Here is a 115343-nt window from a genome sequence, read left to right as displayed (position 1 = left end):
TTAAAGATTATATCACAGTTGTCCAATTTTAGCAAAAGCGAAATCACTGTCATTTAGAAGTGTTCCCCTCTTATGCTGACTTTACTACTCCCTATGACTGTTTTCATTTACATTGTTATAGAGCTTAATCATCGATGAATCCGTATTTAGGCAATGATTTTGTCTAAATAAATACGAAAAATCCCCAAAACTCTTATTTTTTTGAGGCGAGATCCATTTTTTTAAAAAACATCATTCACCGCGAAAGTCTCTTTTCCTATACATTGTAGCTATTACATCTAATTTTTGATTGAACCTACCATTCTCACTGTTGATTTCCCTCAAAAATTGACGAAAAGATGATCCGAAACAAAGTTCTGTCAACGTATATACACAGGCTCGAAAAGCAACAAACTTTGCGAAAACAGTCTTTGTCATTAAAGAGCGACAACCTCATCTCTATCTGCAAACTTTTCTTAGAAAATGTTGATATTCACTCCACTCTCAATGTAAGTCACTATTTCTATACCGCTTTTTTATAAGAACTTGTTGCTTTCAACTCACATTTCGCACGTGAATCTATTCAATTTTTTTACAAATTCTAGATCAAAATCGACAAAATCTTTTAATTCCTGCAGGTGGACATATGTTTTCATAGGTTGTTATATTTTTCTATTACAGTTAAATTTCTAAATATATGATAAAAAATGTATATTTATTTTCAATTGAGTACGGTGTGCGGAAACTCAGTTTCATTATAATATTTTTATTTTTTTCGAAAATGACTATACATGTCGATTGATTCTATAGTAGTATTGGTAAAATTATCAGGCTATTCTCAGAGATATTTTTGCTTTTGGCACCTATTTTTAAATAATATGCTAGGCATTTACTGTAGCTGAAAACAGCCACTTATTATGACGAAGAATGGAGCGTACTCTAAATGAATAATGCTGAATGGACATCAAGAATTGGCTTTATTTTAGCCGCTTCTGGTTCTGCTATTGGACTAGGAGCTATTTGGAAATTCCCTTATATGGCTGGAATGAATGGTGGAGGGGTCTTCTTTATATTGTTTATCCTTTTTACAGTGATCATTGGGACACCTATTCTTCTTGCTGAGTTTGTTATCGGAAGAAAAGGAAAGGCAGATGCTATCACTGCCTATAAAAATATTGCACCAAACTCATCTTGGCATTGGGTCGGATACTTAGGAACAATTGTCTCTTTTATCTTATTATCGTTTTATAGTGTTGTAGGGGGGTGGATTCTTTCCTATTTGACAAGAAGTGTTACCGGAGCTTTATCTGGGAAGACACAATCCCAATATGAAGAGTTGTTCGTATCACTTATTAGCAATCCATGGGAAGTGCTAATCGCTCAATTTATATTTATTCTCATGACGGCATACGTCGTTCAGGGTGGAATTCAAAAAGGAATTGAAAAAGCCAGCCGCTATATGATGCCTTTGTTATTTGTCTTTTTTCTTGTTTTAGTAATTCGATCTTTAACCTTAGATGGAGCGATGGAAGGGGTATTATTCTTATTAAAACCTGACTGGAATTATTTATCGGGGCATACCATTCTCCTTGCTTTAGGCCAAGCCTTTTTTGCTTTAAGTGTAGGTGTATCGGTTATGGTGACATATGCTTCGTATTTGTCTAAAAAAGAAAATTTAGTTCGATCCGCTTTTTCCGTTGCTGGTCTAAATATTTTCATCTCCTTATTAGCAGGACTTGTCATTTTCCCCGCTGTATTTGCCTTAGGATTCACGCCAGGAGAAGGACCGGGATTAGTATTTGTCGTCTTGCCGGCAGTCTTTAATGAACTCTCCTTTGGTGGTTTTTTCTTAGTCATTTTCTTAGTTTTGCTTTTATTCGCGACTTTAACATCAGCATTTTCGATCCTCGAAATTCTGGTTGCGGTATTAACTAAAAACAAGGAGAACAAGCGAAAGAACACAACGTTTGTAGCTGCCTTTATCGTATTTCTTGCAGGCATTCCGAGTGCGTTATCTTTTGGAATTTGGAGCGAAATCAGATTTTTTAATAAAACATTTTTTGATCTAGCTGATTTTATCGTTACCAATATTGGCTTACCTACCGGCGCTCTTCTCATCAGTATCTTTCTCTCTTTCAGAATGAAAAAAGCAGAAAGCTATCAAGAACTTGCACAAGGAAGTAACATCACATCTGTCAGCTTTAATCTTTGGTTTATCTGTTTACGCTATATTGTTCCAGTTGCAATCATCCTTGTCTTTCTTCAATCGTTAAATATTTTATAAAATGTTCAAAATCTGAAGGGAAATTTTTCAATATTTATTGTACAATAGAAATAAGAAAAACGCTTTCATAGGAGGGGATGAAATGGCTCACAATTTTGGTGAACATTTAAAAATGTATCGTGAACAGTGTAATCTATCACAACAAGAACTAGCTTTTAAAGTACGGGTTGGAACCAAAACAATTGAGAAGTACGAAAATGGAACACAACTGCCGGATACCCAAACCATTCTAAAACTTTCTACAGTTTTAGATGTGCCTGCTTCCGAGCTTCTTGAAAAAGAAGGCGTCCTTGCTTCTGGTATTGACCCCGAGATTGAGCAACTAGTGAATGAGATAGGAACGAAAAAAGCGAAGCTCATTCTTCGCAAAGCAAAAGAATTCTCAGAAGAAGACTTCCTTCGTGTGATGCAAATGCTATTTGAATTAAAATATAACGAATAACCAGTGAAAACTCACTGGTTTTTTTGTCGAGAAAAGCGAAAGTGGCTCGCCCAGGGACGGCAGGCATCTGGCAGTACACGCAGTGAAGCCTGCTTCACGTAGTGGGCTGACAAATGCCCGAGTCCCTAGCCACTGCAGCTGGATCACGAAAAGCGAAAGTGGCTCGCCCAGGGACGGCAGGCATCTGGCAGTACACGCAGTGAAGCCTGCTTCACGTAGTGGGCTGACAAATGCCCGAGTCCCTAGCCACTTGCAGCTGGATCACGAAAAGCGAAAGTGGCTCACCCTGCGGCGGCAGGCATCTAGTCGTTCCCCAGTCTATAGTTATACTATAGACTTCAAGAAAAAACGCCATTCCCGATGAAATGACGTTTCTTACCTATTCTTCTTTAGTTAAACTGTTTTCATAGAGAATTTTGCTTCCACAGCAGTTAATGTTCTAGAAAAAAATCATTTACGGGGTTAATTCATCTGATTTTAGATTGAATCCTCCGTTTCACTGTTGATTTCCATCAAAAACATGCGAAAAGATGCCCAGAAATAAAGCGACATCATAAGTATTAGATTGATAGGAAAGCAACAAACTTTGCGAATACAGCCTAATTATATAAAATTGCCTCAATGGATAAGAAAAAATCTTTCCATTAAAAAAACTTGATTTGGTTGTATAAGCCGTTCGCAATCGGGGTAACATAGTACTAAGCTTTCTTAGTATTCCCCCTTTATTGAATGGACGATGATATTCATCGTCCTCTTTTTTTGGGACTTTTTTCTTAACCGTTGTCGCTCCAAGCACAAAGAAAAAACAGGCCGTAAAGTTTTTTCGAATTAATTCTTACTTTTTATTTAGAAATCAAAAACTTCTCGTTAGGAAAAGAGCATGAAGTCATACAAGTCAAGGGTTCTATTCCTATTCGAAAATCCCTAACCTTTGCGAAAACAGCCTTTTTTGGTCACGATCGAGTTCTCTCCATAAATCGCTTCATTCTCTTCACAGCCTCTTGCAGCTGACTGAGCGAAGAGGCATATGAACAGCGAATATGTCCTTCTCCACTTTCTCCAAATACATGTCCAGGTACCACAGCCACCTTTTCTTCGACCAACAAGCGTTGAGCGAATTCTTCTGATGACAATCCCGTGCTTTTAATGGATGGAAAACTATAAAAAGCTCCTCCCGGTAAATGACAGGAAAGACCCATTTCATTACATGCCGACACAAAATAATTACGCCGTTGACGATAACTTTTTTTCATTTCTGCGACTTCTCGCATCCCTTCACTCAGCGCTGCAATAGCACCAAACTGTGCGGATGTAGGTGCACACATCATACTATACTGGTGAATTTTCAGCATGGCTTGCGTCAAAAATGGTGGAGCACAAACAAACCCCAGCCGCCATCCCGTCATGGCAAAACCCTTTGAAAATCCATTGATTAAGATCGTTCGCTCTCTCATGTCAGGAAGGGCAGAAAAACAAATATGTTCTTCATCATAAACAAGCTCTGCATATATTTCATCTGAAATAACCAAAAGGTCTTCCTCTTGAATGATAGGCAGTAATCCTTCGTAATGCTCTTTTTTCATGACTGTACCGGTCGGATTATTTGGGGAACAAAGTAAAATCGCTTTCGTCTTTTCTGTAATGGCTTCCCGTAGCTGATCAGGCTGCATCACAAATTCATTTTCTGCTTTTGCATCAATCCGGACGGGCGTCCCCCCAGCAAGCGTCACTAGCGGTGCGTAAGACACAAAGCTCGGCTCCACAATGATGACTTCATCTCCCGGATTGAGGATCGATCGAAACGCGAGATCAAGCGCCTGACTCGCACCCACAGTCACAATTATTTCTTCATTGACGTCATAAGCAACTTTAAACCGATCTTCAATATAGTGAGAAATTTCTGTACGAAGCTCTACCAGTCCTGCGTTGGCTGTGTAGGATGTATACCCTTTTTCTAGTGATGCGATGGCAGCTTCTCTCACTCCCCACGATGTTACAAAGTCAGGCTCACCAACTCCTAGTGAGATAACTCCTTCTAAACTATTGGCTAAATCAAAAAACTTTCGAATTCCTGAAGGTGCAAGAGAATCGACAGAGCGAGACAAATAGTGATGGGACTGTTTCATCAAGGTGACACCACCATACGCTGATCTTCTTCACCATCTTCTAAAATAATGCCATCATGCTTGTATTTTTTTAAGTAAAAATGCGTCATAGTTGAAACCACTGAATCGAGCGTAGACAGCTTTTGAGAGACAAAATTACCTACCTCGTTCATTGATTTTCCTTCGACTGTCACCGATAAATCATACGCACCTGACATTAAATATAGCGATTTCACTTCAGGAAAGCGGTATATACGTTGAGCAATTTCATTAAACCCTACTCCACGCTTCGGGGTGACTTTTACATCAATCATCGCGGTGATCCCTTCATAACTATCTACTTTTGACCAGTTTACTAATGCATTACAACGTACCAAGACATTCTGCTCTTTTAAGCTTTCAATCATCTGAGTTACTTCAGTTTCCGTAACATTCAGCATTTTTGCTAATACTTCGTCTGCAATACGTGCATCTTGTTCTAAGATTGTGAGTAATTCTAATTCTTTTTCTGTGCATTTCATACCGTTTCCTCTTTTCTCTATTTGTGACTATTTTTCGTAAGTTGTTTTGGTATTAGATTCTAAAATATTGAAATAGAAAGACTTCATATCATAATTAAACCAAAAGAATGACAAAAATAAGGTGCTCATAGCTTTTTTATATGTCTCAGCTACAATTTATTCGAATAGAGCCTCATTTTTTCACTATTATACTGAATTTTACTATTCTATCTCAATGTTCACATTATTTCACAAAATAACTCTTCCGTCATGAGAGATTTTCCTCCTGCTGAATAAAGTAGTGTAATTTATGACAAGCCGGGGAGAATACAAAGACTAATATGTTCAGGAGAGAGGATACTATGCTAGAAAATGACATTACGTTTAATAGAATGGTTAATGGCATCGAAGTTTATTATGAATATCATTCTCATCCTCATTCAAAGGAAACTTTTGTATTGCTGCATGGATTTCTTTCATCAACGTTTAGCTTTCGGCGGTTAACTCCGCTATTAAAACAGCATTACAATGTCCTTTCAGTAGACCTTCCCCCGTTTGGCAGAAGTGGAAAGTCAAATAAATTTAGATACTCTTATGAAAATTTAGGAAAAACGGTGATCCAACTTTTACAGCAACTCAACATGACCAACGTTTTTCTAGCCGGTCATTCTATGGGGGGACAAGTAGCCCTATATATGATGAAGCAACAGCCTGAGCTAATTGAAAAGGGTATATTACTTGGTAGTTCCGGGTATTTGAAGCGAGTCAATAAACCTCTTGTTTGGCTCAGCTACGCTCCTTTTTTCCATTTATATGTAAAACTCTGGCTAACACGTTCTGGAATACGAAACAATTTAGAAAATGTGGTCCACGACATTCAATTAATTGACGATGAAATGATGTACGGCTATTTAAAACCATTTCTAGATGATGAAATATTCCGGGCACTTACGCGGATGATTCGTGACAGGGAAGGTGATTTATCCGAGAACATCCTCCGTCAAATCGATACCCCGTGCTTGCTTATTTGGGGGGATCAGGACCGGGTTGTCCCCTTAAACATAGGTAAGCGATTAAATAAAGATTTACCCAATGCCAATATGATTATTTTGAAGGAAACTGGCCATCTTTTACCTGAAGAAAAACCTGATGAAGTACTTCAACATATTCAGCAATTCGTGGTAAGTTAAGTTTTTTATCTATATAAGTTAAACTAAAGAATTCACTTAAAACAGTTGACTTCAGGTGTGTCCATGTTCATCTCAATGTTTCCATCCGGTTAGACTCCCTTTACTTTTTTTATGGAGCGCATGGAATTCTCTAGCTTGAGTATTGATTAATAGTGGTAGCCATTTGGTTGAACGTACTTCCCAACTGATGCCACTGAATGGCCTGATTACGTTCAACGTGAGATAGATGAACATCTTTTTAATTCAATTAGAACGGAAGGTACTCGGCTCCAGTGGGAATAGTAGGACAGGTGAAAATCATGGCCCGTACACGAGGTTCGTCCCCACGGGAATAGTCCCTATCCTTGAGGAGGCTCACCGCCTACCCTGCGGAAAGCGAGTGCCTGGAGCGGAGATTAACATCCCTGTTTAACAAAGCTATATCAAAAAGAAGAACATTAGTTCAAACTAGATAACTTGAAAAGGACAACCTTCGTTCAGAGGGCTGTCCTTTCGTATAATTATGACTGTACGTCTCTGACAAAATACTTAAAGAACTAAAATGAGCAAGATGCGCTGTTTTTTATTTGAAGCATTTTTTCAGCAATCACTTCACATTCCCACATAGGAATCCATTCTTCAAATGAAAATTCATAAATACTTTGAATCTCACCGGCTAAGGGCTGTGGTTTTTCGTTGTCATGAACCGCTTGTACAACATCGGCAATTTCGGTATCATAGCCTTCAGGACCTACTTGAAAAGGATCCCACTTTTTCAACAAAGACACTAGTTGTCTATTCATCTCCGTCAAATTCATAACATCACCTTATTCATTTATTTTGTACACATAGTTTATCACAGAATAAGAAAAAGCAAAGGATGGTTGATCAATGGAAAATTTTGATATAATAACAAATCGCAAAGGAACTGCCTCTGTCAAATGGGATTTAACTCCTCGTCTATTCGGAGAGGACGATATCTTACCCTTGTGGGTTGCCGATATGGATTTTCCTGCTCCAAACGAAGTCATCCAATCCCTTCATAAACGAATAGAACATGGTATTTTCGGCTACAGTTTTGCAACAGACAAAACGAACTCAGCTGTTGCCTCATGGTTTAAAAACAGACATAATTGGTCCTTTCCAGAAGATGCCATTCTCTATAGCCCTGGTGTTGTCCCTTCTCTTGCGACAGCGATCACAACCTTTACCGATAAAGGCGACCGTATTTTAGTCCAAACGCCTGTCTACTTTCCTTTTTTTCAATTAATTCAACAAAATGACCGTGAAGTTATTGATTGCCCACTCTTTCAAATGAATAGCCACTATGAAATCGACTTTGATGCGTTTGAAAAAAGTCTTCAGCAAGGTGTAAAACTATTCTTATTATGTAATCCACATAATCCTGTTGGAAAAGTTTGGACTAAAGCTGAACTTACAAAAATGGCTCAATTATGTCAAGCTTATAACGTCCTAATAGTTTCTGACGAAATACATTGCGATCTAGTCTTCCCACCTCACCAGCACTATGCCATTGCAAAAGATTTCAAAGATACGGTGATTACACTCACAGCCCCGAGTAAAACGTTTAATATTGCGGGCTTGCAAGCATCTCTTTTGATTATTGAAAACCAAGAGCTTCGGGTTCAATATCAAAATGCACAAAAAAAACAAGGAGTTTTCTCTTTGAATGCACTGGGACTTATCGGACTCGAAGCTGCCTACACAAAAGGAGGTCCCTGGCTGAATGAGCTTATTTCTTACATAGAAAATAATAAAAAGCTCGTGTCTAGCTTTTTAATGGAAAACCTGCCGAACGTCAAACTTGTGGAAACAGAAGGAACCTATCTTCTATGGCTCGATTTTCGGGCTCTACAACTTTCAGAAGAAAAAATCACCGAACTTCTTCATAAAAAAGGAAAGCTTGCTCTTGAACCTGGTAGTAAATACGGAGAAGAAGGAACTGGATTTTTCCGCATGAATATTGGCTGTCCTAAAGATACACTAGAAGAAGCGATGTTCAGGTTACAAAGAGCTTTAAGTTAACTTTAATAGCGCAAGGTTTGGATTTTTCCAGCTATATCAGGAATTTCCTTTCTCATCTCGTGTTAGTACTTGGAACAAACGATTGAAGGAGAATGCACATGAACATAATCCGATTAACACCCGCTCACGCAGAAGAATATTGGTCATTACGGTTGGAGGCTTTAACCACGAACCCTCACGCATTTTTAATGACTTATGACGAGGCCATCCAGAGAACAAATCCGATAAATCAAACGAAGGAGCGCTTGCAGAATAAAAACAATTATACGTACGGGGCTTTTGCTGAAAATGAATTAATTGGTGTCGTCACATTACTCCGTGAAACACACCCTAAAATGATGCATCGTGCAACTATTTTTGCAATGTATGTGACACAGAAGAAGCGAGGTCTTGGTGTAGGTGCTGCTTTATTAGCAAGCGTCATTCAAGAAGCCAATTGTATACCTGGACTTAAAAAAATAAATTTATCCGTGACTTCAGGAAATAGCGAAGCCAAAAGGTTATATCAAAAGCTTGGCTTCTCGGTTTATGGCTTGGACCCTAAAGCTCAATTAGTCGACAATCACTATTTTGACGAAGAATTAATGACCTTACTACTCTAGTTACCCATGACTTTTTTACCGCTGCTTCTATTAGACTTTATTCAACTCAACCTCTGACTTGAATAAAGGTTATCTAAACTATAATGATTCAATTTCCTCAAGAAACAGTAAGGGTGTCTATATACACGAGGCGCACTTACTGTTTTTATATAGGTCTTTTCGTATACATTCTAATTATTTCATCTAATTTTTAATTAACCTTCCATTTCACTGTTGATACCCACCAAAAACAAATGAAAAGATGACCCGAAACAAAGCAATATCACCGTTAATAAACTGGTTGGAAAAGCAACAAAATTTGTGAAAACAGCCTATTATATAGCAAAAACTCAGATTTAAATCACGTTTTCCTCTTTTCAAGTGCTCCTATTGGCAGGAGGAAGTTTACAACCTACTCCTTTTTCTCGGCTTTTTCATCCTTTTGGATTTCTCCACAGGCCACTCGTATGCCGGCATCTCCTGCTGGCTGACTCGTACCATCATCTTGTACTTCATGTATGACGATCGCCGTACCTTCTTTCGTAAACAGTGAGCTTTTACCATCATCTAGTGTCACTTGTGTGGCAAGAATCTCTGCTTTGGCACTTCCGTCATCCTTTACCGTCAAGTTCGGTAAATCACCCGCATGTGCACCGTCTTGATTCATTAAGCCATGTGCATGATTGTCCGGATTAAAATGTCCACCCGCTGATGTAAAATCAGGTGCCTCGCATGACCCTTTTTCATGAAAATGAATTCCATGATCACCAGGAGTCAATCCTTCTACGTCCACATTAACCATGACTCCTTCTGCCTGTTCTTGTAATGTAATCGTACCAATTGAATCACCATCTGCATTTTTCATATCCACATCAATTTTACGCACATCCGGATAGACGCACGCTGAAAGTAAAAGACATGTCATAAGAAGACAATAAGTTCGTTTATTCTTCATCGCTTTCTCCTCCAAAAACCAAATAATATGTTCCCAGTATGTACAAGCCAGAAGCAATTTATTCAAAATATTCCTATCACAGCTCACTATTTGCTATCAAGAAAAAGAGAAGCGCAGCTGTCTAGACCTAGACACAAAACCATTTCTCATTATATTTTTCTTCGTTTTCAAAAAGCTGTGTTAGTGAGTGTTTAATTTTTGTTGGACCTCTGTTTGGTATGGTTGGTGAACGCCCTGAAGCAATAATCAGTAAACATGTTTAACAAAGGCCCTTTTCGCATACTTTGTTGCTGTAGCATACAAAAAAGATGGAAACACTCTTTTTTCCTCCTCATTTCGGGTAAAAATGAGGAGAAAAGATGCCCGAAGCCATTCTTCATCACGATAGGAGGGCTAATTCGAAAAGCCACAATCTTTGCGAAAACAGCCTTAACAAAAAAACATCACTACAAAGCGATGTTTTCTGCATTTTTTTAACAAAACTGTTTTCGCATATTTTTGATGTGAAACACCAGTTACGATGGATACGAATTGAGCCTTTTGTAAAGAACTATTCTTTTGTTTCACGTTCTTTTTGAATGGCCTCTTCCATGTCTTTTGTTTTCATTTCTTGTCGCTTAGACACGCGAATAATCATTTTAAAAGTCAAAAATGCAATGATGGCGAAAATCACCATGGTGATGCCAGCTGGAATGTATTCTGATTTATCTTCCGGAAAATATAGAAATAAGCCTAAAACTACATTAGAATGCATATGTTTCTCCTCTCAGTTAAAAATCAACTATAGCTGCTAACCTGTTTTATTTTTTTCTGAACTTTTTTATGATTCATTATAGCAATACTTGAAAACAACAACCACTTATATCCCCCGTAGTGGATTGAATAACCGTTTTATCGATTAGCTATTTTCTTAAAGTTTGTTTGTTTCCCTAACAAGAAGAGGCCTGTAGATTCTTCAGATTCGAGTCCACAATATCGTGTAAAAAAGATCCTCACTATGGCATGAGAAGAAAATAACTACATAACTTCTGAGACGAAAGCATGTTTATTCCACTACCTCGATTGTTTCAATCAAAACATCTTCAACCGGCTTATCTCCTGCTCCCACCTCAACAGAAGCAATTTTGTTCACAACATCCATTCCTTCGACAACTTGTCCAAATACAGTATGACGAGAATCGAGCCAAGGGGTTCCACCATTTTCTAAATAGGCATTCACGATAGCAGCTGGATAGCCTGCTTTTTCTAGATCTGCTTTTAATCCTGAATCAACAGTGCTATTTTGGACAATAAAAAATTGACTTCCATTGGTGTTCGGGCCTGCATTAGCCATGGAAAGGGCTCCATTCAGATTGAAAAGTTGTGACGTAAACTCATCTTCAAACGGTTCTCCATATATGCTTTCTCCACCAGTGCCATTACCAGTTGGATCTCCCCCTTGAAGCATAAAATCATTAATAACTCGGTGAAACGTCAATCCATCATAGTAACCATCTTTACTGTGTGTAACAAAATTTTCAACCGTTTTAGGAGCTAGCTCTGGAAATAACTTGATTTTGATATTTCCTAGATTGGTTTGCATATTTACTAGAATTTCATCTTCTTGAACCTCTTTTGATAGTTGTGGATAATTCTGTTCTTCCATTCCCTCATTGCTTTCTGTTGCTTTACTTTCAGTTGAATTTTCTTTTTCAGGCGCTGCTTCTGTTCCACAAGCTGAGAGCAGCAACACCCCTAAACTAAGACTGAGCACATTGCGTATTAAACGATTCATCGTGTTCCCTCCAATAATTCTTTCTTCTCAATAGGCTAAAACATCAACCTTAGCCATTTTTTGCTTCTTCGCTATTTAGTATTTAGTTCAAACAACTATGTAGGTTTCAGAACTCAATCAATTATTCTTGTAACAGGTGGTGAATGCTGAGCGAGCAATTGACCTCATTCCCTTGTCCGGTTTTTCGCTTGTTTTAATCAATATGTATAATCCTGACATTAAGCTAAAATGGTAGCATCAATTGAACCCTAGAAAATTGTCTTGTCAACACTAAATAGCGAAGAGCCCATTTTTTTGTATAATAGCATTATAAGCGATTGGAGGAGGAAAACCTATGACTCATCTAAAAATCAATGAATTTGTTACCGGTATCTACAAGACTGGAAAATATATTGGTGAATTAACCAATGAAAATGACATTTCTTATGTGGTCCGGATTTTAGCTGTCCTAAAGCACCCCGTTCAGGGAGATCTTCATCACCCCAAACAAGTAAATCAAGGGTTTTTTCATGAACGTAAGGCATTGGCTTTTCGTGAACAAGCAAACATCCCTAAAACCATGGTAAAACCTTTTCAAGGAGAAATCCCTAATTATCAAGACTCTTTACACCACACCTTTCACGAACTGTTAAGCACACTTCAACAAGGGGATAGCATTTATGCTCAAAAAAGTATCGAAACACTGCGAAGCATCCAACGCGAATATGAATTAATGTACAATATGACTTTTTAAAACAAAGCCTACTCATATCAAAAACCAATATGACGTTATGTGAATGTTTAATCTCATCTTGTTGGAAATATCTTGAATATATTCCAGTCCGACCATTTGTGGCTAAAAATGTAATTACCCTGACCCTATGACAAACATCCGATTAACTGTGGATTTCGTTTCTTAATACTTAATTTGACCACTTACTATTTGAAGATATCCACAACCCCAATGAGGTGGGGGAAATGACTTTTTCTGTTCATTCACTTAGTGGACAGAAAATTCGGTTTTACTTCTTTCCCATAGAAAAGAGCCTTATCTCTTTGAGAATAAGGCTCTTAAGCTAGGAGATTATTTAGTTTAGAAAAATCCACCCGATCGCCAATTGTCGGCGGGGAGGCTTTTTTAAGATATTGTTTATCTTTTTCGACGAGTTTATAAATATGATAAGTAGTAAGTGCATCATCTAGTGCTTTATGGTGTTTTCCTACACCATCTCTTCCGTATTCTTGAACCGCTTTCCATAATCCCGTTTGATTTCGATCCCCGAAAAACTTTTTATACTCCATAGATAAATCGATAAATTGACCACTTAAAGGAAAATCAATAGTCGCTTTTTGGCAGTTTTGCCTTAGCACTTTCATGTCCATATTTCCCCATGTAATGATTTTATTAAGACCCGTTCCATTAATCCCTTGAAAATAGTTAGCTAAATCATAAAATGATATGCCATTATCTACATCTTTTTGGCCAATATGAAGAAAATTTTTACATCGTGGTGTGAGTTTCGGAAATGCAATGGGTTTTACATAAGTAGAAAATTGCTTTACGATTTTTCCTTCTTTTATTAAAACGATGCCCGCTTCAATGATTTCTGGATAAAATCCTCTTGGTGAATGTTTTCGATCTGGCATCGAAAATTCAAAGTCGATGAAAATTAACTGATTTTCGTCCACCATTCTCCCTCCTTAGTCTTCTCCCGATTGTGGTTTGCATTTTTCAATTATTACTTATTATATCATGTGAACCGCTTAAATTATGACAATTCAAACAATTCATTTGCATCTTTTCGGGTACATTGCCCGTACATTCGAGTATAGATTGCTTTTTCTTCACTAATTTAGAATAAAAATGCACAAATCTCCCATAAAGATCCGTTGAACAATCATTCTATGAAGAAAGTTTTCTACTATTATCTGAAATCACATTTTTGCGTTTTCATGTTAGCGACTTCTTTATTCTTATTAGAAATTACATTATGATAAAGTAGAGAATACTCTAAAGTGATAAAACCCGAAAGAACTGGCTCAATATTGTTAGTTACTTCCCTGGGTTCAACAATATGAAGAAACGATGTGGCTGTGTTGTGAGGACTTTTACAGGTTACCTTACCATCGTAATAATTTTTCCGCTTTTTGTTTTCATCGTGTACCTAACAGGTCAAGAAGTCGTTCAAGTGGAAGATTTTCAGCAGAAGATGGATAGGGTTATTAATAAAAATGAAATAAAAGTACCGGTTACAAGCCTTTTATTGGATCAAAATGGCGAGGTTTTCTCTGAAGTGAATACTCCGTACCGTCTTTATGCTAAGGGTGAGGAAATCCCTCCTTATTTAAAAGACGTGATGATTTTTTCCGAAGACCAAAATTTTTATGATCATTTCGGATTTGATGCCGGGGCTATTTTACGAGCTGTTGTGAAAAATCTAGTTTTCACTCATATCCAACAAGGTGGTAGTACCATTACCCAACAACTTGTGCGAAATTTATACTTGGATCAAGAAAAATCATATAACCGAAAGCTAACGGAACTTTTTTATGCTTATGAACTAGAGCAAGCTTTAACAAAAGAAGAAATTCTGGATTTATATTTAAATGTGATTTATTTTAGCAATGGAATTTATGGAGCTGAGTCGGCTTCACAGCATTTTTTTCAAAAGCCTCTAACTCAACTCTCCAAAGCAGAATTAACATTCTTAGCTTCTATTCCTAATAACCCTGCTAAATATGACCCGGTTGCACATTTTGATGCAACGAAAGAACGGCAAGAGCGCTTGCTAGATACAATGATGAATGTTGGAAAGCTAACACATGAAGAAGTCACTGCTCTAAAAGCTGAGAAAATCAGCCTTCATATCAAGAAACATGAAAATGCGTATCCCGATTATGCGGTGTATGTGGAAGAAGAATTGCGTCAGTTAATTAGTTTAAAGGAAGGATTTTATGAAAAAAATTCAGCCGCCCAGTCTGAGGAAGAGAAGAAGATGATATCTGCTTCATTGGATGATCGTGTTGAAGAAATAATTACATCTGGAGTGACAATAGAGACTAATTTGGATCCCGACATGCAAGCGAAAGCCGTGACCTCTGTGAAAGAAAACCTGCCTTATGCAGGGGTGGAAGGCGCAGCTATTGTTATTAATAATTCAACAAGGGGAATCGTTGCGATGTCTGGTGGTAAAGACTATCAGAAATATTTTTTCCACCGCGCTTACCAAGCATATCGCCAACCTGGTTCGTCTGTTAAACCCTTGCTTGTTTATGCCCCCTATATCGAACGCTTTCAATCCTCTTTAAATGAAAGTGTTAACGCGAATAGGTATTGCATCAAGGATTACTGTCCTCAAAACTACGGAAACAGTGAGTGGGGTATGGTGACACTCCAGACGGCTTTTATTCAATCGCTAAATACGCCTGCTGTTCGCTTAATGGAAAAAATCGGGGTACAAGAAGCTTTTTCCCATTTCGACTCCTTTCAATTTTCGAAAGTAATAAAACAAGATCAAACATTCGCTGCTGCCATAGGTGGATTTACTTATGGCTTGAGCCCGTTAGAAATGACCCGAGCCTATACAAGCTTTATTGATGGTGTTTATACTGAGCCGCGTGCTATCACCAGAGTAGTCAATCGAGACGGATTAACCCTCTATGAATGGAATGAAGAGTCCGTAACGCTTTGGTCTACACAAACGGTTGAAAAAGTCAGAAGTCTCCTCCACTCAGCCGCTGTAAGTGGGACAGGTAAATCAGCCTATCTCCCCAAACCATATATGGGAATTAAAACGGGGACGACCAATCAATTTTATGATTACTGGGCCGTAGGGTTAACAGACGAATATACAACCGGGGTATGGGTTGGACATGATTTTCCTCAAAACATGCAGAGCATTGAAAAAAATCGTCCTAGTCACATGATTTGGCGGGACATTATGAGATAAGAAATGTTCGAGGCGCAAAACCATTTCAAAATTTAAACTTTTTTCACCTATAAACGATAAAACCTAGGTTTTATCGTTTAACTTGGGTGAGAATAGGTAAACTCGCTAATATTCCATTATAAATTTTTAGTGCAGCAAAAAAGACTATCACAATCACCAGACTCCAAAATAATACTTGAAATAAGACAATACCTACCATGCCTCCTCGCGACAACGAGGGGGTTATTTTGTAGACAAAGAGTACAAAGTAAATGAAACAAGAGGCCAAAAAAATAAGCATTAAGCCTACAATAGAATTGACACTAACGATTGACACAAGTGCGCCTATAAAGAAAACAAGTGCTAAAGGACGAACACTTTGAATCGCTTCTCCGCTGGAGTCCTTTGAAAAAAAGAGCAGACTAAGCTCGTTAATAGTTTCCGCGATCAATTTTAGAGCAGCAAAAACCATAAAAAAAACTGTCATCAGCAAAATTAAAACAAATAAATTCAATTGAATATCCGATAAAAACTCTCTCATCCCTGCGTAAATTCCAATCCCTTTAAAAAGTGAAACAAACACATCTACTCCATACACCGCAAACGTTAAACTAAACAATAAAATAGAAAACAAAGGAAAGTATCCTGTTATGTAAGTATTTTTCATCAAAAGCCTCTCCCAAAAATCGACATTACCACTCCCATCATATCCGTTTCAACAACGATTGAAAAGCGAAAGTGGCTGTCCTGAGGCGACAGGCAAATGAAGAGCTCGCAGGTGATGCCTGCATCACTGGAGAGTTATTCATTTAACCCGAGCCTCAAGCCACTGTAGCAAGACAATGAAATCCCAAACTCCCCTAAATTGAAACCTAGATTTTTCTCCACAAAAAAGATGGGTTTCCCCACCTTATTGGACATACCGAATATATTCTCGAGAGCCGAAGGGAACCGGTTCACTAACTGGTTCTGCCTCTTGATAAGTAGACAGTGGAATAATTCCCTCCTTCTCAATGTTGTTATAACGTCTTTTATCCTGCAAAGACTCGTGACCAAACCAAGATACGCCGAACAGAAAACTAAACAGGGAAAGAGAAAGACATACTTTTCTTTTCACTGACAATCACCACCTAGTTATAGCATGGAGTGTCCAAATGGTTTTTATACCCGGAGAAAAGGGAATTTTAGAAAAGAGAAGGCTTCTCTTAAAGGCGACAAGCAAAAGACGAAGAGTAGACAACATACCCTTTTAATTTCTAAGCAATCACTAGCACTTTTTCTGGACCGGACAGGACTAGATGAATATTCGAAAAAAACACTAAATATCCAAGAAAAAGGCATCGACGCCACCTTAAAAATGCAAAATCTAGAAGCTATGTTTTTATTTTCTAAAGGCTCTTTTAATATATTTCGTGCTTATTTCATCTGCTTTTTTGATTAAACCCTTCATTTCTTAGTTAATTTCCATTAATAATTAAGGAAAAGATGCCGGAAAACAAAGCTATATCAAAAGTTATAGACTGGTATGAAAAGCAACAATTTTTGCAAATGCAGCCACAAGAAAAACTGATTCCACTTGGGGCTAGACACTTAAACCAGTTTAACAACCATATACTTCCTAAAATTCCCGAAGAAAACACCCCCACATTCTCTTGGGATCTCTCTACTTCAGAAATATTTTTAGGTATTTCGGTCACTTTCTACTTATTTATTAGTTTGCAGGGATCCCTTATCGGCGAGAGTTTCCTGAATGCATCCCCATATTTTTTACGTTATAATGCTTGTATGGTCTTTGTTGCTTCATAGGAATTGAATGTGTAAATAAGGAAAAGCTGATAGTAACTCTAGACATATTATGTGATTCATCAAATTTTCTACGCCTAAAGGAGGGTCTTTATTGTCTATACTTCATTTTGCCATCATCTCACCCTTTTTGATGGCATTATTGGTTCCAGCTTTTTATTTTCTTTTTAAGAAGATACATACAGGTTGGTTTGTTCTTATTTTACCCATTGTACTATTTAGTTATTTCTTACGATTTATCCCCGTTACAGAAGCGGGTGATGTCGTTAAGAGTACAGCAGAGTGGATGCCTTCATTAGGAATAAACTTTGTGGCATACGTTGATGGGTTAGGACTATTATTTGCGTTATTAATTACAGGAATCGGCTCGCTTGTTGTTCTGTATTCCATTTTTTACTTAGAAAAAGCAAAGGAAGCGCTACATAACTTTTATGTTTATCTGCTTCTCTTTATGGGAGCAATGCTCGGTATTGTTTTATCTGATAACTTAATGGTTCTCTATATGTTCTGGGAATTCACATCAATTTCCTCCTTTTTGTTAATTGGTTATTGGTATCACCGTGAACGATCACGTTACGGAGCACAAAAATCAATGCTGATAACGGTATTTGGTGGGTTAGCGATGCTAGGTGGCTTTGTTTTGCTCTCCATCATGGGTGATACATTTAGCATTAGAGAGCTAGTGGCGATGTCAGATGATCTTTATCGTCAACCACTCTTTATCCCAGCTATGCTTCTCGTCCTTTTAGGAGCCTTTACTAAATCGGCACAGTTCCCATTTCACATTTGGCTTCCGGATGCAATGGAAGCACCAACTCCAGTCAGTGCCTATCTACACTCAGCGACGATGGTCAAGGCGGGTATCTATCTTGTTGCACGTTTAAGCCCTGTCTTTGCGCAATCAAGTACGTGGTTTTGGCTTGTCGGAGGTATTGGACTATTAACCCTTTTCTGGGGAGCTTTTAATGCTGTTAAACAAACGGATTTAAAAGGGATTCTTGCCTTTTCAACGATCAGTCAGCTTGGGTTAATTATGTCTCTCTTAGGGGTCGGATCTGCTGCGTTGCATTATGACTATAAAGAATATTATCTAGTCGCAACAGTTGCCGCTGTCTTCCACTTAATCAATCATGCAACCTTTAAAGGTAGCTTGTTTATGGTGGTTGGCATCGTGGACCATGAAACCGGAACCCGAGATATAAGAAAACTTGGTGGTCTTATGAGTTTGATGCCAATCACGTTTACAATAGCCTTGATCGGAACGTTTTCCATGGCTGGGCTTCCACCCTTTAATGGCTTTCTAAGCAAAGAGATGTTCTTTACTGGAATGGTTAAAGTTGCTGAAATGAATATATTTAACTTAGAAACATGGGGATTATTGTTCCCGGTGATTGCTTGGATTGCCAGTGTCTTCACATTCTTGTATAGTATGATGCTTTTATTTAAGACTTTTACTGGAAAATATCAGCCAGAAAAACTTAAGAAAGCACCACATGAAGCTCCTTTTGGGATGTTGCTTTCCCCTCTAGTTTTGGCTTCGCTTGTGATTATCTTCGGGATTTTTCCAAATCTTTTATCACACACTATTATCAAGCCAGCAGTTGTGTCGATTTTACCAGGGGTACTGACCTCACCAAAGCCGTTAGAGGTTCATATTAAAGCATGGCATGGCCCTAATATTGAGCTATATATGACACTCGGGGTAATTGCCGGCGGAACTTTATTATTCTGGTTGCTCTCTAAATGGATAAACATATACGATAAATTCCCAGCTAGGCTTTCATTAAATTACATGTATGACAGTGGTCTAACAGGGTTAGAAAAAGGTTCATATAAACTAACCAAAAAGGTCATGAACGGTTTTATTCGAACATACCTAGTCTATATTTTCACCTTTTTCATCGGACTGCTTTTATTTACTTTATGGTCTAAAGATGCCTTTTCGTTCAATACGGATGATTTAGCTCCTGTTGGGATCTACGAACTAGTATTGGCCATACTCTTATTACTTGGGACGTTTACGATTTTATTAGCAAAATCACGTTTAACTGCTATCATCTCGCTCGGAGCAGTCGGGTATACCGTTTCCCTATTTTACGTGTTATTTCGAGCACCTGATTTGGCTTTAACACAGCTCGTCATCGAAACGGTTTCTGTCGCTCTTTTCTTACTATGCTTTTATCATCTCCCACGACTTTCACGTCATGAAGAGCATGTAGGCTTTAAACTAGGAAATGCATTGATTTCGATTGGGGTTGGACTCGTAATCACCTTGATTTCCATTTCAGCTCATAGTCAAAAAATGTTCAGTTCTATATCTGAATTCTATATCGAGAATGCCTACAAAGAAGCAGGAGGAAAAAATTTAGTCAATGTCATCCTAGTCGATTTCCGTGGCTTTGACACCCTATTTGAAATTTGTGTTTTAGCTATTGCTGCATTGGGTATTTTCTCCATGATTAAACTTCGATTAGCAAGGAGGAATGAAGGATGAAAACCAATGATGTGATTCTTCAAACCGTCACGACGATCGCAGCCTTTATGATCATTTTATTTTCCATACAACTTTTCTTTGCGGGTCATTATTATCCTGGTGGAGGGTTTATTGGTGGATTGATGACATCTGGAGCGCTCGTCTTGTTGCTACTTGCTTATGATATCAAAACGGTTGCGTATATTTTACCGATTGACTATAAGATCATGACGGCGATAGGATTACTGCTCTCCGTTGGAACCGGAACAGGAGCCCTATTGTTCGATGTACCGTTCTTAACTCATGCATTTAATGATTTTCATCTTCCATTACTAGGTAAGCAATCCCTTCATACCGCTGTCATCTTTGATACGGGCGTGTACCTAGTCGTCATTGGGGTTACGATGACGATTATTCAAACGATTGGAGAGAGTGAATAATGGAAATATTAATGTCTATTGTCATTGGAATTTTATTTATGAGCGCCACCTACTTAATTTTATCCAAAAGCCTACTTCGGATTATTATTGGGACAGGACTTTTAAGTCATGGCGCTCACCTACTGATCTTAACAATGGGGGGATTAAAAGAGGGAGCTGCTCCACTTCTTGGAGAACATGCACCTTCCTATGTTGACCCTTTACCACAGGCACTTATCTTAACTGCAATCGTTATCAGTTTTGGTGTTACATCCTTTTTCTTGGTACTTGCTTACCGTGCCTACCAAGAGATCGGCACAGACAATATGGATCAAATGAGAGGAAATGAAGGAAATGACTAACTTATTAATACTCCCAATCCTCATCCCTCTTTTAACAGCAATCTTGCTTATGTTTCTTGGAAAGTGGATTGGCGCGCAGAAATGGATTTCTCTTTTTTCAACTGGCGGATCTGTTTTTACCGCCGTTATTTTATTAAATACTGTATATAATGAAGGGATTCAAACCGTGAACGTTGGAAGTTGGGAGGCACCTTTTGGAATTACCCTTGTGTCTGACCCTTTATCAGCCTTACTCGTGTTAACGACGAGTATCATCACATTCTTAGTTCTGGTTTATTCCTTCAAATCGATTGGTGAATCTCGTGAAAAATTCTACTATTATCCAATTATCCAATTCCTACTAGTAGGAATTAATGGTGCGTTTACAACCGGTGATATCTTCAATTTATTCGTCTTTTTTGAAGTGATGCTAATGTCTTCCTATGTGTTGCTCGTTTTGGGAGGTACACAAATTCAGCTTCGAGAATCCATTAAATACATTTTAGTGAATGTCATATCTTCTGCTTTGTTTGTTGTAGCAGTCGCGTACCTCTATTCCGTTGTCGGTACACTCAATATGGCCCATATATCTCAACGAATTACCGAATTGAATCAACCTGGAATCATTACCGTTATTGCGATGTTGTTTCTAATCGTATTTGGCTTAAAGGGAGCTATTTTTCCTCTTTACTTTTGGCTTCCGGGTTCTTATTTTGCCCCTCCCATACCGGTTCTCGCGCTGTTTGGGGCATTGTTAACGAAGGTGGGCGTTTATTCTATCCTACGAACGTTTACGCTCTTCTTTCATATCGATACGAACTTCACGCACACTTTGTTACTATGGCTCGCTATCGCAACCATTATTGCGGGTATTATTGGTGCCATTGCTTATTGGGATGTCAAGAAAATCATTATCTATAATGTCATTATTGCTGTAGGGGTCATTGTATTAGGAATTGCCGTGAATACCGAAACATCGCTTCAAGGCTCTGTCTATTACCTACTTCATGACATGTTAGTAAAAGCAGCTTTATTTTTACTCATTGGTGTGATGGTAACCATTAGCGGGACGAGTAATTTACGCCAAATGGGCGGTATGATTAAACAATATCCTCTACTAGCCTGGTCGTTTTTTGTAGCTACCTTATGTTTAGCAGGCATTCCACCTTTTAGTGGATTTGTTGGGAAACTTTTAATCATCCGCGGAGCTATGGAGGCAGAACATTATGTAGCAGCGGGAGTGGTTCTGCTTTCTAGCTTATTTGTTCTCTATTCTGTGATGAAGATTTTCATCAACGGTTTTTGGGGTGAGCCGAAAGAATATGAAGTGAAAAAAGAGACCAATATTCCTTACTTATGGGCTCCAGGAGCCGTTCTCGTGCTACTCGCCGTTTTGTACGGATTAAGTGCAGACTTCCTTCGTCCACTAATGATTCAAGCCACGGATGTATTAATAGACCCTAAAATCTATATACAAGCCGTCTTAAAGGAGTAGTGTTGTATGGCCTTTCAAATTTTATTAAACTTTGTACTCGCATTTTTATGGATGTTCCTAACCGTGTCATTTACGGCACAAAAATTTATCATAGGGTATTTAATAGGGCTCATCGTTATTGCTGCATTCCGTCGCTTTTTCAATTCTCGGTTTTACTTGATTCGTTTTATTGCTGTTTTACAGCTTTTCTTCATCTTTTTAAGAGAATTAATACTATCCAACATTTCGGTTTTAAAAACGATTTTAAGACCGAAGTTAAATATTAAGCCTGGCATTTTCGCATTCCCAACAAAGTTAACGAGTGATTGGGAAATTACGATTCTTGCTAACTTAATTACGCTGACACCAGGGACCCTTGTCATGGATATTTCAGCCGATAATAAAATCTTATACGTGCACGCAATCGATGTCGACGATGTCGATGAAGCAATTAATAGCATACGAAATACGTTTGAAAAAGCGATCATGGAGGTGACTCGGTAATGCTTGAAGTAATAATTCAAATCTCTTTACTCGCGGTATCTCTTTCGATGCTAGGACTAATCTATCGAGTGATTAAGGGCCCCTCCATTCCAGATAGAGTCGTCGCACTTGATGCAATTGGAATCAATTTGGTGGCGCTCGTTGCCTTGATTTCGATGCTCCTTCATACGCATGCGTTCTTAGAAGTGATTCTTTTGCTTGGAATTCTTGCCTTTATTGGGACAGTTGCCTTTTCTAAATTTTTAGAGAAAGGGGCGATTATTGAACGTGATCGAGACCATCATTAGCATTTTCATTGGATTCTTTTTGATTGTTGGTGCCTTTTTAACACTTGTCACGGCTTTTGGACTAATTCGTTTACCGGATGTCTATACGCGGAACCATGCTGCCTCTAAAAGCGCTACGCTTGGTGTCATGTGTATTCTACTGGGGACCTTTTTGTTCTTTTATGTAACCGAAGGACATTTCAATTCGAGAGTAATCCTCGGTATTGGATTTATTTTCATAACCGCGCCTGTGTCGGGACACTTAATATCCCGAGCAGCTTATAATTCAGGAGTGCCGTTATGGGAGAAAAGTGTTCGGGATGATTTACAATTAAAAAAACAACAAGAAAAAGATAGCTTATAAAGTGGGACTATCAGCTGAGAATAATTCATTTTTCAGCGAATGATTCGCTGAACTATATAGAGCTTTATTGACTCATTATTCTCGAACATAGTCTAGACCAATTCAAAACAGTAAGACTTGAAGAGGATTTATTGGAGTCAGTTAATACTAGTTTTAAAAACAGAAAACGGCTCACACCTAGTGAGCCGTTTTCTGTTAATTATAATGACAACATAGATCAATTCTAGGCGATATTTTTTCTAGTTATCAATATGATTCATCTAGAAGCATGCATGCTCTTTCAAGTATAGTTTATTTTTCGAAAATTCTTTTAGCCTATAAAAACAGATGGAAACACACTTTTTTTTCCTCATTTCGAGTTAAAAATAAGCGAAATGATGCCCAAAGTCATTCTTCATCACAAATTGAGGACTACTTCGAAAAGCCACAATTTTTGCAAAAACAGCCCTTTTGAAACAAGTTCATGAAAGGTCGACTGGTTATTCCTCCTGTGAGATTACAATAGGAATGACTCGCCTTTTCTGGCACTGTATTAAATAGCCCCTTGCTAAGTGCAATTATTTCCCCTTAGTTCTGCTCAGTATATTCATCATAGATGTTGGAAAATCCTATTTACTCATGGTCATGAAATTACCATCAGATTCCGAAAGAAAACCTTACCGTTTTGGAACAACCGCCATCGTGCATCTTGATGTACAGATAAGTTGTTCTTGTTCATCACGAATTTGAATGTCCCATACCATAGTTGTTTTTCCTTGATGAACAATAGTTCCAGTTGCCGTCACGATTCCCTCTCGTTTTGCTTTAATATGATTTGCGTTTATTTCCAGTCCAAAGCAAATTTCTTTTTCTTGATCAATTAATTGAATAGCCCCTAAGCTTGCGACCGTTTCAGCAAGAGCAACAGATGCCCCTCCATGTAAGTAACCTAATGGCTGACGAGTTCGCTCATCTACTGGCATCGTCGCAATAATCTTCCCTTTCTCAACACTCAGTAATTCTATTCCAAGTCCCGAGATTAATGTGTTTTCTAAATTCATTTTTTCCCCTCCATTTGACTTTTTTATGTACATATTAGTTTTACCCTTTTATTGGTAGATTCGTCAATGAATATCCATTCATTTTAGAAAAGAAAGAACACTTTTATTTTGGAAAATCTGAATTGACATACCGCCCTAGCATCATACATATTTTGTATTATAGGGTCGACCTAAATAACAATCCGAGGTGACTGTTTTATGTATCGTTATCATCCCTTTTATCCTTCCACTCAACGTAGCCTCCCCCCCAGATTCCAGTCTGTTTATCCCTTTTACCCTCGTGATTTCACCCCCGTTTCTACGAAGCTATTTAAAAAATCGGCTGAGATGTCATTACCATTAATAGAAGATGCACGTCTATTAATGAAAAATATTATTGTTTCAAAAAGCTTTTCAAATAAATTAATGGATGCCGCTCAAAAATCAGATTCAAATGCCGTCAATTCCCTCGTTCTTTCAATCGGCATGCAATCTCAACCAAAGATTAGTTATAACCCTGATGGTTTATCCATTGTATTTTTGAAGGATTACGAAAATGTAGACTGTTGCAAAGTTAATCTTGCTCTTCGTTGGCGATAACGACGAGCTTTTTTTGGGATGCTGTGACGAATTGCGGACAGACTAAAATCAAAAAGGAGGACCTTCTCGTGGCAGAACTATATCCCTACCTTTTTTCAAATGATGCCAGGAAACAGGCTAATTATTATGCGGAAGCACTTAAAGGAAAGGTTATTAGTGTTCAAACCTTTGCCGATGCTCCACAAGCAAAAGAGGATATCAAAGAGAAAATCATGCACTTAGTCCTTCAAGCCGCTGGTCAAAAATTTTTCATAGCTGATTCCATAACAGAAGAGGTGAAAATAGGAAATTCAATGGAATTGACGTTAGTGTTTCCGACCGTAGAGGAAGCACACCTCGCATTTCAAGCACTATCCTCCAGAGGGAAAGTCCTTATCCCCTTTGAAAAAATGTTCTGGGGAAGTATGTTTGGCCGACTTCAAGATCCCTTTGGCGTAACTTGGCAAATATCTACATAAGATATGCGCAAAGCGCCCGCTCACCGGCGACCTGCATAAGAAAAGAACTGGCCTGAGGCGCGCTCTTTGCCTCATGACAGGGCTTGGCTTATGACCTCGAGCCGGTGGCGCCTGGAGTTAAACACACAGATATGCGCAAGGCGCCCGCTCACCGGCGACCTGCATAAGAAAAGAACTGGCCTGAGGCGCGCTCTTTGCCTCATGACAGGGCTTGGCTTATGACCTCGAGCCGGTGGCGCCTGGAGCTAAACACACAGATATGCGCAAGGCGCCCGCTCACCGGCGACCTGCATAAGACAAGAACTGGCCTGAGGCGTGCTCTTTGCCTCATGACAGGGCTTGGCTTATGACCTCGAGCCGGTGGCGCCTGGAGCTAAACACCAAAACCACTTTAAAAACCCAAGCTTCTTTTCTCAATAAAACAGCCCTTCTCCACTATGGAAAAGGGCACAATATTTTTTTAAGGCTGTTTCCGCAAAGTTTGTTGCTTTTCGCACCAGTCTATAAACGGTGATATAGCTATGTTTCGGGCATCATTTCGTCTATTTTTGATGGAAATAACAATGAAATGGGCGATTTAATCAAAAATCAGGTGATTTAGCCAAAATGTATACGAATAGAGCCATTTATAAAGATTCTTTTACAGCAGTGTAGTACAGCTTTAAAGATTAATTTTAGAGCTTTTTGTATTCTCTAAGTCAAAATATTTTTCGAACTTAAGGAATCCGCAATCTATTACATTTTATTGCAACAAGGGTACCGAAATCTTTAATAATAAGGATACGGGTAGTAACCCCCACCGTAATAAGGTGGATATCCATATCCTCCATACCCTCCATAGTACGGGTATGGTCTTGGCCTAAAAAGAGCGGATCCTACTAGGCCACCTGCTAATCCTCCAATAAATGGTCCTCCAAAGAAATATCGGCCTCCACCAAATCCATAAGGTCTTCTTCCAAATCCACCATATGGTCGACGTTCATTCATACTGTTACCTCCTTCTATTTTCGGGCTCATTACTTATGTATGCAAAAGAAAAAGAAAAGCATGGGCAGATGCGGATACCCACGATTTTTTCCTATAATTATAGAATATTAATATATCAATTTTTCCGAAAACCGGGCTCGATTTGACTGTCTTTTCAGTTTGTCAACTTACAGCAAAATTGCGCCCACCCACCCAAATAAAATGAGCGGAAGGTTAAAGTGGAGAAAAGTTGGTACACAGGTGTCCCAAATGTGATTATGTTGGTTATCGGCATTCAAGCCCGCTGTCGGCCCAAGGGTACTATCTGATGCCGGGGAACCTGCATCCCCCAGTGCTCCTGCTGTCCCGATAATGACAATTGTAGCGAGCGGGCTAAAGCCTAGCTGAATCGCTAATGGTACAAAGATCGTCGCAATAATAGGAATAGTTGCAAACGAAGATCCGATCCCCATGGTAATAACCAGTCCAACTATTAGCATTAACAAGGCCGCAACAGTCTTGTTATCACCGATGAGGAAGGCTGTGTTTTCTACTAAAGATTCTACATCACCTGTTGCTTTAATCACGGCTGCAAATCCATTTGCTGCAATCATCACGAAGCCGATGAACGCCATCATTTTCATGCCTTCAGTCAACAAATCGTCTGCTTTTCTCCAAGGAACAGCACCACTCACATACAATAATAGCAATCCAGAAAGCGCCCCGATGATCATTGATTCGAATAGAAGTTGAAATACAAGTGCCACGACAATAGAAATTGCGGCAAATAGAATTCTTTTTTTCGAATGTACTTCTTTGGTTATTTCATTGGAAAGTGTAGCTTCTCGATAGGTTCTTGGTTTTCGATAAGATATAAACAGAGCAATCAGCAAGCCAACGATTAGTCCGACCGTAGGAATCATCATTGCTTTTGGAATGTCATTTAAGGCGATTTCCATTCCACTTTGCGCCATGTTACTGGCAATGATTTCATGAAACATGAATCCAAATCCGACAGGTAATAAAATATATGGAGCCGTTAAGCCGAATGTTAATACGGTTGCCATTAAACGACGATCAAGGCTCAATTCGTTCATCGTTTTTAACAGCGTAGGAATTAACAACGGAATGAAGGCGATATGAATTGGAATGACATTTTGAGAAAGAATTGCTATTAATAATACCAATAAAATCAATAGCACTTTGGTTAACTTTTTTTTGCGTGATGAATTTTCTTTTCCAACGATTTTCATCATGCCCTCCACAAGGGCATTTGGTACACCTGTAGCAGAAATAGCTACTGCAAAGCCACCTAGAAGCGCATAACTAAGGGCAATAGTTGCCCCTCCTCCTAAACCTTCTGAAAAAACAGCGACCGTCTCTTCTAGCGATAAACCTCCTGTCACTCCTCCTACTAACGCTCCAATAATAAGCGCCAACACAACGTTAACGCGAAATAAACTTAATAATAACATGACCAATACAGCGATAATAACGGCATTCATTCTTTTGACTCCTCTCACACACTCTCTTTCCTTTAGTTTGGTAAATTGGTAGAGTGTTAAACGATGTACTTTAATCTATCAGATAATCTGGTAAATTGTCAATTCTTTAGTAAAGGCTGTTTTCGCAGAGTTTGTTGCTTTTCGCACCAGTCTATAAACTTTGCGAAAACAGCCTTTAATTGCTCGTGATACATACGAGTAATTAAACAAACCAGATACGTGTTTGAATGGATTCGCCAAAAGCTAAGTGCAAAAACGCATAAAAATCCAAACTATTTAACCCTCTTAAATAGGGTAGTTTTCACAAAGAATATTATTTTTCGAATTAGTACATATAGCGTTTTAAAAATCGATTTCGGGGCATCTTTTCGAAATTTCTAGAACGTAATCATGATAAAGAGGAAGAAATCCATTCATCATTAAATTGAATAGCAATAACGAATACGAAAAGAACCTAAAAAAAAAGCCATTCTAAAAAGAATGGCTTTTTTATGGGAACTATTTTTCCAGATTTTCAAACTTCTCAACAAAAAGAGCTAGAGTACGAACCATCGCTCCCGTACCACCACTTGGCCCTAAGTCATGAGCAGATTTCGACGTTGCCGTTCCGGCGATATCTAAATGGACCCAAGGCGTGCCTTCAGTAAATTCTCCAACAAATGCCCCACCGAAAATAGCATGACCATCTCTTCCCGGAGAGTTATTTAAATCAGCTACCGGGCTTTTGCGCACACGCTTCTTATCGCTCTCGGTATAAGGTAAACGCCACATAAATTCTCCTGCTTCAAAAGAAGCTTCTAACATTTGCTCAAACATTGCCTCATGATTGGTCAATGCTCCTGTTTTATCATAGCCTAGCGCCACGATGACACCACCTGTTAGAGTAGCTACATCCACTAAATAATCTGCACCATGATGCTTCGCATATGTCATAGCATCCGCTAAAGCGAGGCGGCCCTCTGCATCGGTATTCAGTATTTCAATCGTTTTACCACTCATCGAGGTAATCACATCATCTGGCTTGAAAGCATTCCCACTTACCATATTGTCCGTAGAAGGTATGACTGCCACAACATTTTGTTCCGGCTTCAGTTCCCCAATGACTTCCATAGCACCTAGAACAGCTGCAGCTCCGCCCATATCTGATTTCATGCCGACAATTCCGTCTTTGGGCTTAATGGAATATCCACCCGTATCAAAGGTTATTCCCTTTCCTACGAGCCCAATTACATCTTTCCACTCATCTTTACCTTGGTACTTAAGTACAATCATCTTGGGTGGCTCAGTCGATCCTTGATTCACCGCTAAAAGAGCTCCCATGCCTAACTCTTCCATTTGCTCTTTTTCTAAAATTTCTGCTTCAAACCCATACTTCTCAGCTAATTCTAGCGAATAGTGGGCTAGCTTGGTTGCGGTGAGAATATTCCCTGGCATATTCACTAATGAACGAGCAGAGTTTGTCCCGCGTCCATGAGCATAGCCAACCTCTAAGGCTGCGCTTACTTCTTGCTGATCACTAGAAGAGTAGACCACCACTTCCTCTATATTTTGTTCAGGCACATTTGATTTTTGCTTGTATCCTTCGAATTGATATGTACTCATGGTTGTCGCTTCGCTAAAAGCGTGAGCCGCATCGTTAGCGCTAATAACATCGCTGATAAACGTATCAACAGCTAATGCTACTTTTTTTGTACGAAGGTTTGCTAACGTCTTTCCTACTTTCCCAAAAGCTACTCGTAGCTCATCAAACGATAAATCCTTCTCTTTGCCTAGACCGACAAAAATCAGTCTTTTCGCACCAATAGCTCCTAACGTATGAACAGTGGCAACTTGTTTCATTTTATACTGAATGTCTTTTGCTTTTACAAGCTCGGTTAATTGTCCCTTAAATGTATCGTCGAGTTCTTTTACCAGACCCGTAAATTCCGGCTTTTGATACACACCTACGACTAACGCATCTATTTCTTCATGTAACCTTATTTCTTGTTCTACTGAATATTTCATCGAGAACACCTCCACCGTTATTATAGCGAAATATGCTTTCACATTCTAGCATTCCACCTTCCAAGTACTTTTAGGTAGCTCTCGCCTCCTAACGTTTTTTGAGCTAAAATTGTGGTATACTAATAAGAAATAATTTCCGATTTTTTTGATTTTAATTCATTTTAATTTGAAAGGGTGCTGGCACGTTTTATGGATTTATTTTTGAACTTTCCGCTAATGGCTTCTCTATTTGCTATCTTCTTCGCCCAATTTGTCAAAGTACCGATTCAATACATTGCTACCCGTGAATGGAACTGGTCGCTCGTTACTTCGACCGGTGGGATGCCCAGTTCTCACTCCGCTGCTGTTACCGCATTAGCAACAGGCATCGCCTTAGAAACGTCTTTAAACTCACCGATTTTTGCTGTAGCAGCTGTTTTTGCCATTATTGTAATGTTCGACGCAACGGGTGTGCGCCGCCAAGCTGGTGAGCAAGCAATTGTATTAAATCAGCTTGTGACCGATTTTCAACGATTCGTCGTGGAAGCGAAAGAATGGCAGAAAAAACCAGAGCAAGAAAAACGGAAAGAATTAAAAGAGCTTCTTGGTCACAAACCGAATGAAGTATTTTTTGGTGCGGTTACAGGCGTGGGATTAACAATTTTACTTCACTTCTATATTTGGACATAAGGAGGAAACAGATGCGTGTCATATCTATTTGCCCTAGTAATACGGAATTAATGGAATACTTAGACTTAACCTCATTTCTCATTGCCCTAGACGATGATTCTGATTGGCCAAAGCATATTCAACACTTACCACGATTAGGTCGGGATTTGTCGATTGATATGGACAAATTGGTAGCGATGGAACCGGATCTTGTTCTCGCTTCATTAAGCGTTCCTGGTATGGAAAAAAACGTGGAACAGCTACAAAAACGACAAATTCCCCACTTAGTTCTGAATCCTCAAAGCCTACACGATATCTATCTCGATTTACTTAAAGTAGGAGAAGCCTGCGGTATTCAAGACGAAGCAGAGGAAAGGGCAAAAAAATACATAAACTTAGTAGAAGAACTTCGAACCATCGGTCGCAGCCAAACTCAACAACCAACAATCTATTGGGAATGGTGGCCAAAGCCCGTTTTCACACCCGGAAGAATTAATTGGTTAACTGAAGTTAGTCAACTTGCTGGCGGAATTAACGCCTATGAAGATGTCGAACTCGCTAGTGTCCAAACTGATTGGAACGATGTAAAACGCCGAAATCCCGATGTCATCGCCATGGCCTGGGTTGGCGTCCAACAGCAAAAAATGAAAGCGAGTGCTCTCAAAAAAAGACCTGGTTGGCAAGAAATGAAGGCCATTCAAAACCATACCATTCACTTGCTCGAAGAAGAACTATACTGTCGTCCATCACCTCGATTGTTAGAAGGGGTGGTAAAACTCGGCAAGCTTCTTCATCCTGAGAGTTATGAAAAATATTAAAGGCTGTTTTCGCAACCGTATTTAATCCGTGGAAGGATTAGTATCGAGGCATCATTTCGTCGATTTTCGAATGAAATCTTTTCGAGAATCGTGGATTATTAAAGTTAAAAGCAACGATGTATATGAGTAGAGCCCTATTAAAAGAAGTTTCTGGAAATTCTTATTTTCCCGCCAAGGTATATAACTCCCCGTCTAAAACAGTTCATAGTAAAAGGAGGGAGACCAAGTCTCCCTCCTTTTACTTATTCTTCAAGTGTTTTATTGTATTGTGGTCGAAAAACTTGTAAATCCTTTGTTTCATTCAGATTCAAAAGTGTTTCTTCAGTTAATACACCTTTACCCATTGAGACGACATAAACATCGACCTCTTTCTTTCCCCATTCATTGTACACCTGATCCACGGTATCGTAATACAAATCCAGCCTGTCCCCTTTAATGGCACTTCCTTTATCCGCAACGACACCAAATCCGTACTCCGGAATAAAAAGAATTGTACCAAGAGGAAACACCGATAAATCAGCCGCAATGGTGGAGTACAAATCTCTTTTCACTTTCACCCCAGAGTATGTAATGCCATAGAGCGGATGATTTTCATCTTTTCCAGTTGATTCTACTCCTGCAGTATACCCCGTGGCTACTACCGTTTTCAAAGGATATTGAGACCAGTTAAACGAACTTTCTAATCTAGGCTTTGTGCTCATCACTACTTCACTTGCCGAAATTTTCTTTGAATCGTCCCTGACTGTTTTTAACATTTTATACCCAATCGATATTGTTTTTGTTTGATGTTCCACTTTTTGCTCCGCTTGCTGTATAAGTGCACCGATAAAACTTGAAGCTTTCACACCAGATACCGTTTCTAGCGTTGTCATAAGCGCCAGAACAACTAAAAGAGTCATGATGGTTCGTTTCGTCCATAGTTTTGTCATTTTCATTACTCATTCACTCCTCCCAGATATATTACTTTCCCATCTGACAGAGAAATATGCGTAATAAAGGTAACTTGTCATATTTTTTGAAAATTCAACATTTTCTGCAAAGCATGAAGAAATATGCCTTTTCAGACTCAATTTATTGCCAATCATCTAGTTTTCACGTATATGTGTGGAGGATAGATTGACGAAAGTTCCGATTTTCCCAACAAGGTTTCACCCTTAAAATTTAGGATTTTTATTTTTCTTCTTGATAACTCACCTGTTTTAAAATGGATTATAGAATTTGAAAAAACAAAAAAACTACCAAACCATTGGTAGTTTTAAAACATTTGATAGCCTTTTTTACGTAAGATCCTGCTAGTTAACCCAGAAACAATGGCACCTGCTAGACCACTAACCAAGATCACGACATCGACTGTCGCCAAATTGCCAATTTTTTCACCTAAGGAACTGAACGAAGTCCCAGGATCTTTAAAATAGGCTATGAACCTCACCTCATCTATGATAAAGATTGTGATTACTGGATAAATAATTGCCATGACCCACGTCATGCGAAGAAGCATATTAAGAATGAATCCAATACTATAAAACAAAACAAAAAAGATTAAAATGGAAAGAACAAACTGAGCAATGTTCATTGAGTACACCTCCTACTTGCGCTATGATTTAGTGTACTCAAATGTAATGGTTACGTCAATTAGTAGAACCAAAAAAAAGCATGATTTACTTTGACCGTAAATCATCCTTTTTTTCCAATTCATCTTACTTCTTTCCACTCCCTCCACAACGAGGACATGTTTCTGAGCCACCGAGAATGAGCTGAAAATACCCTTTACCTGAACAGTACATACATTTTTTCGTTTGAGTAGAAATCAGCTTTGCCATATTCTTTTTCCTCTCCTTTTGAAATATCTTAATTTTCTGATAATATAACATCCTTTTCCGGATTAGAAAAGAGGCAAATTCAATCGCATTCTCCCATGAAAGCGAATACATTATGATATTTCTGCTTTATCCTCGCTCTCCCGCCTTTTTTAGTTTTTCAGGTGGAATATTCAAACATCCTTTTCAATGAGGCTCATTTCTTACACATGGTTGCTATTACATCTAATTCTCGCTAGAATACTGCATTCTGGGGATGGATTTCGTCAAAATAGACAAATAAATGTCCCGAATTTTTTATCGGTTTATTTCCTGCTGTGAGAACTGCCTTCAACAATGAGTAGACATCATAATACTTCAAAAAAACAGCCGATAGGTCGTATAGCCAAATACTTCTCCAGGGTCAACATCCTCAATCTTTTCTTTCCTATGCTGCCAATTTTTCTGTAAAATTTCGAACAGCATAGTCGATGTTTCGTTCGCAGGCAAATCATTAGGATCGATCCAACGTACTTCCATAATCTCCTTCTCTTGAGGAACAAGACGCTGATGATTGCTAGCTTTCAAGGAGAAGACCAACATATTATCACTAATCTCTTCACGAATAACCCCTGTTCGGAGACCGATTAGTCCTTGAACCTCCGCCTCTATTCCAGTCTCTTCTTTCGTTTCGCGAATTGCCGCCTCATCGGCTGTCTCTCCCTCTTGAACAAACCCGGCAGGTAGACTCCATTTCCCTTTAAGACCACCATATTTTTTCTTGACGACTAACCACCTCCCCTTTTCATCAAGGACTAATCCAGCGACACACATCCACACTTTTCCTCTAGACAATCCCATTCCTCCTCAACTTCTTTTTATATGCATTGTTGCTTTTGTCACAAAGAAAATACAGGTAGTAAGGTTTCGTGTTCTTTCTTACTATCTATCTTGAAATGAAAAATTTCTTAGTTAGGAAAGGCTCTTACCGCATTCTGTGTTTCTTTTAAATTAGTTATCGGTACTATACCCTTGTATTTTTTATTTCGCTTTAATGACAGATCAAAGGGATGCCCCGAACTCCTTCTTATATGAGGAAATACAATTAGTTGCAAAAACGACCTTTTCCTATTAGCAACCTTAAACCAACTTTCAATTCCAATCAACTATTTACTATAGTGTATTACAAAGTAGTTGACCGCTATTATGTAATACACTATAGTATAGAAAAGGAGATGGTTTCCATACAGTAAATCGATTATTAGAAGGGTTGTTTTTACTTTTTACTTACTAAACATCACACTTAGTCTGATTTTTTTAGAACGCTAACAGTACTCGAGCCAGTTAATACGATGTAAGGAGGAGAACCTTGTCAACCACCACCCAAATGCTCAAAGGCCTATTAGATGGCTGTTTATTAGCACTTATCGCCCAAGGAGAAACATACGGTTATGAAATCACCAAAAAATTAGAAGAACATCATTTCTCTGTGGTTAGTGAAGGAAGCATCTACCCTGTTTTAATGAGATTACAGAAAAACGAATTTGTCACGACGGCGATGAGAAAATCACCGAATGGACCGAAACGAAAATATTACAATATTACAGAGAAAGGTGTAGAAGAATTAAAGACATTCAAAGAGCGTTGGGGAGAGCTTTCCCAAGGAGTTACATCTTTATTGAAAGAAGGGGAGTAGAAAGATGCTTTCAAAAAAATCAGAACAATTCATTATTCAAATGAGAATGCACCTTATTGCAAAAGGAAAAAACGAGCAAGAAATTAGTGAAATAATGGAGGAATTAGAGGATCATTTACTTCAAGCGGAAGCAGATGGGAAAAGCGTCGAGAATATAATCGGGGAAAGTCCAAAGAAATACTTGAGAGATATAAGCTCTTCTATGAAAACAGATATAAAGGAAAACATTAAACTAATTCCGCTATTTGCTTTACTTTTAAGCGCCTACTTTAGCTTAGGCCCAGCGATCGAGGGAAGATTTACTCTTTCACAAAACACACTAATCATTGGAGGTATCTGGACTATACTTGGATTAGTCATCAGTGCTTTTTTATTTATTAAAATTGTTCCTATTTTCTATTACTCCAAATGGCTCTACGTCATTGCTATTGGATCTCAGTTAGGCTTGCTAGGAGCGATGGTTGGATTATATTTTTTATTCTTTGATCCATCTATTCAAAATAGCTTTGTCGCCACACCCTTTCAAAATAATCTTATCCTTCTAGGTTGTATCTTAGCATTTATTGCATGTGCTCTTTATACCAAAACCTGGTTTACCATTTTGGTCCCCATCTTTTTAAGCTTTGGACCGATTGCTAACCGCTTTATACCTAATGAGATTAATCAGAATCCGAGCTATATTCTTACTACAATTATGATTGCACTTCTGTCGCTTCTACTCTTCTTATACTATTTGCTTAGGAAGAAAAAAAGAAAAACTACCTGATTAGGTAGTTTTTTTGAATCTATAAAGTATTAATAAGGAATAGCCGTGCATTCATGCATGTCTCAACTCAATAATTCCTTTTAAAAAAATTTAAATTTCCCTTTTTTGAAGACAAGCCCTGCTCCACCAATCATAAATAAGGCACGGTTATCGATGACTTTCTTCATGAAGGATGCAGATGTACCCATTAGTTTCTTACCAAAGACGACCCCAATAGCATCATCTTCACCTAATGAACATACCGTTCCTTTTAAATCTGGAACAAAGGTTTCTAAATCTAGCTTTCCTCTTACAAGCGAAGCAATATTACGTGCACACACTTCACCTTGTTGCATCGCAATTTGAGCTGTTGGTGGGTATGGACGATTGATTTCTTCGTTAATCATTAAGGAAGAATCACCGATAATGAACACATTCTCATGTCCTGGAGCACGAAGGTCTTTTTCTATTTTCACACGCCCACGCATGTTTTCGAATCCTGCTTTTTCAATCAAAGCATTTCCACGAACACCCGCTGCCCAAACAACTGTAGCCGCTTTGATTTCTTCTACCCCTTCTTCGCCTTTTGCAATGAAGATTCCTTGTTCGGTTGCTTCTTTCAAAGGTGTACCAATACGGAATTCGACACCCTTCTTCTCTAATTTTGCACGAGCATACTTGACAAGCTCTGGGTCAAAACCTGGAAGAATCATAGGTGCAGCTTCTACACAAACAATGCGAACTTTACTTTGATCTATATCATACTCAGTGCATAACTCAGGGACGCGATTGCCAAGCTCTCCTAGAAACTCAATTCCAGTGAAGCCGGCACCACCAACGACAATGGTTAGACGTTCATCTTTTTTCTCTTCTTCTAAGCTATAAGTCGCGAATTGATAATCAATATGTTCACGGATATGGCGTGCAGAATTGATGTTCGTAATCGAGAACGCAAATTCTTTTAACCCTTTGATACCGAATGTTTCAGGTTCTGCTCCTAAGGCAACAACTAGGTAATCAAATTCCACTTCACCATCAGACGTTACGATGACTCTCTCTTCAGTTTTGATATCTTCAACCGTTGCTTGCATGAATTTCACACGACTACGATTAATTACAGAGCTGATATCATAACGTACTTTATCATGATGCATCGTACCAGCTGATGCCTCATGTAACCAAGTTGTTTCATAGTGATAATCATTTTTGTTAATTAATACAATTTCGGCTTCATTTGAAATTTGTTTTTGAAGACGAGTTACGGTCATTAAACCCCCGTACCCTGCTCCTAAAACAACGATTCTTGGCTTTCTCACAGGTATCACATCCACCTTTATTAATATTTTTCGATGTTTAAGTATTTGTAGCTTCCACCGCAAAAGCTTTTTTTATCCTGCTCTAACTGCCGCTACCCTTCCCAATACATAAAAGTAAAAAAATTAGAAGAATTCATGGGTCATATCACGTCAATTTAAGCTGAGTTGATTCACTTAACATCTAAGGTTAAGACAAAAATCCTCCCGTTGATGAAAGTCGTATTTATCTATTTTTACAGAACGAAAAAACATTGTGACGTACTTCACGAACAATTACAGAAGATTGGTTCGAAAATTGTCATAAAATCTTAACATTATATCTATAATACATACTATTCTTTTTACCCTCTATTTTCAAGATTAATATAAGATTTGATTAAACTTAAGAAAATTTAGAAAATACACATAATATTATACGAATATACACTTTTCCTATGATAAAATAGAAAGGAGTACTGTTAACTTTTATAGGAGGGATTGGATTGAAGGAAGACCAAAAAATTTATGATATTACAATAATTGGCGGTGGACCAACCGGGTTATTTACGGCCTTCTATGGTGGAATGAGGCAAGCAAGCGTAAAGATTATCGAGAGCTTACCACAGCTTGGTGGGCAACTCGCTACCTTATATCCTGAAAAATACATATACGATGTGGCAGGATTTCCAAAAATAAAAGCCCAGGAACTTGTCGATAATTTAAAAGAGCAAATGAAGAAGTTTGAACCTACTGTTTGTTTAGAACAAGCAGTTGAAGGATTAGAAAAACAAGCAGATGGCGTTTTTAAATTAACGACCAACGAAGAAGTTCACTACAGTAAAGCTATTATCATTACAGCTGGAAACGGAGCCTTCCAACCGAGACGTCTACAGCTGGATAATGCCCGTCAATATGAGGGGAAAAACATCCATTATTTCATTGATAATCTTGAAAATTTTCGAAATAAAAAAGTCGCGATTTGTGGTGGTGGAGATTCAGCCGTTGATTGGGCATTAATGTTGGAACCCATCGCTGAAAAAGTGATGCTTGTCCATCGCCGAGATAAATTCCGTGCTCATGAACATAGTGTTGATAACCTGTTTAACTCCTCAGTCGAAATCAAAACACCTTTCGTTCCAATGGAGCTGATCGGCGATGAAGAAAAAGTCGATAAACTCGTTTTAGAACAGGTCAAAGGCGATGCTAAAGAAGTACTAGATGTTGATGCTGTCATCGTAAACTTCGGATTTGTTTCCTCATTAGGTCCGATTAAGGATTGGGGATTAACTATAGAAAAAAATTCGATCTTGGTTAACTCCCGTATGGAAACGAATATTGAAGGAATTTATGCGGCAGGAGATATTAGTACGTATGACGGAAAGGTTAAGCTTATTGCTTCTGGTTTTGGCGAGGCACCAACGGCAGTTAATAATGCCAAAGCTTTAATAGATCCTAATGCAAGGGTACAGCCTTTGCATAGTACTTCACTTTTTTCTGAATAATCCTTCGCCCATTGAAGTTTTTCCTTCGATGGGCTTTTTTTGTTTTCTTCTCAAAGAAAAGGGCACGTGTTAAATGATGAGTAATTCAAAAACTATAAGTAAGGTTGATGTATTCGTGAATGTACTAGTAATCGGAGCAAACGGAACCACGGGGAGAAAAATTGTTCAAATCCTAGCTGATTCAGCAGAACACACTGTAACCGCTATGGTCCGAAAAGAAGAGCAAATGGAAAAGATGGAACAACTTGGATCCAAGCCCATTTTAGCTGATTTGGAAGAAAATTTCGAGTTTACGATGAAGCAAGTGAATGCAGTCGTCTTTGCTGCTGGCTCAGGTCCAGATACAGAAAAGGATAAAACGACTGCCATCGATGAAAACGGCGCTAAAAAATCCATGGACTATGCAAAAAAACACCAAATTGAACGGTTTATCCTTTTTTTAAGTCAAGGCTCCTTCGGTATTAGAAGAGCCTTCTTCTTTTGAAAAGAACTCCCTCTCCAAATAAAGTGGGAGCTTTTTTACAACTCATTGAAAATCCTCTCAATCGTTACCTCAATGTGTTAAAACAACTTCCCTCAACAAGTCCATTTTTTCATTTCCAAGATTCCTTTCTTTATTCCGAGTAAACTACTATGTATAATAAGATTAAGGAGATCTCCTCTTAATTATCTATGAAAGAAGGTATACACCTATGGGAATTCCAAAACCACTTGTTCAGACTAATCAAATTTTCATGAGTTTAACCGTACTATCCGGTCTATTTATACATGAGATTTTACTTGTTCTTCCTTTCGCCCTTGGATTGATCACCATCGCAACGAAGAAAAATCCTTTGATTCTTGTTGGAAAGAAATTTTTATCCAAGCCAACGTCTTCTTATATTTTGGAAGATGCAGATCAACAAATTTTTAATCAATGGATTGCCACGGTTTGTCTTGGATTCTCCTTACTGTTTTTTGCCATCGGCTGGACAATTGTCGCCGTTACATTTAGCGTCATGGTTATCCTAGCCTCGACAATAGCAATAATGGGATACTGCATCGGTTGTACAATTCGCTATCAATATAAAATGTGGCAATATCGACGAAAGAAAACTCAACTCCATTCATAAACAAAAAGCGTAAAGTGATTTTTCACCTTACGCTTTTTGTTTATGAAGTTTTTTCCTTAGCCAAGTGACTTTTGCTGCTTGAACAATTGGCAGCAGGGTTTGTTCAGTTAATTTCCCAAATCACTCAGGCAACACTTCTACTAAGAAATGAGCACGAATCCTACACTATTTGGAAATCACTTTGCTTTTTAAGACACAATCCCTGCAAAAAGCGCCTCTATTAACAATCCTCAGGTTTTCCCTTATTCGTCGCTGTTACAAACGAGGATCCACATCCGCATGATGCAATCGCATTCGGATTATCGATCGTAAATCCGCCGCCCATCAAAGACTCCTTATAGTCAATAGTTGTTCCATTTAGGATATCGGCACTTTCTTTGTCTACTAGGATAGCGATTCCATGTTGCTCAAGCTTTGCATCATTCTCTCCAGCTTCATGTTCAAATCCCATCCCATAGGATAGACCACTACAGCCTCCACCTTTTACCGCAACGCGAAGAAACGCACCTTCTTCATCGTTTTGCTTCATCATATCTTTTATCTGATAGGACGCTGCTTCTGTAATTATGACAACTTCACTCATCTATTGCACCTCCATCAGGATCTAATACATATATTAGTCCTAGTATATACTCTCTGCTCTAATTCCTCAATCAACCCGCCTCCGTCGAACTCTCACACCCCAAACAAGTAAAAAGACCTTTATTTTTCTTAGATTAGTAGTAAAATAAAACTATAAAATAACCACAAATCCTTCAAAGAGGTAATACATATGACCTATACATCACCTTATTATAAAAAAAACACCACATGTCAGCTCTGTCACCATGACTTTCAAACAACGAATATACTTAGTCGTTTCGTAAAGTTCTCTGGTAGAGATACAGATTTTTTCCCTTTTTATCAGGATATTAACCTAAACCCTCTTTATTATCATATTCATATCTGTCCAAAATGTGGCTTTGCTTACACCGAAGAATTCAGTTCATATTTCCCTCCTCTTACAAAGGAAAAAATTCAGGACAAGCTGCTTGCTACACAAATTAAAGACTTTGGTGGCATTCGTACACTAGAGAATGTTAAAGAAGCCTATAATCGAGCACTAGCATGCGCACATCTAAAAAACGAAAAAAATATTGTCATCGGTGGGCTCTATATGAGAATGGCGTGGATACAGCGAATGCTCCATAGCAAAGAGCAAGAACAGTATTTCCTTTCCAAAACATGTGACTATTACGTGCAATCCTACCAGTTAGATGACTTCGCTAAAACGAAAATGAGCGAAACTCGTTTACTATACCTAATCGGTGAATGCTATCGACGATTAGGTAACTATAAGGAAGCCATATCATACTACGGTAAAGTTGTGGAGAAAAAACGCCATACGTCTGAGCAACGTATTATTGAAATGGCCCGTGATGCTTGGTACCGAGCGCGGCAAGAGTCTAAAGCGATTTGATTTGTATTTTTCCAGATTGAAAGTAAAAACGAAAATCAAAAACTTGATTCAAGGTCCTTTTATTCCCTGCAAATGATGTATTTAATCCGTTCAACTCTTGCTGAAAATTATTATATACAAGAGGATCAGAGTGAAAAACGTTCAGAGTTTAGAATCTGAACGTTTTTCACTCTTATCCTCTTATCCTTCTGTTAAAATTCCTGAAGCTGAAAGGATATATAGGGGATCTCCAAAATTGGATTTTCTCCTTTTGAGTTAAACATATTAATCAATTATTTTCGGAAGGAACTTCATTTCAGATATGCACGACTTTTTCTTGTTTGTGCACGACTTTTTCTTTTTATGCACAACTTCCCGCTTATGCACCACTTTTCATCGTTTGTGCACGACTTTTCACCGTTTGTGCACGACTTCCTCTTGTTTGTGCACGACTTTTTCTTTTTATGCACAACTTCCCTCTTATGCGCCACTTTTCATCGCTTCTCCATGTTTGCACCTTTTGTTCATAAAAAAAAACGAGTCCCATTGGCTCGTTTTAAAACATTGGATTTTCTTCGAGAAATTGATAAATATTATCGACTAGGTCACTTGGATTCTCTCCTGTTACGACCTCTCCGTTCACAAGAACAAACAAAGATTTTGCACACTTTCCACAATAGCCGAGACAGCCATATTCCACCGTATCTAAATTAGGATCTCTTTCTAATATTTCAAGCGCTTTTTGCGCACCACTTGCCAAGTTACTAATACAAAATTCGATAATTGGCTTCATCTTGATCACCTCTTTATTCACTAAATATGCTACATCGTTTTATGTCAATCGTCAATAAAGGGGCCTTAGGTTTCCTTTTAACACTACCTATCTAAATAAGTAAGAGATCATCTCCCTAAATCAGTCCTACTTTTTTAAAAAGGCTCTTTTGGTATACATTGAGGCAATTTCATCTGATTTTTGATTAAATCCTCCCTTTCAATGTTGATTTCTATCAAAAACAGACGGATCTAGCTGCAGTGGCTAGGGCATTTGTCAGCCAATTCCGCATTTCGTAAATGATACCCGAAACTAAGCTATATTAACATTTACAAACTGGTTCGAAAAGCAACAAACTTTGCGAGAACAGTCTTTTTAAAAGTAAAGACTTTTTAATTCGTATAACAGATTGAGAAGTTTTTACCTAGATTTTATTGTGAAATATGGGTTATTTCGATATACTTTTAATGAATATTCGTTTTTATTTACAATTTTTCAACATATTACTCATCATATTGAAAATGCTTACTTTTTAACTAGGCTCTTTTCGTATCCATTGTTACTATTTAGTCTAATTTTAGATGGACCCTCCGTTTTGCGGATGATTCACATCAAAAATAAACGAATAGATGCCCCGAAACAAACTATATCATCGTTTATAGACTAGTTCGAAAACAACAAACTTTGCGAAAACAGTCTCTAACTATTTTTATTCTTCAAAGTATAGAGCTGAAAAAGGGGAAATTTTTCATGAAACATTTAGTGCTACTTGGTGGCGGGTATGGAAATATGCGTATTCTGTTACGTTTGTTGCCCAATCAACTACCTGAAGATGTAACAATTACATTAGTGGACCGTGTCCCGTACCATTGTTTGAAAACAGAGTATTATGCTCTCGCTGCTGGAACGATTTCTGATCAACAAGTTCGTGTGACCTTTCCAGAGCATCCTCGCTTAAACATTAAATATGCTGCAGTTGAATCGATTGATCATACCGGTAAAAAAGTGTATTTAAAAAATGATGCGCCTTTATTGTACGATGATTTAATCATTGGTTTGGGATGTGAAGACAAATATCACAACGTACCAGGTGCAGATGAACATACGTACAGCATTCAGTCGATTGAAAAATCGCGCGTGACGTATGAAACCATCTCTAATCTTCCGGCGGGCTCTGTTGTTGGAATTGTAGGGGCCGGTCTTAGTGGCATTGAACTCGCAAGTGAGTTGCGTGAAAGTCGTACCGATTTAAACGTTAAGCTCTTTGATCGTGGTACACGTATTCTTTCTGCATTTCCAGAGCGACTTAGCCGCTATGTGCAAGGATGGTTTGAAGGCAACAACGTCGAGATCATCAATGAAGCAAGCATAACGAAAGTTGGACCCAACACTCTCTACAACCATGATAAACAAATTCATTGCGATGTTATTGTTTGGACAGCCGGCATACAGCCGAATGAAATTGTACGCGATATGGACGTTGAAAAAGATGGTTCAGGACGTGTGGAGCTTTCTAAATATCATAATCTTCCTACAGACGAGCATGTTTATGTCGTTGGGGATTGTGCAGCCCTACCACACGCACCAAGTGCACAATTAGCTGAAGGACAAGCTGAACAAATCGTGGATGTTTTATTGAAGCGATGGAGTAATGAAAAACTTCCTGACAAGATGCCGAAAATAAAATTAAAAGGTATCCTTGGATCGTTAGGAAAAAAACATGGCTTTGGTCTTGTCAATGATCGAGCGATTACAGGACGTGTCGCAAGATTATTAAAATCAGGTGTGTTATGGATGTACAAATATCATAATGGCTAAACACTAAGCCTATTTTTCGTACCTATGGTTGTTATTTAAGTTGATTATTGATGGAATTTTCCATCTTAGCATTGATTTCGTTTAAAAAATAACGAAAAGAAAAACACACTGACGTAGTGTGTTTTTCTTTTCTAAAGGCTCTTTTCGCAGACATTGTTACTCTTGTATATAAAAGATCCCCAAAGGCTTATTCATCAAGAATGAATCTATATTGCAAAAAGCCACAATTTTCAAGAAAAAATTTAATTAAAAGGAGCAAATATGGACACTGTTTTTAAAACCAAACAAGGAATTTTTAATTACCGAGTAGCAGGCGTATGGATAGAGCAAGACCATCTTCTAATTCATCGAGGAGCAAAAGATTCTTTTTGGTCACTTCCTGGAGGACGGGTGAAATTGGGAGAAGAATCAGCTACAAGCCTAGTTCGCGAGTTTCAAGAAGAATTGAATGTAGAGGTGAAAGCAGAACGATTGTTATGGTCCGTGGAAAATTTTTTCACTCTAAATGAAATGCCTTTTCATGAAATTGGGTTCTTCTATCAAGTTTCATCCCCCCATATCTCGAGATTGTTCCAAAAAAATCCGTTTCATGGATGTGAAGGTGAACACCTCATTTATCAATGGCTCTCATTTGAAAAGCTCAATAGTATTACTCTTCACCCTCAATTTTTAGTGGATGAATTACCTTCATTACCTCGTTCATCAAAGCATATGATCATAAAACAAACGTCAAGCAGCTGAAAATAGTTGCTCCTTGACGTTTGTTTCTTCTATTTTAGTAGGCTGGTATCGCAAAGTTTGTTACTTTTCGTACCCGTCTATAAACGATGATATAGCTTCGTTTCAGGGCATCTTCTCCTCCATTTTGATGTGAATCACCCACAAAATGGAGGAGTCCATCTAAAATAAGACTAAATAGCAATAACCAAGACGAACGTAATCTCCATTAAGTCGCTACATATCCCAATTTTTCAAGCTCTGCAAAAATTGTTTTTAGACGTGGGTTGCCTTCAGCAACAATGTTCCCGTCAAGAACCACCACTGGATAGAAAAGATCTTCCTCAATGACTCGTAGTGAAAAAGCTTTCTTCTCCCCATCTTCAGATGGATCATAAATATCAATGTAGGAGATCGCAAAGGGTTGATCTGGAAATTTCCTAGAAATCGCTGCTTGTAACCACTCATAAGTTTCTTTGGTAGAGGGCATTCCAACACAGCTTGGGCAAATTTGTTCTGCTCCGTAGACGAGAATAGCCGCTTTTTTTTTCATAAAGACTCTCCCCTGATAGTGTTTTCTTTTATTGTAACGAATAGACTGTAAGAAGGAAATGAATTTAGTGAATTGTCGAACACAATTTGCCCAAAAGAGACGTTTTCTTCTTGAAAGGCTATGTTCATAAAGTTTGTTGCTTTTCGTACCAATCTATAATTGGTGATATAGCTTCGTTTCGGAATATCTTTTCGTCTATTTTTGATAGAATGCAACTACAAAAATAGAGAATTCCCGCTACAAAAAGATAAAATAGCAACAATGAATGCAAAGAGAACCTAAAAAACATCCATATTAAAATGGGCTGTTGTCGCAAGTTTGTTGCTTTTCGAACTAGCTCATAATCTTGATATAGTTTTGTTTCAGGGCATCTTTTCGTCTATTTTTATGGAAATCAACAGCAAAATGGGTAATTCCACCTAAACTTAGATGAAATAACAACAATGGATCCGAAAAGATCCTTTAATTAAGAAGGAATGATAGATTTTTTTCGCAATAATTATTATAATAAAGAGAGCAAGGAAAGGAGTCGATAAATATGACTGAAACAGAAATGAAAGAACAAGTATCAGTAGTATTAGATAAATTGCGCCCATTCCTACTTCGTGATGGTGGGGATTGTGAGCTTGTTGATATTGAAGATGGAATCGTAAAATTACGCCTTCTCGGTGCATGCGGTAGCTGCCCAAGTTCAACAATTACACTCAAAGCAGGAATTGAGCGTGCTTTATTAGAAGAAGTTCCTGGTGTTGTTGAAGTAGAACAGGTTTTTTAATTGAAATTTGCCGTTTCCTTACACGAATGTTTAAAGACATTTGTGTTTTTAACACCTTTTCGATTAAAGTAAGTCAAGGCGTGCTTAGGCACGTCTTTTTTGTTGCACTTTTGAAACACTTTGAAAAAAGCACTCGTGACACTCAATCAGCAAGCGTTCGCTCTCTTCCTCAACCCCTCGTCCTGACCGAACGGTTTCATTTTTTTTGCAAGGCAGCTTTCACAAAGATTGTTACTTTTCCAAAACGTTGAATTAGCTAGACTTCAAGGCGTCTTTTCGGAAGGCTATTAGAGCGAAACAGAGGAATATCCTAAGTGTTTTAACCGATGTAATTCAAGGGTGAACTACATTCAACGGCTTTTCACCATCAAGGACGCGGTGAATATTCTGCACACAAAGTCGCATCATTCCTCGACGTGTTTCTTCTGTCGCACTTCCGATATGTGGTAAGAGGACAACATTTGAAAGCGCTACGAGTGGATGCTCACTGCCGATAGGTTCTCGCTCAAATACATCTAACCCCGCCCCAGCAATGTCATTGTTTTTCAGCGCCGTAATCAGTTCGGATTCCTTCACAATGGCTCCTCTCGCGGCATTAATAAAAATTGCACTTTTTTTCATTGCTTTAAATTCCTTTTCTCCAAAAACCCCCCTTGTTTCGGCTGTAAGGGGCGCTAAACAAACGACAAAATCCGCTTGTTCTAATAGCTCTGAAAAGGAAACAAATGAAGCGCATAGACGTTCTTCTTCCTCGGGAATTGACTTACGATTATGATAAATGATTTTCATATGAAAGCCTCTTGCGCGATGAGCAACTGCTTGGCCAATTTCCCCCATCCCAAAAATTCCGATTGTTTTATGGTGAACGTCAGCCCCTGCTAGCATGAAGGGTGACCAATTCGTCCACTCCCCTCTTCTGAGTAAGTCCGAGGCTTCAATCGTTCTTCTCGAGGTCATTAAGATTAATGAAAACACTAAGTCCGCTGTTGTTTCCGTTAATACATCCGGTGTATTCGTCACGAGCACTCCCTGATTGGCCGCCATTTGGACATTCACATTGTCATAGCCGACAGCCATATTTGCCACAATCTTTAGCTTTTTCCCTCTCTGAAGTACTTCCTCGTCCACTTGATCAGATAGCATCGTTAATAAAGCCTGTGCCTTCTCGACCTTTTCAAATAGGACCGCTCGAGGAACAGCGGTATCCTCTTCACTCCACATTTCCACCTCATATTGCTGGGTTAGCAAGCTAAGTTCATCCTCTGGCAGTTTCCTAGTAATATAGACAAAAGGCTTTAAGCACATCATCCCATCCTCCTCTTTCCTGCATTGTAACAACCTAATAGAACACGAGCAAATATTCGTTCATGAAGCGGGCCAAATTTCGATTGCGAACCGCCCTCCTCAAAATCGATATTCATTACGTACTAGGCTGTTTTCGCAAAGGTTGTGCCTTTGCGAAAACAGCCTAAACAATTCAAAAAAGGGAGAATCACTCCTCCCTTTACTTGGTTAACCACTGGATTCTTGGAAGCGATTGGCTCTTTGCTGACACCCCTACTATTTCATAAAAACTTCCTAAAAACCGTTCGTAATCACCCGAATACTTTAAATATCTCGCTAGTTTTTCTTCTAACGTATTCCTACGCTGTTCCGACCCAGAGATAAAATACTCTTCCACACATTCAAAAAAATGAAGAGGAAACACAAGACGTGCATAGGTTAATCGATAGCCAAACGAAGATATTTTCGAAACGGACTCATATTCTTGGGAAAATTTTTGCACATCTGGTCCAAAAGTGCGGTTTCTACTCAAATATTGCCCACGAATATAGTCTGCAATATCCCGACTACAATGATCAAACACCCATTCAAACGGAAAACGTACCCAGTATTGAGTTCCCCAAGTATTGTTTAAAAACCGGTTATGACAAACCGTTCCTGCGTCTTCTGATGTCGGCTCATCATCTAACTCTGTATCCACCAAATATTGAATGCCATTTTCAGCTAAGCCTAAATAATATGGAAACGCATCGATAAGCATTCGTTCGAAGTCATCATTCGGTTCTCGCTGAACCATATCATAGCAGGCTTTCTCCATTTGATCTAGCCGCTTCTCCCACAACCCTTTCCATTCACCAATCCGACTATTGTACGTTATTTTGTCCGGAATAGTCCGACCTCGTTCGTGAAACTTCGCTAGTTTTCTCCCTAGCCTTTTTTCACGTGGAGGCTGCAATTGTTGGTTTTGCAACAATACATAATCTTGTTCATCATGAGTGATCAAGAACTTTTCTTCTTTTGCTTGCACAAAGGAAGATACGTATTTGTCGCCACGCTCACTCAAATGCTGTGCCATCTGATACAATTCCACCAAGTATTCTTGTTCCACATTGGTCACATTGACAATAGTATATAGTACGCCATTTCGAATATACCGCTCATATCCCCCATCTTTTATACTTTGTTGAGCCTGAATACCGAAATATTGGTTTAGTATTTCTTGCAACACATCACCCCTTTTTTGTAGCCCTTACTACATATATATGTAGTAAACCTACCGAGCTTAACCAACTTCATGAATAAATCGTTTCAAATTAGGGAAAAAAGGGAATAGTACTAAATCTAGTTATGATAAAGCTTCATAAATTCGAGGTTTTTGAATCAATTAGTCAGGCTCTTTTCGTATCCATTGTTGCGATTTAACTTAATTATCGATGGAATTCTCCATTATGGTATTGATTTCGTTCAAAAAAAGACGAAAAGATGCCCCAATTCCTATCTTTTTAACAGAATAAATACTACTGCGAAAACAGTTATTAGTGAGGGATAAAATGTAGACCTTTCATTTTCGTACGTAATAGAAGGATCTTTCCGTATACCTCAATGCTATTTAACCTACTACTCGGTGGAATATTCCATACTAGTATGGATTTTGTACAAACATATGCGAAGAGAGGCTACGAAAAGCAACATTTTTTACGAAAACAGCCTAATAGAAAGACTACTATAGAAAGAAAAGGTGAATATGATGAGTGAGAGCAAAATGCATCTATCCGAAGAAACAGCAAGAAAATGGCTACACGAACGAGGAGTAGAAATTCAAGATATTGCTGATCTTGTGATGTTTCTCCAAAAAAAGTACCATCCTAACCTAGATATGGCCGATTGTGTACACAACGTCGAACGTGTCCTTAGGAAACGGGAAGTACAAAACGCCATTTTAACAGGGATTCAACTTGATCGGTTATGTGAAAAAGGGTTATTAGAAGAACCACTTCAATCAATCATTGCCGTTGACGAGGGTTTATATGGCGTAGATGAAGTACTAGCCTTTTCCATCGTTAATGTATATGGTTCCATTGGATTTACCAATTTTGGCTACATCGATAAGTTAAAGCCAGGAATATTAGAGAAACTCAATGATAAATCGTCAAAACAATGTCATACTTTTTTAGATGATATTGTCGGTGCCATCGCTGCAGCTGCTTCGTCGAGGTTAGCACATCGACTTGCTCATGTGGAATAGAGCATTTATCTCCAAAAAGAACCGTCTTTGAGACGGTCCTTTTTGAAGTATAGGGATAGAGAGACGATAAAACCTCTCCCTAAACCGTTCTACACCTTTAAGAACCAAATCAAAAAGCAATCCCCAAAGGATTGCTTTTTGATTTAGGAAATATGCATACTGACTAGACTTTCCATTCACTTAAAGAATGAATAGTGTAGGTTGGTTGAATATCTTTTTGGGTGAGAATTTCTTTTGTTGTCACTCCTGTATGAACGAGTAACGTATCCATCCCAGTTCGGATTCCAGCTAAAATATCGGTGTCGTAGTTATCTCCCACCATGATAGCATTCTCTTTTGGTACATCCAGTACTTTTAACGCCTGCTCCATAATAATCGCTTCCGGTTTCCCAATGAAAATTGGCTGTGTTTGTGTTGAAACCGTAACAACCGATGTTAGTGATCCATTCCCAGGAAGGAGACCACGTTCAGTCGGGATAGCGATATCACCATTCGTTGAAATAAACGTTGCGCCATTTCGAACTCCTAAACAAGCGAGAGCCAACTTTTCATACGTAATCCCACGATCAATGCCGACAACCACATAATCAGGATGTTCATCAACAATCGTTAGTCCTTTTGATTCCACAGCAGAACGGATGCCCTCTTCTCCTATAATATATGCTGTTCCACCTGGTTTTTTGGTTGCCATGTAATTGGCAGTTGCCATTGAAGTGGTGAACACTTGATTTGGTTCTGTAGGAATATCAAATTTACATAGTTTCTCTGCTACTTGCTCCGGCCTTCTAGATGAGTTATTTGTGACAAACAAATAGGGAATTCCTTTGTCTTTTAATCGATGAACAAAATCCCCCGCTTCTTCAATTTTTTCTTTACCGCGATACATCGTTCCGTCTAAATCAATTAAATACCCTTGATAATGTTTCATGTTCTTCTTCCTCTCAAATAATCCCAGAAATAGGGATATACTCTTTTAATAGAATTTTACTCATAGTTATTGTTGCTTCTGTCACCCAGAAAAAAACCAAAAAATTTCATTCTTTTTTATTGGCTCTTTTCGTATGCTATTTTGCTCTTGACACAAAGAAAAAACAGGCAGTAGAGTTTTTTCGATTGATTTCTTCCTATTTATCTAGAAATGAAGAATTTTTCATTAGGAAAAGAGAACGAAATCATACAAGTCACGGGATTCCTTCTTATTCGAAAAGACACAAACTTTGCGAAAATAGCCTTAATTTATAATAAAAACGCTTTCATAACGAAAGCGTTCATTACCTTAATTTCGGAAAGCTGAAACAGGTCCAAGCTCATGAGTTAAATACTCTCTGACATTTGTTGAAAATGAAGTTAACGTTTGCATATGCTGGTGAAAATGCTTAAGAATTAATTCATGATCCACCTTAGTATATTGTTGTACAAGCATTTTCCGGTAAGAAACAATCCGCTTTAACTCAGCAGACATCGCTTCTGTAATAACTTTTTCATCCGTTAAGATCTCGACAATATCCTCATAGCTACCGGGATCGCGCATAATAAATCCATCAATCATACTATTTCCAACATCTAAAATTGCTTCAATTACGATGTGAGTCCATCGTTCAATCGCCGCCTGTTGAAGTGGAGTCGAGATTTCTGGATATGCTTGTATTTGAGCTAATTGTTGATCCATAAATGTCAGCATTTCCTCTATTTTTTCTCTATCAACAAAATACACGTAAATACCCTTCTTTCCTTAAGGTTGTTTTCGCAACGTTTATTATTTTTCATACCTGTCTATACACTTTGATATAGCTCTGTTTCGGAGCATCTTTACCTCTATTTTTGCTGGAATTCAACAACTATATGGAGAATTCCATCTAAGTTAAAATGAAATAAAAACGATGTAGACGCAAAGAGCCTTCCTTAAAATTCTCATTTCTTATTTTAGCACAAAAAAGCTTCAATAACCTTTTTCTGATATGATAGGATGTAGAAGAAATGTGACAAAGAAAGGCTGGATTTAATAATGAATGATCGATTTTTCTTGTATGATGATATGGAAGAGACCAAAACCCGCTTCGTTAGCTTCATGGGTGAAAGCTCGCGATATGACTTAGCCATTATGACCTCTGACCGCTATTATGGTAAAAAACTCGTGCTCGATATTCAAGGTGGACGTTTTGCTATTATTGGTTCAGATGACTTAGAGGAGCCCGATTACTTAGAGCAGGTTTTTAAGCTTTCAAGCGATGAAGGCGATGAGCTCCGTTCTTTTTTAACTGAAATCATTTAACAATATCCCTCCTTCCTCATTTCTGTCAACTTAAACAAGTTTGCTGTATGAATCCCTCTCCTCTTTCCATACTAGAAGAAAGGAGGGCTATAAATGAATTCATTTTCAGACGAAGAAGAGTATCATGATTTCTCCAATGTAGAGGCGCAAAGAAATTTTTTACTTCCCGAACAATTACCTGAGGGTGCGTACGGTAGTCCTCGTGGTAAGCATATGCTAGTGGAAAACAAAACAACTCCTTGGAAAACAGGACTAAGATATTATAGTGCATTTAATTATGAGTTTAAAGGGCTTCACCAAGACCTACCAAGGCAAATGGACGGTGCTCATCCCACTCATGATGATCCTGACCATTAAAAAACAAGTAAGGTCAATGACCTTACTTGCTTTTTATTTTCTTTAATACGAAATAGGCACATCCAAAATTACAGTATTCAAATAAATAATCTTCTAGGGTGGAGATTTTACTATCAAAGGATGATTTTTGATTTTGATCTTCAAAAAAACCTTTCAATCTCAATTGCCCGTATCCCCAATCGCCTACAATATAATCATATTTTGTTAAAATATCACTGTAACGAGCCTTAAATGCTTCATCATCATATCCTTCGCGATATTCTTTCAAAATCTCATAATTTATTTTATTCACTTCAATCATCTTGTTCACCTCTCTCTTGCCATCTTTTCTTTAGGCTCTTTTCGTATACATTGTGGCTAATTTATCTGATTATTGATTCAATGCTTCATTTCACTGTTGATTTCTATCAAAAACAGACGAATCCGAAAAGCCACAAACTTTGCGAAAACTGCTCTTTTATTATTGGCTGCTAATGTTTCTTTTTGAATAGGAGTAAAATTCTACGTTTATGACTTCGTGCTCTTTTCCTATCAACGTTTCATTTCTAAGTATAAAGTAAGGAATAGAACGAAAAAACTTATAGACCTGACCTCGCTTGCCACCATAAAAAAATTCATTTTAATCCCAATAGTGATTTACTTGGGATATGTAAAATAATTTTGCCATGCCTAATTATTCTTTTTTCTAAGTTTCCTTAGTCTCTCCTTAAATTATAACGTATTCTCCATTAATTACTAAGTAGAAAAATAAAAACAATGTTCATCCTAATGAGTGAGGAGGTGCTTACATTGAAGACATCAATGACTATAGCAGGTATTTTATCCTTCACTATCCTAGGAGCAGGTTGCGCTAATAATTTGGCCAACGATAAGGAGCTCTATCATGAAAACGGGAATACAATTAATGTCAGTGATCGTGAAGATATATATAACAGAAATGGCGATATAGTCCCCGGCGAATCCGCAAATTACGGATATGTTCGGCATCAAAAAAGTCCTATTGAAGGCGATACGATGTCCAGTGGAAATTTGTATTCCTTAAACAGAGAAGAAATGGCAGATATTATCAGTCAGCTGGCAGTTACACTACCAAAGGTCAATGACGCTGCCACACTTGTAACAGATGAGGAAGTATTAATTGCCTATCATACGGACGCTAAAGATGACAAAAGTCGCTTTAATGTCGCCGATCAAGTGAAGAAAACTGCTCTATCAGTTATCCCTAGATGGTATCATGTGTACGTAACGGATGATACTATGCTGATGCAAAATGTAGAAAATCTAGCTCCCCTTGATTCTACTTCAGAAGGATCAATGAATCAAATCGACGACGTTGTGAACTTAATGCTCGAAAGTTCACCACAAGGGAGAGATGTTGAAACATCAGAAAACCCGAATGGAGAAATGAACACAGAAAAGAAAGATGATGATGTACACAGCTTGAACCTAACAAAATACAATGGTGCTAAACGGTACAACTTTACCACCCCTGATGCAATGAACTAAAGATTAAAAAAGACGTTGGGTACCCGTTTATCAGAACAATCAAAAGCGCCTTTTAGACTAGACCTTTTCCTACTGTCTATTCTAAAAGGTGCTTTTGATTCATCTTGAGATAAATATAATAGGTTAGCTAAGTTTAAATTAGAAATATCATATGTAGAATTCACTTCGTTCAGAATCATTTGATAATCTTTTGGTTCTAGGTCTAATGGCAGATTTTCAAATAGTCCTCCATTTACACGAAAATCTAATATTAGTGTACAAAAATCTTTACTATCAACTAAATCCATTGCAAATTCTCTAAAAATATTTTCATTTTCGTTAGAGAGCTTTTCATCTGACAATACATAAATTTTAATAACGTTGTTAAATTCTTGAATTTCTTCTTCATTCATGTATTTATATGGTTCTAAATTCAGTTCATCTCGATTTAAAGGTCTTCTTACATCTTCAATAATTTCCTTTGCTTTTCCTTACTCATGAAGATATTTCTAACAGCTATTATCACATACATTGTAGTTATATCATCTAATTTTTGATTAAATCCTCCATCTCACTGTTGAAGTTCATCAAAAATAGACGAAAAAATATTCCACTATATATTTACTAAATGCGCAAAGCAAAGATCATCGCAATAACCGCCTTAAAAAAAGAGATCAGTGGATTTCCACTGACCTCATTTCCCAAGCTATGCTTCTATTTTTGTATCCCCTTGTTCTTGCTTCGCTTTTGCAGCTGCGTTTACTTGCTCATCTGCATGATAAGAAGAACGGACTAATGGGCCTGCTTCACAATGACTGAAGCCTTTTTTCATGGCGATTTCACGTAATTCACCGAATTCATCTGGTGAGTAGTATTTCTGAACCTTTAAGTGTTTTTTTGATGGCTGTAAATATTGACCGATGGCCATAATATCAACATTATGAGCACGTAAGTCTTCCATCGTCTGGATAATTTCTTCCTTTGTCTCACCAAGTCCAATCATTATGCTGGATTTCGTTGGAACTTCTGGTTGTAGCTCCTTCGCCATTCGCAATACTTCAAGCGAGCGATGGTACTTTGCACGAGCACGTACTCTTGGCGTCAAGCGTTCAACCGTTTCAATATTGTGGTTAAAAATATCTGGTTTAGCATCCATTAGCGTTTTTACATTTTCATAATGTCCACCCATATCAGATGGCAAAACTTCAATTGTCGTAAAGGGATTTTTCCTACGAATGGCACGTACCGTTTCAGCAAATACTCCAGATCCTCCGTCTTTTAAATCATCTCGAGCTACAGCGGTAACGACTACATGCTTTAAATTCATCAATTCAACTGATTCTGCTACTCTTTCTGGCTCTTGCAAATCCAACTCAGTAGGAAGTCCCGTTTTCACGGCACAAAAACGGCAAGCACGAGTACAAATTGCTCCAAGAATCATAAAAGTTGCCGTACGGCGAGTCCCCCAACATTCGTGGATATTCGGACACTTCGCTTCTTCGCATACCGTGTTAAGGTTCTTCTCACGCATCATTTTCTTTAAACCTGTATAATTCTCGTTCGTATTTAACTTTATTTTCAACCAATCCGGTTTACGTATGTATTCATCCTTCTTGCTCATCAATCTCATCCCCAATCTAGATTTTCATTGGTACGTTTACAACAAAACATCTATATTTTTAAGAAATACGCAATGCGCCTGAAGCTAGACATCAAAATCATTTATAAAGGCATTTTTGCAAAATTTTTGCTTTTCCAACCAGTCTATAAACGATGATTTAGTTTTGTTTCAGGGCATCTTTTTGTTTATCTTTGAAGTGAATCACCAGTAAAATGAAGAAACAACCCTAAAGTTAGACTAAATAGCAACTATGTATAGAAAAGAGTCTTTAAAAATGACAAAAGTCTTCTTGTGACACTTTATCATACAGAAAAGATGAAAACAAGTGAAGTGGGTTGGCTTCCATTTATTGATATAAATGAATTTCCTTTCTCGTCACACAATAAGGGAAGGAGATAAGAAGCTAGACGAAGGAGGAGGTAAATTTTGAAAAAAGCTCTATATCTTATCGTTCTGCTCTTTTTACTTTCATCCTTGCAACCCTATTCTGTTAATGGAGAAGAATTAAGTGCGGCTGATCATTACCGTTTACGGATGGAACTCTATTCAAAATTCGAAACTACTACACAAATTCCATGGTATTACCTTGCGGCGATTGATCAGTATGAGCGAAGTTGGCGATTTTCAAGGCGTGATATTCCTAATCCTGAGGGAATCATTTCAATTTATATCCCTAAAGAGAAATGGGCAGGTGAATTAAATCCTAATCTGGATGACCAAAACCCAGCATCCATCTCCTTTTTTAACGGCATTGGGCTCGATGGTGATTTAGATGGAAAAGCAGATTCTTTCAATAATGAAGATATTCTAATGACAATAAGTCAGCACATTCTTGCCTTTGGTGTTGACGAAGACAATTTTAAAATCGGCTTATGGAATTACTATAAACGAGATAAAACCGTCGGAATAATCATGGGCAAGGCCAAAATATATCAAACCTATGGAACCATTAAGCTTGAGGATAAAGCCTTTCCCCTGCCCCAAAATTTTAATTATAGCTACCGAAACACATGGGGAGACGCACGTGGTTGGGGTGGAAGAAGAATCCATGAAGGAACCGATATTTTTGCTGACTACGGTGTTCCGGTCCGATCGACCTGTTACGGAATCATTGAAATGAAAGGATGGAACCAATACGGGGGATGGCGTCTAGGTATACGGGATATCAATAACACCTATCATTATTTTGCTCATTTGAATGGATTTGCGAAGGATTTATCGGTTGGTCAAGCCGTTAAGCCTGGTCAACTAATAGGAGGTGTCGGAAGCACTGGCTACGGTCCACCTGGTACATCCGGAAAGTTCCCGCCCCATTTACACTACGGAATGTATAAAGACAACGGCCATACGGAGTGGTCATTTGATTCCTACCCTCACTTACGATTATGGGAGCGTCATGACCGTCAAAAAAGATAAAAGGCGCTTGGAACTAGGTACAAGACGCCTTAAACTTTACCATTGATTTAAGATGGCTTTTTTCGTATACATTGTTGCTCCTAGCACTAAGTCAAATAAATCAAGGATTTTATTCCTATCCGATTAGGTGCTTCAAAAAAAAGAGAGCTTCGATTAAATCGATGCTCTCTTCCATCATTATTTTGCTTTTGATTTTCTGACTGCGTTAGCAATGCTTGCGGCTAAACCGCCCCAAATAACGATAATACCCACTAACATCATTACAATTGCACTCGTATCCATTTAAGATACCTCCTTCTTAGAAACCGGAAGTTCAACTGTATTACGACTCCATGGTTTAGCTGTTAATAAAACCGCTGCGAGCATTGCACCAATTGCAACAGCCCATCCAAAATTGAAGACAAATTCTAATGGATAATCGCCTCCACCATAGCTGTTAATGATACGTTCTTTAATTTTCCCGTACATCATATAACCTAATACAAGTGGTGTGATTAAGCCTAAACAAATTTTCCACCATAGACCTAGTCTAATATCAGACACAGAGTTCGCATGCTGTTGAAGTGGTGTTAGCTGCTTCGCAATCCAAGCGATAAAGACAACTTCAAATAATCCAGCAAGTGCAACACCAAATTGGTTAATAAATTCATCCGTTACATCGAGGAAATTCAATCCTCCTTGAGTCGCGAACAATAAAGAGAGAACAGCAGACAAACCACCACCCACTGCAACTGCTGTTGAACGAGAAACATTAAATTTCTCCGATACAGCTGCAACGAAAGTCTCTACAATCGAGATTAATGAGGAAAGACCCGCAAGTACTAAGCACGTGAAGAAAAGGAATCCAAACAATCCATTAAATGCAGGGAACTGATTGATAATCTCTGGGAATACAGCAAAAGCTAATAATACTCCAGTCATTCTAGCATCTAAATCTGCAAAGGCTACCCCTTGAGATTGCGCCATAAAACCTAAAGCAGCAAAGATACCAAAACCAGCAAGTAACTCAACACTTGAGTTAGCAAATCCTGTAATAAAGGCATTATTCGTTAAATCCGATTTTTTTGGCAAGTAACTAGAATAGGTAATCATAATCGCAAAGGCAATAGATAGGCTAAAGAAGATTTGGCCATAAGCGGCTACCCAAACTGAAGGCTCCATAATTCGTTCCCAATCTGGTTTAAAGAAAGCATTTAATCCCTCTGCAGCACCATCAAGAGTAAGTGCACGAATTACGACAACTAAGAACAAGACTACTAGAGCAGGAATCATGATTTTATTAGCAAGTTCAATTCCTTTTTTAACTCCAGCAAACAATACCCCTAGCGTAATCGCCCAAACAAGAATTAAGGGAATCAAAACACCTGGCACTAAATCTCCCATAACACCTGGATCGGATAACTTTAAGTAGTCTCCAACTAGGAAGCTAACTGGGTTTTCACTATTTTGCCACTGTAAATTAATAGAAAAATAGGCAAAGGCCATAGCCCAAGCAATAATGACAGCATAATATGTCGATATGACAAATGAGATCATCACTTGCCACCATCCCATCCACTCACTACCTTTACTAGCTCTAGCATACGATAATGGAGCGGAACCACGGTGCTTATGACCGATCGTAAACTCGAGAATGAGTAGCGGAATTCCGGCAGTTAATAATGCAAATAAGTACGGTAAAAAGAATGCTCCTCCTCCATTTTCATACGCGACCCCTGGGAACCTCCAAATATTCCCTAAACCAACTGCTGAACCAACAGCCGCTAGAATAAAACCAGCTCTTGTTCCCCACTGTGGGCGATTTTCCATTGACAATTCCCCCCATGTATATCCTAGCACCTATAAATACTAGAATATTACTATTTTTCTGATTATTTAGTATAATCTATCAACAAGTATAATCACGAATCGGTAAAAAGTCAAAGTATTATTTTGTCGAAACCCACTGAATTTCCTATGTTTTTACCGATTAATACAGAACATTTATTATTGCTTGAAAATAATTGCCAAGCTTCGCTGATGAAGATCAATATTTTTTCAATTTTAGATCTCCTCTAAACAAAAAACACCTCAGCCAACAATGGCTGAGATGTTTTACTTAACCGTGCTTTTCTACTCTTCTGCCCATAACGAGCGTATAGGCCACTAATAAGGTAGCTATGGTGATAAGGGCTAGTAATGTACTGCCCGAGAAACCTAATACCAAAAAGCCTAGCGCCGATATGACTGCACCCGTTAATGCATATGGTAGCTGAGTGATCACATGGTCAATATGATTACTACCCGCACCTGTTGATGACAAAATCGTTGTATCTGAAATAGGAGAACAATGATCTCCAAAAACAGCTCCAGCTAGAACGGCCGCAAGGGATGGTAATAGCATCTCAATGTCAGTCGCTGCAACAATTTGTCCAGCAATCGGAAGTAAAATCCCAAAAGAGCCCCATGACGTTCCCGTTGAAAAGGCTATGATACCAGCAACGATAAAGAGTAAAACAGGTAAATATCCTAGTGGAAGATTAGCTTCTTTAACAAGATCCGATAGATATATGCCCGTTCCTAATGAATCAATTAATCCGACAATCATCCAAGCAAAGATCAAAATGTAGATGGCAGGAAGCATTGATTTAATCCCTTCCCACATACCAAGAGAAACTGTGGCAGGGTCCGTCCCTTTAAGAAGGTGTAAAACAAGCGCCACCGCTAGCCCGATTAATCCACCATATAATAACGATGCGGCCACGTCTGTATTTTCTAAAATAACAAAAATATTTGCATCTCCATCATAGCCTGTCCACAGCATAGATCCGATAGTACCTATAACCAAGGCAACGATTGGTAACACTAAGTCTATTACTTTCCCTTTATTACTAACAGGAAGATCATTTTTTAATTCGCCAGGAATTTCTTTTTCATTATCATACACTTCGCCTGTTTTCATAGCTCTATCTTCATGAACTTTCATTTGCCCTAAATCAATGCCACGAACAGTAGTGATAAACACGAGCGCAATAGCCGTGAACACATATAAATTCATTGGAATCATTTGAACAAATGCCGAGAAAGCTGAGTACTCAGATATTTGATATTCCGTAATAATCCCTGCAATGATAGTAATAATATAGGCCCCCCAGCTTGAGATAGGAGATACGACACATATCGGTGCAGACGTTGAATCAATGATATAGGCCAGTTTTGCACGAGAGACATTGTGACGGTCGGTTAATGGACGTGCCACTTGTCCAACCGCAAGTGCATTGAAATAATCATCGATGAAAACAATAATTCCCAGGGTTGCTGCAACAAGTTGTGCGCCAACTCGTGTTTTCACACGCTTCATCGCCCATTCTCCAAACGCGCGTGTTCCACCTGAAAGATTAATAAATGCAGTAATCATTCCGAGTAAAAGCAAAAACAGAATAATATAGACGTACCAAGTATTCAGTTCGCCACCATTGACGAAAATCGCTTTAAAAGAGTTCCAAATAATCGTCAACGTTTCTAAAAGATTGAATTGAGATAAAATGAGGGCTGCCGAAATAATTCCTGTCCCCAACGAAAGAAGTACCCTTTTCGTTAAGACGACCATTAAAATGGCAATGAGTGGTGGTAATAATGAGTAAATTGTGTTTTCCATGTTGTTTTCCTCCTCCTATTTGGTAAGACAGGGAGGGGAACCATTTTGTATGTGTGAAGAAATACAAAAAAGGTAATGATAGAGAAGCTATCATTACCTTAGTAATATAGACATTTCTCCATCACGATCTGTAGCTCCCCATTATAAAGATCAAACATTCCTTTATAATGACAGTGTTACCCTTTTTCAAGATAACCCCAGCAAAGAAGAATTTGACCCTTCTACTTTACTTCGGCAAACGTTCCCTTCAACTGTGATCAACGTTGTCATCCTCACACAGTTTACTCATAACACTTGCATCCTCTACCCCATCGGATTTTGATTAGGATATTATTTAATTTTTTAACATGTCTATTAATATAGCAGTAAATCATTGTATTGGCAATCAATTTGTTCAAATATTTATAGATGAGCCTCTTCCACACGGAAATAGGACAAAGAAAAGGCCAATTACGCCATAAACTAGATACCAAACCATTTTCCAGTGCTTTCTTGTCTAATAGCTCTTTTCATATGCTTTGTTGCACTTGGCACATAGAAAACAGGAAGTAAATTTTTTCGATTGGTCCCTACTATTTATCTAGTAATGAAGAGTTTTTCATTAGGAAATGGGGATGAAGTCATACAAGTCAAAGGTTTTATTCCTATTCGAAAACAGCTTACCTAATAAAGCTGTTCTCACCAAGAATGTTTCTATTTGCAAGAAAAGATTTTTCAATAAGGTTCGATCGTCTATCTTTGAGTGAACTCTTTATCAAGAAGGCGATTCCAAGTTTGAGTGATACTCAATCGAACTAGCAACAATGTATCCGAAATCCAGATGATTTAGCACTCACACCTCGATCAGAAAGTATTGTTTCTACTTTTTCACAAGTATAGTTCCTATTTATTTTTGCTTCTTCGCTATTTAGTATTTAGTCTAAAATCTTGTATAACTGTCAATACTGGGTAGAAACTATGAAAATACCTAGGAGCTGATGGCGTTATGGAAGATTTCCAAGAAGATTTTAATGTATTCGAGGCTGCTTTAGAAATACCTGAACCTTGGTACGTTTTTCATTATGAGTTGGCAAAAGAAGATAAAGAACTTCACATTTATCTTGAATACAGAAAAGGGGCAGATTTCACATGTCCTAACTGTGGATTTTCCAGATGTAAGGTTCACGATATTCAAGATCAGGATCGTACATGGAGGCACCTTGATTTTTGGCAGTACCAAACATTTCTACATGCAAGAATGCCTAGGGTTAAGTGTGAATCATGCGGAAAAATTCGTACGGTTAAAATTGATTGGGCACGACCAGGTACCGGATTTTCTTTGTTATTTGACTATCATGTGCTGTCATTGATGGTTGAAATGCCTGTTGCCGCAGTTGCTCGTAAAGTTGGTGAACACGATACCCGCCTTTGGCGAGTCTTTAAACACTACGTGGATAAAGCGGTTGAAAATATTGATGTATCAAATGTAAAGAGTGTCGCCATGGACGAAACGTCTCGTAAAAGAGGGCACAAATACGTGACATTATTTGTTGACACAGATACGAAGCGAGTCATTTTTGTTACGACTGGAAAAGGAGCAGGTGTGTTACAGGAATTCTGTCAGTTCCTTGATAGTAAAGGGGTTCCTTGTTCTCAAATCAAAGATTTCTGTTGTGATATGTCTCCGTAGTTCATTTCAGGTATAGAGGAGAATTTCCCTGAAGCATCGATTACATTTGATAAATTTCATGTGATGAAATTTATCAACGAAGCAGTAGACAACGTCCGAAGACAAGAACAAGCCACCCAACCCGAACTAAAGAATTCACGATATACATGGCTCAAAAACCAAGAAAATCTTACCGAAAAACAAAAGAATAAATATGTCAAATTGAAGGATATGGATTTAGCAACAGGTCGTGCATACCGTATGAAATTAGGGCTACAAAAAATGTTTTCCAGATCAGCTGGTATCTCAGAATTATACTTTGATGAGTGGTATAGCTGGGCAACTCGATCCCGACTGGAACCAATAATTAAGTTGGCTCGATCTCTAAAGAGGCATAAAATCGGCATATTAAGATGGTTTAAAACAAGAATGACCAACGGACTTCTTGAAGGAATAAACAGTTTAGTACAGGCTGCAAAAAGAAAAGCTCGCGGATATCGTTCTCCTGAAAACTTTATAGCGATGATTTACGCCACAGTAAACAAGATGGACTTGATTATGAGACAATAAATGATTGTCATTCCTTTATTTTGCTCGAACAAAAAAGATTGAGTAACAGTTTGGAGTCATACATCGCTCACAACTGAACCCATTCCCTTGTCCATGAATAAGTATGTCCGTTCAATGGAGTCGATATTCATGTAACAGGTGGTGAATGCAGAGCGAGCAATTGAACTCATTCCCTTGTCCGTTTTTTGATTTTGACCTTGGTGGTAGCTAAGACACAATACTATTAAATTTTGGTCGTGTATGGAGTCTCGTAATTTGTTTTTTCAACACTAAATAGCGAAGAGCCTTATTTTAACTGTATTACAAGTATGGTTGACTTTTCGGAGAGTTGATTGGAGCGGATTACCCTAGAAAATGCCTAAGCAGTTTATTCTAAGGAGTTCTTTCAATGTCCTGAGGATAAACAAGGAGGCACCTAGACCACCAACTGAAATCAACAGCGGGGGTTTAAAGAGATTTATCTTCACAAAAAAGAGCCTCTATTAAAACACCCACTCTTCAAATCTGCGAAAAGTGGGCATTAATTCTTATCATAGTGCATAGCGATATTACAATCCGTTATAACCAAATGAAGTTCTATTTTTAAATCTATTTCATACGTCGAGCTGATGGTTTGACCTTCTTCTTCGATAATTCTCACGACAGGACGATCAGATAAACCTTTATTTTGCTTTGCTATAATTCCTTTTCGTCCGTCACTCAAAACGACCGTTAATCCATTGGGATAGATCGACACCGAGTTGCGGAAGGCCTCTACCACTCTTGTGTCAAACAAGGTACCTGCGCCAGAATAAAGAATTTCCAACCCTTGGTGAGGTAGCATCGCATTTCGGTAAACACGATTTGACGTTACGGCATCAAATACATCAGCTACAGCAATGATTTTGGCAAATGGATGAATGTCTTCTTCTTTTATTCCACGCGGATATCCTGATCCATCTAACCGTTCATGATGTTGAAACGCACAATGAGCAATCGTTAAGGATATGGTATGAAGCTTTCGTAGAATTTCAAAACCATATTCTGAATGACGCTTTACTTCGATAAATTCCTCTTCTGTTAAACGTCCTGGCTTTAAGAGAATCTCTTCAGGGACTAACATCTTCCCGACGTCATGAAGAATGGCACCCATCCCAATCGCTTCTAATTGCTTATCAGAGAGCTTTAACTCCATTCCAATCGCTAACGAATACAACGTCACATTAAAAGAATGTTGGAAAATATAAGAATCATAGGTAAACACGTCCGATAAGACGATTTGAAGATCAGGGTTATCCTTTATACCTCTTAAGACAGTATGAATAATTCCTTTAAAAACTTTTGAATTCTTTTCAAATACTAAAGCATTTGCAGATGCAGATGACTTATTAAGACCTGTAAAGGACGCTTCAATCGTTGAGATAGCTTCTTGCCTAAGCTCACTTGAAACCGGATCCTGAATATAAATTCCGGCTGATTGAACATCTTCAATATAAACATACTGGATGTTTAAATCAACCAAGCGTTGAATCATTCGGGTTGTTACGGAAACACCTGCACGAATAAGTGCTTGCCCTTTAGGACTGTAGACGGATGTTGCAAGTACCATGCCTTTATTTAGATTTCTGGTTGATAGTAGCCTCATAGCATTCTCCTATGAATATCCTTCATTATTCGACAAGTTTTACTAATATCTTCTATTATAAAGGAATCTACCCTCATTGCAATAGTTCCATGAAAGAAACCTGGTATGACTTTTCCAGTCAAAAAAACAGCCTCTTTAGGCTGTTTTAGATCATTTTTAGCAGAGCCTCTCTCCCTATGGTTCCTTGGACAATACCCAATGATTCTGCTTCGATTGTGACCGATTCTAGTGGGGCATCGAGTAGCTGATCAATTGTTTTGACCCCCACTGCTCTTCCAGCTAATACTTTGCGTGCTGCTAATTTTTCATTTAATAACGTAACATCTAATGCACCACACATAATATATCCCTTGTCACTTGATACAACAAGCAAATTGGTTTTAGGGAGTTGAACGGATACCGCTAAAAACGTATGTCCCTCTATCTCAACAGGATATAAATTCACCATCTTTTAACGCTCCTTTCACCATATATGTATGATGAAGAAGCGTTATCAGTGCTGTTTTTTTAGCTTCCACGCCAAAACATCTCGCAAAAATTCTGGCATATAATATTGTTTTTTTGCTCGTTTCAGCTCAGGGAAAAAGTGACCAAAAGTAAACATGTCCGTCGTTCCTAACCGATATTCTTCATGTAACTGGATCTTTTTCCCGTTTACAGACATTTCGTTAAGATTTTCATTAATCGTTAGTCCTTTAAAAACAAAATTCCCCATTACTTTCCCTCTAAACCCTAGTCCTTTCAACTCAAGAGTAGGCCAATCTTTATTAAAGCTTTGCTTGATGACTTCTTTTAGTTCGGCACCTGATAAAGTTATCGCACACGGATTAATTGGATGAGGCAGGAGTGCATGAAGGTCATATTCTGAGACAGAACCCTTTTTTAAGTCTCCCAACACAAGCCCAGAATTAATTAAGGTACAGTCTGCTTTCGTCCATTCATGCACGGCCTCACATAGAAGCATAGGTAAAGAGGATGGATTAAACCAATCTGTGGTAAAATCGCGCTCTATCGTTACAACCTCTTGTTGAAGAAGCTGTTTTCCTCGCTCAACCCACTCGTCAATTTGGTAGTCATCTTGTTGCTCCGCTGGAAGCTCCTCTGTTTTATACACTTGGGCTGTTTTTCTTAAAATGGCCTTTTTTACAGAGTCAATTTTGAGCTCGATGTGACCAATATAATAGCCATACTTCCCCGCAGCCGCAAGAAGAGTTTGATTGACCATTTTTCCTTCTTCGAGTAAGTGATGAGTATGACCTCCTAAAATAACATCAACCATAGGGTGCTCTCTTGCAATCCATTCATCATCCCCTAAGCCTAAGTGAGACATTAATAGGAAACCGTCGACCTCTTTTAAATCATAAATTTCTTTTTCCAATTCATCTAGTGGCGGTGTCATTCTCCATCCTAGTAAATCATAAAAATGCTCGTAATAAGCAGAAATCCCTGCAATACCCAGTTTAAACCCCTGTTTACTTTCCACAATGATATTTGGCTTTGCCCACGCAGGTCTTTCACCGTTTTTTTCGTATAAATTTGCTACAAGAACGTCAAATTTTGCTTTACTGTACAATGTGCTCAAATCTTCATACGAAAATGTAATCCCCTCATTGTTGCCAATCGTGACCGCATTATAACCAACCTCATTCAATAAGGAAATATTTTCTTTTCCTTTTGATCCCTCCGTTAACGGATGCCATTTATCAACGAAATCCCCTAAATCTAACAGGACTACTTCTTCCCCAGCCAGTTCATGCTCTCTTTTTTTGGCTTTTAAAAAGCGCGAGATTTTTGGCCAATTTTCTAAATGACTATGAAGATCATTGGTATGATAAATGTGTATGGTTTCAATCATCAAATCCTCCCCTTACTAACTATCCCATGAACCCTTGATAAATCAGTCTTACTCCAATCACGATTAAAATGATTCTTAACACGCTAACTAGAGAATCTGATTTTAATTTTTTATTTAAAAACGCACCCAGCTTGGCACCAACATAAGCACCAGGAATTAAGGCTAAAGAATACAACCAATTGACGTTTCCTAGAAGAACATGGGTGAATGAACTCACTAGTGCTGATAATAAAATCATAAACATCGATGTGGCAACAGCTACATGTGGTGGAAATAAAAACAGCAAAATCATCGCAGGCACCATTAAAGAACCTCCACCGATTCCAAACAACCCGGAAGTAAAGCCGACTAAAAAGGCAATTCCAACAGCAAGTATCGGCTGCAAGCTATAATTATATGTATTTCCTGCTGCATCTTGAAAATGACGTTCTATCCCTTTTTTTGAAAATGTGATGGGCTTTAATTTATCGCGGAACATTAACACAAGCGATATAAAAATAATAAAAATACCAAAATAAATGTTAAACGATTCCATGTTTAAGTATTGATTCACCCAAGCCCCAAGAATTGCTCCCGGTCCACTCCCTAGAAAAAAGAGAAGACCACTCCGATAATCAACCGTTTTGTGCTTCATATACGCTAGGGTGGAAGATAAACCGGTGAAAATCATAATGACTAGTGATGTCCCTACAGCCACCTGGGGGCTAATTGGTCCGAGCCACGATGTATAATTCGAAAAATAGAGGAGAGCTGGTACGATGATAATACCTCCACCTAGCCCTATTAACGCTCCTAATGATCCTGCTGCTAAACCAATCATCACTAACAAAACCCATTCCATCTCATTCACTCCACTTCTTAAAATAAACCTAATTGTCTTGGATGTAAGTTTTCATATTCAATATTCAGTAGTTTTTCGAAGTGTTTTGCATTATCAGCTGCATCTCCACCTGAATTATTATTAAATAGAATATAGATATCTTGAGAATCCTTGCTTAAAAATTCGATGTACTCTTTCCATACGCCTAACTCCGCTTTATTATAGCGATACAAATAGCGGACGTCTCGCCAGTTCTTTTGTCCTGATGCCCTCCAGCCGTGGAAATTCCGTCCATGAAATCGAACCAAAGTAGCTTTTGGATTTGTCGCTTCAAGGACAATCGGAATAGATCCACTCCCTGCTTGAGGCTCATCACAGATTGAGTGAATCCAATGGGACGATTTCATATACTCAATCGTACTTACACTGTATTTCTTTTGGAACCATGATTGATGACGAAACTCCAATGCGCAGGGAATATCCCCCATTCTTTCTTTACAATAGCGTAAATACGCCACATTCTGTTTTGTACAAGCAAACCAAGGTGGAAATTGAAACAGAACCATCGCTAACTTATTTGCTGCTTGATACGGATGTAAGGACTCGATAAAGGCTGAAAACATTTCCCCTGAAGACTTGAACGGAATCTCACCTCTTTGATGTCCTGTCATTCCTTGATAGGCCTTGACCACAAACCCAAAGTCTTTCGGCGTATGTTTCACCCATTTTTCTGCATTTCGCAGAGGCTGAATGGCATAAAAAGATGCATCTACTTCGACCACTGGAAAATGGGCAGCATATTCGGTTAGTTTCTCATTTGGCTTTATAGAGGAGGGATATAGCGAATCCTGATCGCCCCATCCCGTTACACCAATATAGATCATAATACCACCTCGTTATACGTCTTTATTAGTTTATCATATTCTCATCTTTTCTCCTCAACCAACGTTTTAACCTTCTATTTTGAAACTAGATTAACGGGAGCTACCTAAGATTAGGGGCTACCCTTAATTCATATCCTCTCTCTAACTTATCGACGTTTTTTTTAGTCAAAAAAAACACTTAGCTACTAGCTAAGTGTTTTTCTGAAAATAGGATTATCCGATTGAACCTTCCATCTCGAACTTGATAAGACGGTTCATTTCAACAGCATATTCCATTGGTAATTCTTTTGTAAACGGTTCAATAAAGCCCATGACGATCATTTCGGTCGCTTCTTCTTCTGAAATTCCACGGCTCATCAGATAGAATAATTGCTCTTCTGATACCTTAGACACTTTCGCTTCATGTTCTAACGAGATATTGTCATTGAGAATTTCATTATAAGGAATCGTATCCGAAGTCGACTCATTATCCATAATCAACGTATCACATTCGATATTCGAACGTGCCCCTTCAGCCTTCCGACCAAAGTGAACAATTCCACGGTAAGTTACTTTACCGCCTTGTTTTGAAATCGATTTTGACACGATCGTTGAAGAGGTATTTGGCGCTAAATGAATCATTTTCGCTCCAGCGTCCTGATGTTGACCTTTTCCTGCAAGAGCAATGGATAACGTCATTCCACGAGCACCTTCACCTTTTAAAATAACGGCCGGATACTTCATTGTTAATTTAGATCCGATGTTCCCGTCAATCCATTCCATCGTGGCATTTTCTTCACAAACCGCACGCTTCGTTACAAGATTATAAACGTTGTTCGCCCAGTTTTGAATGGTTGTATATCGGCAATACGCATCTTTTTTGATGATAATTTCAACAACAGCCGAGTGAAGAGAGTTCGTCGTGTAAACAGGTGCTGTACACCCTTCTACATAATGAACATGCGCTCCTTCGTCGACAATTATTAGCGTCCGCTCGAATTGACCCATATTCTCCGAGTTAATTCGGAAATAGGCTTGTAATGGGGTTTCCACTTTTATACCTTTTGGCACATAAATGAACGACCCACCAGACCATACCGCCGAGTTTAACGCTGAAAACTTATTGTCCGTTGGTGGAATAACTTTTGCAAAGTGTTCACGGAAAAGTTCTTCGTTTTCTTTCAAAGCTGAATCCGTATCTTTAAACACAATACCCATTTCTTCTAAATCTTCCTGCATATTGTGGTAAACTACTTCCGATTCATACTGAGCAGAAACACCCGCTAAGTATTTTTGCTCCGCTTCTGGAATTCCTAATTTATCAAATGTTTGCTTGATTTCTTCTGGTACTTCATCCCACGAACGCTCGGATTGTTCAGAAGGTTTGACATAATACGTAATTTCATCGAAGTCTAATGAATTTAAGTCTCCGCCCCATTGTGGCATCGACATATTATAAAAATGCTCTAGTGACTTTAAACGAAAGTCTAGCATCCACTTTGGCTCGTCTTTCATGCGAGAAATTTCTTCAACAATTTCTCGTGTTAAGCCTCGTTTTGAACGAAAGATTGATACGTCTTTATCCTTAAATCCGTATTTATAATCTCCGATCTCTGGCATTTTTTTGGCCATGCTGATTCCTCCATTCCATATTGTATATGCTTAAGCTTCCGCTTCGTTGACACCCTTTTCCATCGCTTTCCAAGCAAGTGTCGCGCATTTGATTCGAGCTGGAAATTTGGCAACTCCCTGCAGGGCTTCAATGTCACCTAAATCTACATCCTCATCATAATCTTTTCCTAGCATCATGTCAGAGAAGATATTTGAGAGCTTTAAGGCGGTTTCAATATCTTTCCCCTTAACTGCTTGCGTCATCATCGAAGCAGAAGCCATTGAGATGGAACATCCTTCGCCGTCAAACTTAGCCTCTTGGACGATCCCATCTTCCACTTTCATCGTTAAGTGAATGCGGTCGCCACAAGTAGGATTGTTCATGTCAATTTTCATACTTCCATCCTCAATCGCACCTTTGTTACGAGGGTTTTTGTAATGATCCATAATCACTTGTCGATACAATGTATCGAGATTATTAAAAGACATCGCTAAAATACTCCTTTGTTGTTACAAGCCCTGCCACAAATTTATCAATATCTTCTTCTGTGTTATATAAATAAAAGCTTGCACGAGCTGTAGCTGAAACGTTTAACCATTTCATTAATGGTTGGGCACAATGATGGCCAGCACGAACCGCAATTCCTGCTGCATCTAACACTGTGGCTAAATCATGAGGGTGAACATCATCCACATTAAATGTGACAAGTCCTGCACGTTTCATTGGATCTTTTGGTCCAAAGATTGTCATACCCTCAATTTCAGACATTTTCTCTAAAGCATAAGCAGCTAATTTATGTTCATGCTTTTCTATCTCATCTAAACCAATTTCTTCAAGAAAATCGATCGCAGCACCTAAACCGATCGCACCGGCAATAATGGGCGTTCCCCCTTCAAATTTCCAAGGAAGTTCTTTCCACGTTGATTCGTACAGACCGACAAAATCAATCATCTCACCGCCAAATTCAACTGGTTCCATATTTTCGAGCAAATGCTTCTTCCCATAAAGAACCCCAATTCCAGTTGGTGCACACATTTTATGTCCAGAAAAAGCGAAGAAGTCACAGTCTAAATCTTGCACATCAATCTTCATATGAGGAGCGGATTGTGCACCATCAACAATCATAATCGCTCCATGACTGTGTGCGATAGCCGCTATTTCTTTAATCGGATTCATCGTCCCGAGCACATTCGAAACATGCATAACTGAAACAATTTTCGTGTTATTGGTTATCGTTGCACGAGCATCCTCAATTGAAATGGTTCCATCTTCTTGTAGCGGAATATATTTAAGAGTAGCACCGGTTTCCTTGGCGAGTTGTTGCCAAGGAATAATATTACTATGATGCTCCATGTACGTAATAATAATTTCGTCGCCTGAAGAAACATTCGCCCTACCATAACTTTTCGCAACGGTATTGAGAGCGGTAGTAGCCCCTCTAGTAAATATGATTTCCTCCATTGAAGAAGCATTGATGAAGTTCCGAACCTTTTCACGTGCTCCTTCGTAACCGTCGGTCGCTTTTGTTCCGAGAGTATGAACACCGCGATGAACATTCGAGTTATACCCACGATAATACTCATTCAGAGAATTAATCACGCTAATCGGTTTTTGGGAAGTCGCTGCACTATCTAAATAGACTAATGGATGGCCATTCACTTCTTGGTCGAGAATCGGAAACTGTTTACGAATCTCTTTCACATCCATTATTGCACTTTCCCTTCAATGACCTCGACCAATTGTTTTTTTACACCTTCAATTGGTAGAACGTTCACAACAGGTGCAAGGAATCCATGAATAATGAGGCGTTCTGCTTCTTTTTGAGAAATCCCGCGACTCATTAAGTAGTACAGTTGAAGAGGATCCACACGACCTACTGACGCAGCATGACCGGCTGTGACATCATCTTCATCTATAAGCAGAATCGGATTCGCATCCCCGCGTGCTTTTTCACTGAGCATTAACACACGAGATTCTTGTTCCGCATTGGACTTAGAAGCACCTTTTTCAATCTTCCCAATCCCATTGAAAATTGAACTCGCTTCATCTTTCATCACACCATGCTTTAATATATAGCCTTCAGAATTCTTTCCGAAGTGAACAACCTTAGTGGTGAAGTTTTGTTTCTGAGATCCACGTCCGACAACTACCATTTTCGTGTCACCGAAGGATCCGTCACCCATCAAATTTGTTACGTTTTCAGAAATGGTATTACCGTCATTCATCGAGCCTAGTGCCCACTCAATTCGTGCATCGCGAGCGGCCACACCTCGACGATTCACATAGGTTGTTACACCTTCAGTAAGGGTGTCAACCGCACCAAATAATACTTTCGCATTCGCATTTGCGACAACTTCTGTTACAAGATTAAAGATACCCTCTTCAGTCTTGCATGTAGAAATATAATTCTCTACATACGTCACTGAACTATTATCTTCTGCTACAACTAAAACATGATTGAAAAGCGTCGCGTTTTCATCATCATGCACATACACGGACTGGATCGGTTCTTTTATTTCTACATTTTTAGGGATATATAAGAAAACTCCGCCATTTAGAAAAGCTGTGTGTAAAGCCGTTAGTTTATGCTCATCTACTTTGACAGCACTCATAAAATATTTTCGCACCAACTCACTATGCTCTTTCACAGCAGTAAAGATATCTGTAAAAATAACCCCTTGCTCTTTTAACTCAGGAGAAAGTGATACAAGTGAAGGCGTATTATTTCGCTGAATGTAAATATTTTGTGCTTCTTCTTTGTTATTTAACAGCTCTTTAACTGCTAAAGGTAATTCATCTATTGAAGTAAAAGCTGGACTTTTTACATCATGTGTTTCGAATGAAGTAAAGTTCCATTTATCAATTTTGGTTTTATCTGGTTTAGGCATCGGAAGATCTTCTGCCTTTTCGTATGCTTCCTTACGTAGAGATGTTAACCATTCTGGCTCTCCTAGTTGAGTTGAGAAGGTATTTACGTAATCCGCATCTACTGTTAATTTCGTTTCCACAGTCCTATTCCTCCTCCTAACAATTACGCTTCTTGACCAACAGTTTCGTCTTCAATACCAAGCTCTTCTTTAATCCATTCGTATCCTTCAGCTTCTAGACGTTGAGCTAGTTCAGGTCCACCCGACTTTACAATGCGACCTTGCATCATAACGTGGACTTTATCAGGGGTAATGTAGTTCAGAAGACGTTGATAATGCGTAATCATTAAGCAACCAAAGTTCTCGTTGCGCATCTCATTTATCCCTTTAGAAACGACTTTCAAAGCATCAATATCAAGACCGGAATCAATCTCATCTAAAATAGCGATTTTCGGTTCAATCATCATTAATTGCAGAATCTCGTTTCGTTTTTTCTCTCCACCAGAAAATCCTTCATTTAAATAACGTTGAGCCATATCCGGATCCATATCAAGTAAATCCATTTTTTTATCCATCGTACGGATGAACTTCATAAGAGAAATTTCTTGCCCTTCTTCACGTCGGCTATTAACAGCAGAACGTAAGAACTCAGCATTGGTTACTCCACTGATCTCACTTGGATATTGCATCGCTAAAAATAGACCTGCTTTGGCACGCTCATCTACTTCCATTTCTAATACATCTTCTCCGTCAAAAGAGATGCTTCCACTTGTTACTTCATATTTTGGGTGACCCATAATTGCAGAAGAAAGTGTAGATTTCCCGGTACCATTTGGCCCCATAATTGCGTGGAATTCTCCACCATTAACTTCAAGGTTAACACCCTTAAGAATTTCTTTTCCATCGATCGCTACATGTAAATCTTTAATGATTAAAGTTGAACCTGACATGATCATACCTCCAAAGACATTTATATGATAATATTGCCGAAGCAAAATCATTCTCATTTTATTCTCATTACAATCTTATAACAAATGAAAATTATAATCAACTACTTGATCTTTAGTTTTCACTATGTACGTGTTGGAAACTTCTTTCCTCTTTACCCATATATTATATTGCACTAATATCCATGAAACAAAACAAAAAACCAGCGACTTTTTCTCACTGGTTTTCCGAGTTTTTTCCTTATTATAAGTTACCGTGAACTTTTCGGTCCAGGTTTGCAATAATTCTTCTGCTTTGAATGTAATCATTTTCTCTTCTTTTTTCTACTTGCATGCGAACGTCATGCTTTCGTTTGTACACTTCATAGCCTACACCATGGGCAGCGTGCATCGCCTTTTCCATATCGGTTGTGTACTCCATATTAAGAGAGCTGATAATAAATCATTCCTTTCAGTTTTGTACCTCGTCTTTAATGTTACTACCCTTTCAAAAAGCAATCAAAACGTAAATAGTCGTTATATCCGACTTTAGCCTTCCCCTCCCACTCTAAGCACTTACTTCTCCTACTCAGTCGCAGAATTCAGCTATATTACGAGCGAATCCTCTTACTTTGAGGCTCTTTTCGTATACAATGTGGCTATTTCATCTGATTTTTGATTAAATCGCCCATTTCACTGTTGAACTCCATTAATAATAGACGAAATGATGCCCGAAATAGAGCTATATCAACGTTTATAGACTGGTTCGAAAAGCAACAAACTTTGCGAGAACAGCCTACTTTGAAAATAGACTTATTTTAGTTCGTTCAGTTCAACAATACATTCTTGAACAAGTGTCACCGCTTGACTCATAGCCGCGCCACCTCCAAAAGCTGCTGTTACCCCGACTGCTTCTAAAATCTCCTCTTCCGTACAACCTTGGTCTAAACAGCCCTTCGTATGATAAATAATGCAATACTCATCTTGGGAATAGATACTAATGCCAAGGGCAATCAGTTGTTTTTCTTTTTGACAAAGCTTCCCTTCTTTAAAACACTCCTGAGTGAAGGCATTATAATGATGGGCAAGATCGGGCATCTTCTTCGTAAACATCCCTAAACCTTCTTTATATTCAAGTAACGCAGCTTCCGTCGCATTTCGAACTTCGAATTCTTGTTCCAATTTGTCCAGCTCCATTTCCTGACATAGTAATTTTGCATTCACCTGTTTAAAGGGCCATCTCTCTAATGTTCAGACTCTTTTCGGATACATTGTTGCTATTTAGTCTAATTTTAGATGAAATCCTCCATTTTTCAGGTGATTCACATCAAAAACAAACGAAAAGATGCCCCGAAACAGTGCAATATCATCGTTTATAGACTGGTTCGAAAAGCAACATACTTCGTGTAAGCAGCCTTCACAAAAATAGTATGAGTCAATCGAAAACAATCTATGAGCAAATTTTTTATCCAACAGGTTTTTATCTCGATATAAGAAAGCGAGTCAAATCACAGAGCTGTTTATTCAGAAAAAAAAGCTTGGAAAGTGATTTCCCAAGCTTTTTTCTCTATCATAATATTTATTTATCGTTCAAAGAGTGCAGAACTCTTTGAGAATCGAAGCCCTCTTATTGAGAAACTGGAACAACTACTCCATTCCACTCTGCCAAAATATAATCTTGAATTTCTTTTGAACGAAGAACCTCAACCAATGCTTGAATTCCTTCATTCTCCTTATCCTCACTTCGAACCGTTATAATATTTGTGTAAGGTGAATCACTGTTTTCAATCGCAATGGAATCTTTTAGCGGATTAAGCTCCGCATCTATAGCATAATTCGAATTGATTAACACCGCATCCCCTTCTCCATTTTTAAATAATTCAGGAAGAAGAGCTGCTTCATATTCATAATCAAATTGTAGATTTTTCGGATTTTCAACGATATCCTCCAGAGTGGCTTCAGTTTTTTCTACCCCTTCTTTAAGAGAAATTAGCCCTTTCTCTTCTAATAAGGATAAAATACGACCATGATCCGGAACCGAACTACTAAGCAAAATCTCAGCTCCTTCTGGAAGCTCATCTAATGAATTATATTTTTGAGAATATACCCCGATCGGCTCAATGTGAATTCCACCAGCGTTGACAAAATCATAACCACTTTCATCAATTTGTTTATTTAAGTAAGGAATATGTTGAAAATAATTCGCATCTAAATCACCATTTTCTAAATCTTTATTCGGTAACACATAATCTTGATAGGTTTCGATTTCCAACTCATATCCTTTTTCCTCTAATAATGGTGCTGCTTTTTCTAAGATTTCTGCATGAGGAATATTTGATGCACCAATAACAATTTTATTATCCGCATCATCTCCATTTCCGCATGCTGCTAATGTAAATACACTTGCTAAGGCTAATCCTTTGATCCAATTTTTCATTTTACTCTCCCCTTATCTTTTGTCTAGTTTTTTCGTTAGGATGTCTCCAATTGCTTGGATGATAAACACAATGATTAGAATAATAATGGTAGCCATTAAAGTAACGTCATCTCGACTACGTTGGAAGCCATCGAGATAAGCTAAGTTCCCTAAACCACCCGCACCGATTACGCCCGCCATTGCCGTATAGCCTACAAGGGCGATGGCTGTTACTGTGATTCCTGAAACAAGTGCAGGCATCGATTCCGGAAGCAACACTTTTAAGATGATGGTAGACGTTTTCGCCCCCATTGACCGGGCAGCTTCAATGATTCCTTTGTTGATTTCTCGTAAAGCAATCTCCACCATTCTGGCATAAAAGGGAGCTGCTCCGATGATCAGGGCTGGAAGAGCTGCATTTGCCCCACGAATCGTCCCAAGTAGTAATTTCGTGAATGGGATAAGTAGAACAATTAAGATAATAAACGGAACGGAACGAAAGACATTGACGAAGCCGCTAGTAATTACATACACCGCTTTGTTCTCCCATAAGTTCCCTTTTGAAGTAAGGAATAAAATAAGTCCTAGTATGGTTCCTAAGAAAAAGGTGATCACTACAGACATACTTGTCATATACAATGTTTCCAGACTTGCTTCCCACATTTTGTCCCACTTGACGTTTGGAAATAATGTTGTCATCATGCTGAGATCACCTCCACACCCACGGACTGTTTCTCAAGAAATTGAATTGATTGTTCAATTTCAGTTTGCGGCCCATCTAAATGAAGAAATAAGGTACCGTATGCTCCTTTTTGAGTATGTGCAATATTCCCTTGCAGGATATTCACGTTAAGCGAAAACTCCCGAATTAACGATGAAATAACAGGTTGCTCTGCAGCGGTCTCAATAAACGTTAACTTGACCACTCTTCCATTCGGATAACGTTGAACTAAGTGCGCAATCGTTTCAGTCGTTTCCTCTTGTTCACTAATTTGTTGAACAAATCGCTTCGTAATCGGCTGCTTGGGATGTTGAAAAACATCGAGCACATTGCCCGTCTCCACAATTTTCCCTATTTCCATGACAGCCACTCGGTGACAAATCTTCTTGATCACATGCATCTCATGCGTGATTAAAACAATCGTTAAACCAAACTGCTTATTAATATCCACCAGTAATTCAAGAATACTATCGGTCGTCTCGGGATCCAGTGCAGAGGTCGCTTCATCACAAAGCAATACATCTGGATTATTTGCTAATGCTCGTGCAATTCCCACTCGTTGCTTTTGTCCACCACTTAATTGCGAGGGGTATGCGTCTTCTCTACCTTCTAACCCAACTAATTTGATTAGTTCTTGCACTCGTTCTTTCCGTGCGGCTTTTTCTATTCCCGCAATCTCAAGCGGAAAGGCGATGTTATCAGCAACCGTACGGGACCAGAGAAGATTAAAATGCTGAAAAATCATCGAAATATTTTCCCTTGCATTTCTTAAGTCTTTCCCTTTAATTTTCGATACCAGTTGTCCGTTTACATTGATTTCACCAATAGTTGGCACCTCAAGACCATTTAACATTCGAATGAGCGTGCTCTTCCCCGCACCGCTATAGCCAATCATGCCGAAAATTTCACCTTTTTGGATTTGTAGATTGACCTCATCTACAGCTGTAAAGGTCCCGGTTTTCGTCTGAAATGTTTTTTTCACATTTGAAATTGTAATCAAATCCATCACCTGCTTTCCTTGACGCTATTTGCCACTTTAATTCTGCTAGTATAGTATCTGTTTCACCCAATAAAAAATGCCTTTCCGCAGAAGAGCAGAAAGGCATACATAATCTATTCCTTTCTCTCATCTCCCAAACCACAAATGTGATTCGTGTGAATTGGCACCATTTCAACGTAACGTTGACGGTTGCCGGGTTTCATAGGGCACATCCCTCCACCACTCTTGATAAGAGTCTATCGCTTTATTCAATTAAAGTTTTAATGTACTTACGTAGAAGTAATTTATGTTTGTGATTGTATCATGGGTAAAATTAGCGTGTCAACACTTTTTTTTCATAATGATTCTCAACAGTTTCATGGTTTCGGCATAGCCAGAGGAGTGATTCTAGGCGGAGGTAATCACGGTATCTGCCTTTTACTTGAATGCGACCGGACAAAACAAATGATGACATTTTTTGATTTGCAGTTAATAAATCTGTTAGGTCTGACAATGAACCAGATACCGTAAAATAAACAAAATTTTGTGTTGCTATTTCAATAACTATTCCGCTGGGTCCCCATTTAAGATGCCAGATATCATTTGTAGTTTTAAATGAAAAATAGATGTTGTTGTGAGGTAATAGTTTTTGGATGTGGGGTCTGGACTCATATGTCGTAATCAATTGATTGAGGTGATCGATCAAAGTGATTCCTCCCATATACATGCTTTTTCAATGTATTCTTTAATTTTTGGGGAAATCCTCTATTTATTACTCGACATATTTCAGTGGGAATTGTAGAGATTTCGCAGGGTTTTAGAGCAGGAGTCGGATTTCGCTGTAAATAGGAAGGCCAACGGGTTAATTATCTTCCTGACTTATTGTATCTGTATAGAGGGTTTACTGTGGTATATGATGTACAAAGACTTTAAGCTTTATATCTATGCCTTTTCACCTTTTTGAATACTCAGATGCTAACCAACCGATTATCTGGAATTGTTTCTTTATGTTCTTTAGAATGCTCAAACATCAATTGTATACAACGCAAATTGTAGATTACACTGTATCAGATAATTTATTTCGTGTCGGTATTTATCAACTCATCTCTTTTAAATTCTTCTCTGACTCCCTATGTAATAACAACCCAAGATCGACCAAAATTCCGCGCGGTCCCTGTTGGGAATTCATTGATGGATCTTCGTATTGTTGAGTCACTTTTATACCCCCAACGTCTTGCTGTTTCTTCTGTTCTCATCATCTCACTGCAATTTAAATTAATCATCTTTTCCTCCTTTTTCATGAGAAAGGTCATATCAAATATTTTCTCACTATGCACTTTTTATGGTTTGACGAAATACAAAGATGTTATTGAGAGTCAGTCATTTAAATCCCCGCACCTATGTAAGATGCGACAGATAACGCAATCCATACAATTGATGAATTACTTATTTCAATCCACGCACCTATGTAAGATGCGACCCAACGTCCTGTCCGGTTTGCTCCGTAAAATTGCAATTTCAATCCACGCACCTATGTAAGATGCGACTACAAGCTGGTTTTAATCGTGTCAGGATTTATTCCATTTCAATCCACGCACCTATGTAAGATGCGACACGATGCAATCGATGAAGCGATAGAATCTATCGAATTTCAATCCACGCACCTATGTAAGATGCGACACCCAAAAAGATGTAGCTGAGTACTTAAATATTTCCAATTTCAATCCACGCACCTATGTAAGATGCGACTTACTCCTTTTAATAATTTATCGTAATGTCCCTATTTCAATCCACGCACCTATGTAAGATGCGACCAAATCAACGATATGGGTAGGTCCCCCGTTTACTATTTCAATCCACGCACCTATGTAAGATGCGACATAACGATTACGGTAAATTAATCACATCAGGCATATTTCAATCCACGCACCTATGTAAGATGCGACGAGTTTTTACAAATAAATTCATTGTCCTATTTTATTTCAATCCACGCACCTATGTAAGATGCGACAGCCAATTTTGGCAATAAAACTCAATTTCCTTTACAAGCAACAAACCAACATTACAAGGAGATGACCAACGAATAACATTTCCGTAATTCCCTTGTAACATTACCTAAATATCTGGTGCGGATCCCCCGGGAAAATCATGATCACTTCACATCCGCACTCAAATAATTAATGGATCCTGCATATCATATGCTTCCTTCGTCCCCACATGAACTACCTTTGATTTATAATTATTCCCAAGCTTATAAAATCGTAAACTATCTTTAGTTGGGTCAATCGTTTGTTCAAGTCTGTATTTTAATTCCGTAAACTGAGCCGCATCAACCACACACTCAAAGACAGAATTTTGCACCCTTTGACCGTAATCCAGGCATAGCTTGGCCACTTTTCGCAACCGCTTTGGACCACCACTATCTATCGTGGAAACATCATACGTAATTAAAACTAGCAAACTCATCACCTACTTCCATAAAAATGGAGGATATTCGTCCAAATCTCCTCGCAGATGCCTTGCGAGCAATAGTGCCTGCACATGGAGCACAAGTCCCCAAGATATTTTTTCTCCCAAGAACGGATGGGTAATTTTATCTTGTTTTCGTTCTTGCCACGCTTTTAGGAACTTCTTTCGTGCATCATCCTTCATAAGCACAGCGCCACTCTCTTTTTTTACGAAGTCATTGGAATTAATTGTTCTTTTATTAATTAAAGATAGAACAAAACGGTCGGCATATACACTTCTTAGTTCTTCCATTAAATCTAGTGCTAGGGATGCTCGCCCGGGACGGTCTTGGTGCATAAATCCTACATAAGAGTCTAGCCCTACCCCTTCTAAGGCAGATGCCGAATCATTGGCTAACAATGTATATGCGAATGAAAGCATGGCATTTACATTGTCCAGTGGCGGACGACGATTGCGACCATGGAAGTAGAATTCTTCCTTCTGCTGCAAAATCATTTGATCAAACACACTATTGTACAAAATCGCCGCCTGACCTTCGTATCCTCGCAAAGTCTCTAAATCCATCGTATTTTGGATCACTTTCAGCAGCCCTGTTAGTCCTTTAGAAACTTCTTTAAACTTCCCCAATTCTATTCTCAACGGGTGTTCCCTTGTAACTTTTTCTACCATCCATTTAGCATTAAACACTTTTCCAATAATAAAATTCTTTGCAATTCTTACTGACTTTTCCTCATTTTCTGAAAGACGATATTGCGTTTTCCTTAACACAACATTTCCTCTATTCTCTCCAACAACTCTGGCTAAAAATTTGCCATTTCGAGTTAAAAAAACCAGGGGAATACTATCTTTTGCGCATTTCCCCATTAGAGCAGGACTGGCACCGGTGTAGCCAAATGTATAAATCGAATCTAAATTATGGAGTGGGAATCGTGCTAATTTTTCATCCTCTTTAAGGATCACGATATTTTCACCATTTAAGGTTAAGTACACATCTGGAGTTGTTACAAATAAAGTATTTAATAACTTCTTCATTCCCCTATGCTCCTAGCGATGTATTTACTTACTGACTCTTTTGTCATTAGTCTTGGTATACAAATATGTTGTAGAGAACAGTTTTTACAAAACGCACCTGTTTTTACTTTTGGTGTATGTCTTTTGTGATAATATTGATGCATTTCTTCAAAAATATCTCTGACTTTCTTTTTCAATTCAGCGGTAAGCTCCACTTTTTCTCTCCGCTTAATTTCATTATAAAATAAATATCCAAATGACACTTCACAAGCTAGCATCTCCTCTAAACACATAGCTTGAGTGGTTAATTGTAAAATATCAACATCATCTTTTTTAGGTTTACCTCTTTTATATTCAATCGGAATTGGCATATAGAGAGTGGAGGAACCCTGAATGGGCACTCCACTTGCATGTTTATGAAATTCTACTACATCACAAACACCAGTCACACCTAATTCTCTTGATTGCACAGGTAAGGCCCTGACGATCAGTTTCTCGTTTCTTTTTTCCCGGATAAATGGAGAATCCGCTCGATTATGCAAATGCTGCCCTTCTACGGTTCTTACATTCTCTTCCCATTGCTGTTCAATGTGAATTAATGCCCACTGGCGTTTACAAAATTGAAAATGCTGGATACCAGACAAGGAAAGAAATTGCTCTTCATCATATTCCTTCATATTCCTTCACTTCTAAGCCATCTAATTCTTCCACATACAAATGTACATCCTCGAACGAATTAGGCTCTTCAGTTTGTAGCTCCATTTTTAAAGATCGATGGACTTTAGCGGATGAATACTGCCCCATTTTGGATGCATGCTCCCACCAGTATAGTCTGTGGACTTCCATTGATCCTTCTGGACGTGCAGATGAGCTATCATTTTCAAAAAGAGTTCTCAGTGCTTCTTGAATCTTTTCCGCATCTCTTCTTGTAAAACCCGTCTTTTCAGCAAGCTGTGTATTAATACTGCCATAAAACACATATACCCCGAAGTCGACACGATGCTTCATTCCCATTGTGTCCGCACCTTTTTTATCTGAAGTAGTAGAGTTGACAGATTTCGTAATTTGAATTGAAGAAATATCGATGGGATGTAAACTTGTCGCCGGATGGATCGACACTGGACCACGCACTCCTACAGATAGGACGTCTCCTTTAAAAGCGAACACTTGACCAAAACTTCGAACATCTGCCCAAGTTTCACAAGCAATCTTAGCAAACAGGTCTTTATCTTTGTCTTTATCCGCTTTTTTGAGTTCTGGAATACTATCAGCACGATCTTTTAAACTCTTAAACTCGTCGGATTTCTTTTCATCGGATTGCACAAAAATCTTTTCTTCCATATCCTGAAGTCGATTTCTGATTTTTCTCTTAAGACAAACATCTGAGATTTCTCCATACCCGTCATAGTTTTGTCGAGGACGATTCCCGTTCAGAGGATCTCCATTCGGATTGGCATTTTTCACAGATAATACAACGGCAAAATCAATCTTGTTCGCTAGTACTTCCATTTTCTTCATCTCCTTTAGATTGTTTTTTTCCTTGGTAAAGCTCATGTCTTTGTGAGTAGAACCCTAATAAAAATACCGGTGTTAACGTTTTGTTAGTGAAATCTGATGTGTTCATCTTAGAGGCAATTTCATCGATCATACTTGTAAGATAGCCACCCTTTGCTCCTAATCGTGCTTGGTATGGTTGGAGATTAGATTGGATGATATCCCATGTTCTTGTCGGATGTTTTGCAAAGGCATTCATGTACCGTTGTGCATTTGTAACTCGTTGGGAATCATTATTTGTAAGGGCTCTTTTTTCTAGGACATCTGCAACAGCTAATAATCTACCAAAAAGGTAATCTCGTTCCGTATTTTCAATCTCTAATGCCACGTCATACTCCTCCTTTTCATAATGCTTTTTTATCAGAGAACACGTAATACTCAAAGTTTTCTCCCATTCCCAGTATTCCAGCGCTACCGGATTGATGGCTTTAAAGTAAGCATTTCTCATTATATCTGGTGGCAATTTCGCTCGATCAATTACGCAAGGATACAACCTTTCAATGACTTGCTTAATCAATTTATCGCTTGCATTCCTACCATAAGCAATGTTTGCAATATCCTTTAAGGAGGGAGCCCCCGGAAATGGTATCATTTTCTTATCTTCATCTTTTCTGTATTTATGGAGCCAACTACTTGTTTGATGCCAGTGTTCAATATTGTGAATATACTGCTCTTTGTCTAAATTCCGATAATACACAACCGCCATTCTCCCTGGTGTGGCAGCGTCCAAGATAAGGATATTAATGTTGTCAGATTGATAGGTTAAATCTTTTTTATAACCAGCCATTGCCAGTGTTACTTTTTTGGCATAGGTTTCATGAGTTTGATCCTGTTCCTTATTCGGCTCTTCTTCCTCTTTTCCTAGTTCATTCAATAACGAATAGAAATCATCATGCGGGGAAGCGACCTTTGCTTCTTCATTACCCCAGACGAGAAACACTCGTCCGTCAATCACACGTCCCTGTTTTTGAATGAGCCACTTTAACGCGTTGTGGGCTTTTTGGGAAACGTCATAGCAGATATTGGCTGCTTCACTATCTTGTGAAAATCGCCCTCTATAAGTAAACCCCGTGCTATCATTCGCAGATATTAATTTAGACATATCCGCTGCATGACGTATTTTACTTGAATGTTTTTCTGTCTTGGGTCGATTCAAGCCTGAGATGTAGCAATATTCATCTTCACTGAGCTTAGAATTATAAAAATTCACAAATGAATCATGAACATCTTTATCATTCCAAACCTTATCAGTAATTTTTTCATCACCAAAATGGACATTAAACCTTACTGTTGCTTTCTCTTGAGTGTCTGAGAGTACCTTAAAAAGTTCTGGTTTGTCGCCATACTCTTCTTGTACCTGTTTCGACCATTTAGATATAAAATTACCTGAACGATTTACATGCACAATTGATTCTAGGATTAAGTCTGTAATTAGGCTCGATTTTGATAGGTATTTATGTATTATTTTCACTTTAGGGTGAGCATACTCTGATTGAGCGAATTCTAATAATTGGGTCATGTATAGGTCGTACAGATTTTGACCATTTTTATAGACGCCTCCATATTTCACATAATCTCCTGCGACATAAATTAAGTTATCATGTAAAGGGTGTGGGACAGGTTTACTTGTTCGACTAAATGATCCTTCAGTGCATGGAATAATCGTATTTGCATCATCTTTACTAATTACTTTGGCCGAATGAAAATCGCCGCTTTCTGTAATAGTAACTTCTATTTGAGCATGTTGAGTTGTATGAGCAACTGGCAATAAAGCATATTCTTGTCCGTTATATTTTCTTTGAATTTCCCCTACATGCTCCAAATTATTTTCGTAGGTCTTGTATAAATTCAATAACCAACTCACTTTCTCACCTCCTTAACTGTACTCTTCATAGAGTTCATCGACTGACAGCATCGTATCACTAGAGAATCCCTTGGTTTGTACCTTCTTTATTGGTCTTACAATTCGACAATCTTCAGGAGCGATAAAATCCATAATCCCCTTCTTCATTACTGGGTTCCAAAGTCTAGTTTCCATCATCTCCCTTCCCGTTTCGTCAGGATAATTGATCCCATGAACCATGGTTCCTAAGTGGATTTCTCCTTCATATTGATCATAAAACCCTTCCCCATCTCCAAAGGTTAGAGCCTCTACATATCCTTGACATTCCCTTGTCCCAAGAAAGATGTCTCTCCTTCCCCCAACGTTAACTGCCCGCTTCGCAATATTATGATGTTTATTTTCATTTCTATCAAAAGCTAGTTCTTCTCGGTGTGGGTTAAAAACAAAGTGAGCTTTAACTTGATATTTTACATCCTTTAGATAGGAGTAATACGCTAGTGTATTCCCTCCTTTATACACAATTGGCCTCATTCCTTTCGACTCCATCTGTATTGGATTCATCACTCGCACCGAGTCAATCACCCAAATGATCGTCGGCTTCCAATAGATCGATTCTACAATTCCTTTTAAAGCCTGATAGGTTGGGACCTGGTAGGAACACTTCTCTCCACCAATTTTTGTCACCGGATCTGTAAATAAGGCATACTTTCCATACACTTCAAATTCGATTGAATTCCGCATGCTATCATCCTTTCGTATCTAACCGAATAACGTATCCATTTCTACTTCTCCTGCTACATTCAGACCATAATGAAGGTCATACGCATTCTCTCTTAAGATTAAAAACTGTCCATCTCTTAAACTAATAATATCTCCGTTTTTTGATAGTTGATTTAATTCGTGTGCATAGACTCCAATAGTGTATTGCTGCGCTTTCTTCATCACTTCTGAAAATATCTCAATCGATAAGTTTTCATTTAAATCAGCAATGATGTCTTCTCCATCCCCATAAGGCACAATCACACTACTAGCAGGACTATCAATGACTTCAAAATGATTTGCTGCTGTTTTTAAACTCGATCTTAAAATAAGCGGAAAAGGCTTACCGGTTGCATGTTCAAAGCTATTTGCATAGACCCCATTTTCATTTAATAGGGAGGTCATATCTGTTTCTAACTTTGGAATAAAATAGTCTAAATCTCCTTTCATTTCGTGATAGTAGGACTGAAAATAATACTTCATTGTTTTTTGAGACAACAAATCATCTAAGGAACCACCTTGTCTGTCTAGGATGATTTTAGCTGTTATTTCAGCACCAACCTTTATTGACTTTAGATGTTGTAGATTCTCTTCTCGATGTTTAATAATATAGACATTTCCTGTTTTCTTCTCACCATGACGATTACATCTTCCGGCAGCTTGTGCAATCGAATCTAAACCAGCTAGTGAGCGGATGACTGAGCCAAAACTTACATCCACCCCGGCCTCAATCAATTGCGTGCTTAAACAAATCACCTTTTCTCCAGTACTTAGCTTGCTCCTGACCTCTGCTAATATCTGTATGCGGTGGGCTGCGCACATGCTCGTACTAAGATGATATAAAGAGGCTGATAAGTTCTCCTCCTTTAGCTTTTCGTATAATTTACGAACCACTGTTTTCGTGTTCAAGATGCACAGTACACTCTGTTCCTCTTCCACTTTTTCTTTTATAAATTCTGCTACATCATCTGTATCCCAGCCGTCCACCGATATGCTGTCCATTAAATTCACCCGTTTAAACGCTTTCGTGACTTGCTCTAACTGTTGAATTAATTCCCCATCTGGCTTGCTCATTTTCTTTTTAACCTCATCAAGCGCTGGCTGTGTGGCTGTACATAATAATATCGTTGAACGACAAACATCTCTTAAAAAATTGATCGACTCGTTGAATAACGAAATGCAGTTAACCGGAACGGATTGGACTTCATCAAATATTAAAATCGCATTAGCTAAATTGTGGAGTCGCCTCACATTTCTCGTTCCTCTTGAGTAAAAAGTGTTTAAATATTGGACCATCGTTGTGAATATAATAGGAGAATCCCAGTTATCCTTTGCCAGCTTTAACTTCTTATTTTTCACGTAATCTGGATCATCCTCTTTGTCTACTAACCAATCCTCTTGGATCACATTGGAGTGATGCTCTAAAATATTTGCGTCATCCATCAGTATCTTCCTTACGTCCGCGGCGTTTTGTTCAATAATGGTTGTGTAGGGAACTATATAAATGATTCGCTCTTTTTTATGATGAGTGGCGTGTCTTAATGCATATCTTAAACTGGCTAATGTTTTCCCGCCGCCAGTTGGGATGGAGAGAGTATAAATGCCTGGTGGTTTGGTAGCAGCTTGATCACATTGCACCGACATTTCTGCCCTAAGACGATGAATTGGATTTGATGGGTCACTTTTTTCTTTTAGAAGTTGTACATGAGAAATTAATCGATGATAATAACCGAGAAATAATTCTTGGTGATTTTTCGGTAAGGGCGTATCTTCTTTTTCTTCAAACACTCTAGTTTCTGTTCGGTCAGCGTCAATTAGGCAACTAAATAAATACTTAGATAGAAGAGCCAATGTAAAGGGAAGTCTATCTGCGGTAAGTAACGGGAGTTTTAATACGTGTATTAATTCTCCTAAAGACGTATGTATGAGCGTGTCCACATCATGATTTTGAAGAATATTGGGTAAATTTTTCTTGACTTGCTCATAACCAGGCAAGTCTTTTTCTATTACTCGATAGAGCACATCTGATGTAAGTTCAGGAGATAGAAAATTTTGTAGGCCCATATGGTGAGAAATAATTAAATTGCTTACTATTTCTGCTAATAATTTTTGTGATGGAGCTGATGAGGTTTGATGTAATTTTTCATAAATCCATTTACCTCCTGCGGTAGAGTGATCTACACTCCCTTTCCGAGGTGCGTGTTCCGGGTCGTAGACAGCTAACTTTAAGTACTGTTGGAACTCATCACTAATCTTCCCAGCGTCATGTAATATGCCTGCAAGTTCAGCCAAATGTTTAAGTCCAATTTTTTCACCATAACTAGCCGCTAAGCTACTTACACCTTCTAAATGTTTCTCTAATGACTGTTCTTCACCATCGCTGTTTCGTATATGAGCTATATAGTTCATACTCCACCTCCTACATTTATACTAATTCCGACTCTAATTACCTTTATTATACAGAAAAAAACAGGAAGATTATACTATTCCTTGTGAATATTCAATCTATTTCAGATCTATATCCCTATAATAATCTTGCGTTTGGATTGTGGATTGTTCATTGAGAATGGGGGGGCAACTTCTGATTTGCATTCGAGTTTTAATGGGATGCGTAAAGACATTTCTTATTTGTACGACTTTGAGGGGATTGGATTGACCTTGATTTATTCAAGAGTTAGGTGGTATATGCACATCTTTCACTTTTGCGCACCACTTCCTGCCTTTTGTGCACGACTTTTCTATCTTTGTGCACCTCTTTTTCGATTTGTACACGACTTTCCTCTTCTTATGCACATCTTTCATGTTTGCGCACCACTTCGCGATTTTCTTGCGTGGTCTGGTCTTTCATCTACCTAGTTACTTCTCCCACCTCTGCTAGCATTTCACAATAACTCAAAAAAAAACAACCTGTAGTTGTTTTTTTACTCGCTAATCAATTTCAATTCTTCATACAAATAAGGAACAGACTTAAATGCGTAAATCTTTTGGTGCAATTCTCCATCTATCATGGTCAGAAGGCATGGAACACTCTCAACACCATACTCTTCAGCCAACTCTGGCGCAAAGTTCAGATCCATTTTTCCAATCGGAAAAGAGGGAAGGAGCTCACTAGTGACGTCTAACATCCTCCCTGCCACTTGGCATGTACCACACATGGGGGTGTAGAGGTATAATGCGATTATGGGTTGCTTTTCTAGTTTTTCTTCTAATTCAGCGGTTGTCCAATTTGTCACCATTTTCTTCAAACTCATCCTTTTTCATAAAAATTCAGCATGTACATCGATATTCGCGCTTAGTAAAACAGAGGCTAAGTGTTGTCCAGGTGCGCAGGCGACTTCTTTATACATTCGATCAATGTATAAATGCTCGGCCTCTGGAAATTCACGAATAAAGAGCTTTCGTAGTTTTTCGCCAGCTTGATCTGCATCTACTAACACATACACTTCTCGGTGAAATAATGCATCAATAATTTCGTCTAGCTTTGTGCGACTAATGGTTCCATTTGTGCAGATAATCTCTACAGGTTCTTTAACAATTTTCTTTACTTTTCGCTTGTCCGAGGTGCCTTCAACAATGATGACCTTTTCTTCAAGTTCGTTCATCCAGCATCACCTTAGCTCTTTTCGAATATTTTGTTGCTTCTGACCCAAAGAAAAAACAGGCAATAAAGTATTTTCGTGTACTTTCCTACTTTTTGTCTATAAATGAAAAATTTCTCATCAGGAAAAGAGCACGAAGTCATACAAGTCAAGGGTTTTGTTCCAATAAGAAAAGCCACAATTTTTGCGAAAACAGCCTTTAAGTAAGTATATGTTATTGTAATCACATTTCATGTATAGTGGACGAAAAAAACTTACATTATCTAAATATTTTCTCTTTTTTTATGCATTTTTGCAATATTTCCGCTCAAAAACGATATTTTGTTGACAGAGTGGGCTGACAAATGCCCGAGTCCCTAGCCACTGCAGCTAGATCACGAAATGCGGAAGGGGCTCCGCCCAGCAGCGGCGGGCAAATGTTATCCAACGGAGAAGGTCCTGACCTTTGGAGTTGGATGTTATTTGTCCCATAGCTGCTAGCCACTGCAGCTAGATCACGAAATGCGGAAGGGGCTCGCCCAGCAGTGGCGGGCAAATGTTATCCGACGGAGAAGGTCCTGACCTTTGGAGTTGGATGTTATTTGTCCCATAGCTGCTAGCCACTGCAGCTAGATCCGTCTATTTTTAATGTGAATCAATATGGAAATGGGCGATTTAATCAAAAACCAGATGAAAAAACCATAATGTATACGAAAAGACTCTTGCAAAAAAAAGAGACAGGAATTCTGTCTCTCCTAGCACCAACCACCTTGGTTGCAGTGTAGTACTGAAAAACCTTCGAAGTGTCCGATTAAAACTAGGTTCTAGACTGAGGTTGAGCCCTTCTTCCGGTAAGTTCATTTTCCCAATCAATTTATTCAATTTCATAACACCTCTATATCGCCATTAGGATGCAACATATAGTTGAATTAAACCGTCTTCAACTATATGCTGGCATGATATGGCTAGTTAATGCAATTATGAATTTGACTCAATTGACTCTCTAAATAAAAAGCTAAATGATTTTGTTCTATTTTAGCCATGACACGCTCTGTAACATCTAATTTTTTCGGTGTGAGCGTAACACAACTCCTTCTTTAGTATGGAGATAGAGTTAGCTTTCCCAATTCCAAAACAAAACACCATGGAGTTGCTCCAAGGTGTTTTGTTTACGCTGTTTAGTTTTCGTTAATCATTTCATCATATTGCTCTGATGTCATCAATTTCTCTACATCAGCCATATCTGTTGGTTCAACAACGACCATCCATGCTTTTTCGTAAGGAGATTCATTGACAAATTCTGGTGAGTCATCAAGCTCTTCATTTATTGCTACGACTTTACCGCTCAGTGGAGCATAAAGTTCTGAAACTGTTTTCACAGATTCAACACTTCCAAAGGGCTCGTCCGCTTTGATTTCATCTCCCACCTGTGGAAGCTCAACAAAAACGATATCTCCAAGCTCCGACTGGGCAAATTCAGTAATACCAATTCTCAGTTGCTCGCCTTCTACTTTTACCCATTCATGTTCTTCTGAATAACGTAATTCTTTTGGTGTGCTCATTAAAATCCCTCCAAACCTATAGTCAACTTAATCTTCCCATATCTATTCGACAAAAAGCAAGAAATCCCTTTTTATTTTCAAGAATTCACCCATGAGTTCTCAAATTGCTCTTCGTTAAATCCAACGGTCACTTTTTGCCCGTCTGTAACAATTGGTCGTTTAATTAACATTCCGTCTGACGCAAGTAATTGCAGTAGTTCTTCCTCTGTTGCCGTTTTCATGCGGTCTTTCATTCCGAGCTCACGGTATTTTTGTCCGGAAGTATTGAAGAATTTTTTCAATTCAAGTCCGCTCTTCTCATGTAGCTGTTTAAGTAATTCGGCTGATGGCGGATTTTCGACAATGTGGATATCATCTACCTGCACATTATTTTCTTCTAACCATTTTTTTGCTTTTCTACACGTCCCACACTTAGGATATTGATAAAAAGTTACCATTACTACACTCCTTAATTACAAGTTGTTTCTACTGTATAGATTAGTTCTTTTAGTAGTTCAGTTGCATCCGCTAATTCTAGTGAGTAATATCTTTGTGTTCCCTTTTGCACAATCGAAACAAGCTTTTGATCGCGAAGCATTTTTAAATGATGCGAAACAGCTGGTCGAGAAAGCGTTAAGTTCTCAGTGATTTCATTTACCGTCATTGGCTGCTTTTCCGCTAATAGTAAGATAATATCTTGACGATATGGATCGCTTAGCGCTTGAAAAAGCGGTATGCAAGAACGAAATGTTTCAATAGCTTTTTGCCCCATAATGTACTTCCTTTCTCCGGTTTCACCTTCCATTATACTCGGTCTTGGGCTTTACGAACAATGCTTGGAACGATGCTTCTTGGCATTAAGCGAACGGCCTTGGCTAGGATTTTATTTTTCATTCCTGGAATCACCACTGTTTTTTCTTGTTTTAAGCCTTCATACGCTTTTCTCGCAACCGATTCAGCATCCATTACACCACTTTTGAAGAGCTTAGACTGACCGAGTTCCGCTTGATCCCCAAAGCCAGTGCTAGTTGGACCGGGGCATAATGCAGATACCGTAATTCCCGAATCTTTCCATTCATTCGAGAGAGCTTCCGAGAATGAGAGCACATAAGCTTTCGTTGCATAATAGACAGCCATAAGTGGACCTGGTTGAAAAGCAGCTGTTGATGCCACATTTAGTACCTGTCCTTGTTTTCGCTCTACCATCTCTTGTCCAAAATACTTACTTAACTCGGTTACTGCGGTTATGTTCACTTGAATCATCTCTAATTCCCTTTGCATATCTGTTTTCTCAAATTCACCAAACAAACCAAAACCAGCATTATTGATCAGTGAATCAATGACCAAGCCTCTCCGTTTCGTTTCTTCGAATAGTTGTTTGGCCGCTTGTGGCTTGGATAAGTCACTTACAATCACATTAACTTTGATGCTATGTTTTTTCGATAAATCCTGTGCAATTTCATTTAATTTATCTTCACTTCGAGCCACGAGTACTAGATTATGCTGATCTTGAGCAAATAGCTTTGCTAATGCTAACCCAATGCCTCCAGAAGCACCTGTAATTAGAACGGTTGATTTCATCATTTCTTCTCCTTTAATCCTTAATATAAGTTTAAATGTTTAAACATATAATATTATAACTACCTCCTTACGTCAAGCGGGCTGATTTCGAGGGGTAAAGATAATACTAAATGGCTCTTCTCGTTTACCTTGTGGCTATTTCATCTGATTATCAATTAATTTTTCTACTTCACTGTTAATTTTCATCCAAAACAGACGAAATGATACCCGAAACAAAGCTTTATCAAAGATAATAAACTGCTACGAAAAACTACAAACTTTGCGAAAACAGCCTAGTAAACTGAAGTTCTGCATTCTGGCCTTAACGTCGAGCATTCGAGCCTCAAAATTGTGCAGTAACGCATCAATGTCGTGCATAAATAGTCATACAAGTAATCATCTTAAAAGCTATACTACTTCTTTAAAATGCCCCAACTTCAAAGCTACATTCCCAATTCAAAACGAAGGAATGTTGTCATCACAAGTCCTTTCCCCTATACCTTTCCAAGAATATCCGTTCCCGCATAGTTATCCACATAAAAAAGAGAGCCCAATGGGACTCTCTTTTATGCTCAATATTATAGGGCGTATTTCTCTGCATCGACTAATTTCTCTGATGCTTCACGTTTTAATGCAACTACATTTACTGGTGTGTAGCGAATTAGTTTACGAAGAGCTGACAGCATCATGCGTAAAGAATCGCCTGTTTCTACCGCAACTAATGTTTCTTTGGCGTGTTGTTCAATTTCAATGAACGCTTCTTGACAGAAGATTTGCGTATAGAGTAGTTTTTGCTGGGCTTTTTCAAGACCTTGAGTTTCGATTGCTTTCTCTGTACGAAGAACAGCTGATTCCATTGCATAAGCATTGGATACGATGTCGGCAATGTTAACTAGGACTTCTTGTTCTTTTTCAAGCGCCTTGCCAAATTTTTGTGCTGCAAGACCCGCTGCTAATAAACCAATTTTCTTCGCATTTTTCACAAGCATTTTTTCTTGTGCTAATGGCGCATCGCCAACTTCTTCTGGCATCATCATCATTAATTCTTCTTGAAGAGCTCGAGCTTTCTGAAGTAAAGGTAATTCACCTTTCATCGCTTTACGAAGGAATGTGCCTGGTACTAATAGGCGGTTGATTTCATTCGTTCCTTCGAAGATACGATTAATCCGAGAGTCTCTGTACATTCTTTCAATTTCATATTCTTGCATAAAGCCATATCCACCATGGATTTGGACGCCTTCATCAGCAATGTAATCTAACACTTCTGTTGCAAATACTTTATTTAAAGAACACTCAATCGCATATTCTGCGATCGAATTAGCTACTTCTTTTCCGTTTTTCACTTCTTCGTCTGTTAATTGACTCATACGGTCTTCAAATAATCCAACTGTACGGTAGACAGAGCTTTCCGCCGCATACAGTTTAGCTGCCATCGTAGAGAATTTCTCTTTTGTTAAGTTAAAAGCAGAAATTGGTGTTTTAAATTGTTGACGTTGGTTTCCATATTGTAAGGCAATTTCTAGCGCGCGCTTAGACGCTCCAACAGCACCTACTCCTAATTTGTAACGACCGATATTTAGGATATTAAAGGCGATAATATGACCTTTGCCCGCTTGACCTAATAGGTTTTCAACTGGAACTTGAGCATCTTCAAGAATTAATGTACGAGTAGACGAGCTTTTGATTCCCATCTTTTTCTCTTCAGCACCAGTTGACACTCCAGCAAACTCACGCTCTACGATAAAGGCTGAGAATTGCTCGCCGTCAATTTTCGCATACACCACGAACACATCGGCAAAACCAGCGTTTGTGATCCATTGTTTTTCACCATTCAATACATAGTGAGTACCCTCAGCATTAAGCTTCGCAGTTGTTTTTGCTCCTAATGCATCTGAACCTGAACCTGGCTCCGTTAATGCATAAGCCGCAATTAATTCTCCCGTAGAAAGAGGGGGTAAGTATTTATTTTTTTGATCTTCATCACCAAATAATACAATTGGTAGGGAACCGATTCCTACGTGAGCCCCGTGTGTAATCGAGAATCCTCCTGCACGTGACATTTTCTCAGCAATTAACGCAGAACTTACTTTGTCTAGTCCGAGACCGCCGTACTCTTCTGGCACATCTGCTCCAAGTAGACCAAGGTCTCCTGCTTCTTTTAGTAAGCGAACAGAGTGTTCAAACTCATGATTTTCAAGGTTCTCCACAACTGGTAAAACTTCTTTCGCTACATAATCTTCTGTTGTTTTGGCAATCATTAATTGCTCATCTGAATACTCTTCAGGTGTAAACACTTGGTCATACGATACATCTTCAATTAAAAAACTTCCGCCTTTTACTAATTTATCTGTTGAATTCGTCATTAATAATTCCTCCTTAGAATGGTAAAAATGTATAGCAGAGGCGACAATCATCGCCTCCTAAATCCAATTAAATCAGTTCAAATACTCCAGCAGCACCCATGCCGCCACCAATACACATGGTGACAACACCAAATTGTTGATTACGACGTTTCATTTCATGGATGAGGGAAAGCGTTAATTTAGAACCCGTACATCCAAGTGGATGACCAAGTGCAATGGCACCACCATTTACGTTGACGATGTCCTCATTTAAACCTAGCTGACGAATAACTTGTATCGATTGAGAAGCAAACGCCTCATTTAGTTCAAACAATCCGATATCGGATAATTCTAAGCCCGCTAGCTTCAGTGCTTTCGGAATTGCTTCAACTGGTCCAATTCCCATAATTTCAGGTGCTACACCAGCTACTGAAAAGGAACGAAACTTGGCCATCGGAGTTAATCCAAGTGAAGTTGATTTTTCACGATCCATGACCATTACAGCTGCTGCTCCGTCACTGGTTTGCGAAGAGTTTCCGGCTGTTACGGAACCTCTGACATTGAATGCTGGGCGTAGCTTTCCTAGTACTTCGGCGGTTGTATTTGGACGAACACCTTCATCTTTTGAAAATTGAAGCTCTTTATCTACTAATTTATTATTCTCATCTACAGAGCGAAGTGTCACATCCACGGCTACTGTTTCATCCGCAAACTTTCCTTCTGCTAATGCTTTTGCCGCACGCTGATGACTTCTTACCGCAAATGCATCTTGATCTTCACGTGAGATACCATATTTTTGGGCAACAGCTTCAGCAGTATGACCCATGCCCATATAGTACTCCGGTGCTGTTTCTGCTAATGTTGCGTTCGGACGGACAACATGACCCATCATAGGCACTAAACTCATTGATTCTGCTCCACCTGCAATGATTGTATCGGCATGACCAATCATAATTTTCTCGGCTGCATTGGCAATGGACTGCAAGCCTGAAGAACAGTAACGATTGATCGTAATGGCTGGTACTGTATTTGGAAGACCAGCTAGTGCGCCAATGTTTCTTGCCATATTCAGACCCTGTTCCGCTTCTGGCATCGCACAACCGATGATTAAATCATCTATATTCCCTTCATAATTTCCAGCACGCTTTAATGTTTCTTTTACCACTAGTGCCCCTAAATCATCTGGTCTTACAGAGGCTAATGTTCCTTTCTTCGCTCTTCCGACTGGTGTTCTAGCACCACTCACGATGACCGCTTCACGCATGATGGATCTCCCCTTTTCTCTTAAATTACCATTTCTTAGTTACGTAATGGCTTACCTTTGACAAGCATGTGTTGCATCCTTTGTTGTGATTTTGGTTCAGCTACAAGCTCAACAAATGCTTGGCGTTCAAGGTCAAGTAAGTATTGTTCATCTACTTCTGTTCCGTATGGTACTTTTCCGCCTGCAATGACGTAAGCTAGTTTTTTAGCAATTTTCAAATCATGCTCTGAAATATAACCAGAGTTCATCATGGCTTGGGCTCCTAATAGTAGGGTCGCATAGCCCGGCTCTCCTACGACTGGTACCTTTGTGCGTACTGGAGGTGTATAACCGGCTTCGCTTAATGAAAGCACAGCTTGTTTCGCGTCATACAATTGATGATTTCCGTTCACGCTCACTCCATCAGCTTTGTTGATGAAGTTGTTGTCTCTAGCTTCTTCACCAGATGTTGAAACTTTTGCCATCGCAATACTTTCAAAAACAGAATTCGCTACTTTTTGAAGATCAAAATCAACGCCTGTTGGTAGGCTGGCTAGATACTTCATATACAGCTCTTTGTTTCCGCCTCCGCCAGGGATTAGTCCGACTCCGACTTCAACCAGTCCCATATACGTTTCCATCGAAGCTTGGATATGGTCGGTTGGTAAACACATCTCTGCTCCACCACCAAGAGTCATACCAAATGGTGCTGCGACAACTGGTTTATGGCTATATTTCATTTTTAACATCGCTTGTTGGAAGTGACGAATCACCATTTCTATTTCAAAAACATTATCATCTTGTGCTTCCATTAAGATCAGTGCTAAGTTGGCTCCCACACAGAAGTTTTTCGCTTGATTTCCGATAACAAGGCCCTTATAGTTCTTCTCTACTTCATCTACTGCAAAATTCACCATTTGAATGATGTCCATTCCAATCGCATTGTTTTGCGAGTGGAATTCTAAAAGGGCGACTCCATCACCAATATCAATTAAACTAGCACCTGTATTTTTCTTGATTAACTTGCCTTGTTTTTTCAACAATTTTAGGTCGATTTCTTTTTCATTTCGTTCCACTTTTTTGTAATCACCCTCATGGAAGAAGAAGAGTTCTCCCTCTACTTCTTTGTAAAAAGAAGTGTGACCAGCTGCAAGCATATTGGTAATCCATGCAGGAATTTCCTTTCCTTCTGCTTGCATTTTCTTCACAGAAGCTTCGATTCCGATCCCATCCCAAGTTTCAAACGGACCGAATTCCCAACCAAATCCCCATTTCATTGCTTGATCGATTGCGACAACATCATCCGCAATCGTGCCAAAGAGCTCAGCAGAATACAGAAGAACAGGGGATAAAATATTCCATAATAAGTTGCCAGCTTTGTCGTCACTATACACTAACGATTTCAGTTTACGCTTTGCTCCTTTTTGCTGCTTGCTCATTTCAAGAGCAGGTGTTTTTAACTTTTTGCGTTCCTGATATTCTAAGGTTGCCGTATTGAGCTCAAGGATTTCTTTTCCCTTTTTCAAGAAGAATCCCTGCCCTGATTTACTTCCTAACCAGCCATTTTCAATCATTTTCTTCATAAATTCAGGCGTTGCAAACACTTCTTTTTCAGCGCCTTCAACTTGGTCATACACATTTTTGGCAACATGAGCGAATGTATCTAGTCCGACAACATCTAACGTACGGAAAGTAGCGCTCTTAGGTCTTCCGATCAAAGGTCCAGTTACTGAATCCACTTCTCCGACACTGAAACCACCTTTTACCATTTCTTGTACCGTGACAAGAAGACCGTAAGTTCCAATTCGGTTAGCGATAAAGTTTGGCGTATCTTTCGCAAATACAACGCCTTTTCCTAGCACATCTTCACCAAATGTTTTCATGAATTGAAGAACTTCAGGATCCGTGTGTTTCGTCGGAATCACTTCAAGTAATTTTAAGTAACGAGGTGGATTAAAGAAATGTGTGCCTAGGAAGTTACGTTGAAAATCTGCTGAACGTCCTTCTGCCATTGCTTCCACCGATATGCCAGAAGTATTTGAGCTAACAATGCTTCCCACTTTACGATGCTCTTCCACTTGTTGGAACACTTTTTTCTTTATATCTAAATTCTCTACAACGACTTCTATGATCCAATCAACATCGCTTAATTGGTTCATGTCGTCTTCAAAGTTACCTGCTTGAATCAGTTCCAAGTTCTTTTTCGAAGTTAGTGGTGCTGGTTTTTGTTTTAATAACTTTTTTAAAGCGTTTTCACTAATGCGGTTACGAACGACTTTATCTTCTAATGTCAGTCCTTTTGCTTTTTCACCATCTGTTACTTCACGCGGTACAATATCTAGTAATAGTGTTGGAATTCCAATGTTTGCTAAGTGAGCGGCGATTCCAGACCCCATTACCCCAGATCCTAAAACGGCTGCTTTTTTGATTTGTTTCGTCACGTATATTTCCCCCTTTGACATCTTGAATGAATACTCATTCATTTTATTGCCAAAAAAAATCCCTCGAATGAGTTCTACTATATATAATATATAAGAAAATGGAAGAAAGCGCAATATTTTAACTATTAAAATATGATAAATTTTCAAAAAATACTGTTTTTTTTATTTGTAATGAACTGCAAAATCCCGGGAATACTAGTGTTGGAGGTGGATAATATGAAACGGAAAAAAAATCCTTCGAAAGCTGCTGTAAGTGCTGCAAGCGTAAAAGGTGATGCTGGCCCGACACCTGAGTATGATGGTGGTGGAAAAGTAAACAGTCAAAACAATCAGTACAAAAAGCAACCTTAAGTATAGTGTATGCGGACAGCTAATCTTTGTGATTGGCTGTTTTGTTTGAAAATTACTATTTAAGGAATAATGGAGGGATTTTTCCGTATCAGAGTGGAAGAATACTACTCATGTTGTTCGTATTTCTAATAAATACAGTTAAATTGCCAAACTTTCTGTGTGAAGGGCTTCCCAAAAGATCGTCGCTTTTCTCAGCAATATCTATTCCCTTAAAAGGATCGATCCCGGGGCACCTATTCGTTTATTTTGTTAAAAAATCCCTACCAGAATGGCCTATTCCACCTAGAATTAGATTAAACCGCAACAATGTGTCTGAAGGGAGTCCTATCCAAAGAAAAAAGACGTTAAAAATAACGCCTTTATTTTTGAAAAATTCCTTTGACCACAAAGCCAACATTGGCAGGTCTTTCGGCTAATCGTCTCATAAAGTAACCGTACCAATCTGTTCCATATGGGACATAAACCCGCATTTTATAGCCTTCTTTTTGTAGCTCTAGCTGACGTTCTGCTCTAATCCCATATAGCATTTGAAATTCAAACTGATCGTGAGGAATATTGTGTTCTCTCACTAGTTGTTTTGTATAATCAATCATTGCCTCATCATGAGTGGCAACTGCTGTGTAATGTCCATTTAATAAGTGCATTTTAATGATTTTTTTGAAATTTTCATCTACATCACTCTTTTCTGGAAAAGCGACTTCTGATGATTCCTTATACGCTCCTTTTACAAGACGAAGATTCGGAGCATATGCATTCAATTCTTTTATATCCTCTTCAGTTCGATACAAATAGGCTTGAATCACTGTGCCGATATTGTCAAATTCACTTTTTAACTGTTTAAAGGTGGTTAATGTTTTGCCACAGTGCGAAAAGTCTTCCATATCAATCGTTACAAACACATTATTTTTTTGAGCAGCTGTTAAAATCTTGCGCATATTTCGCATCACGACCGCTTCTGCGATATCAAGACCCATTGAGGTCAGTTTTAAAGAGAGTTGTGATTCGAGGTTCTCTCGACCAATTGCTTCAATCGCCATAATTGAATGAACCGCCATTTCATTGGCTTCTGCTTCGTTGTCGACAAACTCTCCTAAGAAATCGATTGTCACAACAAGCCCCTTTCTATTTAACTCTTGGATAACTTTCGTTGCTTGCCCAATGCTCTCACCGGCCACAAATCTGCCTGCACCAAATTTAAGGCCATAACGTTTGGCCAACTTGGTCAGACCTCGATTTTTTGATAAAAATAAGAAAAAGTTACGCATGACCTGTTCCATGTTGTATACCCCCAAAAGAGAAATATATGAAAGCGGTTACTTTTTTGACGAAAAAAATATAGAGGTCTTACCTCTCCCCACTTTTCACTTTATTTTATCATTTTTTGGTTTATTTGAATATACAAAAATCAATGTTATGTGAAATTATTATTATTATTTCTCTCTTGATATATGCATAGTGACAAGGCGTAGAGGAAAGCTAATGAATGGTAACGAACTGCTCGGGAAAGCCTATTTTTCTGAGGAGTTTTTGAATACATTTTTAGGAGGGAATTTTATGCAACAAAATCAAATGGGCGATCAAACGTACACGACTCCACCTCAAATGATAACAACCAAAGATTCACTATACTTAAATGATATGCTCTCTTGGAATCTGCTTGCGATGAAAAAATCACATTTTTTAGCAGAGCATTGTCAAAATGCTGAATTAAAGGCTGAACTAGATAAGTGTGGACAAATGCATCAACGACATTACAATCAAATTTTGACTCACTTAAACACTGCACAACCACCACAAAATCAAACTTATATGTAAATGGGGGCTTAGTTATGCAAAACCAACAGAACAATCAAATTCAAAATCCCGAAACGCAAATTCCTAAAACACCACAAATGAATGACCGCGATTTTGTTAATGATCTACTGGCAACTGAAAAATATATGACGGATTCTTACTGTACTGCCTTAAACGAAGCGAGTCATGACGCCCTATATCAAGATATCCTTTCCATCTTTAATGAAACGCAAAATGCACAAAGGGAATTATTCAACTGTATGTTCCGAAACGGATGGTATAAATTAGAGGCGGCTGATCAACAAAAACTGCAACAATCGCATCAGCAGTTTCAGGGCTACTCGTCTCAATTTCCTTATAGTAATGGTGTGCAATAACCACAAGAAATGCGCATGGCGCCCCGCTCGGCGACAAGCATAAATCGAGAGGACTGACCTGATGCGCTCTATGCCTCTTGACTAGGCGTGGCTAATGCTCTCGTTCCGATGGAGACTGAGCTAAAACAAAAATTATTTAAAGATTCTCACGTTCTTCCTTCACCAAAAAAGCTAGCACATTCTGCTAGCTTTTTTTCTTCTCTTCTCGGTGTTGGTCATTAAGTTCCTTAATTTCAAGAATGAGTTTTTTTATTTCCTCTCTGCTCTCAGGGTATTCAGTATTCCAATGTTTTACAAGTGGAGGCATTGATTTGGCAATATACGTGTATAGAGCCCATTTTTCTACTTTTTCTTTTAGTTCTGGAGAAGCCTCTCCAAGTAACAACTCTGTGTACTTTTCTAACAACCCATCAAATTGTGCTTCAAACGTTTCTTTATTCATACATCTACCACTCCTTCTTTACTCCTACTATACCAAAGAGAATTTCTTTCTTCACTTTTGGGTTGGTTCTCATACTTTCCAAAAAATTAGGCAAACTAACCATATTATGTTTTAACGAGGTAATTTTATGAAATTAATCATCCGAAAGAAAAAAAATTCGAAGAAGAAGCAAGATACTGAACTATTACCTCATCTTAGTCTATCGGCGGACTATAAAGGGATAGAGTATTGTTCAGATAATGGCGAAAAATTTTCCTTTCATTACATTTTCACCCTTGTTGATCAGGAAATCGTGCGGAAGAGTATTCTTCCTTATTTATTAAAGAACTCACTAGAGAATCCAAATGATCTCCATGATCTTATTCCCGTAACAGGAATTAAGGTATTAACGGATAAGAGCTTAATTGATAATCATTTACTGCGAGGTTCCATTTTGGTTACGTTTGCCAGTCACCCCGATTCCTTCGTGCTCATTCCAGCTCGAAAAGTTGAAGGCCGAAGTCTCTCTTCACCTGAAGTAGAATTTACGGTTGAAGGTCCGAAAGAAGCGTTCGCTGAGTCGATTATCCAAAATATTAATCTTCTTCGTAAAAGAATTCCGCAAAAAGAACTTATTATTGAAGAAATAGTGGTGGGGACTGTTTCCCAAACAAAAGTAGGCCTTATTTACATAGACAATATCACCAACGATCAAAATGTCGAGACAGTCCGTCAGCGTATCACCGACCTTGACATCGATCAAGTCATCGATAGTACGATTATTGGTCAGCTAATTTCAGATAACTCTTTTTCTCCATTTCCTCAAATACTGGATACAGAACGTCCTGATCGAGCCGCTTCTGTACTAGTGGAAGGAAAAATTGTCATCCTTGTTGATGGATCACCGCATGCCTTAATTTCACCAACAACGCTTGTTGAGTTTTTCTCTGCCTTTGAAGACTATTTTTCGAATTGGATTATCGCTTCCTTTATTCGGCTAGTTCGGTTATTTGCGGTGGCGTTCTCAATTTTAATTACGCCTATTTACGTTGCTGCACTAACCTATCATTATGAGCTCATTCCAAAGGATTTAATGTCTACCTTGATCACGTCAAGACAAGAAATCCCTTTGCCCCCGATTCTAGAAGCATTATTTCTGGAATTAACGATTGAATTGCTTCGTGAGGCAGGTGCAAGATTGCCAACAAAGGTTGGCCAAACGATTGGTATTGTTGGCGGAATTGTTATTGGAACCGCGTCGGTAGAAGCAGGATTAACGAGTAATGTTTTACTTATCTTGGTCGCACTAGGTGCCTTAGCTTCATTCTCTACTCCCGTTTACCAAATGGGTAATACGATTCGTTTACTACGATTCCCCTTTCTATTATTCGCTGAATTATGGGGATTAATTGGTATCGTCTATTGTTTTTGTCTATTAATGACCCACCTCCTCAGGCTTACATCACTTGGTAGACCTTTTTTAGAACCATTGTTTCCACCTCGGATTCAAGATTTAAGAGATTCGATCATTCGGTTTCCATTTTCGCTGCAAAATCGGCGTCCCGAATATTTAAGAACAAAAAAACCGCAGCGATTTGCAAAACCGCAACATAGCAAACAAAAAGCGGATATTGATGAATAAGCGAAAGAAGGAGTACTATGGTCAATATTTCTCAAGATAAACAAATTTCTCCATATATTGTTTTTTTCCTTATTAACTCGATACAGGTGGGGATTGGCGTCCTCGGTTTTCAACGGGTTGTCGCTGAAAAAGCAGGATATGATGGCTGGATATCCGTCCTCTTGGCTGGTTTATCCACACATCTTGTGGTTATCGTGCTCTTTCAATTAGCAAAGACTGGTGGAGGAGACCTAGTTGAGGTGCACCGCTATGTTTTTGGAAAATGGCTTGGCCACGCTTTGAGTTTGATATTTTGTCTTTATTTATCGCTTATTGCCTTGAATATTTTGCGTAACTATATTGAAGTGATACAAGTATGGCTTTTCCCAAAATTGAATCCACTATTTTTCTCTTTTCTTTTTTTGGTACTGGTTTACTATATTGTCAGTTCAGGATTTCGAGTGGTTACGGGGGTTGCTTTTTTTGGTGTGATGCTCCCTGCTTACTTGGCACTTACCTTTTTGTATACATTAGGCTATTCTGACTTTCGAAATTTCTTACCCATTTGGGATCATGACTTGATGAGTATTCTTTCCTCAGCGATGAAGATGTCCTTAACTTATTTAGGCTATGAAACACTATTGATTTATTATCCGTTCATTAAAAATGGGCGCATTTCACAAAAGTGGGCACATCTTTCACTTGCGACGACAACATTATTCTATTTGTTCTTAACCATCATAACATTTGCCTATTTTAGTGAAGAACAGCTGAAAAAAGTGGTATGGGCGACGCTATCTTTATGGAAAATTGTTGAGATGCCTTTTGTCGAGCGCTTTGAATATATCGGGATTGCGAATTGGTGCTTAGTTATTCTCCCTAATGTTTGCCTTTTCATCTGGTGTGCTAGCCGCATCATCAAACGTACGACCGGTTTTCGGCAACGACGTGCCCTAATCGTTATACTTTGTCTTATATTTGTGTCGGTCTACTTTATACAAACAAGAGAACAAATCAATCGACTAAATGATATTGCCGGCAACATCGGATTGTATATTAACTATGTCTACTTCCCTCTTTTACTCGGCTTGTTATTACTAGTTAAGAAGGTGAAAAAATGAAACGTTTCTTTCTCTTATTCCTTCTCTGCTTATTCCTATCAGCATGTGTGGAAAAAGAAATACTGGACGATTTGAACATTGAAGGTGCGATCGGTTATGATTTGACGGATGATAAGAAAATCCTTGGCACAGCAATCTACTCGAGTTTTCAAAGTGACAAAACGATAAAAAATGTAACTCTCTCGACACAAGCAACGGCCAGCAGAGATATTATGAGTGATCTCGAGCTTCAATCCTTTCAGCCTCTGGTTAAAGGTAGTTTAGAAGTAGTCGTCATCAGTAAGGACTTGAGTAAAAATGGAATCTTTCATATTGCAGATCATCTACAACGTGATGCCAGTATCGGCTCTCGGATCTTTTTAGCGATTTGTGATGGAAAAGCTCAAGAATTATTAAGTGGGGAATATGGGCATAAAGGGAATGCTATCTATATTTCAAAATTAATTGAACATAATATTCAAATACGTGATGTTCCTGATTCTAATCTCCATGTTTTCCTTTTTGATTATTTTCAAAAAGGAAAATCACCCTACATCCCAATTATTAAACAAACCAGTCCGGAAAATGTTCAGATTTCTGGATTGGGTTTATTTAAAGATGATAAGTATATCGACCGTATTGATTCAGACCAAATGTTCTTCTTTAAATTGCTTGTCGATAAATACAGTGAAGGTAGTTATACACTGAAATTAAAAGGAGATGGTGAGCTCTCAGGATTTCCAGAGGAAGCATCCATCCATTCGATTCACTCGAAAAACAAAATTTCTTTTCCGAGCAAAAACAATCCTATTGAAGTCAAAATCGATATAACCTTGGACGGATTTATCCGTGAATTTACTGGAGATAAACTCTCTCAAGCAAAAATCAAGGAAATCGAAAAACAAATGAAAGAGGATATCGAAAAGAATAGTAATGACCTAATAGCTCGCTTTCTCGAGTTGAAAATTGATCCGATTGGCATAGGACATCGCTTAAAAACCAAGAAAAGAGGATTTGATTTTAAAAAGTGGGACGAGGATTACCCTAATATTAAAGTCACAATCGTTCCTCATGTAAAAATTCTAGAATCAGGTACAATTGAATAAGAATTCTAAAGAAAAAAGATCATGAATTACTCGTGATCTTTTTTCGGTTGGCTTTGAATCCAACCTATCGTGTCCGTTAGAACGGCTTGATAAAATTTGAATCGTTCATGGCTCCATGTTGGAAATTCCTGCTCTTTCATGATTCTGAAGGTTGCCAAAAGGTATTTGGTGTTTTCCATACCTCTAGCAGAAAGAACATTGTATAGCCAGTAGATATAATCCAAGAACACCTGTGAAGACTCTAGTTTAAAAGCGGCATCAATATATTCAAAGTGCTTTTTCAAATCATAAACGGTATGCTTTTTCCCTTTTTCACCGTGTCGCTCATGTAATTCTGGATAGTCCTTGTACAAAATTCTAACAATCTCTTCGACAGCTCGGACCTCTACTATGGAGAGAGTTTCTGTTTTTTTGTACATATTGTCAACTCCTTACGCTAACTATACACCCTGTTTGATTCGATGTAGTCCTTAAGCTGTCGAGAAAAATTCTTAGCCAATCGACCGGGTGGATGTTGGAATGAAATTTCTTAATCAGACCTCTTCTCCTTCCTCTACTCAATCATGAGACACCGAGGGGTTACATCGGACCTGCCAATCATGCGCATCGATATCCTTCCAATAAAAGTGAATTTCACCCAGATAATACCTTGCTCTTCAATTTCTACAACATTATTAAAGAGAAATATATAGGGCATTCCCACAAATACAAACGGAAGATACATTGTTTCAATATATATACGATAAAACCAAATCATTACAATGAAGACACGCAAAATATATATGACCACAATAAGGAGTTTATACACTGTATGACTCGTCATACTGTAATTAATCGAAATTCCAAAAGAATCAAAATAATTCGTTTTTCTGTTTGGCTGTTATCGCTTTGTTTCGGGCATCATTTACGAAATGCGGAAGTGGCTGCCCAGCAGCGGCGGGCAAATGTTATCCAACGGAGAAGGTCCTGACCTTTGGAGTTGGATGTTATTTGTCCCATAGCTGCTAGCCACTGCAGCTAGATCCGTCTACTTTTGATGGGAATCAACAGTGAAATGGGTGATTTAATCAAAAATCAGATAAAATAACCACAATGGATACGAAAAGAGCCTTCCGTTAAGAGGAAAAAGCCACCCTAGTTTATTCCTTTGATCAAAGTCATACTCGTGGAAAATGCAATATGTAGCCTCATCACCCTGCGCTTTTATCCTTGAGAGAAATAACTCTTTTTTCCCTCACGCTCAACAATGCGGCTTCTATCATTATTATTACTTGATTAGCTTCCTCAGAAGTAACAGGAACTTGCGCCTGTTCGGTAATAGCTTGATGTAATTTTTCATAAAAAAGCAAATAGTTCCCTTTTTCTGAAGGGAAGACTGTCGTTTCGAATTTATCTTGCTTCTGTAATGTCAATTCTCCATACATTGTCGATGGCTCCACTCCCCACATGGCGTCTGTTGGGTGTATAAAACTATTGAGCTGTTCTTCTTGGCAATCCATTCCTAGTTTCACAAAGCTGCCCTTTGTTCCATGTACTTCAAAGCGAGGACCAGATTTTGGTACAATGGATCCACAATGTAAAATCACTCTTTTCTCACCGTAACTCAATACGAGATGAAAATAATCCTCCGCTTTATTTCCCCCACGTTGAGCAAAGGCATCTGCCCAGATCCAATCGGGTACTCCGAAAAGTTGAAGTGCACCATCAAGTAAATGTGCACCTAAATCATATAAAACACCCGCTCCAGGAACAGCATTTTCCTTCCATCGATCTCGACTATGGGGTCTGTAGCGGTCATACTGAGCTTTATACGTACTAATTTGTCCAAGCGTATCATCTTGTAATAGTTTTTTCACTGTAAGAAAATCTGAGTCCCAGCGGCGATTATGAAACACAGATAAAACTAATTCTCTTTCCTTTGCCAACAAAATTAACTCTTTACCTTGTTCTGATTGAACGACAAACGGCTTTTCGACTAACACATGCTTCCCTGCTTCTAAAGCCTGTTTAGTTTGATCGTAGTGAAGATGATTGGGTGTCGTAATCACCACTAAATCAATCTCATCCAACATGATCAATTCCTCGATTGAGCTTAAGGCTTTAGCTTCGGGAAAGTCTTCGTTCACTTTTTCATGTTTAGAAGTTACAATAGCCTTTACGTTAAATCCTCTACTAGCAGCTAAGAGCTTGCCATGAATCGTTTTTCCAGAATAGCCATAGCCTACAATCCCTACATTTACGATATCCATAATTCGATCCTCTCTTTGCCTTATTTTAAGCTATCATAACATATCAATATTTCTGCCGCGTAGACAATAGAGCAACATTTTTGATTCTTTTATTATGAGGCGATACAATAAGAAAGTACTTCACTTTGTGAGGGAAACAGAATAACATTCTTTATTTGGAACTCGTTTCGAATAGTTTCCATCTATTGAAACAAAATAAAAGATGGAATTCACAGATTTGTCAAGTGTTTCACTTTTATACTGATGGTCAGAGAAGGCTCCCCAAAAAATATTTTTTCGTTAGGCTGTTTTCGCAAAGTTTGTGGCTTTTCGAATCAGTTTTTCCTCTATGATATAGCTTTGTTTCGGGCATCATTTACGAAATGCGGAAGGGGCTGCCCAGGGACGGCAGGCATCTGGCAGAACACGTAGTGAATCCCGATTCACGCAGTGGGCTGACAAATGCCCGAGTCCCTAGCCACTGCAGCTGGATCACGAAATGTGGAAGTGGCTGCCCAGGGACGGCAGGCATCTGGCAGAACACGTAGTGAATCCCGATTCACGCAGTGGGCTGACAAATGCCCGAGTCCCTAGCCACTGCAGCTGGATCACGAAATGCGGAAGGGGCTGCCCAGGGACGGCAGGCATCTGGCAGAACACGTAGTGAATCCCGATTCACGCAGTGGGCTGACAAATGCCCGAGTCCCTAGCCACTGCAGCTGGATCACGAAATGCGGAAGGGGCTGCCCAGGGACGGCAGGCATCTGGCAGAACACGTAGTGAATCCCGATTCACGCAGTGGGCTGACAAATGCCCGAGTCCCTAGCCACTGCAGCTGGATCACGATAAGCGGAAGTGGCTGCCCAGGGACGGCAGGCATCTGGCAGAACACGTAGTGAATCCCGATTCACGCAGTGGGCTGACAAATGCCCGAGTCCCTAGCCACTGCAGCTGGATCACGATAAGCGGAAGGGGCTGCCCAGGGACGGTAGGCATCTGGCAGAACACGTAGTGAATCCCGATTCACGCAGTGGGCTGACAAATGCCCGAGTCCCTAGCCACTGCAGCTGGATCACGAAATGCGGAAGGGGCTGCCCAGGGACGGCAGGCATCTGGCAGAACACGTAGTGAATCCCGATTCACGCAGTGGGCTGACAAATGCCCGAGTCCCTAGCCACTGCAGCTGGATCACGAAATGCGGAAGGGGCTGCCCAGGGACGGCAGGCATCTGGCAGAACATGTAGTGAAGCCTGCTTCAGGTAGTGGGCTGACAAATGCCCGAGTCCCTAGCCACTGCAACTAGATCACGAAATGCGGAAGGGGCTCGCCCAGCAGCGGCGGGCAAATGTTATCCAACGGAGAAGGTCCTGACCTTTGGAGTTGGATGTTATTTGTCCCATAGCTGCTAGCCACTGCAGCTAGATCCGTCTACTTTTGCTGGAAATCAACTGTGAAACGGAAGATTTAATCAAAAATATGTTGAAATGGCCACAATGTATACGAAAAGTGCCTTTCGTTAAGAGAAAAATCAGCAGAATATTGGAGGTTTTATCAATGAAAGCTATTACAAACATCGATACGTTTGAACAAACTATTTCTTCTTCAGAGCCTGTCATTATTAAGTTTTTTGCCAATTGGTGTCCCGATTGCCGGAGAATGGATATGTTTATCGGTGATATTATGGAAGAATATAATTCTTACACTTGGTATGAACTTAACAAGGATGAGCTTCCAGAGCTCGCAGAAAAGTATGATGTAATGGGAATACCTAGCTTGCTTATTTTCCAAAACAGCGAGAAAAAAGCTCACCTTCATAGTGCAAATGCCAAATCACCAGAGCAAGTAATCGAATTTCTACATTCAGTAAAATAAGAAGCGTTTTTGGGAATTCTTCGTCTTTATATAAGGCTCTTTTCGTACACTTTGTAGCTGAAGCCTAAAAAATTAGAGGAAATCCTCATTTTTTTTACCAGGTTTAAAATTGTTACGAAAAGATCCCTGAACTCTCTCCTTATCGAGGTATAAGGACCGGTACCAAAAGCAACCATTTTTGTGAAGATAGCCCTGTATGTAGAGGCGGAGAAAACCCAAATATGCACCATCGAAAACATAGTCTTGAGCTGTGTTTTTAAATTACCTAAAATTAAATTGCTTGCAATTTAATTTTAGACGTTATATTATTAATATGTTCAATAAATCATTTTAGGAGGAATTCACAATGACTGCATTATACACTGCAAGCGCAACAACTTCAGGTGGACGACAAGGAAAAGTAACCTCATCAGATGGAAGAATTGACCTCTCCCTAACTATGCCAAAAGGTCTTGGAGGCGCAGGTGGAGAAGGAACAAATCCAGAGCAATTATTTGCAGCTGGTTACTCAGCTTGCTTCGATAGCGCACTAAATCTAGTTGCTCGCCAAGCCCGTAAGAAGATTGAAAGCGACGTGACAGCGGAAGTATCAATCGGCAAGGACACAGATGGAGGATTTGGTTTATCCGTGAATATGATCGTCAATATTAACGGGGTTTCTCAAGAGGAAGCAGAAGAACTAGTCAAAACGGCTCATACTGTTTGCCCCTATTCAAAAGCAACCAAAGGGAATATGAATGTGACACTTCAAACACGCGCAATCTAAACAAAACGATTAGTGAGTGGAGTAAAAAAATATCCGAATCATCAAAATTTATCACTTTCACATTTTGAAAAAAAAACGAGCTCATCATGAGCTCGTTTTTTCTAGTAGATTCAAAATTAAGTTTAAATTACTTAATAAAGATTAATTTATAGAGATGAGTAATCACCGTTTTCGATACCGCATAGACCGGTATCACAAAAATAATTCCCACAAAACCGACTAAGTTCCCTGCAAATAAAATAAGAACAATGATTGTTAATGGATGTATTTTTAATGTTTTCCCCATGACTTGTGGAGAAATAATATTTCCCTCAATTTGTTGAGCAACTAACATAATAATCCCAACGTACACCACCATAATCGGATCCTGGAAAATAGCGACTAGTAAGGCAGGAATCACTGCAAGGAATGGTCCTAAAAAGGGAATTACGTTTGTAAACAATCCAAAAAGGGCAAGTACAAGCGGATATTCTAGTCCGATTATTAAATACCCAATGTAAAGCAAGGTCCCGACACAAACACTCACAAAAACCTGACCTTGGATGTAGGAGGAAATCGTTTTATCCATTGCTCCAAACACATCATTCACGTCTTTCCGTTTATTTTGCGGAAAGAACCGTTCAATAAATGGAACAAACCGATTACTGTCCTTTAACATATAGAATAAAATAAAGGGAACTAAAACCAAGTAAAAAATAGTATTAAATAATCCCGTAATAAATGATAAAAAGCTTTTAGACCAGTTTGTTAGATTATCTTCAACAGTGGTGCCAATATTTTCGATTGACGTTTTTACAAATTCGGGCATGTCTTTCCGGTTCTCTTGAACGTACTCTATTCCCTCTTGAACAGCCTCACTCATTTCTGGAATATTTTTGACAAATCGATCTAGCTGATCATTTACTACTGGACCAATCATCTTGTACATTCCAAAAACCACGAGAACAATGGAAACATAGGCCATTATTATAGCGATTCCTTTTGGGACTTTTTTCTTTTCCAAAAAATTAACCAACGGACGACATAAATAAAATAAAATCCCCGCTATGACAAATGGTAGAAAAATCGTCTTCAACAGCACCAATAAAGGAGTAAAAATAAAGCTCACTTTATCGAGTAAAAAAATGATGATTAAGGTTAATATGATGGCAAGCATAGTCCGAAACCATCGTTTATTTGCTAATGACATGTCTTCTCCTCACAATCTACTTCTTTTATTACTGCTCATTATACCACCTTTACCCAATTGTATAGTACTCATGACTTATTTTTCTATCAGAATGTTTGACTTAAAAAAATCGTAGAAATTAACCTCTCTGAAACAGCTTCAAAAGGAAGACAAAAGGAGCGACTACTAATGAAAAAACGAAACTTATTTTATCCATACCACTTGGAGCTTCTTTCTGTGAAAAGGTCGGGAACTTAATTATGGTTTAAGAATATCATTCGTGCGTGGGAATTTTGTTATTTGTCTTTTTTTCTTAAAAAGGGCAATAGGAAAGAGAGCGATTGATTTTAAATTTTTTTCAATAGCCAGAAGTATATTCAAATTAAAAAGTGGTTAAGCTAATGAGTTTGAGTACTCAATAAACGGTTGTTTTCCAGATAAAATATGATAGATGATTTTTAACGTCTTATGTGCGATTGCGATTAATGCCTTTTTCTTCCCACGTCGAGCTGCCAATGACCAGTACTTACCTGCTAACCATGTGTTTTTTGTCCTAGAAATAGCCCATGCAACTTCACATAATGTCGATTTTATGTGTGGATTCCCTTTGGTTGTTCGGGTGCTTTTTTTTTACCCGCACTTTCGTGATTTCCTGGTGCTAAGCCCGCCCATGATGCTAGATGTTGTGCTGAAGGGAATTGACTCATTTCAATGCCGATTTCGGCAATGATACTTGCGACAGATTTCTCTTTTACTCCGGGAATGGTTAACAATAAATCAACTTGTTCCTTATAAGGAATCAATAATTCTTGAATTTGTTTTTCAAGTTGTTCCAATTGTTCCTCTAGGAAGATAATGTGATTCCAGGATTGGCGAATCAAAAAGATTTGGTGTGTAGTAAGTGTTCCAAAAAGGGAATCCGAAATTTGTTGCGCTTTTGGCATCATTTTAAAATGAATGGTTTCTAGCACATCTTTCGGATCCACATACCCCTGATCTACAAGTTTCGAAAGTAGTTTTCGTCCCGAAACACCAAAAACATCAGAGATGACGGAGCCCAATTTTATATTTGAGCACTCTAATGTTTTTTGTATTCTGTTTTTCTCAGCTGTTATGTTCCCAACCCATTTTTTTCGTAATCTCGTTAAATCTCTCAGTTCACGAATATCTGTTGGAGGGACAAAACTCTTTTCAATCAACCCATGTTGAAGTAATTTCGCAATCCATTCTGAATCGGCAACGTCTGTTTTGCGTCCTGGTACATTTTTAATTCGTTGTGCATTAGCTAATGTAATATCAAAGTAGTCTTCAATAACATTAAAGATTGGCTTCCAATAGATTCCTGTGCTTTCTAATGCGACGTGAGTAACGTTGCATTGTTCTAGCCACTTTAATAATTCATATAAATCTTTGGTCATCGTTGGAAAGGATTGAATTTCGGTAACGGAATGTCCATCTGAATCTTCCCGAATGACACAAGCCACAATCTCTTTCTGATGAACATCTAAACCAGCACAGTTCTTTAACAATACGTCCATTCTTAACACCATCCTAAATTGTAGTGAACAAACAGTGGAAAAGATTGTACATCGACATTTTTCTGTACGTGATCCAAGTGAAACTTGGTCAACAAGGCGGTGTGCAACAATCGATTCCTCACAGTTTCTATGACAGGGTTTACCCACCATTAAAAGCCACGTACTTGCCTGTTTGTTGTATTATCAGTTATAGTCAGATGGCAAAAAAATAACCCCCATTTTCATTAGGGGGTGCGAGTAAAAAATCATGTTAGTTTCTATTGGCTCTTTTCGTGTACCTTGTAGCTATTTCATCTGATTTTTGATTACATCTTCCACTTCACAGTTGATTTCCAGCAAAAGTAGACGGATCTAGCTGCAGTGGCTAGCAGCATGTGGAGAAGATAAGCCAAAAGAAAATGATTCTATTCAATTAGAGGAGATAGAGCCAGAGACAGACATAACGCCAGAACCTGAATCGCAAGAAGAACCTGCTCTAGATAAGGAACCTTCAGAAGAAACAAACGAAAACACGGAAGAATAATAGACCCCCAATGAATTGAGGTAAAAACAGGACTGCTAGCAGCGTGGGCGCTTAAAAAGCAATTGTTTTTATATGGACCGAAAATTTTTATTCATACACAAAAAATATAAGAAGCTATGCACCTATATAATAGTAGGTTCTTGGTTTCTATTTTCTATATTAATTCTTTTGTGGTCTCCAACCATGCCCGGTCCCTTTTAATCTAAATCTAATAATTTGTACTCTTGGCCACGAATCCTTTTATTATTCTTATTATTGCCACCTCCTTTACGGAGAAGGTCAGCTTTTCATTTCTTTATCCATTCTTCCGCTAAATTTCCATACTGATTGATGGAGTTTTAATGGATAATAATCAATAGGTGTAGTCATTACCTTTTGCTACAATTATCTTAATTTCTCCATATCGTATATGACGAATGGACGGATTTTTTCTGCTTCAATGCCTCCCAGTCACCATGATCCTCAAAGAAGATTCGTTTCAAATATTTGTTTCCATAATAGAAAAATCCCACAACCAGAAAAGCTGTGGGTGACCTGAATCTTATCCTTTCTAATCTAAAAAAAGCTTGCAATTGCAAGCTTTTCTACCATCTATTACTCGGCATATGAAATGACCACATTTTGTGGGATTGTCTCTTTGCCTTCTATATTTTTCACCATATCACATGATGGTAATTCATAAGAAAAATCTGTTACTCTCTCAGGAATCACTTTTTTAGTCTTTAACACTTCAAATAATTTTTCCATCGTATCATCAATATCAAGGGCCTCTTTTGATTGCTTATCGATAAAACCGCCTACACATGTATGCACAATATTTTGTTCAAGTTTCTCTTCTTCAAAAACAAATTCCACATTGACTAATTCTTCTACTTCATGATTCTCTAATTTAATTATCATCGCAATATTCATCGTCTCGACCACCTTGTTTTTGATACTTTTATTATACGTCGTATTAAACAATAGAGCGATAGGGTAAATAGGACGATTTATTGACAAATATCTATTAAAATGGAAATGTTTTCAATAAACTTATTACTTGTTGCAAAAGTCCATACACTAATAGATCGATAAACTCGTTTCTTATTGGGTCTTTTCGTATACATGGTGGCTATTTCATCTGAATTTTGAATAAATCGTCCTTTTCACAGTTGAATTCCATCAAAAGTAGACGGATCTTGCGAAAACGGCTTTCTTTTTAAATATCATTTAGATTTTTCTTCAAATAAAAGACTGTTTCTATATCTTTTTTTATTCAATCGCAAAATCTTTTACGAAAAAATGCTGAACAGAACAAGTTCCTTTAACATAGTATAAAATTTGTCGAACGTTTGTTCTTGTATCTTATTTCTCAATTGGTTATAATAAGTTTGCAAGACCAAATACAAGAGAGGAAGTGTCCGATATGAAATACCAAGCAACTCCATATTTAACTTTTAACGGCAATGCAAGAGAGGCTCTAAACTATTACAAAGAAGTATTCGAAGGTGAAATTTCTGATATCCAAACTTTTGGTGAAGCCGACTTCCCTACTCCTCCTGAAGCTGATGATCTCGTTATGCATGCTCGCTTTATGAAAGGGAATCTACTTCTGATGGTTTCTGATGCGTTTACAGGTAACTCTATTACCGCTGGGAATAATATTTCATTAGCTTTAGAATTAGATAGTGAAGAAGAAATACAAACCATCTATTCTCGTTTATCTGAAAATGGAACGATTCATATGGAGCTTCAAGATACATTTTGGGGAGCTAAATTCGCCAAAGTTCAAGACGCTCAAGATGTCATTTGGGATTTAAACTACACTCTTCCTACTTCAAAGTAATTGTACATATGGACCCAAAACGGACGATTCTTTTCAAATCGTCCGTTTTTCTCATTATTTTCCTCTTACATCACTACAACCGGAAATTCTATTTTTTTCTTCGCATTATTTCATAACCCCGACTGCTAATTTTCATTAATTTTTCTACAATTGTAATTCAACTTACAGCAAGATTTATTAGTTTGAAGGTACAATAAATAGGGAAGAAAAATGATTAAAAGGAGGAATTGCCATGCCACATTTTCAACTATGTCAACAAGCACCTGACTTCACTTTACAGATTTTCCGAACGAGAAAGCCCACTCCTTTAGGTGTGGGATGATAGTGAGGTCAGATACGGTGTAGTACATAAAAAACCTCAAGGTTTTTGTACTACATTAAGCATCTGAAATACTCCCCTTTTTTTGTCGCAGTAAATAATTCGAACTGATAAAATTAAACTATGGAAGAATACAGAAGAACCAAAATTACTCTCTCATTAATTAACTATCATTTTGTTTTCTGCCCAAGGTACAGACGAAAGATATTTCTTCAAACAAAAGTCGAAGAACGCTTTAAGCAGTTGGTGCAAGAAATAAGTGTTGAATTAGATATTGAAATTATTGCTATTGAATGCGATAAGGACCACTCTCACTTGTTTCTTAATGCCTTGCCAACACTAAGTCCTGCTGATATTATGGCGAAAATTAAAGGAGTGACTTCTCGAATATTGAGGAAAGAGTTCCCTCATCTTAAACACCTGCCTAGTTTGTGGACACGTTCTTATTTCGTTTCTACTGCTGGAAATGTATCAAGTCAAACTATTAAAAGATATGTTGAACAACAAAAAACAAGGGGGTGAAACTGTGACACAAACAATCACTGTGAAAGTCAAGCTACTTCCAACAAAAAAACAAGCAAATATTTTAACAAGAATGGGGAAGGAATACATTTCTACAATAAATATACTTATAGCTGAAATGGTTGGAGAAAAGAAAAGCACAAAGAAAACAACCAAACATATAGATGCTTTTCTTCCTAGTGCTGTAAAAAACCAAGCTATAAAGGACGCTAAGAGTCTTTTCTCTAAAAAGGTAAAGAAAAGTAAATATAAAATCGTTCCAATTCTTAGAAAACCTATTTGTGTATGGAACAATCAAAACTTTTCGTTTGACTTTCAAAATCTCTATATACCTCTAATGATTGATAGTAAATCTAAAAAAGTCCCTGTTCGTGCCTTATTGACGGATAAAGATAACCGTAATTTTGAGTTGTTGAAGTATAAGCTTGGTACATTGCGTATCACTAGAAAGTCAAACAAATGGATTGCCCAGATTGCCGTCACTGTTCCTACAGAATACGACGTTGCCGTCCATGAAAATTGGGATTCAGTTGTGGGTATTAGAAACAAGGTAAAAACATAAGACATCCTTGTCACTGCCGTTAGACCCGTTAGGTAAACAAACTGAAAGATCACTATGCGTTACATGG

At 38.5% G+C, this 115343-nt stretch carries 120 protein-coding genes, 3 pseudogenes, 1 CRISPR repeat array and 2 riboswitches; of the genes and pseudogenes, 52 read left to right on the top strand and 71 right to left on the bottom strand.

The features are described from left to right. Nucleotides 1–922 precede the first annotated feature (922 nt). Both U8D43_RS06530 and U8D43_RS06525 read left to right on the top strand, forming a co-directional pair. Complete coding sequence (locus tag U8D43_RS06530) at nucleotides 923–2263, top strand: sodium-dependent transporter (RefSeq protein WP_335870367.1); 1341 nt, start codon at nucleotides 923–925, stop codon at nucleotides 2261–2263. 82 nt (nucleotides 2264–2345) lie between these two features. Next, nucleotides 2346–2705, top strand: a complete 360-nt coding sequence (locus U8D43_RS06525; RefSeq protein ID WP_335870366.1) for a helix-turn-helix transcriptional regulator — start codon at nucleotides 2346–2348, stop codon at nucleotides 2703–2705. A gap of 953 nt (nucleotides 2706–3658) precedes the next feature. Here U8D43_RS06525 and U8D43_RS06520 read toward each other — a convergent pair. Next, entirely contained in the window at nucleotides 3659–4831 is a 1173-nt protein-coding gene (locus tag U8D43_RS06520) for an aminotransferase (RefSeq protein ID WP_335870365.1), read from the bottom strand. After that, nucleotides 4831–5331, bottom strand: a complete 501-nt coding sequence (locus U8D43_RS06515) for an Lrp/AsnC family transcriptional regulator (RefSeq protein ID WP_335870364.1) — start codon at nucleotides 5329–5331, stop codon at nucleotides 4831–4833. The genes U8D43_RS06520 and U8D43_RS06515 overlap by 1 nt, the downstream gene beginning before the upstream one ends. 341 nt (nucleotides 5332–5672) lie before the next feature. Here U8D43_RS06515 and U8D43_RS06510 point away from each other — a divergent pair, with 341 nt between their 5' ends. Then, nucleotides 5673–6500 carry an alpha/beta hydrolase gene (locus U8D43_RS06510; protein WP_335870363.1) on the top strand — a complete coding sequence of 276 codons (828 nt, stop codon included), beginning with the start codon at nucleotides 5673–5675 and terminating at the stop codon, nucleotides 6498–6500. Between the two features lie 536 nt (nucleotides 6501–7036). Here the strand turns inward: U8D43_RS06510 and U8D43_RS06505 are convergent. Continuing rightward, nucleotides 7037–7297 (bottom strand): DUF1871 family protein, encoded by a 261-nt coding sequence (locus U8D43_RS06505; protein WP_335870362.1) that lies wholly within the window; start codon nucleotides 7295–7297, stop codon nucleotides 7037–7039. Between the two features lie 73 nt (nucleotides 7298–7370). Between U8D43_RS06505 and U8D43_RS06500 the strand changes: the two genes are divergently transcribed. After that, complete coding sequence (locus U8D43_RS06500) at nucleotides 7371–8525, top strand: MalY/PatB family protein (protein WP_335870361.1); 1155 nt, start codon at nucleotides 7371–7373, stop codon at nucleotides 8523–8525. A 98-nt stretch (nucleotides 8526–8623) separates the two neighbouring features. Beyond that, complete coding sequence (locus U8D43_RS06495) at nucleotides 8624–9127, top strand: GNAT family N-acetyltransferase (RefSeq protein WP_335870360.1); 504 nt, start codon at nucleotides 8624–8626, stop codon at nucleotides 9125–9127. 391 nt (nucleotides 9128–9518) lie between these two features. On the opposite strand, the gene U8D43_RS06490 is transcribed toward U8D43_RS06495, so the two are convergent. From U8D43_RS06490 to U8D43_RS06480, 3 genes are all read right to left on the bottom strand, one after another. Further along, the gene (locus U8D43_RS06490) at nucleotides 9519–10061 is read right to left on the bottom strand and encodes a superoxide dismutase family protein (protein ID WP_442893569.1); all 543 of its coding nucleotides are present in this window, start codon (nucleotides 10059–10061) and stop codon (nucleotides 9519–9521) included. Nucleotides 10062–10611: 550 nt separating this feature from the next. Continuing rightward, nucleotides 10612–10815 carry a hypothetical protein gene (locus tag U8D43_RS06485; RefSeq protein WP_335870359.1) on the bottom strand — a complete coding sequence of 68 codons (204 nt, stop codon included), beginning with the start codon at nucleotides 10813–10815 and terminating at the stop codon, nucleotides 10612–10614. 291 nt (nucleotides 10816–11106) lie between these two features. Continuing rightward, nucleotides 11107–11835, bottom strand: coding sequence for a peptidylprolyl isomerase (locus U8D43_RS06480; RefSeq protein ID WP_335870358.1), 729 nt, complete (start codon nucleotides 11833–11835; stop codon nucleotides 11107–11109). Nucleotides 11836–12169: 334 nt separating this feature from the next. Here U8D43_RS06480 and kapB point away from each other — a divergent pair, with 334 nt between their 5' ends. Next, nucleotides 12170–12568, top strand: a complete 399-nt coding sequence (gene kapB, locus U8D43_RS06475) for a kinase-associated lipoprotein KapB (RefSeq protein ID WP_335870357.1) — start codon at nucleotides 12170–12172, stop codon at nucleotides 12566–12568. A gap of 317 nt (nucleotides 12569–12885) precedes the next feature. Here the strand turns inward: kapB and kapD are convergent, their stop codons facing one another. Next, complete coding sequence (kapD, locus tag U8D43_RS06470; protein ID WP_335870356.1) at nucleotides 12886–13506, bottom strand: 3'-5' exonuclease KapD; 621 nt, start codon at nucleotides 13504–13506, stop codon at nucleotides 12886–12888. Between the two features lie 383 nt (nucleotides 13507–13889). On the opposite strand from kapD, the gene U8D43_RS06465 reads away from it, so the two are divergent. After that, entirely contained in the window at nucleotides 13890–15764 is a 1875-nt protein-coding gene (locus tag U8D43_RS06465; RefSeq protein WP_335870355.1) for a transglycosylase domain-containing protein, read from the top strand. A 70-nt stretch (nucleotides 15765–15834) separates the two neighbouring features. Here the strand turns inward: U8D43_RS06465 and U8D43_RS06460 are convergent, their stop codons facing one another. Next, nucleotides 15835–16410 (bottom strand): DUF5366 family protein, encoded by a 576-nt coding sequence (locus tag U8D43_RS06460; protein WP_335870354.1) that lies wholly within the window; start codon nucleotides 16408–16410, stop codon nucleotides 15835–15837. A gap of 243 nt (nucleotides 16411–16653) precedes the next feature. Further along, entirely contained in the window at nucleotides 16654–16860 is a 207-nt protein-coding gene (locus U8D43_RS06455) for a hypothetical protein (protein WP_335870353.1), read from the bottom strand. 368 nt (nucleotides 16861–17228) lie between these two features. Between U8D43_RS06455 and U8D43_RS06450 the strand changes: the two genes are divergently transcribed. The 8 genes from U8D43_RS06450 to mnhG all read left to right on the top strand — a co-directional run bounded on the left by U8D43_RS06450 (nucleotide 17229) and on the right by mnhG (nucleotide 23387). Next, a complete protein-coding gene (locus U8D43_RS06450; RefSeq protein ID WP_335870352.1) occupies nucleotides 17229–17549 on the top strand; it encodes a hypothetical protein in 321 nt (106 codons plus the stop codon). A 91-nt stretch (nucleotides 17550–17640) separates the two neighbouring features. Then, nucleotides 17641–20040 carry a Na+/H+ antiporter subunit A gene (locus U8D43_RS06445; RefSeq protein WP_335870351.1) on the top strand — a complete coding sequence of 800 codons (2400 nt, stop codon included), beginning with the start codon at nucleotides 17641–17643 and terminating at the stop codon, nucleotides 20038–20040. After that, the gene (locus tag U8D43_RS06440) at nucleotides 20037–20459 is read left to right on the top strand and encodes a Na(+)/H(+) antiporter subunit B (RefSeq protein ID WP_335870350.1); all 423 of its coding nucleotides are present in this window, start codon (nucleotides 20037–20039) and stop codon (nucleotides 20457–20459) included. The genes U8D43_RS06445 and U8D43_RS06440 overlap by 4 nt, the downstream gene beginning before the upstream one ends. Continuing rightward, a complete protein-coding gene (locus tag U8D43_RS06435) occupies nucleotides 20459–20800 on the top strand; it encodes a Na(+)/H(+) antiporter subunit C (RefSeq protein WP_335870349.1) in 342 nt (113 codons plus the stop codon). Before U8D43_RS06440 ends, U8D43_RS06435 begins: the two co-directional genes overlap by 1 nt. Continuing rightward, nucleotides 20793–22274: a Na+/H+ antiporter subunit D gene (locus U8D43_RS06430; protein WP_335870348.1), complete on the top strand. Its 1482-nt coding sequence runs from the start codon at nucleotides 20793–20795 to the stop codon at nucleotides 22272–22274. The genes U8D43_RS06435 and U8D43_RS06430 overlap by 8 nt, the downstream gene beginning before the upstream one ends. Nucleotides 22275–22280: 6 nt before the next feature. Continuing rightward, complete coding sequence (locus U8D43_RS06425; protein WP_335870347.1) at nucleotides 22281–22757, top strand: Na+/H+ antiporter subunit E; 477 nt, start codon at nucleotides 22281–22283, stop codon at nucleotides 22755–22757. Then, nucleotides 22757–23044 carry a Na(+)/H(+) antiporter subunit F1 gene (locus U8D43_RS06420; protein ID WP_335870346.1) on the top strand — a complete coding sequence of 96 codons (288 nt, stop codon included), beginning with the start codon at nucleotides 22757–22759 and terminating at the stop codon, nucleotides 23042–23044. Before U8D43_RS06425 ends, U8D43_RS06420 begins: the two co-directional genes overlap by 1 nt. Further along, nucleotides 23028–23387, top strand: a complete 360-nt coding sequence (gene mnhG, locus U8D43_RS06415) for a monovalent cation/H(+) antiporter subunit G (RefSeq protein ID WP_442893571.1) — start codon at nucleotides 23028–23030, stop codon at nucleotides 23385–23387. The genes U8D43_RS06420 and mnhG overlap by 17 nt, the downstream gene beginning before the upstream one ends. A gap of 656 nt (nucleotides 23388–24043) precedes the next feature. Here the strand turns inward: mnhG and U8D43_RS06410 are convergent. After that, entirely contained in the window at nucleotides 24044–24427 is a 384-nt protein-coding gene (locus U8D43_RS06410; RefSeq protein WP_335870345.1) for a PaaI family thioesterase, read from the bottom strand. Nucleotides 24428–24625: 198 nt separating this feature from the next. On the opposite strand from U8D43_RS06410, the gene U8D43_RS06405 reads away from it, so the two are divergent. Together U8D43_RS06405 and U8D43_RS06400 are read left to right on the top strand one after the other, a co-directional pair. Then, nucleotides 24626–25006, top strand: a complete 381-nt coding sequence (locus tag U8D43_RS06405; RefSeq protein WP_335870344.1) for a YuzC family spore coat inner layer protein — start codon at nucleotides 24626–24628, stop codon at nucleotides 25004–25006. Nucleotides 25007–25074: 68 nt separating this feature from the next. Then, a complete protein-coding gene (locus U8D43_RS06400) occupies nucleotides 25075–25464 on the top strand; it encodes a VOC family protein (RefSeq protein WP_335870343.1) in 390 nt (129 codons plus the stop codon). Between the two features lie 768 nt (nucleotides 25465–26232). On the opposite strand, the gene U8D43_RS06395 is transcribed toward U8D43_RS06400, so the two are convergent. The 3 genes from U8D43_RS06395 to U8D43_RS06385 form a co-directional block, all read right to left on the bottom strand. Beyond that, nucleotides 26233–26481 (bottom strand): hypothetical protein, encoded by a 249-nt coding sequence (locus U8D43_RS06395; RefSeq protein WP_442893568.1) that lies wholly within the window; start codon nucleotides 26479–26481, stop codon nucleotides 26233–26235. 137 nt (nucleotides 26482–26618) lie between these two features. Further along, nucleotides 26619–27935, bottom strand: a complete 1317-nt coding sequence (locus U8D43_RS06390; protein WP_335870341.1) for a Na+/H+ antiporter family protein — start codon at nucleotides 27933–27935, stop codon at nucleotides 26619–26621. 498 nt (nucleotides 27936–28433) lie between these two features. After that, complete coding sequence (locus U8D43_RS06385) at nucleotides 28434–29939, bottom strand: leucyl aminopeptidase (RefSeq protein ID WP_335870340.1); 1506 nt, start codon at nucleotides 29937–29939, stop codon at nucleotides 28434–28436. Between the two features lie 189 nt (nucleotides 29940–30128). On the opposite strand from U8D43_RS06385, the gene U8D43_RS06380 reads away from it, so the two are divergent. Then, entirely contained in the window at nucleotides 30129–30608 is a 480-nt protein-coding gene (locus U8D43_RS06380) for a divergent PAP2 family protein (RefSeq protein WP_335870339.1), read from the top strand. An 11-nt stretch (nucleotides 30609–30619) separates the two neighbouring features. Beyond that, nucleotides 30620–31405 carry a cobalamin-binding protein gene (locus tag U8D43_RS06375; protein ID WP_335870338.1) on the top strand — a complete coding sequence of 262 codons (786 nt, stop codon included), beginning with the start codon at nucleotides 30620–30622 and terminating at the stop codon, nucleotides 31403–31405. Nucleotides 31406–31647: 242 nt separating this feature from the next. Here the strand turns inward: U8D43_RS06375 and spsC are convergent, their stop codons facing one another. The 4 genes from spsC to U8D43_RS06355 all read right to left on the bottom strand — a co-directional run bounded on the left by spsC (nucleotide 31648) and on the right by U8D43_RS06355 (nucleotide 34062). Next, on the bottom strand, nucleotides 31648–32340 hold the full coding sequence (gene spsC / locus U8D43_RS06370) for a stationary phase survival protein SpsC (protein ID WP_335870337.1): 693 nt from the start codon (nucleotides 32338–32340) through the stop codon (nucleotides 31648–31650). A gap of 320 nt (nucleotides 32341–32660) precedes the next feature. Beyond that, on the bottom strand, nucleotides 32661–32978 hold the full coding sequence (locus U8D43_RS06365; RefSeq protein WP_335870336.1) for a YuiB family protein: 318 nt from the start codon (nucleotides 32976–32978) through the stop codon (nucleotides 32661–32663). Between the two features lie 124 nt (nucleotides 32979–33102). Further along, nucleotides 33103–33225: a YuiA family protein gene (locus U8D43_RS06360; RefSeq protein ID WP_335870335.1), complete on the bottom strand. Its 123-nt coding sequence runs from the start codon at nucleotides 33223–33225 to the stop codon at nucleotides 33103–33105. A 354-nt stretch (nucleotides 33226–33579) separates the two neighbouring features. Next, nucleotides 33580–34062, bottom strand: coding sequence for an NUDIX domain-containing protein (locus tag U8D43_RS06355; RefSeq protein ID WP_335870334.1), 483 nt, complete (start codon nucleotides 34060–34062; stop codon nucleotides 33580–33582). A gap of 526 nt (nucleotides 34063–34588) precedes the next feature. On the opposite strand from U8D43_RS06355, the gene U8D43_RS06350 reads away from it, so the two are divergent. Both U8D43_RS06350 and U8D43_RS06345 read left to right on the top strand, forming a co-directional pair. Further along, a complete protein-coding gene (locus U8D43_RS06350; RefSeq protein WP_335870400.1) occupies nucleotides 34589–34897 on the top strand; it encodes a PadR family transcriptional regulator in 309 nt (102 codons plus the stop codon). A 4-nt stretch (nucleotides 34898–34901) separates the two neighbouring features. After that, entirely contained in the window at nucleotides 34902–35663 is a 762-nt protein-coding gene (locus U8D43_RS06345; RefSeq protein WP_335870333.1) for a DUF1129 family protein, read from the top strand. 80 nt (nucleotides 35664–35743) lie between these two features. Here U8D43_RS06345 and U8D43_RS06340 read toward each other — a convergent pair whose 3' ends face one another. Next, a complete protein-coding gene (locus U8D43_RS06340) occupies nucleotides 35744–36958 on the bottom strand; it encodes an NAD(P)/FAD-dependent oxidoreductase (RefSeq protein ID WP_335870332.1) in 1215 nt (404 codons plus the stop codon). 482 nt (nucleotides 36959–37440) lie between these two features. Here U8D43_RS06340 and U8D43_RS06335 point away from each other — a divergent pair, with 482 nt between their 5' ends. From U8D43_RS06335 to U8D43_RS06325, 3 genes are all read left to right on the top strand, one after another. After that, complete coding sequence (locus U8D43_RS06335; RefSeq protein ID WP_335870331.1) at nucleotides 37441–38439, top strand: NAD(P)/FAD-dependent oxidoreductase; 999 nt, start codon at nucleotides 37441–37443, stop codon at nucleotides 38437–38439. Between the two features lie 115 nt (nucleotides 38440–38554). Then, nucleotides 38555–38923 (top strand): NAD(P)H-binding protein, encoded by a 369-nt coding sequence (locus tag U8D43_RS06330; RefSeq protein WP_335870330.1) that lies wholly within the window; start codon nucleotides 38555–38557, stop codon nucleotides 38921–38923. Between the two features lie 208 nt (nucleotides 38924–39131). Beyond that, on the top strand, nucleotides 39132–39551 hold the full coding sequence (locus U8D43_RS06325) for a DUF4395 domain-containing protein (RefSeq protein WP_335870329.1): 420 nt from the start codon (nucleotides 39132–39134) through the stop codon (nucleotides 39549–39551). 220 nt (nucleotides 39552–39771) lie between these two features. On the opposite strand, the gene U8D43_RS06320 is transcribed toward U8D43_RS06325, so the two are convergent. Beyond that, nucleotides 39772–40134: a HesB/IscA family protein gene (locus tag U8D43_RS06320; RefSeq protein WP_335870328.1), complete on the bottom strand. Its 363-nt coding sequence runs from the start codon at nucleotides 40132–40134 to the stop codon at nucleotides 39772–39774. A 189-nt stretch (nucleotides 40135–40323) separates the two neighbouring features. Between U8D43_RS06320 and U8D43_RS06315 the strand changes: the two genes are divergently transcribed. After that, nucleotides 40324–41010, top strand: coding sequence for a DUF2225 domain-containing protein (locus U8D43_RS06315; protein ID WP_335870327.1), 687 nt, complete (start codon nucleotides 40324–40326; stop codon nucleotides 41008–41010). A gap of 535 nt (nucleotides 41011–41545) precedes the next feature. On the opposite strand, the gene U8D43_RS06310 is transcribed toward U8D43_RS06315, so the two are convergent. After that, complete coding sequence (locus tag U8D43_RS06310) at nucleotides 41546–41782, bottom strand: YuzB family protein (RefSeq protein ID WP_335870326.1); 237 nt, start codon at nucleotides 41780–41782, stop codon at nucleotides 41546–41548. Between the two features lie 729 nt (nucleotides 41783–42511). Here U8D43_RS06310 and U8D43_RS06305 point away from each other — a divergent pair. Continuing rightward, a complete protein-coding gene (locus U8D43_RS06305) occupies nucleotides 42512–43579 on the top strand; it encodes an NAD(P)/FAD-dependent oxidoreductase (RefSeq protein ID WP_335870325.1) in 1068 nt (355 codons plus the stop codon). Nucleotides 43580–43840: 261 nt separating this feature from the next. Continuing rightward, nucleotides 43841–44320, top strand: coding sequence for an NUDIX hydrolase (locus U8D43_RS06300; protein WP_335870324.1), 480 nt, complete (start codon nucleotides 43841–43843; stop codon nucleotides 44318–44320). Nucleotides 44321–44525: 205 nt separating this feature from the next. On the opposite strand, the gene U8D43_RS06295 is transcribed toward U8D43_RS06300, so the two are convergent. Next, a complete protein-coding gene (locus tag U8D43_RS06295) occupies nucleotides 44526–44849 on the bottom strand; it encodes a YuzD family protein (protein ID WP_335870323.1) in 324 nt (107 codons plus the stop codon). 538 nt (nucleotides 44850–45387) lie between these two features. Between U8D43_RS06295 and U8D43_RS06290 the strand changes: the two genes are divergently transcribed. Further along, nucleotides 45388–45624 (top strand): NifU family protein, encoded by a 237-nt coding sequence (locus U8D43_RS06290; RefSeq protein ID WP_335870322.1) that lies wholly within the window; start codon nucleotides 45388–45390, stop codon nucleotides 45622–45624. Between the two features lie 333 nt (nucleotides 45625–45957). Here U8D43_RS06290 and U8D43_RS06285 read toward each other — a convergent pair whose 3' ends face one another. Together U8D43_RS06285 and yutH are read right to left on the bottom strand one after the other, a co-directional pair. Further along, nucleotides 45958–46932: a 2-hydroxyacid dehydrogenase gene (locus U8D43_RS06285; protein ID WP_335870321.1), complete on the bottom strand. Its 975-nt coding sequence runs from the start codon at nucleotides 46930–46932 to the stop codon at nucleotides 45958–45960. A gap of 196 nt (nucleotides 46933–47128) precedes the next feature. Further along, complete coding sequence (gene yutH, locus U8D43_RS06280) at nucleotides 47129–48136, bottom strand: spore coat putative kinase YutH (RefSeq protein WP_335870320.1); 1008 nt, start codon at nucleotides 48134–48136, stop codon at nucleotides 47129–47131. 519 nt (nucleotides 48137–48655) lie between these two features. Between yutH and U8D43_RS06275 the strand changes: the two genes are divergently transcribed. Continuing rightward, nucleotides 48656–49153 carry a phosphatidylglycerophosphatase A family protein gene (locus tag U8D43_RS06275; RefSeq protein WP_335870319.1) on the top strand — a complete coding sequence of 166 codons (498 nt, stop codon included), beginning with the start codon at nucleotides 48656–48658 and terminating at the stop codon, nucleotides 49151–49153. 163 nt (nucleotides 49154–49316) lie between these two features. Here U8D43_RS06275 and U8D43_RS06270 read toward each other — a convergent pair whose 3' ends face one another. Both U8D43_RS06270 and hepT read right to left on the bottom strand, forming a co-directional pair. Beyond that, the gene (locus U8D43_RS06270; RefSeq protein WP_335870318.1) at nucleotides 49317–50081 is read right to left on the bottom strand and encodes a TIGR01457 family HAD-type hydrolase; all 765 of its coding nucleotides are present in this window, start codon (nucleotides 50079–50081) and stop codon (nucleotides 49317–49319) included. A 348-nt stretch (nucleotides 50082–50429) separates the two neighbouring features. After that, a complete protein-coding gene (gene hepT / locus U8D43_RS06265) occupies nucleotides 50430–50867 on the bottom strand; it encodes a type VII toxin-antitoxin system HepT family RNase toxin (RefSeq protein ID WP_335870317.1) in 438 nt (145 codons plus the stop codon). Nucleotides 50868–51158: 291 nt separating this feature from the next. Here hepT and U8D43_RS06260 point away from each other — a divergent pair, with 291 nt between their 5' ends. Both U8D43_RS06260 and U8D43_RS06255 read left to right on the top strand, forming a co-directional pair. Further along, nucleotides 51159–51425 (top strand): DUF3055 domain-containing protein, encoded by a 267-nt coding sequence (locus U8D43_RS06260; protein ID WP_335870316.1) that lies wholly within the window; start codon nucleotides 51159–51161, stop codon nucleotides 51423–51425. Between the two features lie 93 nt (nucleotides 51426–51518). Beyond that, complete coding sequence (locus U8D43_RS06255) at nucleotides 51519–51782, top strand: cytosolic protein (RefSeq protein WP_335870315.1); 264 nt, start codon at nucleotides 51519–51521, stop codon at nucleotides 51780–51782. A gap of 22 nt (nucleotides 51783–51804) precedes the next feature. Here U8D43_RS06255 and U8D43_RS06250 read toward each other — a convergent pair whose 3' ends face one another. After that, complete coding sequence (locus U8D43_RS06250) at nucleotides 51805–52083, bottom strand: YutD family protein (RefSeq protein ID WP_335870314.1); 279 nt, start codon at nucleotides 52081–52083, stop codon at nucleotides 51805–51807. A gap of 479 nt (nucleotides 52084–52562) precedes the next feature. Between U8D43_RS06250 and U8D43_RS06245 the strand changes: the two genes are divergently transcribed. Continuing rightward, nucleotides 52563–53288 carry a YhcN/YlaJ family sporulation lipoprotein gene (locus U8D43_RS06245; protein ID WP_442893567.1) on the top strand — a complete coding sequence of 242 codons (726 nt, stop codon included), beginning with the start codon at nucleotides 52563–52565 and terminating at the stop codon, nucleotides 53286–53288. Here U8D43_RS06245 and U8D43_RS06240 read toward each other — a convergent pair. Next, nucleotides 53285–53680: a hypothetical protein gene (locus U8D43_RS06240; protein ID WP_335870312.1), complete on the bottom strand. Its 396-nt coding sequence runs from the start codon at nucleotides 53678–53680 to the stop codon at nucleotides 53285–53287. The two genes, U8D43_RS06245 and U8D43_RS06240, sit on opposite strands and share 4 nt — an antisense overlap. A gap of 293 nt (nucleotides 53681–53973) precedes the next feature. Further along, on the bottom strand, nucleotides 53974–54888 hold the full coding sequence (gene lipA, locus U8D43_RS06235) for a lipoyl synthase (protein ID WP_335870311.1): 915 nt from the start codon (nucleotides 54886–54888) through the stop codon (nucleotides 53974–53976). 426 nt (nucleotides 54889–55314) lie between these two features. Between lipA and U8D43_RS06230 the strand changes: the two genes are divergently transcribed. Next, on the top strand, nucleotides 55315–56304 hold the full coding sequence (locus tag U8D43_RS06230; RefSeq protein ID WP_335870310.1) for a M23 family metallopeptidase: 990 nt from the start codon (nucleotides 55315–55317) through the stop codon (nucleotides 56302–56304). A 177-nt stretch (nucleotides 56305–56481) separates the two neighbouring features. Here the strand turns inward: U8D43_RS06230 and U8D43_RS06225 are convergent, their stop codons facing one another. The 3 genes from U8D43_RS06225 to U8D43_RS06215 all read right to left on the bottom strand — a co-directional run bounded on the left by U8D43_RS06225 (nucleotide 56482) and on the right by U8D43_RS06215 (nucleotide 59941). After that, nucleotides 56482–56586, bottom strand: a complete 105-nt coding sequence (locus tag U8D43_RS06225) for a methionine/alanine import family NSS transporter small subunit (protein WP_335870309.1) — start codon at nucleotides 56584–56586, stop codon at nucleotides 56482–56484. Further along, nucleotides 56587–58113: a sodium-dependent transporter gene (locus U8D43_RS06220; protein WP_335870308.1), complete on the bottom strand. Its 1527-nt coding sequence runs from the start codon at nucleotides 58111–58113 to the stop codon at nucleotides 56587–56589. Between the two features lie 289 nt (nucleotides 58114–58402). Then, entirely contained in the window at nucleotides 58403–59941 is a 1539-nt protein-coding gene (locus U8D43_RS06215; RefSeq protein ID WP_335870307.1) for a Na+/H+ antiporter NhaC family protein, read from the bottom strand. Between the two features lie 123 nt (nucleotides 59942–60064). Beyond that, a riboswitch (Lysine riboswitch) is annotated at nucleotides 60065–60255 on the bottom strand. Between the two features lie 671 nt (nucleotides 60256–60926). Here U8D43_RS06215 and U8D43_RS06210 point away from each other — a divergent pair. Further along, nucleotides 60927–62159: pseudogene (locus U8D43_RS06210) on the top strand (ISL3 family transposase). Between the two features lie 520 nt (nucleotides 62160–62679). Here the strand turns inward: U8D43_RS06210 and U8D43_RS06205 are convergent. From U8D43_RS06205 to U8D43_RS06080, 26 genes are all read right to left on the bottom strand, one after another. Continuing rightward, complete coding sequence (locus U8D43_RS06205; protein WP_335870306.1) at nucleotides 62680–63783, bottom strand: HD-GYP domain-containing protein; 1104 nt, start codon at nucleotides 63781–63783, stop codon at nucleotides 62680–62682. 145 nt (nucleotides 63784–63928) lie between these two features. Beyond that, on the bottom strand, nucleotides 63929–64231 hold the full coding sequence (locus U8D43_RS06200; RefSeq protein ID WP_335870305.1) for a YunC family protein: 303 nt from the start codon (nucleotides 64229–64231) through the stop codon (nucleotides 63929–63931). A 45-nt stretch (nucleotides 64232–64276) separates the two neighbouring features. After that, on the bottom strand, nucleotides 64277–65638 hold the full coding sequence (locus U8D43_RS06195) for a bifunctional metallophosphatase/5'-nucleotidase (protein WP_335870304.1): 1362 nt from the start codon (nucleotides 65636–65638) through the stop codon (nucleotides 64277–64279). A gap of 19 nt (nucleotides 65639–65657) precedes the next feature. Beyond that, the gene (locus tag U8D43_RS06190; protein WP_335870303.1) at nucleotides 65658–66479 is read right to left on the bottom strand and encodes a sulfite exporter TauE/SafE family protein; all 822 of its coding nucleotides are present in this window, start codon (nucleotides 66477–66479) and stop codon (nucleotides 65658–65660) included. 17 nt (nucleotides 66480–66496) lie between these two features. Beyond that, entirely contained in the window at nucleotides 66497–67342 is an 846-nt protein-coding gene (locus U8D43_RS06185) for a DUF72 domain-containing protein (protein ID WP_335870302.1), read from the bottom strand. Nucleotides 67343–67555: 213 nt separating this feature from the next. Continuing rightward, entirely contained in the window at nucleotides 67556–68953 is a 1398-nt protein-coding gene (gene sufB / locus U8D43_RS06180) for a Fe-S cluster assembly protein SufB (RefSeq protein WP_335870301.1), read from the bottom strand. A 30-nt stretch (nucleotides 68954–68983) separates the two neighbouring features. Beyond that, the gene (sufU, locus tag U8D43_RS06175; protein ID WP_335870300.1) at nucleotides 68984–69421 is read right to left on the bottom strand and encodes a Fe-S cluster assembly sulfur transfer protein SufU; all 438 of its coding nucleotides are present in this window, start codon (nucleotides 69419–69421) and stop codon (nucleotides 68984–68986) included. Further along, nucleotides 69411–70640, bottom strand: coding sequence for a cysteine desulfurase (locus tag U8D43_RS06170; protein ID WP_335870299.1), 1230 nt, complete (start codon nucleotides 70638–70640; stop codon nucleotides 69411–69413). Before U8D43_RS06170 ends, sufU begins: the two co-directional genes overlap by 11 nt. Continuing rightward, nucleotides 70640–71941 (bottom strand): Fe-S cluster assembly protein SufD, encoded by a 1302-nt coding sequence (sufD, locus tag U8D43_RS06165; RefSeq protein WP_335870298.1) that lies wholly within the window; start codon nucleotides 71939–71941, stop codon nucleotides 70640–70642. The genes U8D43_RS06170 and sufD overlap by 1 nt, the downstream gene beginning before the upstream one ends. Before the next feature lie 23 nt (nucleotides 71942–71964). Beyond that, entirely contained in the window at nucleotides 71965–72750 is a 786-nt protein-coding gene (gene sufC / locus U8D43_RS06160; RefSeq protein ID WP_335870297.1) for a Fe-S cluster assembly ATPase SufC, read from the bottom strand. A 241-nt stretch (nucleotides 72751–72991) separates the two neighbouring features. Further along, nucleotides 72992–73150, bottom strand: a complete 159-nt coding sequence (locus U8D43_RS06155) for a YuzK family famiily protein (protein WP_335870296.1) — start codon at nucleotides 73148–73150, stop codon at nucleotides 72992–72994. 389 nt (nucleotides 73151–73539) lie between these two features. Further along, nucleotides 73540–73839: a carboxymuconolactone decarboxylase family protein gene (locus tag U8D43_RS06150; protein WP_442893570.1), complete on the bottom strand. Its 300-nt coding sequence runs from the start codon at nucleotides 73837–73839 to the stop codon at nucleotides 73540–73542. A gap of 514 nt (nucleotides 73840–74353) precedes the next feature. Beyond that, complete coding sequence (locus U8D43_RS06145; protein WP_335870295.1) at nucleotides 74354–75163, bottom strand: MetQ/NlpA family ABC transporter substrate-binding protein; 810 nt, start codon at nucleotides 75161–75163, stop codon at nucleotides 74354–74356. A gap of 12 nt (nucleotides 75164–75175) precedes the next feature. Next, complete coding sequence (locus U8D43_RS06140; RefSeq protein WP_335870294.1) at nucleotides 75176–75844, bottom strand: methionine ABC transporter permease; 669 nt, start codon at nucleotides 75842–75844, stop codon at nucleotides 75176–75178. Further along, complete coding sequence (locus tag U8D43_RS06135) at nucleotides 75841–76863, bottom strand: methionine ABC transporter ATP-binding protein (protein ID WP_335870398.1); 1023 nt, start codon at nucleotides 76861–76863, stop codon at nucleotides 75841–75843. Before U8D43_RS06135 ends, U8D43_RS06140 begins: the two co-directional genes overlap by 4 nt. Nucleotides 76864–76986: 123 nt before the next feature. Then, nucleotides 76987–77098, bottom strand: a riboswitch (SAM riboswitch). Between the two features lie 78 nt (nucleotides 77099–77176). Then, on the bottom strand, nucleotides 77177–77548 hold the full coding sequence (locus U8D43_RS06130; RefSeq protein ID WP_335870293.1) for a hypothetical protein: 372 nt from the start codon (nucleotides 77546–77548) through the stop codon (nucleotides 77177–77179). A gap of 424 nt (nucleotides 77549–77972) precedes the next feature. Then, nucleotides 77973–78125 (bottom strand): hypothetical protein, encoded by a 153-nt coding sequence (locus U8D43_RS06125; protein ID WP_335870292.1) that lies wholly within the window; start codon nucleotides 78123–78125, stop codon nucleotides 77973–77975. A 99-nt stretch (nucleotides 78126–78224) separates the two neighbouring features. Next, nucleotides 78225–78853: direct repeats of the CRISPR family, unit length 32 nt; unit sequence ATTTCAATCCACGCACCTATGTAAGATGCGAC. 158 nt (nucleotides 78854–79011) lie between these two features. After that, nucleotides 79012–79302, bottom strand: a complete 291-nt coding sequence (cas2, locus tag U8D43_RS06120; RefSeq protein ID WP_335870397.1) for a CRISPR-associated endonuclease Cas2 — start codon at nucleotides 79300–79302, stop codon at nucleotides 79012–79014. A 9-nt stretch (nucleotides 79303–79311) separates the two neighbouring features. After that, nucleotides 79312–80343 carry a type I-C CRISPR-associated endonuclease Cas1c gene (gene cas1c / locus U8D43_RS06115; protein WP_335870291.1) on the bottom strand — a complete coding sequence of 344 codons (1032 nt, stop codon included), beginning with the start codon at nucleotides 80341–80343 and terminating at the stop codon, nucleotides 79312–79314. Continuing rightward, a complete protein-coding gene (gene cas4 / locus U8D43_RS06110; RefSeq protein WP_335870290.1) occupies nucleotides 80340–80999 on the bottom strand; it encodes a CRISPR-associated protein Cas4 in 660 nt (219 codons plus the stop codon). The genes cas1c and cas4 overlap by 4 nt, the downstream gene beginning before the upstream one ends. After that, entirely contained in the window at nucleotides 80986–81831 is an 846-nt protein-coding gene (gene cas7c, locus U8D43_RS06105) for a type I-C CRISPR-associated protein Cas7/Csd2 (RefSeq protein WP_335870288.1), read from the bottom strand. Before cas7c ends, cas4 begins: the two co-directional genes overlap by 14 nt. Next, entirely contained in the window at nucleotides 81806–83740 is a 1935-nt protein-coding gene (gene cas8c / locus U8D43_RS06100) for a type I-C CRISPR-associated protein Cas8c/Csd1 (protein ID WP_335870286.1), read from the bottom strand. The genes cas7c and cas8c overlap by 26 nt, the downstream gene beginning before the upstream one ends. 12 nt (nucleotides 83741–83752) lie before the next feature. Beyond that, a complete protein-coding gene (cas5c, locus tag U8D43_RS06095; RefSeq protein WP_335870284.1) occupies nucleotides 83753–84460 on the bottom strand; it encodes a type I-C CRISPR-associated protein Cas5c in 708 nt (235 codons plus the stop codon). 18 nt (nucleotides 84461–84478) lie between these two features. Next, entirely contained in the window at nucleotides 84479–86887 is a 2409-nt protein-coding gene (gene cas3 / locus U8D43_RS06090) for a CRISPR-associated helicase Cas3' (protein WP_335870282.1), read from the bottom strand. 512 nt (nucleotides 86888–87399) lie between these two features. Continuing rightward, the gene (locus tag U8D43_RS06085) at nucleotides 87400–87714 is read right to left on the bottom strand and encodes a thioredoxin family protein (protein ID WP_335870280.1); all 315 of its coding nucleotides are present in this window, start codon (nucleotides 87712–87714) and stop codon (nucleotides 87400–87402) included. A 21-nt stretch (nucleotides 87715–87735) separates the two neighbouring features. After that, entirely contained in the window at nucleotides 87736–88080 is a 345-nt protein-coding gene (locus tag U8D43_RS06080; protein WP_335870278.1) for a toprim domain-containing protein, read from the bottom strand. 341 nt (nucleotides 88081–88421) lie between these two features. On the opposite strand from U8D43_RS06080, the gene U8D43_RS06075 reads away from it, so the two are divergent. Beyond that, the gene (locus U8D43_RS06075) at nucleotides 88422–88550 is read left to right on the top strand and encodes a hypothetical protein (protein WP_335870276.1); all 129 of its coding nucleotides are present in this window, start codon (nucleotides 88422–88424) and stop codon (nucleotides 88548–88550) included. Nucleotides 88551–89234: 684 nt separating this feature from the next. Here the strand turns inward: U8D43_RS06075 and gcvH are convergent. The 7 genes from gcvH to U8D43_RS06040 form a co-directional block, all read right to left on the bottom strand. Next, on the bottom strand, nucleotides 89235–89618 hold the full coding sequence (gene gcvH / locus U8D43_RS06070) for a glycine cleavage system protein GcvH (RefSeq protein WP_335870274.1): 384 nt from the start codon (nucleotides 89616–89618) through the stop codon (nucleotides 89235–89237). Nucleotides 89619–89695: 77 nt separating this feature from the next. Then, nucleotides 89696–90055: an arsenate reductase family protein gene (locus U8D43_RS06065; protein ID WP_335870272.1), complete on the bottom strand. Its 360-nt coding sequence runs from the start codon at nucleotides 90053–90055 to the stop codon at nucleotides 89696–89698. Nucleotides 90056–90066: 11 nt separating this feature from the next. Next, nucleotides 90067–90369: an ArsR/SmtB family transcription factor gene (locus tag U8D43_RS06060; RefSeq protein ID WP_335870270.1), complete on the bottom strand. Its 303-nt coding sequence runs from the start codon at nucleotides 90367–90369 to the stop codon at nucleotides 90067–90069. Nucleotides 90370–90401: 32 nt separating this feature from the next. Further along, on the bottom strand, nucleotides 90402–91178 hold the full coding sequence (locus tag U8D43_RS06055; RefSeq protein WP_442893566.1) for an SDR family NAD(P)-dependent oxidoreductase: 777 nt from the start codon (nucleotides 91176–91178) through the stop codon (nucleotides 90402–90404). 557 nt (nucleotides 91179–91735) lie between these two features. Further along, a complete protein-coding gene (locus tag U8D43_RS06050) occupies nucleotides 91736–93520 on the bottom strand; it encodes an acyl-CoA dehydrogenase FadE (RefSeq protein WP_335870266.1) in 1785 nt (594 codons plus the stop codon). A gap of 67 nt (nucleotides 93521–93587) precedes the next feature. Next, nucleotides 93588–94763 carry an acetyl-CoA C-acetyltransferase gene (locus U8D43_RS06045; RefSeq protein ID WP_335870264.1) on the bottom strand — a complete coding sequence of 392 codons (1176 nt, stop codon included), beginning with the start codon at nucleotides 94761–94763 and terminating at the stop codon, nucleotides 93588–93590. Nucleotides 94764–94798: 35 nt separating this feature from the next. Next, complete coding sequence (locus tag U8D43_RS06040; protein WP_442893565.1) at nucleotides 94799–97204, bottom strand: 3-hydroxyacyl-CoA dehydrogenase/enoyl-CoA hydratase family protein; 2406 nt, start codon at nucleotides 97202–97204, stop codon at nucleotides 94799–94801. A 195-nt stretch (nucleotides 97205–97399) separates the two neighbouring features. Between U8D43_RS06040 and U8D43_RS06035 the strand changes: the two genes are divergently transcribed. Further along, nucleotides 97400–97534, top strand: coding sequence for a YuzL family protein (locus tag U8D43_RS06035; RefSeq protein WP_335870260.1), 135 nt, complete (start codon nucleotides 97400–97402; stop codon nucleotides 97532–97534). 359 nt (nucleotides 97535–97893) lie between these two features. Here U8D43_RS06035 and U8D43_RS06030 read toward each other — a convergent pair whose 3' ends face one another. Continuing rightward, entirely contained in the window at nucleotides 97894–98811 is a 918-nt protein-coding gene (locus tag U8D43_RS06030) for a proline dehydrogenase family protein (protein ID WP_335870258.1), read from the bottom strand. Nucleotides 98812–99088: 277 nt separating this feature from the next. Between U8D43_RS06030 and U8D43_RS06025 the strand changes: the two genes are divergently transcribed. Next, nucleotides 99089–99349: a hypothetical protein gene (locus U8D43_RS06025; RefSeq protein ID WP_335870256.1), complete on the top strand. Its 261-nt coding sequence runs from the start codon at nucleotides 99089–99091 to the stop codon at nucleotides 99347–99349. Nucleotides 99350–99363: 14 nt separating this feature from the next. Continuing rightward, a complete protein-coding gene (locus tag U8D43_RS06020; RefSeq protein WP_335870254.1) occupies nucleotides 99364–99705 on the top strand; it encodes a spore coat protein in 342 nt (113 codons plus the stop codon). 184 nt (nucleotides 99706–99889) lie between these two features. On the opposite strand, the gene U8D43_RS06015 is transcribed toward U8D43_RS06020, so the two are convergent. Continuing rightward, nucleotides 99890–100147, bottom strand: a complete 258-nt coding sequence (locus U8D43_RS06015) for a DUF2573 family protein (RefSeq protein ID WP_335870252.1) — start codon at nucleotides 100145–100147, stop codon at nucleotides 99890–99892. Nucleotides 100148–100274: 127 nt separating this feature from the next. Here U8D43_RS06015 and U8D43_RS06010 point away from each other — a divergent pair, with 127 nt between their 5' ends. The 3 genes from U8D43_RS06010 to U8D43_RS06000 are packed head-to-tail and all read left to right on the top strand — an operon-like array spanning nucleotide 100275 to nucleotide 103953. Then, nucleotides 100275–101768, top strand: a complete 1494-nt coding sequence (locus U8D43_RS06010) for a spore germination protein (protein WP_335870250.1) — start codon at nucleotides 100275–100277, stop codon at nucleotides 101766–101768. 17 nt (nucleotides 101769–101785) lie between these two features. Beyond that, the gene (locus tag U8D43_RS06005; protein WP_335870248.1) at nucleotides 101786–102868 is read left to right on the top strand and encodes a GerAB/ArcD/ProY family transporter; all 1083 of its coding nucleotides are present in this window, start codon (nucleotides 101786–101788) and stop codon (nucleotides 102866–102868) included. Continuing rightward, nucleotides 102865–103953, top strand: a complete 1089-nt coding sequence (locus U8D43_RS06000; protein WP_335870246.1) for a Ger(x)C family spore germination protein — start codon at nucleotides 102865–102867, stop codon at nucleotides 103951–103953. Before U8D43_RS06005 ends, U8D43_RS06000 begins: the two co-directional genes overlap by 4 nt. A 26-nt stretch (nucleotides 103954–103979) precedes the next feature. Here U8D43_RS06000 and U8D43_RS05995 read toward each other — a convergent pair whose 3' ends face one another. Next, on the bottom strand, nucleotides 103980–104372 hold the full coding sequence (locus U8D43_RS05995; RefSeq protein WP_335870245.1) for a hypothetical protein: 393 nt from the start codon (nucleotides 104370–104372) through the stop codon (nucleotides 103980–103982). Nucleotides 104373–104764: 392 nt separating this feature from the next. Between U8D43_RS05995 and U8D43_RS05990 the strand changes: the two genes are divergently transcribed. Further along, entirely contained in the window at nucleotides 104765–104923 is a 159-nt protein-coding gene (locus tag U8D43_RS05990) for a hypothetical protein (RefSeq protein ID WP_335870243.1), read from the top strand. 220 nt (nucleotides 104924–105143) lie between these two features. Here the strand turns inward: U8D43_RS05990 and U8D43_RS05985 are convergent, their stop codons facing one another. After that, nucleotides 105144–106202 carry an oxidoreductase gene (locus U8D43_RS05985; protein WP_335870241.1) on the bottom strand — a complete coding sequence of 353 codons (1059 nt, stop codon included), beginning with the start codon at nucleotides 106200–106202 and terminating at the stop codon, nucleotides 105144–105146. 441 nt (nucleotides 106203–106643) lie between these two features. Here U8D43_RS05985 and U8D43_RS05980 point away from each other — a divergent pair, with 441 nt between their 5' ends. From U8D43_RS05980 to U8D43_RS05950, 7 genes are all read left to right on the top strand, one after another. After that, nucleotides 106644–106775 (top strand): hypothetical protein, encoded by a 132-nt coding sequence (locus U8D43_RS05980; protein ID WP_335870239.1) that lies wholly within the window; start codon nucleotides 106644–106646, stop codon nucleotides 106773–106775. Next, a complete protein-coding gene (locus tag U8D43_RS05975) occupies nucleotides 106760–106891 on the top strand; it encodes a hypothetical protein (RefSeq protein WP_335870237.1) in 132 nt (43 codons plus the stop codon). Before U8D43_RS05980 ends, U8D43_RS05975 begins: the two co-directional genes overlap by 16 nt. Then, entirely contained in the window at nucleotides 106876–107007 is a 132-nt protein-coding gene (locus tag U8D43_RS05970; RefSeq protein ID WP_335870237.1) for a hypothetical protein, read from the top strand. Before U8D43_RS05975 ends, U8D43_RS05970 begins: the two co-directional genes overlap by 16 nt. Before the next feature lie 216 nt (nucleotides 107008–107223). Beyond that, nucleotides 107224–107355: a hypothetical protein gene (locus U8D43_RS05965; RefSeq protein WP_335870237.1), complete on the top strand. Its 132-nt coding sequence runs from the start codon at nucleotides 107224–107226 to the stop codon at nucleotides 107353–107355. Nucleotides 107356–107455: 100 nt separating this feature from the next. Next, complete coding sequence (locus tag U8D43_RS05960) at nucleotides 107456–107590, top strand: hypothetical protein (protein ID WP_335870235.1); 135 nt, start codon at nucleotides 107456–107458, stop codon at nucleotides 107588–107590. Between the two features lie 145 nt (nucleotides 107591–107735). After that, a complete protein-coding gene (locus U8D43_RS05955; protein ID WP_335870233.1) occupies nucleotides 107736–108053 on the top strand; it encodes a thioredoxin family protein in 318 nt (105 codons plus the stop codon). A 346-nt stretch (nucleotides 108054–108399) separates the two neighbouring features. Then, entirely contained in the window at nucleotides 108400–108819 is a 420-nt protein-coding gene (locus tag U8D43_RS05950; protein WP_335870231.1) for an organic hydroperoxide resistance protein, read from the top strand. Nucleotides 108820–108946: 127 nt separating this feature from the next. Here U8D43_RS05950 and U8D43_RS05945 read toward each other — a convergent pair whose 3' ends face one another. The 3 genes and pseudogenes from U8D43_RS05945 to U8D43_RS05935 form a co-directional block, all read right to left on the bottom strand. Further along, a complete protein-coding gene (locus U8D43_RS05945) occupies nucleotides 108947–110008 on the bottom strand; it encodes an AI-2E family transporter (RefSeq protein WP_335870229.1) in 1062 nt (353 codons plus the stop codon). A gap of 372 nt (nucleotides 110009–110380) precedes the next feature. Then, nucleotides 110381–111525 (bottom strand): annotated as a pseudogene (locus tag U8D43_RS05940) (IS110 family RNA-guided transposase). A gap of 1117 nt (nucleotides 111526–112642) precedes the next feature. Continuing rightward, nucleotides 112643–112960, bottom strand: coding sequence for a hypothetical protein (locus tag U8D43_RS05935; RefSeq protein ID WP_335870227.1), 318 nt, complete (start codon nucleotides 112958–112960; stop codon nucleotides 112643–112645). 493 nt (nucleotides 112961–113453) lie between these two features. On the opposite strand from U8D43_RS05935, the gene U8D43_RS05930 reads away from it, so the two are divergent. The 3 genes and pseudogenes from U8D43_RS05930 to U8D43_RS05920 all read left to right on the top strand — a co-directional run. Continuing rightward, complete coding sequence (locus tag U8D43_RS05930) at nucleotides 113454–113873, top strand: VOC family protein (protein ID WP_335870225.1); 420 nt, start codon at nucleotides 113454–113456, stop codon at nucleotides 113871–113873. Between the two features lie 442 nt (nucleotides 113874–114315). Next, nucleotides 114316–114714: an IS200/IS605 family transposase gene (gene tnpA, locus U8D43_RS05925; RefSeq protein WP_335870223.1), complete on the top strand. Its 399-nt coding sequence runs from the start codon at nucleotides 114316–114318 to the stop codon at nucleotides 114712–114714. 4 nt (nucleotides 114715–114718) lie between these two features. Continuing rightward, a pseudogene (locus U8D43_RS05920) lies at nucleotides 114719–115208 on the top strand (RNA-guided endonuclease TnpB family protein); the annotation flags it as partial. Between the last annotated feature and the right edge of the window lie 135 nt (nucleotides 115209–115343).

Origin of the sequence: Bacillus sp. 2205SS5-2, assembly GCF_037024155.1 — a bacterium.
GTDB lineage: Bacteria > Bacillota > Bacilli > Bacillales > Bacillaceae_K > Bacillus_CI.
Note: the sequence above shows the minus strand (reverse complement) of the source record. Positions and strands in the feature narration are given on the sequence as shown.

Bases quoted from the DNA above. Each gene is read 5' to 3' on its own strand.
- U8D43_RS06220 (WP_335870308.1), bottom strand. From the start codon at position 58,113: ATGGAAAATCGCCCACAGTGGGGAACAAGAGCTGGTTTTATTCTAGCG.
- U8D43_RS06140 (WP_335870294.1), bottom strand. From the start codon at position 75,844: ATGATGACAACATTATTTCCAAACGTCAAGTGGGACAAAATGTGGGAA.
- U8D43_RS06185 (WP_335870302.1), bottom strand. From the start codon at position 67,342: ATGATCTATATTGGTGTAACGGGATGGGGCGATCAGGATTCGCTATAT.
- lipA (WP_335870311.1), bottom strand. From the start codon at position 54,888: ATGAGCAAGAAGGATGAATACATACGTAAACCGGATTGGTTGAAAATA.
- U8D43_RS05945 (WP_335870229.1), bottom strand. From the start codon at position 110,008: ATGTCATTAGCAAATAAACGATGGTTTCGGACTATGCTTGCCATCATA.
- U8D43_RS06215 (WP_335870307.1), bottom strand. From the start codon at position 59,941: ATGGAAAACACAATTTACTCATTATTACCACCACTCATTGCCATTTTA.
- U8D43_RS05950 (WP_335870231.1), top strand. From the start codon at position 108,400: ATGACTGCATTATACACTGCAAGCGCAACAACTTCAGGTGGACGACAA.
- U8D43_RS06025 (WP_335870256.1), top strand. From the start codon at position 99,089: ATGCAACAAAATCAAATGGGCGATCAAACGTACACGACTCCACCTCAA.
- U8D43_RS06355 (WP_335870334.1), bottom strand. From the start codon at position 34,062: ATGGGATTGTCTAGAGGAAAAGTGTGGATGTGTGTCGCTGGATTAGTC.
- U8D43_RS06050 (WP_335870266.1), bottom strand. From the start codon at position 93,520: ATGACGAATTCAACAGATAAATTAGTAAAAGGCGGAAGTTTTTTAATT.
- U8D43_RS06205 (WP_335870306.1), bottom strand. From the start codon at position 63,783: ATGAGGCTACTATCAACCAGAAATCTAAATAAAGGCATGGTACTTGCA.
- U8D43_RS06030 (WP_335870258.1), bottom strand. From the start codon at position 98,811: ATGGAACAGGTCATGCGTAACTTTTTCTTATTTTTATCAAAAAATCGA.
- U8D43_RS06420 (WP_335870346.1), top strand. From the start codon at position 22,757: ATGCTTGAAGTAATAATTCAAATCTCTTTACTCGCGGTATCTCTTTCG.
- U8D43_RS06240 (WP_335870312.1), bottom strand. From the start codon at position 53,680: ATGAATGAAGAAGAAATTCAAGAATTTAACAACGTTATTAAAATTTAT.
- spsC (WP_335870337.1), bottom strand. From the start codon at position 32,340: ATGAAAATGACAAAACTATGGACGAAACGAACCATCATGACTCTTTTA.
- cas5c (WP_335870284.1), bottom strand. From the start codon at position 84,460: ATGCGGAATTCAATCGAATTTGAAGTGTATGGAAAGTATGCCTTATTT.
- U8D43_RS06425 (WP_335870347.1), top strand. From the start codon at position 22,281: ATGGCCTTTCAAATTTTATTAAACTTTGTACTCGCATTTTTATGGATG.
- U8D43_RS06325 (WP_335870329.1), top strand. From the start codon at position 39,132: ATGGGAATTCCAAAACCACTTGTTCAGACTAATCAAATTTTCATGAGT.
- U8D43_RS06410 (WP_335870345.1), bottom strand. From the start codon at position 24,427: ATGAATTTAGAAAACACATTAATCTCGGGACTTGGAATAGAATTACTG.
- cas4 (WP_335870290.1), bottom strand. From the start codon at position 80,999: ATGAAGGAATATGATGAAGAGCAATTTCTTTCCTTGTCTGGTATCCAG.
- cas3 (WP_335870282.1), bottom strand. From the start codon at position 86,887: ATGAACTATATAGCTCATATACGAAACAGCGATGGTGAAGAACAGTCA.
- U8D43_RS05960 (WP_335870235.1), top strand. From the start codon at position 107,456: ATGCCCGAGTCCCTAGCCACTGCAACTAGATCACGAAATGCGGAAGGG.
- U8D43_RS06295 (WP_335870323.1), bottom strand. From the start codon at position 44,849: ATGAAAAAAAAAGCGGCTATTCTCGTCTACGGAGCAGAACAAATTTGC.
- U8D43_RS06275 (WP_335870319.1), top strand. From the start codon at position 48,656: ATGAGTGAGAGCAAAATGCATCTATCCGAAGAAACAGCAAGAAAATGG.
- U8D43_RS06530 (WP_335870367.1), top strand. From the start codon at position 923: ATGAATAATGCTGAATGGACATCAAGAATTGGCTTTATTTTAGCCGCT.
- U8D43_RS06440 (WP_335870350.1), top strand. From the start codon at position 20,037: ATGAAAACCAATGATGTGATTCTTCAAACCGTCACGACGATCGCAGCC.
- sufB (WP_335870301.1), bottom strand. From the start codon at position 68,953: ATGGCCAAAAAAATGCCAGAGATCGGAGATTATAAATACGGATTTAAG.
- U8D43_RS06520 (WP_335870365.1), bottom strand. From the start codon at position 4,831: ATGAAACAGTCCCATCACTATTTGTCTCGCTCTGTCGATTCTCTTGCA.
- U8D43_RS06255 (WP_335870315.1), top strand. From the start codon at position 51,519: ATGAATTCATTTTCAGACGAAGAAGAGTATCATGATTTCTCCAATGTA.
- U8D43_RS06405 (WP_335870344.1), top strand. From the start codon at position 24,626: ATGTATCGTTATCATCCCTTTTATCCTTCCACTCAACGTAGCCTCCCC.
- U8D43_RS05995 (WP_335870245.1), bottom strand. From the start codon at position 104,372: ATGTACAAAAAAACAGAAACTCTCTCCATAGTAGAGGTCCGAGCTGTC.
- U8D43_RS06430 (WP_335870348.1), top strand. From the start codon at position 20,793: ATGACTAACTTATTAATACTCCCAATCCTCATCCCTCTTTTAACAGCA.
- cas7c (WP_335870288.1), bottom strand. From the start codon at position 81,831: ATGGAAGTACTAGCGAACAAGATTGATTTTGCCGTTGTATTATCTGTG.
- U8D43_RS06065 (WP_335870272.1), bottom strand. From the start codon at position 90,055: ATGGTAACTTTTTATCAATATCCTAAGTGTGGGACGTGTAGAAAAGCA.
- U8D43_RS06505 (WP_335870362.1), bottom strand. From the start codon at position 7,297: ATGAATTTGACGGAGATGAATAGACAACTAGTGTCTTTGTTGAAAAAG.
- U8D43_RS06045 (WP_335870264.1), bottom strand. From the start codon at position 94,763: ATGCGTGAAGCGGTCATCGTGAGTGGTGCTAGAACACCAGTCGGAAGA.
- U8D43_RS06515 (WP_335870364.1), bottom strand. From the start codon at position 5,331: ATGAAATGCACAGAAAAAGAATTAGAATTACTCACAATCTTAGAACAA.
- U8D43_RS06125 (WP_335870292.1), bottom strand. From the start codon at position 78,125: ATGATTAATTTAAATTGCAGTGAGATGATGAGAACAGAAGAAACAGCA.
- U8D43_RS06150 (WP_442893570.1), bottom strand. From the start codon at position 73,839: ATGTTTACGAAGAAGATGCCCGATCTTGCCCATCATTATAATGCCTTC.
- U8D43_RS05930 (WP_335870225.1), top strand. From the start codon at position 113,454: ATGAAATACCAAGCAACTCCATATTTAACTTTTAACGGCAATGCAAGA.
- U8D43_RS06465 (WP_335870355.1), top strand. From the start codon at position 13,890: ATGAAGAAACGATGTGGCTGTGTTGTGAGGACTTTTACAGGTTACCTT.
- U8D43_RS06290 (WP_335870322.1), top strand. From the start codon at position 45,388: ATGACTGAAACAGAAATGAAAGAACAAGTATCAGTAGTATTAGATAAA.
- U8D43_RS06250 (WP_335870314.1), bottom strand. From the start codon at position 52,083: ATGATTGAAGTGAATAAAATAAATTATGAGATTTTGAAAGAATATCGC.
- U8D43_RS06310 (WP_335870326.1), bottom strand. From the start codon at position 41,782: ATGAAGCCAATTATCGAATTTTGTATTAGTAACTTGGCAAGTGGTGCG.
- U8D43_RS06375 (WP_335870338.1), top strand. From the start codon at position 30,620: ATGCGTGTCATATCTATTTGCCCTAGTAATACGGAATTAATGGAATAC.
- gcvH (WP_335870274.1), bottom strand. From the start codon at position 89,618: ATGAGCACACCAAAAGAATTACGTTATTCAGAAGAACATGAATGGGTA.
- kapD (WP_335870356.1), bottom strand. From the start codon at position 13,506: ATGGTGGACGAAAATCAGTTAATTTTCATCGACTTTGAATTTTCGATG.
- U8D43_RS06390 (WP_335870341.1), bottom strand. From the start codon at position 27,935: ATGAATGCCGTTATTATCGCTGTATTGGTCATGTTATTATTAAGTTTA.
- U8D43_RS06360 (WP_335870335.1), bottom strand. From the start codon at position 33,225: ATGGCAAAGCTGATTTCTACTCAAACGAAAAAATGTATGTACTGTTCA.
- U8D43_RS06305 (WP_335870325.1), top strand. From the start codon at position 42,512: ATGAAACATTTAGTGCTACTTGGTGGCGGGTATGGAAATATGCGTATT.
- tnpA (WP_335870223.1), top strand. From the start codon at position 114,316: ATGGAAGAATACAGAAGAACCAAAATTACTCTCTCATTAATTAACTAT.
- U8D43_RS06020 (WP_335870254.1), top strand. From the start codon at position 99,364: ATGCAAAACCAACAGAACAATCAAATTCAAAATCCCGAAACGCAAATT.
- U8D43_RS06365 (WP_335870336.1), bottom strand. From the start codon at position 32,978: ATGAACATTGCTCAGTTTGTTCTTTCCATTTTAATCTTTTTTGTTTTG.
- U8D43_RS06395 (WP_442893568.1), bottom strand. From the start codon at position 26,481: ATGAGCCCGAAAATAGAAGGAGGTAACAGTATGAATGAACGTCGACCA.
- U8D43_RS06010 (WP_335870250.1), top strand. From the start codon at position 100,275: ATGAAATTAATCATCCGAAAGAAAAAAAATTCGAAGAAGAAGCAAGAT.
- U8D43_RS06380 (WP_335870339.1), top strand. From the start codon at position 30,129: ATGGATTTATTTTTGAACTTTCCGCTAATGGCTTCTCTATTTGCTATC.
- U8D43_RS06190 (WP_335870303.1), bottom strand. From the start codon at position 66,479: ATGGAATGGGTTTTGTTAGTGATGATTGGTTTAGCAGCAGGATCATTA.
- U8D43_RS06055 (WP_442893566.1), bottom strand. From the start codon at position 91,178: ATGAAATCAACCGTTCTAATTACAGGTGCTTCTGGAGGCATTGGGTTA.
- U8D43_RS06195 (WP_335870304.1), bottom strand. From the start codon at position 65,638: ATGATTGAAACCATACACATTTATCATACCAATGATCTTCATAGTCAT.
- U8D43_RS06480 (WP_335870358.1), bottom strand. From the start codon at position 11,835: ATGAATCGTTTAATACGCAATGTGCTCAGTCTTAGTTTAGGGGTGTTG.
- U8D43_RS05975 (WP_335870237.1), top strand. From the start codon at position 106,760: ATGCCCGAGTCCCTAGCCACTGCAGCTGGATCACGAAATGCGGAAGGG.
- U8D43_RS06385 (WP_335870340.1), bottom strand. From the start codon at position 29,939: ATGAAATATTCAGTAGAACAAGAAATAAGGTTACATGAAGAAATAGAT.
- U8D43_RS06080 (WP_335870278.1), bottom strand. From the start codon at position 88,080: ATGAACGAACTTGAAGAAAAGGTCATCATTGTTGAAGGCACCTCGGAC.
- U8D43_RS06500 (WP_335870361.1), top strand. From the start codon at position 7,371: ATGGAAAATTTTGATATAATAACAAATCGCAAAGGAACTGCCTCTGTC.
- cas1c (WP_335870291.1), bottom strand. From the start codon at position 80,343: ATGAAGAAGTTATTAAATACTTTATTTGTAACAACTCCAGATGTGTAC.
- U8D43_RS06015 (WP_335870252.1), bottom strand. From the start codon at position 100,147: ATGAATAAAGAAACGTTTGAAGCACAATTTGATGGGTTGTTAGAAAAG.
- U8D43_RS06155 (WP_335870296.1), bottom strand. From the start codon at position 73,150: ATGGAAAAGGCGATGCACGCTGCCCATGGTGTAGGCTATGAAGTGTAC.
- U8D43_RS06145 (WP_335870295.1), bottom strand. From the start codon at position 75,163: ATGAAAAATTGGATCAAAGGATTAGCCTTAGCAAGTGTATTTACATTA.
- kapB (WP_335870357.1), top strand. From the start codon at position 12,170: ATGACTCATCTAAAAATCAATGAATTTGTTACCGGTATCTACAAGACT.
- U8D43_RS06460 (WP_335870354.1), bottom strand. From the start codon at position 16,410: ATGAAAAATACTTACATAACAGGATACTTTCCTTTGTTTTCTATTTTA.
- U8D43_RS06345 (WP_335870333.1), top strand. From the start codon at position 34,902: ATGCTTTCAAAAAAATCAGAACAATTCATTATTCAAATGAGAATGCAC.
- U8D43_RS06005 (WP_335870248.1), top strand. From the start codon at position 101,786: ATGGTCAATATTTCTCAAGATAAACAAATTTCTCCATATATTGTTTTT.
- sufC (WP_335870297.1), bottom strand. From the start codon at position 72,750: ATGTCAGGTTCAACTTTAATCATTAAAGATTTACATGTAGCGATCGAT.
- U8D43_RS06075 (WP_335870276.1), top strand. From the start codon at position 88,422: ATGCCCGAGTCCCTAGCCACTGCAGCTAGATCACGAAATGCGGAAGGG.
- U8D43_RS06170 (WP_335870299.1), bottom strand. From the start codon at position 70,640: ATGGATGTGAAAGAGATTCGTAAACAGTTTCCGATTCTCGACCAAGAA.
- U8D43_RS05935 (WP_335870227.1), bottom strand. From the start codon at position 112,960: ATGAATATTGCGATGATAATTAAATTAGAGAATCATGAAGTAGAAGAA.
- U8D43_RS06040 (WP_442893565.1), bottom strand. From the start codon at position 97,204: ATGTCAAAGGGGGAAATATACGTGACGAAACAAATCAAAAAAGCAGCC.
- U8D43_RS05990 (WP_335870243.1), top strand. From the start codon at position 104,765: ATGACTCGTCATACTGTAATTAATCGAAATTCCAAAAGAATCAAAATA.
- U8D43_RS05985 (WP_335870241.1), bottom strand. From the start codon at position 106,202: ATGGATATCGTAAATGTAGGGATTGTAGGCTATGGCTATTCTGGAAAA.
- U8D43_RS06490 (WP_442893569.1), bottom strand. From the start codon at position 10,061: ATGAAGAATAAACGAACTTATTGTCTTCTTATGACATGTCTTTTACTT.
- U8D43_RS06320 (WP_335870328.1), bottom strand. From the start codon at position 40,134: ATGAGTGAAGTTGTCATAATTACAGAAGCAGCGTCCTATCAGATAAAA.
- U8D43_RS06000 (WP_335870246.1), top strand. From the start codon at position 102,865: ATGAAACGTTTCTTTCTCTTATTCCTTCTCTGCTTATTCCTATCAGCA.
- U8D43_RS06035 (WP_335870260.1), top strand. From the start codon at position 97,400: ATGAAACGGAAAAAAAATCCTTCGAAAGCTGCTGTAAGTGCTGCAAGC.
- U8D43_RS06450 (WP_335870352.1), top strand. From the start codon at position 17,229: ATGCCGGAAAACAAAGCTATATCAAAAGTTATAGACTGGTATGAAAAG.
- U8D43_RS06525 (WP_335870366.1), top strand. From the start codon at position 2,346: ATGGCTCACAATTTTGGTGAACATTTAAAAATGTATCGTGAACAGTGT.
- U8D43_RS06270 (WP_335870318.1), bottom strand. From the start codon at position 50,081: ATGAAACATTATCAAGGGTATTTAATTGATTTAGACGGAACGATGTAT.
- U8D43_RS06285 (WP_335870321.1), bottom strand. From the start codon at position 46,932: ATGATGTGCTTAAAGCCTTTTGTCTATATTACTAGGAAACTGCCAGAG.
- U8D43_RS06315 (WP_335870327.1), top strand. From the start codon at position 40,324: ATGACCTATACATCACCTTATTATAAAAAAAACACCACATGTCAGCTC.
- U8D43_RS06300 (WP_335870324.1), top strand. From the start codon at position 43,841: ATGGACACTGTTTTTAAAACCAAACAAGGAATTTTTAATTACCGAGTA.
- U8D43_RS05970 (WP_335870237.1), top strand. From the start codon at position 106,876: ATGCCCGAGTCCCTAGCCACTGCAGCTGGATCACGAAATGCGGAAGGG.
- U8D43_RS06085 (WP_335870280.1), bottom strand. From the start codon at position 87,714: ATGGTGACAAATTGGACAACCGCTGAATTAGAAGAAAAACTAGAAAAG.
- U8D43_RS06225 (WP_335870309.1), bottom strand. From the start codon at position 56,586: ATGGATACGAGTGCAATTGTAATGATGTTAGTGGGTATTATCGTTATT.
- U8D43_RS05955 (WP_335870233.1), top strand. From the start codon at position 107,736: ATGAAAGCTATTACAAACATCGATACGTTTGAACAAACTATTTCTTCT.
- U8D43_RS06510 (WP_335870363.1), top strand. From the start codon at position 5,673: ATGCTAGAAAATGACATTACGTTTAATAGAATGGTTAATGGCATCGAA.
- U8D43_RS05980 (WP_335870239.1), top strand. From the start codon at position 106,644: ATGCCCGAGTCCCTAGCCACTGCAGCTGGATCACGAAATGTGGAAGTG.
- U8D43_RS06350 (WP_335870400.1), top strand. From the start codon at position 34,589: ATGCTCAAAGGCCTATTAGATGGCTGTTTATTAGCACTTATCGCCCAA.
- U8D43_RS06485 (WP_335870359.1), bottom strand. From the start codon at position 10,815: ATGCATTCTAATGTAGTTTTAGGCTTATTTCTATATTTTCCGGAAGAT.
- U8D43_RS05965 (WP_335870237.1), top strand. From the start codon at position 107,224: ATGCCCGAGTCCCTAGCCACTGCAGCTGGATCACGAAATGCGGAAGGG.
- U8D43_RS06200 (WP_335870305.1), bottom strand. From the start codon at position 64,231: ATGGTGAATTTATATCCTGTTGAGATAGAGGGACATACGTTTTTAGCG.
- U8D43_RS06060 (WP_335870270.1), bottom strand. From the start codon at position 90,369: ATGGGGCAAAAAGCTATTGAAACATTTCGTTCTTGCATACCGCTTTTT.
- U8D43_RS06260 (WP_335870316.1), top strand. From the start codon at position 51,159: ATGAATGATCGATTTTTCTTGTATGATGATATGGAAGAGACCAAAACC.
- U8D43_RS06435 (WP_335870349.1), top strand. From the start codon at position 20,459: ATGGAAATATTAATGTCTATTGTCATTGGAATTTTATTTATGAGCGCC.
- U8D43_RS06495 (WP_335870360.1), top strand. From the start codon at position 8,624: ATGAACATAATCCGATTAACACCCGCTCACGCAGAAGAATATTGGTCA.
- sufU (WP_335870300.1), bottom strand. From the start codon at position 69,421: ATGTCTTTTAATAATCTCGATACATTGTATCGACAAGTGATTATGGAT.